Below are 85,499 nucleotides of genomic sequence, written 5' to 3'. Positions count from 1 at the left end.
GACCACCGCGAGCAGCGCCGCTGCCGTTACCGCCGTTGAACCCGCCCTGGTTGTGACCACCTTGGCACTGTAGGGGGTGGGGGGCGCGGACCGGCAGGGGGCCTTCCGGCCCGCGGTCCGCGCCCCCGGCAGTCAGCCGGTGACGGCGACCGGGGCGTCCCAGTCGCTGCGGTCCACCGTGAGGGTCCAACCGCCGCGGGTCTCCTTGCTGTTGACCATGTACTGGTGGCCGCGGCGGTGCCCGGTCCACAGCGTCTTGGAGAACGGCCAGTCGGAGGTCGTCGTCTTCACCTGGTCCCACAGGGCGTACCAGAGGGCGTCGGGGAGCTCGGTGCGGTCCTTGGCATTGGCCACGGCGGCGGCGCTGCTGCTCTTGAAGCCGTAGAAGCCGGCCCAGTAGTTCTTGGCGTGGACGGTCTTGTCCCAGGCGCGGATGTAGGTGAGCACCGCGGTGTTGCAGGCGGTGTTCGTGATGTCGTAGGACTCCATGTCCAGGTAGAGGGTGCTGCCGGCCTTCATGCCGAGCGCCGAGGCCTTGGCCACGGCGTCCGCGCCGTCGGTGGCGCCGAGCGAGGCGGCCGTGGCGGCGGTCAGCTTCTCCGGGTTGCGGCTGGTCTGGCACGGCGGCTGCGCGCCGACGTACAGCGGGATCAGCTTCCAGCCGGACGCGCTCACGGTCTTGACCCAGGACGCGGTCAGGTTCGGCTGCGCGCAGCCGCGGTTCTTGCCGCCCACGTAGACGGCGGCGGCGCCGTAGAAGTCGGCGGACTTCCACGCCTTCATCGCCGCCGAAGAGGGCGCGGTGCAGGTGTCGAACGCCCGGCCCGTGTACACCTTCGGCGCGGGACGGGACACGGTGGTCGCCATCGAGGCCTCCGCCGCGACACCGGCGCCCGCCAGCACGGCGACACCCGCGACCGCCCAGGCGATGTAACGACGCTTCTTCGACATCCGGTGACCGGACATCCCCACCCCATTCGTTGTTCATTGCTCATGACACGCGAACGCACGCGTGCGTTCCGCCGCGAAGTCGTCGACCGCCCCGACGGGCCGCGCTCCGTCCGCCGTCGGCGGGTGCGCGGGCCTCCGTGTGCGGGGCGGTCGGCATCATATCCGTCGCGTGGTGCGCCGACGGATCCGCAGGACGGGCCAGAGCAGCAGTGCGCTGACGGCCCACAGGAACACCGCGACAGTGATCCACTCGCCGGTGCCGGTCTCCGGGTCGTCGGCGCCGAAGACCGTGTACGCGAGGGCCACAAAGGCGAAGAAGCCGCCCAGCAGCCCGAAGAGGACCATCGCCACCGACTGGAGCCCGGTGCGCCGGGTGCGGGCGGCACCCGCCGGCGTGACGGCAGGAGCGGAGTCGCCGGTTCCGGCCGCCTCCCGTCGCGGTGGCGGCTGCCGGGGCGGCATCTGCACCACCGCCGCCGGTGGCACCGCGGCGTCGATGACGGCGACGGTGTGCGCGTCGATGCCGTACGGGCCCGGTTCCACCTCGACCGTGATGCCGTCGGTGCCGATGAGCCGGCGGCCGCCGTCCGGCCAGCTCAGCATGGCGGCGCAGGAACGGTAGAGCACGGTCACCGCACGTTCTGTCCCGGCGGTCCCGGCGGCCGGGCGTTCCGTCAGGCTGACGCCGTCGTCGCCCACGACCAACTCCGGGGCGTCCTTGCGGTTCTGGGTGAAACGCCGCCCGGTGACCGCGTACGGCGACCTGACCGGCGCCGCCGTGTACCCGGCCCAGTCCGCCGAGTGCCGCGCGGGCACCTGCATGAGGGCGGTTCCCTCGGCCTCCAGGGCCACCGCGTGCAGATGTGCGGGCGCGGTCGCCCACAGTTCGGAACGCAGTTCCTCCGACGTGCGCGGGAGGCGTCCGGCGAGCAGCTCCTCGGCCATGCCGGGCAGCCGGCGCACCACCGCGTCGTGTGCGGTCAGGGCCGCGTCGGCGCGGCCGCGCACCGCGTCGAGGTCGGCCTGGGCGATCCGGCCCGCCCGCAGTCCCGCGAGGACGTCGACGAATCCGCCGAGGACCGCGTCCTGCTTGGCGGGCAGGGCGTCCGCGAAGGCGGTCACCAGGGCGAACCCGTCGCGGCGCGAGGTGTGGTCGGCCGCCGTGGTGTACGAGTAGCCGCCCTCCTGCCGCAGGGCGCGGGACAGTTCGCGCTCGAGGACGGCCGCGTACAGCCGGGCGGCGGTGGTGTCGGTGACCACGGCGTCCATCAGGACCCCGCCGGTCCCGTCGGAGAAGTAGGCCGGAGCGACGGGCAGCGCGGAGGTCACCGCCGGCATCGGCCTGCGGTCCCCGCCGGGCAGTTCGAGCGACAGTCCAGCGGGCAGCCGCTCGCCGGCGATCCACAGCGTGGCGTTGCCCCGGGTGAACCAGGTCCGCGCCCACTGCCACACGTCCTGGGCACTCACGTTCCGCACACCCCACTCGGGGTAGCTGACCAGGCCGTACCCCTGCGCTCCGTAACGCCACAACGGGAGCTGGCCGGGTTCGCGGCGCGACTCCTCGGTCCGCAGGATCTCCTTCTCCGTCTCCAGCCGGTCCATGGGCAGGTCGACGAGGGAGGCGCAGACACCGGTGAGGTGGGCGACGATCTCGTGCTCGGCGCCTTCCGCGTGGAAGTGGGTGAACGCCGCCTTGGTCGCCCCGTTGAAGTGGTAGTCGGCCAGGCCCTGGCGGTGCAGGGCCAGATGCTCGGTCAGGTGCGTCAGGCCCGCCCGCCCGAGCGTCTCGTCGGCGGCACCGACACGGAAGACCAGCCCCGCGCGCATCGGCCCGGCGGCGTAGGTGAAGAGGGTGGGTATGCCGTCGACCTCGGTGTGGTGGACGGCGGCCTGCTGGTTCATCTCAGGCCTCTGTTCGGCATGGGCGGGTCATCCTCTGGCGAGAACCACGTTGCGGTGTCGGACGTAGACGTCGGCGGGCTCACCGAGGTAGCTCCACGGGAACTCGGACGCCAGGTTGCCCAGCGCGCGGAAGTGGGCGGCGGCCCGGGCGGTGTCGCCGATCAGTGAGAACAGGGCCGCGAAGGAGCCCTGGACGACGACCCACCCGTGGTCGCGCCGGAACCGCGGATGGGACACGGACCGCTCGGCGGCCTCGACGAGTTCGGGGTGGACGTGCGGCCGGCGCAGGTACTCGGCCCGGTCGCGGTCGGAGTCCAGAGCGCTCCAGTGCTCGAGGTGTGCCTCGGCCACCAGCCCCGCGTTCAGCGTCGCTTCGGGGGCGCCCTGCATGCACTCCCGGGCGAACGCGTGGGCGGCCTCCCAGCTCCCGCTCCACTTGGGGCACAGCTGCTGGAGGAGCCGTGCCTGGCCCGTGAAGTGGTGCGGGTGGTACCTCGCCAGCCGTTCGTAGCGGCGGCGTGCCTCGTTCTGCCCGAGTTGGAGCCCTCTGGCCGTGTTGAGCCGCTCCGCCCAGGCCGTGCCGCAGGACGGGGCGAGGGCGGTGGCCCGGATCAGCAGTTGTTCCGCCGTCCGCAGGTGTGCGTGAAACGCCGCGAACTGCTCCCTGCTCACGCTCTGCGCCCGCTTGGCGGTCCGGATCTCCCAGCCGAGTTGGACTTCACGGGCACCGAGGACGGTGAGGGCGAAGACGTCCTCCGGAGCCGCCGCGACCATCGTGCGCAGGACGTGCTCGACGCCCGGCACTTCGGCCACGGTCCGGACGGCGTAGGCGCGGCCGGTCCCCTCGGGCAGCCCGTGGACATACCCGCGCAGCGCCTCCATGTCGGCAGCGGCGGCTGCCTGGCGGAGCCACGCGACTTCGGGATGGGCGGACGCCTCCTCGAAATCCGGGGGAGGCAGGGAAGAAACAAGCGACATACGCGGCTCCTAAGCGAACCTTGCGGGAATCGACCGACCGGGAAATCGGCCGCACCCCACCCGACTTGACGTGAATTTGATTGTGTCCATACCGGACCATCGGCTTCCGTCCACGAAAACCGCATAATCTCCGTCCGGCACTCGCCGCACACAGCCCGTCCCCCTCGCCAGGAAGTCAGCCATGGCACTGAACGCCCGCCGCAATCGCCAACTGCTCGAAGCCCTCGCCCCCTTGCTCCTTCAGGGCGAGCAGGTGGAGCTGACCTCGCTGGCCGCTGTCGGCACGGTCTCGGTCCGCAAGCAGGTCCTCACCGCCGCAGTGGTCGGTGTGCTCAGCGCCGGCACGGTGATGGCCACCGTCACCCCCCGCCCCCTGTACATCGCCCTGACCGACCGCCGCGTGCTCTTCTTCGACGGAAATCGGGGCGGCAAGCCGGGCAAGCTCATGCTGAATCTGCCCCGGCCCTACGTGTCCGCAGGCAATTCGAAGAAGGCATTTCTCGGCCTCCAGTACGCCACCCGCCTCTCGGTGGCCGGCCAGGAACAGGGTCTCAAGGTGACCTTCCCCGTGCAGCACCGGTCGGACGGTCCCCGGTTCGCCTCGGCCTTTCCGGTGACGCACTGACGCAATTCCCGGCGGCGGCCGGTCAGCTGCCCATCTTGTCGATGTCGACGACGTCCTTGGCGGCGGGGACCTGGACGGCGGCCGCCTTGTCGAAGTCGGTGAAGCGCAGGGTGCCGGGCTCCTTGCCGCCCTTGGTGACGACCTTGAGGATGTAGGGCTTGCCCTGGGTGGCCACGTAGGCGGTGATCGTCTCGGCGCCGTCCTTGCCGGTGATCGGCAGGGCGGGGATACCGTCGACGGTGGTGGGCTTGCCCTTGGTGCCGTCGTCGTCGCCGTCCTCCTCCTTGTCGAGTTCGGCGAGGAACGCCTTCAGGTCGCAGGCCTGGAGGAACTCCTTGGAGTCCGGGCCGGAGGCGCTCGTCTTCATCCACCGCTTCCCGATGACCTCCTGGGCGGCCTTGCCGTCCGAGCCCTGGGACGACCAGAAGGCGTCGTCGCCCTTCATGTAGAGGAAGGCGCCGGACTTCAGCAGGCGGACGTTGCCGCCCTCCATGGTGAGGTTGCCCTGGCAGTCGCCGGTGCGGGTCATGGTCATGTGGTACTTCATCGGCTCCCCGTCGGTGATGCCGTCGAGGTCGACGGTCATCGTGGAGGCCGACTTCATGGCGGCCAGGGCCTTGGTCCCGATCTCGGCGGCGGGCCGGTCGGCCAGGGCCGTCGACGCGGGCTGGGCCTTGCCGGCGCCGAGCGGGCCGCAGGCGGCGAGGGCGAGGGCGGCGGTGGAGCAGCCGAGCGCGGTGAAGGCGGCGCGGACGGTGGTCATGTGGGTCTCCCCTGGGTGAGTCGCGCGGGCGTGGTCGGCCCGTCTTCTTCCGGTCGCCGCAGCCGCCGGCGCCGAAGGAGGCGTCCTGGGCGGTGAGCGTCGCGCCGGCGGTGCCGCCGGCGTTGTCGTTCGCGCAGATCGGGATCGAGTTCACGGAGTGCCCGCGCCCCCCCCTGACCGCTCGTACGGCGGCGGTCGCGGTTGCGGGCACTCCGTGAACCGATGGGTCAATCACAGCATGTCCTGTGAACCGAGTCAACATGGATTCTCTGTTCACGCGACTTCACGCTGTGAAGGGCCGGAACGGGCGTTCATCGGTATGCTCGGGGCCACCATCGAGACCCGCGTGGGAGGGGATCCAGCCAGGTGCCGGAGAACGCAGCAGAAGTCACCGCCGCCGGCATCGCGCGACTGGCCGGTGTGGGACGCGCCGCCGTCAGCAACTGGCGCCGCCGGCACCCCGACTTCCCCAAACCCGTGGGCGGCACCGACACCAGCCCGGCCTTCGCCCTCGCCGAGGTCGAGCAGTGGCTGCGCGGCCAGGGCAAACTCGCCGAGGTCCCGCTGCGTGAACGCGTCTGGCAGCGGGCCGAGGCCCATCCCGCGGGCACCGCGACCGCCCTGCGGCAGGCGGGGGCCGTCCTGCTGCTCGTCCGTGAACACCCCGATGAAGGGCGGCACGCGGAACCGGACGCGCTCGCCCGCGCCGCGGGGGAGCTGCTGGAACGGCGCTTCGGCGGACGCTTCCCCCTGGGGGCGCCGGTGGACACGGCCCTGCTGCGCGGCGCGGCCGGCCTCGCCGCCGAACTGGGCCCGCGCCAGGCCTACGAGTTCCTGCTCGGCCGCCACCTGGACGCCAACCCGCGGCAGTACACGCTCACCCCGGCCGCCCCCGCCGAACTGATGGCGGCGCTCGCCGGGCCCGCCCGCAGCGTGCTGGACCCGGCCTGCGGCACCGGCACACTGCTGCGCGCCGTGGAAGCGCCCCACGAGGTGCGCGGACAGGAGGCCGACCCCGATCTCGCCGCGCTCGCCGCGCTGCGGCTGGCCCTGCACGCCGACCCCGCCGCGCAGGTCGAGGTGGCCGCCGGGGACAGCCTCCGCGACGACGCCTTCCCCGGCCTCGCCGCCGACGCCGTGCTGTGCCACCCGCCCTTCAACGAGCGCAACTGGGGCCACGAGGACCTGGCCTACGACCCCCGCTGGGAGTACGGCTTCCCGGCCCGCACCGAGTCCGAACTCGCCTGGGTGCAGCACTGCCTGGCCCGCGTGCGCGACGGCGGCACCGTGGTGCTCCTGATGCCCCCGGCCGCCGCGTCCCGCCGCTCCGGGCGCCGGGTCCGTGCCGACCTGCTGCGGCGCGGCGCGCTGCGCGCCGTGATCGCCCTGCCGGCCGGCGCCGCGCCCCCGTACGGCATCCCGCTGCACCTGTGGGTCCTGCGCAGGCCGCGGGACGGTGCTCCGCCGTCGCCGCACCTGCTGCTGGTCGACGCCGCGCAGGCACCGGGCGGGACCGCGCCGGGCGGCGAGAAGGTGCCCTGGCAGACGGTGCGCGCCACCGTGCTGGACGCGTGGACCGCCTTCGACCGGGACGGGACGGCCGGTCCGGGCGCCGACCGGCCGGGCGTCAGCCGCGCCCTGCCCGTCATCGACCTCCTCGACGACGACGTGGACCTCGCCCCCGCGCGCCATCTCCCGCCCCCGGCCACCGGTGCCGGCGCGTCCGAACTCACCGATGTGCGGGACCTGCTGACGGACACCTTGCGCCGCACCTGCGAACTCGCCCCCGGGCCCGCCCGGTCCGCGCCGCCCGCCCGGTGGCCGCTGACCACGGTCGGCGAACTGGCCCGGGCCGGGGCCCTGGTGCTGCGCGCGGGCGGCCAGGGCAGCCGCGGCCCCGGCGGGGGCCCCGCCGTGCTCACCGAGCACGACGTCCTGGCCGGCACCGGCCCGACCGGCACCCTGCCCGAGGGGCCGCAGGAGGACGCGCCGGTACTGGTCGAGGAGGGCGACGTGGTCGTCCCGGTCCTGGGCCGCGGTGCGGCCGCGCGGGTCGTCGACGCCGCCACCGCGGGCGCCGCCCTCGGCCGCAACCTGCACCTGCTGCGCCCCGACCCCGCCGCCGTGGACCCGTGGTTCCTCGCCGGATTCCTGCGCGGCACCGCCAACAACCGCCAGGCCAGCAGTTACGCGTCCACCTCGACCCGGCTCGACGTGCGCAGGCTCCAGGTCCCCCGGCTGCCGCCGGCCGACCAGCGGCGCTACGGGGAGCGGTTCCGGACGCTGGCCGTCTTCGAGGAGGCGCTGCGCCTGGCCGGGCAGTTGGGCGAGCAACTGGTGCAAGGTCTGTACGACGGCTTGACGGACGGCACCGTACGGCCCGAATAGTTAGGGGATCGGGTGAACGAGTGCCGGCTGCTGCCGATACGCTCGCGATGCCACCCGCAGCTGTCCCGTACGCATGTCCAGGAGTCCAGGAGCAGTGTTGAACGGCCCCGGCCCGGTCCCGCCGCCCCCTCCCGCGCAGTCCGGGGGCACCGCAGTGGCGCTGCGTGCCACTTTCCTCGTACTGACGGCACTGAGCTGCGGTTTCCTGTCCTGCCTGCCGCTGCTGCACCTCGCGGTGCAACGCCGCAGGGCGCTGGACTGGGTGCTGTTCTGGACCGGCACGGCGGTGACCGTCGCGGCCTTCGCCACCATCGGCACGCTGCCGGAGTCGAACCCCTGGACGGACGCGGCGCTGATCGTCGTCATCTCCATGGTCCCGCTGGTCGGCGTCCACTACCTCGTGGCCGACATGGCCCTGCACCGCAAGCAGGCGCTGCCCGGGTACCCGCCGTACGCGGCGACCGTCCCCTACCCCCCGCAGCAGCCGGGCCCCGGCGGCTACAACCCGTACAGCTCCGTCCCCACACCCCCGCCGGCGCAGCAGCCGCCCGTCGCGCCGCACCCGCCGCGCCTCAACCAGGTGCGCGCCGAGCTGGACGAACTCAGTGACCTGCTGCGCAAGCAGGAGGACCAGGGGTGAACGGACGGATCGTCGCCGGCCGTTACGAGCTGGCCACGGTCCTCGGCCAGGGCGGCATGGGCCAGGTGTGGACCGCGTACGACCGCCGGCTGGACCGGCGGGTCGCGGTCAAACTGCTGCGCCCCGACAAGGTCGCGGGCGCGGCCGACGCCGAGGAACTGCGCCGGCGGTTCCTGCGCGAGTGCCGGGTCACCGCCCAGGTCGACCACCCCGGTCTGGTCACCGTCCACGACGCCGGCAGCGACACCGACGAGCTCTACTTCGTCATGCAGTACGTGGAGGGCGCCGACCTCGCCGACCACCTCGCCGAGCACGACCCGTACCCCTGGCCGTGGGCGGTCGCCGTCGCCGCGCAGTTGTGCGCGGTGCTGTCGGCCGTGCACGCGGTGCCGATCGTGCACCGCGACCTCAAGCCGCGCAACGTGATGGTGCGCCCGGACGGCTCGGTCGTCGTCCTGGACCTGGGCGTCGCCTCCGTGCTGGACACCGACACGACGCGTCTCACCCACACCGGCACGCCCATCGGCACCCCCGCCTACATGGCCCCGGAACAGGCGATGAGCGGCGCCGTGGGACCGCGCACCGACCTGTACGCGCTCGGGGTGCTGCTGCACGAACTCCTCAGCGGCACAGTGCCCTTCGCCGGGTCCACCGCCCTCGGCGTGCTCCACCGCCATCTGTACGAGCAGCCGGTACCGCTGCGCCAGGTGCGCCCGGAAGTGCCCGAGCCGCTGGAGGCACTGGTGCTCCGGCTGCTCGCCAAGGACCCCCAGCACCGCCCGGCGGACGCGCAGGAGACCTACCGCCAGCTCGCGCCGCTGCTGCCGGTGCCCGGCGCCGGCCACCACAGCCCCGGCCCGATGGACCCCACCCGGCCCTTCCTGCGCCCGCACGCCCCCTGGCCGGACCGGCCGGCCGTGCCGCCGCCGCCCTCCGCGGTGCCGCCCGTGCCCGCGGCGGCCCCGGGGACCGGTGCGCACGGCATCGCCGAGGCGGTCGACGAGGTCAAACGGCTGCTGGACGCGGGCCGCATCACGCAGGCCGTCGACATCCTGGGCGGCGTGCTGCCCGCAGCGGCCGAGAAGCACGGCGCGCACTCCCCCGTCGTGCGCATGCTGCGCAAGCAGTACGCGGCCACACTGATGGAGGACGGCCAGTACCGCCGCGCGCTGCCCGAGTTGCGCCATCTCGCGGACGAACTCGCCGCGGAGTCGGGCCCGTCGGGGCGGCCGTCGCTCCAGTACCGCTACGAGGCGGCGCAGTGCCTGGAGCAGCTCGGCGAGGCCACGGCGGCGCTGGCCGAGTACCGCGCCCTGCTGCCGTCCTTCGAGCAGTACCGGGCCACCGACCCGGAGCTGCCGCTGGAGGTGCGGCGGCGCATCGGCCACCTGCTGCTGTCGGTGGGCGACCGGATGGGCGCCCACGACGTGCTGTCCCGGCTGCTCTACGACTCCGACCGCGTGCACGGCCCGCGGCACCCGCTCTCGGTCGAGCTGCGGCGGACGCTGGCGTGGCTCGGCCAGATGGGCCGCTAGCGCGGGTTCCGAAATCTCCCCCAGCCACCGCTGGGAGGTGCTCCCACCCCAGCTACCGCTGGGGGCCCCGTCCGCGACTCCCCCGGCTCCGCTGGGGCTCCCCGCGAACACGGCACTCCCCCAGCCTTCCACCGGAGGGAAGCGTCGCATCGTCCGAAAAGCCCGGCCACGCCGACCGCAGGACGGCACCCCGCCCAACGGGCAGCCCGGCGCGGCTGTCACAACACGCCCTCCCCCGCGGACCTATGGGCCACCCCCGAACACGGCACTCCCCCAGCCTTCCGCCGGAGGGAAGCGTCGCATCGTCCGAAGAGCCCCACCGCGCCGGCCGCAGGACGGCTCCCCGCCCTCCGCGCGGCCGGCGCAGCACGCCCTCACCCGGGAGCGGTGGGCTTCCCCGCCCGGTGCGGGCGGGGAAGCCCCAGGGGCCCCAGGGGTCAGCGCCGGGTGCCGCTGCGCGCCGCGCGGTTGGCGAGCTTGATGCGCAGCGCCTCGCGCCGGGCGAGGCGGTAGACGGCGCGGCCTTCCGGGCCGAGCAGTCCGGCCACGCGGGCGATCTCGGTCCACGCCCACGACCGGGTGCCGCCCACGCAGGCGAGCGCGGCGAGCAGGCTGAGTGCCGCGGACTTCTCGCCCCGGCGCGCCCGGATCTCCGCCATGCCGATCACGACGTCCGCCGGCTGGCGGCGGCGGAGTATCTCCGCGCCGACGCGCAGCGCGTCCTCGTCGCGGCCCGCCTTGAAGTGCTCCACGAAGTCCTCGGTGAGGAAGCGGACCTGCTGCACGAGCGCCGCGGCGAACGGGCTCTCCTCCGCCGTACCGTCCTCGGAGTCCGCGTCCTCGTCCACGGTGCCCACGCCCGGCGCGCCCACGGGCGAACCGCCCATCTGCAGGCCGAGTGCCGTGGTCATACGGGTCGTGAAGGCCGGGATGTCGAAGAGTTCCTCGACCTCCGCGTACCCCGCCTCGGACACCTCGTCCGCCAGCACCTCGCGCAGCGCCTCGAGCGCGGCCTCGGGGGTGTACTCGGCAAAGGACCGGTACCCGGGGACGCCCTGGAGGACCTCCCTGGACCCGACGCGGTCGAAGGTGGCGACGCGGAGCCTGTGCTGCACGGCCTCCACGACCGACAGCGGCATCGGGTCGTCGACGCTCGACAGGAAGAAGACGTCGGACGCGGCCAGTTCCTCGCGGACGCGGTCGCGGGAGAGGGCTCCCATCCACTCCACGCGGTCCGACAGCAGCGACTTCTCGCCGACCCGCGGGGTCTTCCAGCCGATCCAGGAGAACCGCCACGGCAGGCCCAGGCTGTGCGCCCGCTCCGCCACCCGCGAGAACAGGTCGACGCCCTTGCGGTCCTGGACCGTGCCGACCATGACGATGCGCGGGCTGGCGCTGGGGGTGCGGGAGGCGATCTTGCGGTGGCTGTCCCGCGGCACCGTGTTGTACACGACGATCGGGTCGACGACGCCGAGCTGCCGGAACATGTCGGCCTGGGCCTTGGACACGCACAGGACCTTGAGCTTGGGCAGGATGTTCAGCATTTCCTGGTGGCGCTCGGGAACCCGGTTGGCCTCCCAGTTGAAGACGTACTCCGTCTCGTGCGCGTAGAGCGCGACATTGCGGCCGGAGTCGATGAGCGCCTGGACGGTGGCGTTGCCGATGGGCGAACGCCAGAACAGGGCGAGGCTGTTCACCATGATGACCTCGGCACCGCCCAGGGCGGCGGCCAGGTCGTCGGGGCGCGTGAAGGCGGCGATGTCGAAGTAGCGCACGTCGACCGGGCTCTCGGCCAGGAGCGACTGGGTGTAGGTGAGCACCGGCACCGCGACACCGGTGACGTACGAGAAGCCGGCGCCCAGCACGGCCAGCGACTTCGGGCGGTCGGCGCGCTTCTGCACGGCGAGGAACGCCCGCTCCGCGAGGGTGAGCGGCGCGGCGCCGGACCCGACCCGCGTGCTCTCCTCCTCGCCGGCCGCGGTGGCGGCCAGAGGTGCGGGGAGCTCCGCGTTCTCCACCACCCGCAGGATCTGCTCGGCGACGTCCTCACTGAAGGTGAGGTAGTGCTCGATGGGCTCCCCGTGCGTGTTCGCCAGGAACTTCCCGGTGCTCTTGAGCCTGCTGACGACGTCGGTGAGTTCACCGGCGGAGCCGACACTGCGCAGGAGCGGGTGGTGGATGGTCGGGAAGACGATGTTGAGCGGCAGCGGGTTCACCAGGACGAGCGGCACTCCGGCGCGGAGCGTCTGCAGGTAGGTGGTCGAGAAGTAGGTGACCGCCAGGTCGTAGGACTGGAGCGCCTCGGCGTCCAGCAGGGTCTCCGCGCTCTGCACCGTGACGTCGGGCAGGGTTTCGAGCCACTTGAGGTGCTGCGGCAGCGAGGACGGGTGCGGCTTGACGTCCACGTCCCCGTAGGCCGTGAGCGACTCGAGGATCTCCTTCAGGTGCTGGCGGTGCTCGCGCACGGAGAGCTTGCGCTGGTCGCCCAGCGGCTGGTCCAGCACGATGAAGCGGAGGCGGGATTCGTCGCTCGTCGAGGAGCGGTGCACACCGGAACGCGCGGCCTGCAGCAGGGCGGGGTCGTCGCTGTGCCCCAGGGCGCCGGTGATGTGGACCTGCGTCGAGACCTGCGACGAGCGGAAGTTGATGTGGTTGTAGGTCGCCGGACCCCACACGCAGATGGCCGCGGGGGCGGACGAGCCGTAGTACCAGTTCTGGTCGCGCTGGCCGGCCCGCTGCTCCTTGTAGTGGAAGTCCAGGTGTCCGTCCTGGACCAGGATCACGGGGAGCCGGGGGTTGAGCGCCTGGGTGACCCGCTTGCCGCGCTGCGACTGGTCGTTGAAGAGAACGAGCCGGTCGACTCCCTTTTCCTCCACGAAAGCGACGACCCGGAGGCTCAATTCCTCGTAGAAGGCGCCGTCGTCGAGAGCCTCGCCCTCGTTGAAGAGATTGCGGGCCGGTATGCCGCCGAGACGGATGGCTGCCTCATCGCGGATCCAGCGGGATACGTTTCCCTCCAGGTCCGCGGTGATCACCGAGAACGTGTGTTCTCCGGCTCCCTCCGCTTGCATGATCTTGCCGGCCAGGTCGACCCCGTTCCGGTTCTCGACAAAAATCGCTATATGCATTTTATTCCCTTGGCGCGGCAGAACCGGGTTGCGGACCCGGCCATCTCGCGCCCCTCCGGCCGACAGGCGGACAAATCGAACAGCCAAGTGCCTCGACGCACCGACTGAATAATGAAGGATCCCACAGTCACGCGTCGAGTGACTGGGAGCAGAGTTCACCCGTTCCTGGTGCCAGCTTCCCCTGGCGTTCACTTCCGTACCGGGATCCACGGGGAAGGGGTGGCCGGTGGCCGAAAACTCCGCGTTAACCTTCCGGCAACCTTTTCGCCATGGGGTGCGAAGCGGCGTCCGACTATACTGACGGGTCTTGCCACCCGCCCCGAGGCAGCCGGCCCGGTAGACCGTGCACACGCCAGGTATGCGCGGGCAACGCGGGCATAAAGGAAGCCTTCGAGATGACCCAGATATTCTTCGCGGCGACGCAGTACGCCGCCGCGACCATAACCGCCGCTGTGAAGGCCGGGCTTTTCGGCTCCCGTGAGGGGCGGCGGCGGGTGCTGGTGATCAGCAACACCTCGGCGATTCCCGAACTGACCACGCCGGTGGACCGCATGGCCGGATTCGAGAAACTGCGGCCCGAGTACGACGCGGTCTACTCGTGGAACGAGATGATCGCCCCGCACCACCCGGCCGGCTGGTCCCCTCTCCCCGAGGAGATCCCCGTGTGGGAGCGGGCGCTGCGCCTGGCCTGGGAACTGGGCGACGGGCCGGTGGAGATCGCCTGCGAGTCCATCCAGGCCAACCCGTCCCGCGCGGTCGCGGACATCTTCGCCGACAGCCCGATCCATGTGTACGCCGACGGCCTGATGAGCTACGGCCCCACGCGCAACCGCATGCCGGCCGACCTGCACAACCGCTTCCGGCGCCTCCTCCACCTCGACCTGGTCCCCGGCCTGCGGCCCCTGCTGCTGTCCGAGTACGGGGTGGAACCGGTCGTCATCCCCGGGGACACCTTCCAGCAGGTCCTGGAGGACATCGGCGGCCACGGCGTGTCCCTGCTGAAGGAGCTCGTCCCGGCGGACGACCGGCCGACGGCGGTGCTGCTCGGCCAGTACCTCTCCGCCCTCGAACTGATCACGGTGGCCGAGGAGGACGCACTGCACGTGCGGATGCTCCGCGGCGCCGTGGCCGCGGGCCACCGGCACCTGCTGTTCAAGCCGCACCCCAGCGCGCCCGCCCAGTACTCGCGGTCACTGGAGCAGGCCGCGGCCGAACTCGGGGTCGCGCTCACCGTCCTGGACACGCCCCTGCTGGCCGAGACCGTCTACCAGTACCTGCGCCCGGGGCTGGTCGTCGGCTGCTTCTCCACCGCGCTGATGACCGCCTCCGCGTTCTACGGCATCCCGGTCGCCCGGGTGGGCACCGAAGAACTGCTGAAGCGCCTCACCCCGTACGAGAACAGCAACCGGGTGCCGCTGACGGTCATCGACGCCGTCCTGCCGGACCTCGAGAAGGACGCGGCCGCGATCGGCACGCCGCTCCACCGGGACCCGGAGCGGGTCGGGAGCGAGCTGGCCCCCCTGGTGCGGGCGGTGGGCTACTGCATGCAGCCGAAGGCGTACGCCGCCCTCAAGGGCGAAGCGGCGGCCTGGCTCGACGGCCATCTCGCCGAGAACGCGCGGTACTTCAGCGAGAAGCGGCTGACGCGCCTCGGTCTGCCCGGCGGGAACCCCAGCCGCGCCGACACGCTGCGCCGCAACCCCGCGGTCCGGCGCCTGGTGCGCGGTCTCCGCGCCGCCCGCCGCTGACCCCTTCCGGACCGCCCGGCGCCGAACACGCCCGGGCGGTCCCCCTCCGGCCCGACGAGCCGCTCAGCCCAGCCAGCGCGACAGGTGCAGCCGCGTCCACAGCATGCTGACGGCGAAGGACAGCACGGCCGTCACTCCCACAAGCACGGTCATCAGCCCCAGCGCGCCCAGCCAGCCGGCGTCCGGCGTGACCAGGTGGCGGGCCAGCAGCTTCAGGAACAGCAGGTGCACCAGGTAGGCGCCGAAGGCCGCGGTGCCGAGCTTGGAGAGCAGCGGACGGAAGCGCTTGGGGACGGTGAGCCGGTTGAACGCCATCAGCAGCGTGCCGGCCAGGATCGGCATCATGAAGCCGTCGTACGGCGCCGGGTTGCGCACGAAGTGCTCGTACAGGACCACGGCGGCCCAGGCGCACACGCTGGCGCCCAGCCACAGCGTGCGCCGGCCCCGCCCCGTGGTGGCGGACGCGGGCAGTGCCAGCAGGAAGGCGCCGACGGCCGCGTAGGCGATCTGGTAGGGCAGGGGAACCCAGGTGAACTCGGGAATGTCGATGTTCAGCACGCCCGCCGCGTCGTCGAGGAAGGCCGGCGTCAGCGCGAGGGCGAGGAACACGACCGCGAGGCCCCAGGGCCGCTTGCCGTCCTTGACCAGGGACGTCATGGACAGCACGAGGATCACCGGGACGTAGGCGTACAGGTACCACAGGTGCAGGGTCGGAGCGACCGAGCCGAACAGCGACTCGTACGCCAGCCGCTTCGTCGAGTGGGGGTTGGTGTCCTGCGCCCAGCCCCACAGCAGGTAGATGGCCGTCCAGACGGCCATGGGCACCAGGATGCGGACCAGCCGGGTCCGCACCTGCGCCTCGCTGCGCGGCGGCGCCCCGGACAGCACGACCCACCCGGCCATGGCGAAGAACAGCGGCACGGCGCAGCGGCTGAGTCCGTGGCCCACGAGCGCGACCCAGTAGACGGGGGCGCCCCCCGACGGGTGGCGGCCGACGACGTTCAGGAACTGGCCCGCGGCGTGGCAGACGATGACGCCGATCGAGCACAGGACGCGCAGCAGGTCGATGTCGTACCGGTGCTCACGCACCGGTTTCGCGGGGGGCACCTCGGCGGAAGCGGTCTCTGCCGCGGTGACGGGCCCGGTCGCGGTGGCGGGGGCGGTGATGGTCGGCTGCACGGAGATCGTGCTCACTCCCTGTCGGGCTTACCGGGTCCGGACGTCGTCCGGCCCGGGCTCCGGATCACGTGTGTTCGGGGGCACGGCTCTCTCCCCGCGCGGGAGGGCGTCCCGGTTCCCGTGTACCCCGGATCGCCGACCGGACCGCCGGTCGGTGGGGGCAGGGCATGCCGCGTCCACCAGCCGGGCTGACGCCCGGCGGTAGGTACCATAACCATCCTTCGTGGGGCAGGGAATGCCTGTGTGACGGATGTGAGACATGCCACTCCCCCGCGAGGGAACCCGGACGCGGAGAATCCCCTCCGCCCCCGTCAGCCCCCGAGCACCGCCGTCAGCAACTCCGCCGTCCACGTGAGCAGTTCACGCCCGACGACCGGCTTGCCGCCGATGCGCGCCGTACTCGGGCGGGGGACGAGGATCTGCTTGGTCCCGGCCTTGACGACCGTGCGCGGGTAGAGCCGGTTCAGCCGCAGCTCCTGGGACTCGCGCAACTCGACCGGCGAGAAGCGCACATTGGCACCCTGCAGCGTGATGTCGGCGACACCGACCTTGCGGGCCAGCAGCCGCAGCCCGGCGACCAGCAGCAGGTTCTCCACCGGCTCGGGCAGCTTGCCGTAGCGGTCGGTGAGCTCCTCGCGGACGGCCTTGATGTCCTCGTCGGAGTTGACGGAGGCGATCGCGCGGTAGGCCTGCAGGCGCAGCCGCTCGCCGGGCGCGTAGTCGTGCGGGACGTGCGCGTCGACCGGCAGCTCGATCTTGACCTCCAGCGGGGCCTCCTCGGCCTCGCCGCCGCCCTCCTCCAGCGCGGCCCGGTAGTCGGCGACGGCCTCGCCGACCATGCGGATGTACAGGTCGAAGCCGACACCGGCGATGTGGCCGGACTGCTCGCCGCCGAGCAGGTTGCCCGCGCCGCGGATCTCCAGGTCCTTCATCGCCACGTACATGCCCGCGCCCATCTCGGTGTGCTGGGCGATGGTCGCCAGCCGCTCGTGCGCGGTCTCGGTGAGCGGCTTCTCCGGCGGGTACAGGAAGTACGCGTAGCCCCGCTCGCGGCTGCGGCCGACCCGGCCGCGCAACTGGTGCAGCTGGGACAGGCCGAAGGTGTCGCCGCGCTCCACGATCAGGGTGTTGGCGTTGGAGATGTCGATGCCGGACTCGACGATCGTCGTGGAGACCAGCACGTCGAACTTCTTCTCCCAGAAGTCGACGACGACCTGCTCCAGCTGCGACTCGCCCATCTGCCCGTGCGCGGTGGCGACCCTGGCCTCGGGGACCAGGTCGCGCAGGCGCGCCGCGGCCTTGTCGATGCTCTCCACCCGGTTGTGGATGTAGAAGGCCTGGCCCTCGCGCAGCAGCTCGCGCCGGATCGCCGCGGCGATCTGCCGGTCCTCGTACGGCCCGACGAAGGTCAGCACCGGGTGCCGCTCCTCCGGCGGGGTGGTGATCGTGGACATCTCGCGGATGCCGGTGACCGCCATCTCCAAGGTGCGCGGGATGGGGGTGGCGGACATGGTCAGCACGTCGACGTTGGCCCGCAGCTTCTTCAGCTGCTCCTTGTGCTCCACGCCGAAGCGCTGCTCCTCGTCCACGATCACCAGGCCGAGGTCCTTGAACTTCGTCTCGGAGGAGAACAGCCGGTGCGTGCCGATGACCACGTCCACCGAGCCCTCGCGCAGGCCCTCCAGGACCGCCTTGGCCTCGCTGTCGCTCTGGAACCGGGACAGGGCCTTCACCACGACCGGGAACTGCGAGTAGCGCTCGGAGAAGGTCCCGAAGTGCTGCTGCACCAGCAGCGTCGTCGGCACCAGGACGGCCACCTGCTTGCCGTCCTGGACGGCCTTGAAGGCCGCCCGCACCGCGATCTCGGTCTTGCCGTAGCCGACGTCGCCGCAGATCAGCCGGTCCATCGGGACCGACTTCTCCATGTCCTCCTTGACCTCGGCGATCGTCGTGAGCTGGTCGGGGGTCTCCGCGTACGGGAACGCGTCCTCCAGCTCCCGCTGCCAGGGGGTGTCCGGCGCGAAGGTGTGCCCGGGGGCGGCCATGCGCGCCGAGTACAGCCGGATCAGGTCGGCGGCGATCTCCTTGACCGCCTTCTTGGCGCGCGCCTTGGTCTTCGTCCAGTCCGCGCCGCCCAGGCGGTGCAGGGAGGGCGCCTCGCCGCCGACGTACTTGGTGATCTGCTCCAGCTGGTCGGTCGGGACGAACAGCCGGTCGCCCGGCTGGCCCTTCTTCGCCGGCGCGTACTCCACCACCAGGTACTCGCGGGTGGCGCCCTGCACGGTGCGCTGCACCATCTCCACGTAGCGGCCGACACCGTGCTGCTCGTGCACGATGAAGTCGCCCGACTGGAGCGTCAGCGGATCGATGGTCTTGCGGCGCCGGGACGGCATCCGGCCCATGTCCTTGGTGGACGAGCGCTGGCCCGACAGGTCGGTCTCGGTGAGGACGGCGATCCTCAGCGCGGGGTCCACGAAGCCGCTCTCGATCGAGCCGCAGGCGACATGGACGACGGCGGGCTCGATCGGCCCGGACAGCTCGGTGTCGAGCCGGGCGGCGATGCCCTCGTTGCCGAGCACCTCCACGATGCGGGCGGCCGGGCCGTGGCCCTCGGTCACGTAGACCGTGCGCCAGCCCTCGGCGAGCCAGCCCTTGGTGTCGGCCAGCGCGCGGGCGGTGTCGCCGCGGTAGAGCTCGGGGGCGTGCATGCCCAGCTTCAGGGTGTCGGCCTCACCGTCGACGGCGTCCTCGTCGGCCCCGAAGGGGCTCACCGACCACCACGGGGTGCCGAGCTCCCGGGCCCGGTCGCGGACGTCGGCGATGCCCCACAGCGAGGCCGCGCCCAGGTCGATCGGCGCCTCCCCGCCGCCCGCGGACGCCGCCCACGACGCCTCCAGGAACTCCCGGCTGGTCGCCACGAGGTCCGCGGCACGGGCCCGCACCCGCTCCGGGTCGCAGACCACCGCCATCGCCCCGGCGGGCAGCACGTCCAGCAGCAGTTCCATGTCGTCCACCAGCACCGGGGCGAGGGACTCCATGCCCTCCACCGCGATGCCCTGGGCGATCTTGTCCAGCAGCTCCCGCAGCTGCGGGTGCTGCTCGGCGAGCTCCGCCGCCCTGGCCCGCACCTCGTCGGTGAGCAGCAGCTCCCGGCACGGCGGCGCCCACAGACCGTGCTCGGCGACCTCCAGCGACCGCTGGTCGGCCACCTTGAAGTAGCGGATCTCCTCGACGTCGTCGCCCCAGAACTCGATCCGGAGCGGATGCTCCTCGGTCGGCGGGAAGACGTCCAGGATGCCGCCGCGCACCGCGAACTCGCCGCGCTTCTCCACCAGCTCCACACGGGCGTACGCGGCGGCCGCGAGGCCGTCCACGATCGCGTTCAGATCGGCGGTCTGCCCGGTGCGCAGCGCCACGGGGACCAGATCGCCCAGGCCCTTGACCTGCGGCTGGAGCACCGAGCGGATCGGCGCGACCACGACCCGCACCGGACCGGCGGTCGGATCGTCCGCGCTGGGGTGCGCCAGCCGGCGCAGCACCGCCAGCCGGCGGCCCACGGTGTCCGAGCGCGGGGACAGCCGCTCGTGCGGCAGCGTCTCCCAGGCCGGGTACTCCACGACGGAGTCGGCGGGCAGCAGCGACCGCAGGGCCGCCGTCAGGTCCTCGGCCTCGCGGCCGGTGGCCGTCACCGCCAGCACGGTGCGGCCCGTGCGGGCCGCGAGCGCGGCCAGCGCCAGCGGGCGGGCCGCCGGCGGGCCCACGAGATCGACGTGCGGGCGGTTGCCGTCGGCTGCGGCACGGACCGCCTCCGCGAGCGCGGGGTCGTCCACGACGACGTCGAGCAGACCGTTGAGGCTCATGTGGCTTTCCGTCCCAGAGGCAGACAGGCGGGGCAGCGCGAACAGCCCGACGCGTGGGAACGGGCCGGGGTGTCCCAGCGTACGACGCTTCGCTGACACCCGGTGCCGCCTCCCTTCGGGGGCCGCCCCTTTCCCCACCCGCCCGCCCTCCCCCAACCTTCGGCCGGGGGTGCCCCCAGCCCTGTGAAGTCAGGTACCCCGACGCGCGTTGTCGGGGGGCCGGGTTCGGGGCCTCCGGGGCTGCCATTCTGGACAGCACATTTAGGTGCCTCAGGTGCATTCCGTTGATCACTCCGGGTCGTGCACCCAAATATGCTCCAGTGTCCAGAACGCCACCCCTACGACCCCGCCCCCTCCGTAGTTGCAAGCGCCTGATCCCCGGTGGGTGGTCTGAAGCGGCACCGTGCTCAAGCCGTCATCGGCGCAGCGCGGCCGTCCCCTGTAGGCACCCGGACCGGGCCGGACCACCAACGCACCGGGAAGCGTCGCGAGAGGACCGCCGGGCCGCCCAACGCTGTCTGTCGGCTGATCATCGACCGCAGCCGACCGTGCCGCACCGACGGGTGGTCTGGCCGCCTCCTTGCTCCCGCCGGGGATCAGGCGCGAATGCTCACCTGCGGGAACCCCCCGGCCAAAGGCTGGTGGCCGTTCTCCTGCGGCCGATTCCGCCGCGCTGACTGCGGCCCGGGCCACGGCCGCCTTCTCACCCCCACCGGGGATCAGGCGCATGGCGAAACGGAGGGGGCGGGGGAGGTGGGGGCACCTCCCAGCGGTAGCTGGGGGAGGGTGGATGTGCTGGACGTTCGGCATATTTGTGTGCGGCATCCGGGGCGAACAACGGCAGGCGCTGGAAACGCACGTAAATATCCAGTCCAGGACGTGCAGCCCCGGAGGCCCCGAACCCGGCCCCCCACAACGCGCGTCGGGGCGCGTGACTTCACAGGGCACACGGGAGGGGGGGGCGGGTAACCCCGCCCCCCACATCGTGGCGCGGCGCTAGTCGGTCGCGATCGCCGTCAGGACGTTCATGCGGGCCGCCCGGAACGCCGGCACCAGTGCCGCGACGAGGCCGACGAAGGCGGAGCCGATGAAGACCGTGATGATCGTCGGCCAGGGGATCTCGAGGATGCCGAGGCCCTGGAGGGCGAGCAGCTTCTGGGCCGTGGCGCCCCAGCCCATGCCCAGGCCGAGGCCGAGGATCGCGCCGAAGAGGGCGATGACGACGGACTCCAGGCGGATCATGCGGCGCAGTTGCCGGCGGGACATGCCGATCGCCCGCATGAGGCCGATCTCCCGGGTGCGTTCGACGACCGAGAGGGCGAGCGTGTTCACGACGCCCAGGATCGCGACGATGATCGCGAGCGCGAGGAGGCCGTAGATCAGGTTGAGCAGTTGGCCGATCTGGTCCTTGAGCAGTTGCTTGTAGTCGGCCTGGTTGCGGACCTGGACCTGCGGGAAGTCGTGCAGGGCCTTCTTGAGTCCGGCGTACGCGGCGTCCTGCTGCCCGTCCTCGGCGGCCGCGAACATGATGTCGTTGATCGGCATCCGGTCGGCGGGGACGTAGTGGGCCGCGGTGGTGATGTTGGTGTACATCGCGCCGCCGTCGAAGGCGGTGTCCTTCGTGGTGATCGCGGTGACCTTGAGCTTCGCGGTACTGCCGGCCGAGAAGTGGACGGTGAGGGTGTCGCCGAGCGTGACGTGGTGCTTGTCGGCGAAGCTCTCGCCGACCGACATCGCGTCGGCCCCGTAGGCGGCGGAGAGTTCGCCGGCGACGGTCTTGACCTGGAGGTCCTGGGCGTAGGTGGGGTCGGCGGCGGAGATGCTGGTGTCGGAGACGGCGCCGTCGGGGGTGGTGATCTTCGCGTCGAGGGACTTGTAGTCCGTGACGTGCGCGAGGTGGGGCGCGGCCTTGATCGCGTTCTCGATCTGCGGGGTGATGGGCTGGCCGCTGTCGGAGGCGATGATGAAGTCCGCGCCGACCGACTTGTCGAGCTGGTCGCTGGCCGAGGCCACCATGGAGGAGCCGACCACGGACAGGCCCGCGACGAGGGCGAGTCCGATCATGAGGGCGGCGGCGGTGGCGCCGGTGCGGCGGGGGTTGCGGAGCGCGTTGCGTTCGGCGAGGCGGCCGACGGGGCCGAAGACCCGCAGGACGCCGGCGCTGATGACGCGGACGACGAAGCCGGCGAGCAGCGGCCCGACGACGACGAAGCCGACCAGGGTGAGCAGGACACCGAGGCCGAGGAAGGCCGAGCCGTCGGTGGCCTTGGTGGCCCGCGAGGCGGCCACGAGGGCGCCGGCGCCGGCCAGCGTGAGGACCACGCCGATCATGGCGCGCACCCGGCCGGCCCGGCCGTCGGCGGGGATGCCGGCGTCGCGGAGGGCGGCCATCGGGGAGACCTTGCCGGCCCGGCGGGCGGGCAGGTAGGCCGCGAGCACGGTGACGACGACACCGAGGACCAGGCCGGCGACGGGCGTACTGGCCTTGACGGTGAGCGAGGAGGTGTCGAGGTTCATGCCCATGCTGCCCATGAGCTTCATCAGCAGCACGGCGAGTCCGACGCCGCCGCCGATGCCGAGGACGGAGCCGACGACGCCGAGGAGCAGCGCCTCGATGAGCACCGAGCGGTTGACCTGGCGGCGGCTGGCGCCGATGGCGCGCATGAGGCCGATCTCGCGGGTGCGCTGGGCGACCAGCATGGAGAAGGTGTTGACGATCAGGAAGACGCCGACGAGGACGGCGATCCCGGCGAAGCCGAGCATCGCGTACTTGATGACGTCGAGGAAGCCGGCGATGTCCTTCTTGTTCTCGGCGGTCCACTCGGCCTGGGTCTGGATCTTGTAGCCGCCGGTGGTGCCGAGCGCGGCGGCGACGTTCTTCTTGAGCTGGTCGTCGCTGACGCCGGGGGCGGCGGTCAGGCCGACGCTGCTGAAGACGTCCTTGGCGCCGAGGATCTTCGTCTGGGTGGTGGCGGTGTCGAAGTAGAAGACGGCCGCGCCGGGGTTGGTGACCTTGAAGGTGACGATGCCGGTGATCCGGGCGCGGAACTCGCCGGGGATGGCGATGACGCGGATCTCGTCGCCGATCTTCAGGTGGTGCTTGTCGGCGGTGTCGGCGTCGACCATGGCCTCGGTGGGCCCGCGCGGGGCGTGGCCGGAGGTGAGGTCGACCGAACGTTCCTCGGTGGAGTCCCAGTTGGTGGCGATGGTGGGGGCGCCGGAGGTGGGGCTGAGGCTGTCGTTGGAGCTGTCGGTGACGGTCAGGGTCTGGCTGCCGGCCTCGCCCGTCGCCTCCTTGACGCCGTCGACGGTCTTGAGCCGCTCGACCACGGAGGCCGGCACGGTGGCGGCCTTCGCCGTCATCTGCATGCCGTCGTTGCCGGGCGCGCTCTTGGGCGTGACGGTGACGTCGGAGGCGGTGGCGGCGAAGAGCTTGTCGAAGGTGGAGGTCATCGTGTCGGTGAAGACGAGCGTGCCGCAGACGAAGCCCACCGACAGCAGGACGGCTATGGCGGAGAGCGCCATGCGGCCCTTGTGCGCGACGAAGTTGCGCAGGGAGGTCTTGAGGACGGTCACGACGTCCTCCCGCGGGCGTCGAAGTCCTTCATGCGCTCCAGGACGGAGTCGGCGGTCGGGTCGCGCATCTCGTCGACGATCCGGCCGTCGGCGAGGTAGAGGACGCGGTCGGCGTAGGAGGCGGCGACCGGGTCGTGGGTCACCATGACGATGGTCTGGCCGAGTTCGTCGACCGAGCGGCGCAGGAAGCCGAGGATCTCGGCGCCCGCGCGGGAGTCGAGGTTGCCGGTGGGCTCGTCGCCGAAGATGATCTCGGGGCGGGCGGCGAGCGCGCGGGCCACGGCGACGCGCTGCTGCTGGCCGCCGGAGAGCTGTCCGGGCCGGTGCTTCAGGCGGCCGGCCAGGCCGACCGTCTCCACGACGCGCTGCAGCCACTCGGGGTCGGCCTTGCGGCCGGCGATGTCCATGGGCAGCGTGATGTTCTCGGCCGCGTTGAGCGTCGGCAGCAGGTTGAAGGCCTGGAAGATGAAGCCGATCTTGTCCCGGCGCAGCTGCGTGAGCTTCTTGTCCTTGAGACCGGTGATCTCGGTGTCACCGACGAGGATCCGCCCCTCGGTGACGGTGTCGAGGCCGGCGAGGCAGTGCATCAGGGTCGACTTGCCGGAGCCGGACGGCCCCATGATCGCGGTGAAGCGACCGCGCTCGATGTCGACGTCGACCGCGTCGAGGGCCACGACCCGGGTCTCGCCGGAACCGTACGCCTTGGTCACGCCGCGGGCACTGGCGGCAACGGCCGTACGTTCTCCGCTGCCCCCGGACTTGGGAATCGATACTGCCGTTGTCACTGTCTGTCCTGCTTTCCTGGTGGATGTCCTGGCTGGTGCGGACGTGCGCCATCGCCTCTACAGACTGGCTGCCGGACGGGGGCCTGGACGATGGTGCGGGTCTCCGTATCGACCCGGGGGTTAGCCCCACCGAGAAGGCTAGGGAGCCCGGGAGGGGTGGCTCGTCCTCCGCCGGTACGAACCGGGGGTAGGAGAAAACTCGGTGCGCCCCCTAGGGGGACTGCATCTTTCGGGTGACCCGGCTCGGGGTCGATGCTGCACCCTCCCGCGGCGGGAGGCTCAAGCCCGGGTGTCCGGCCTGCGAGAACCCCCTGTGCGGCACCCGTACGGACATGAAAAAGTGTGTCGTACACAGATCCAGGGGGTTCTCCCGTGCAGGGCACCGATCAGACCACGACCGCGGCGGCCGTGGCCGCGCCGCCGATCCGCCGCGGGCCGGTGGTGGCCGCGCTGATGCTGGCGATGGCGCTGGCGGCGATGGACTCGACGATCATCTCCACCGCCGTCCCGCAGATCGTCGGCGAGCTCGGCGGCTTCTCCGTCTTCTCCTGGCTCTTCTCCGGCTACCTGCTCGCGGTCACGGTCACCCTGCCGGTCTACGGCAAGCTCGCCGACACCTTCGGCCGCAAGCCGGTGCTGCTCGTCGGCATCGCGATCTTCCTGCTGGGGTCGCTGCTCTGCGCGGGCTCGTGGAACATGGCCGGCCTGATCGCCTTCCGCATCGTGCAGGGGCTCGGCGGCGGCGCCATCCAGGGCACGGTGCAGACCGTGGCCGCCGATCTGTACGGGCTCAAGGAGCGCGGCCGCATCCAGGCGGCGATCTCGACGGTGTGGGCGGTCTCCGCCGTCGTCGGCCCGCTGTGCGGCGGGCTGCTGTCGGGCTACGCCAGCTGGCGCTGGATCTTCCTGATCAACCTGCCCATCGGGGCGATCGCGCTCTTCCTCATCTCCCGCCACCTGCGCGAGTCGGTCGCCCGCCGCACCCGGCACCGCGTCGACTGGCCCGGCGCGCTCGGTCTGTTCCTCTCCGGCGGGCTGCTCATCAGCGGCCTCGTCCAGGGCGGCCCGCTCCGGCCGTGGCTGCTCGGCGGCAGCGTCGTCCTGGGCGTCGCGACCTATCTGGTCGAGCGGCGCGCGGCCGAGCCGATCATCCCCGGCTGGGTCTGGCGGCGGCGCGCCATCGTCGCGGTCAACCTCGCACTCGGCATGCTCGGCGTGCTGATGGTGGCGCCGACGGTCTTCCTCCCGACGTACGCGCAGACCGTGCTCGGCCTCGGGCCGATACAGGCCGGTTTCGTGCTGTCGGTGATGACGATCAGCTGGCCGCTCTCGGCCGCCCTGAGCAACCGCGTCTATCTGCGCATCGGGTTCCGCGACACCGCCGCGCTCGGCATGGCGGCGGCCGTCGTCGTCCTCGTCGCGCTGGTGATGCTCCCGTACGCCGGCCCGGCCTGGCAGCCCACGCTCGTCATGCTGCTGCTGGGCGCGGCCCTCGGCCTGTTCCAGCTGCCGCTGATCGTCGGCGTGCAGTCCACGGTGCCCTGGCGCGAGCGCGCCACCGCGACCTCGTCGATCCTCTTCTGCCGCCAGGTGGGGCAGAGCGTCGGGGCCGCCGTCTTCGGCGCCGTCGCCAACGCGACCCTCGCCTCGCGCCTGCACGGCTCGGGGACCGACCTCGACGCGGTCACCGGCGCCGCGCACCTGAGCGAGCCGGTCCGGCGCGCGGTCGCCGCCGCGGTCAACCACGTCTACGCGGGTGCGGCGCTGGCCGCCGTGCTGGCGCTGCTCGCCGTGCTCCTGGTGGCCCCGCGCCGCTTCCCGGTGCTGGAGGAGGACCCGCAGCCGTAGTCCCGCGGGACTACGGCTCCTGCTTCCCCTCGGCGTCGTCGGTGTCGTCGGTGTCGTCGGTGTCATCGGACTTCGCCGGCGGCGGCACCTCCCCGGTGGCGGAGCCCGAGTCCGCGGCATCTGTGTCGTCCGTGTCGGGGGCCTCGCCGCCGGTGAGGGCGACGAGGCTGCTGCGGACGTGCGCCAGATGCTCGCGGATCTCGTCGCGGCGGACCTCGTGCTGGCGCAGTTCGCGCTCGGCGGCCAGCCGGATGCGCTCCTCGCGGACACGGGCCTGGGCGAGCAGTTCGGCCGCGGCCGCCTCGGCGTCCTGCTCCCGGCGGCGGGCGGCCTCCTCGGTGGCGGCCAGGGCGCGGCGGGCCTCCTCGACCATGTTCTCGGCGTAGTGGGTGAGTTCGGCCAGGCGCGCGTCCAGGCCGGCCTCGCGCTCGGCGAGTTCGTGCTCCTGGGCGTCGCGCCGTTCGCGCCGCTCCTTCTCCTGTGCGGCGAAGGCGCGTTCGGTGTCCCGGCGCAGCGCGTCGAGGCGCCGCGCGGCGTCGTCGCGCAGGTGGGCGGCCTCGCGCCGGGCCGTGCCGACGAGCTCGGAGGCGGTGGAGCGGGCCTCGTCGAGCGTGGCCGAGGCCTGGACGTCGGCACGGGTACGGCGGGCCTGCGCGGCGGCACGGGACTCGTCCAGCAGGGTGCGCCGGGCGGCCTCGGCGGCGTCGTGCGCGGTGCGGGCCTCCTCCTCGGCGCGGTCGCGCACGGCGGCGGCCTCCTCCTCCACCAGGCGCAGCAGTTCCTGGGCGCCGCCGCCGAGCGACTCGAAGGTGGGAGGGGCGAGGCCGGCGACGACGTCGCGCAGGGCGGCGCACTCGGCGTCCATCTCGTTGGCGAGGACGGTGAGCCGTGCGGCACGCTCCCAGGCGGCGTCGCGGTCCTCGGACAACTCCTCGAGGAAGCGGTCCACCTGGTCGGTGCGGTAGCCACGGCCGCGGCCCGTGGCGAAGCCGTAGGGGTATGCCGTACTCATACCCCCATATTCATGGGTTTGCCCTATTTGCACATCATGCGACACTCCGGCCGCGTACGACCGGGGTGCCGACGCGACTACAGCATCCCGTCCCACATCTGTTCGATCAGCACGGACCACCAGTGCTCGGGCGACGCCACGGCCGCCGGGTCCAGCGCGGCGATCTGCGCCTGGAAGTCCACCGTCCAGCGACCCGCCTGGTCCGGCGTCAGCCCCAGCCGCCAGCGCCACATCTTGCCCAGCAGCGCCAGGCAGCGGACGAACTCCGGCAGGGAGGAGTTGACGAACTGCGGCGCCACCGCCCCACCGCCCGGCCCCGCCTCCATCGGGACCGCGACGATGTGCGCCGTGCCGTACTGCACGCACAACTGGCGGCCGAAGTCGTTGCCCATGACCAGGTACGAACCGGCGTCCGGCGCCGGCTGCACACCGCGCTCGGCGGCCAGCTCGGCCAGCGTCGGCACCGGGCGCCCCGGCTGGGCCTGCGCCCAGAAGAACGGCCCGAAGTCCACCGGCAGCCCGGACCACGTCAGGGTCTGCGCCACGATGTCCGGCACGCCCTGCCGGGCGACCGCGCGCTGGTCGAAACGGAAGACGCCCTGCGGCCCGAAGGACTGGGCGAGCTCGTGCCCGATCGCGTCCAGCGGGATCGCGGGCACCCGCTGGACCTGGTGCGGCTCGGGCATCGGCACGCGGTGCGGGCGGCCGGGCGCCGGCGCGCTCGCCACCTGGTGCAGCTCGCCGAGGTGCGTGAGCAGGTGCTCCACGCCCGCGCGGCGGCCGGCCCGGTCCTTTCCGTACGGTGCGGTGCTGCTGATCCGGACCTGGGGCCAGGTCTCCCGGATCATGCGGGCGCAGTAACCGCCGGGCAGGTCGCAGGACTCCAGTTCGGTGTGCAGCTCCAGCACCGCCTGCGGCGGCACGCCGAGGGCGCGCAGCTCGTGCAGGATCTGCCACTCCGGGTGCGGGGTGCCCGGCGCGGAGCGGCGGATGAGCTGCTGCTCGGAACCGTCCTGCGCCCGGTAGCGGAGCACGGCCATGTAGCCCGGTCCGATGGTGGGCACGCCCGCCGGCGGCTGCGGCTGCGGCGGCGCCGGGGGCTGCGGGTAGCCGTACGCCGCCGGGGGCGGCGGCGGGGCCACCGGCACGGGCCCGGGTGCGGGGCCGGGTGCGGGCGGCGGCGGGGGCGGGCCGTCGGGGCGCGACAGCATCGTCGACGCGTGGTGCACGTCCGCGGACGGAGGCCCCGGCGCGGGCGGCGGCGGCTGGTTCGCGGGCAGCGCCTGCACCAGCTGCGTCGGCACATAGCCCGCGCCCGGGGTCCCGGGCACACCGGGACCGGGCGGCGGCGGGGGCGGAGGCGGCGGTCCGGCCTTGGCGGTCTCGGCGCCGGCCAGGTCCGCGGCGCCCTGCCGCCGCGCCCCGGCACCCGGCACTCCGGGCGGGGGCGGCGGGCCGTCGGGGCGCGACAGCATCGTCGCGGCGCGGTGCGCGTCCGCGGGCGGGGGCCCCGGCGCGGGCGGCGGGGGCGGCGGCGTCGCCGCGCCGCCGGGGTAGCCGTAACCGCCGGGCGGCAGCGGGGTACCGGTCTCCGGTACCCCGGGCAGCCGCTCGGTGCTGGCCTCGGCGCTGTTCCTGGGCGGCGGCGTGTGCGCGTCGTCGGAGTCGGTGATCGGCGGCGCGTAGACCGTCGCGGGCGGGGGCACGGCCCGGCCCGCGTCGCCGTTGTTGGTGTCCCGCCAGGTCGAGGGCGGCGGCGTCGGCGACCGGTCGTACGGCAGCGGCATCGCCGGCGTCGGCGTGGGGACGAAGGGGGGCGGCGGCCCGTCGAACGGCGAGGGAGCGCCGGCGGTCGCCCCCGCGTCCGCCACCGTGACGGCGTCGGAGGGCTCCGGGGCGGCGGGCTGCCGGTGGTCCGGGATGCCCAGGCGGTCGGCCGCGTCCTGGAGCCACTGCGGCGGGCTGAGCAGGAAGGAGGTCGCCCCCAGGTCCAGCCGTTTCGGCGGCTCCGGTACGGCGTCGGCGACGACGGCGCCCCCGTACGCCTCCTCCCAGTGCCGGATGATCTCGCCGACCGGCAGCGCCGGCCACAGCGTGGCCTCCCCGCTGTCCTTGGCGATGACGAGGCGGGCCTCGCCCTCGTCGCCGGTGGGCCCCCCTTCACGCGGCTCGGACCAGACCACGAAGCCCTGGCCGAACTCGCGCACCTGCACCTCGCGGACGAGGTACGCCGGGACGCCTGCGTTGATCCACCGCTCGGCGCGCTCCTGCGCCTCCGCGAACGTCACCATCCCCGTCTCACCCCTCCACCGGGACGGCGCGGGCGAAGCCGCCGTCCACCATCAGGTTCGCGACCGTGTCCAGCTCCGGCGGATCGCCGGCGAGCGCGGCGAGGAAGGCGTCGAAGTCCTCGCCGCAGGGCAGCAGCAGCGCGGCGACCCGCTCCTCGGTGGAGGCGAAGGCGCCGTCGGTGTCCCGGACGTCGTCGTAGGGGCACAGCCACATCGAGCCGAGGTCGGCGCCGCGCGCCTTGACCGCGAGCACCCCGCCCTGCACATAGGCGATCGCGAGGTAGTCCTTGGTGAGGTGGTCGCGCAGGCACTTGTTGACGTAGACGAGGTCGTTGACCGCCGACTCCTCGCGCACCGTGAAGAAGGGCTGGTCGACCAGGAGCCCCAGCAGGGGCAGCAGGGCGACGCCGCGCGGGGCGCAGCCGCCGGCGGCCTTGAGGAAGCTGCGGTACGCGCCGGGCAGCCGGTAGCCGAGCTCCTCCTCGACATCGCGCACCTGCTGCTCGGAGACGGCCGCCGCATCGCGCCGCCCCGTGCCCACGGCGAAGTGCGTGGGACGGGTGTCCTGGAGCGGTCGCGTGCCCCGCTTGCCGTGGTCCGCCGAGGCGGTGGTGGCGAGGCCGCCGTGGTGCCGCAGCAGCGACTTGACCTCGACGGGGATCAGCTCCAGGCGGCGCGAGCCGGCGACATGGTGCCACGTCCAGCCGTGCGGGGTGGCGACGGGCGACAGGCTGCCCCACAGCTCGTGACCGGCGGCGTGCTGGGCGGCGTTGGCCGACACGTGGTCGGTGAGCCGCAGTTCGTCGATCCCGAAGCCGTCCGGCGGCTCGGCGATCTCGGCGGCGGCACGGGCGAAGGGCGTGAAGTCGGGGAAGCCGTGGTCGTCCACGCGGACGCCCTGCGGATGGCGGGCGCGGCGCACCGGGTCGGGAAAGTGCACGATCTGACCGGCGTAGGCCGCGTTCGGTGGCGCGGCCCGGTGCCCGAGCCGACCTGTCGTCATTGCGGATGCCCCCATGCTGGATCTGTTGTTGGGCACAGCCTAGGGGGTGGGGCAACAGGGACTTCGGCTGGTTCCGGTCACTGCCGCGCACCGGATGCACGTTGTCGCGGACCCGCGAACTCCCCAGCCCTGAGCCGAACTTGATCACGAATCGGCGGCCATGCCGCCCCCCGCATCCGACCCGGCGCTACTATCCGTACAACCAGTGGCCAACACCAGGACGACCGGGAGGCGGTGGCACATAGGACTGCGACACCCATCTCCCCCCAGTGCCGTGACATCCGGCACAAAGTAAACCTCTCACCTCACAACCGACTTCCGTAACGCGCGATCAATTGGCAGTCTTACGCGGATAAGGGGGACGTCCTTCTCGAAGGACGGATCGGAGGGTCATAGGAACATGCTGACGAGAGGAGCCGCGGACCCGCGGCTGACCTGGGGAAGTGAGGAAGCGCCACCCCCGCCCGTGCTGCGCCACCGCCGCGACGGCATCCTGCCGGCGGTCGCCGCGGCACTGTCGGTCAAGGACGAGGTGCTCACCTGCACCGGGAGCAAGGGCGAACAGCCGCCCGCACTGCACCCCCTGGTCCAGGACGCCCTCGACACCCTGCCGGTAGCACAGCGTGAGCGGTTCACCGGGCGGTGCCCGGAACCCGTCCTGCTGTCCCGCTGGCTCACCGAGGCCGACACGGGGCGCAGCAAGCGCGCCGCGCGCAAGCCGTTCACCCACGCCGATGCCCGCAAGGCACTCAAGGGCGCGAAACTGACGTCCCGTCATATACGCGAGGACGGCGACCCCGAGCACGGCGGCTACGCGCCACCCTGCCGCACCTGCCTCCCGCTGCTCGAGCACTTCGGCGTGCGGGCCTTCGACCCGGGGAGCGAGACCGAGTGAACGCGAGCGACGCCCTCAACGCCCGGACCACCTCGACGCGCTTCCCCGTCGGCGTCGACGCCGCGCTGCGCGCCGCGGGCTGGCAGCCCGGCCAGTGGGACATCCGCCGGGCCGAGGTCTGGGCCGACACCCTGCGCGCCTACGTCTCCCCCGGCGGCCACCGGCACAGCGTCTTCCCGGCCGCCGTCGAGGCCTGGGCCGAATTCGGCGGCCTGACCGTCCCCGCGGTCTCCGCCCCCGGCCGCCCCCAGGTCGCACCGAGCGGCGTCGTCATCGACCCCCTCCAGGGCCTCCACCTCGCCCGCACCTGGGGCGATCTGGGCTCCGCCCTCGACACGGAGGTGGCGCCGCTGGGGGTGGAGTCCACGGGGCAGGGGCACCTGGGGATTGATGCGCTGGGGCGGGTGTACTGCGTGGACCACACCGGGGACTACTACTTGGGCCCGACGATCGACGCTGCGCTGTGCACGGTCACGGCAGGCCTGCGCCCCCACCGCCTCACGCTCTGACGCCCCCGGTTTTGGTTTTTCCCCCGCCCTCCCGCCCGATTACCCGGCGCGGTAAGTGCGGGCCCCGCGCTCTGTCCGCTGTGGGGTCGGCGCCGCTCCGGAGTCCGTCCTCGGCGCTCGCGGGTTACCCCAGCAATTAGTGTGCCGCAGTCGCCGCTCGTCGCCTGCGGGCGGACCCCGGCGCACCCCCTCCCGGGTCGGCTGGGGCGACTGACGGCCGGTGGGGGTTCGGAGAGCACTTGCGGCAACCCCGGACCGCCTTCTCACCCACCCACCGGGGATCAGGCGCGATACGAGACGGAGGGGGCGGGGTCGGAGGGGTGGCGTTCTGGACACTGGAGCATATTTGGGTGCACAACCCGGGGCACGCAGCCGACAGTGCCTGAGGCACCTAAATGTGCTGTCCAGAATGGCAGCCCCGGAGGCCCCGCACCCGGCCCCCAACAACTGGCGTCGGGGCGCCCAGACTTCACAGGGCACACGGGCGGGCGGGCGGGGAAAAAACCGAGCTCACGCCGGGAGGAGGGCCGAGACGCGGAAGCCGCCTTCCGGGGTGGTGCCCGCGGCGAAGCCGCCCCCCAGGGCGGTCACCCGCTCCCGCATCCCGATGAGCCCGTTCCCGCCGCTAGGCAACGCCATCGGCGGTACCCCGCCGGACGGCCCGTTCTGCACCAGGACGGCGACCTCCGCCTCGCGGTACGCCAGGCGGATGCGGGCGCGGGCGCCCGGGGCGTGCTTGTGGACGTTGGTGAGCGCTTCCTGCACCACGCGGTAGACCGTGGCCTCCACGCGCGCGGCGAGCCGCCGCTGCGCCCCTTCGACGGTGTACTCCACGTGCATGCCGGCGGCCCGCGACTCCTCGACGAGGGCGTGGAGTTCCGCGAGGCAGGGCCCGGAGTCGTCGGGCTCTTCGGGGGGCGCGGGGGCGGGCTCCACGGGCGCGGTGACAGCGGGCACGTCCGGCCCCGCCGGCCCCGTCCGCAGGACGCCCAGCATCTCGCGGAGTTCGTTGAGCGCCTGCCGTCCCATGTCGCCCAGGAGCTGCGCGCTCGCCGAGGCCTTCTCGGGGTCCTTGACGGCGATCGCCTGGAGGGCCGCCGCGTGGACGACCATGAGGCTCACGCGGTGGGCGACCACGTCGTGCATCTCGCGGGCGATGCGGGTGCGTTCCTCCATGCGGGCCCGTTCGGCGCGTTCGGTGGCCTTCTCCGCCAGCAGCGACAGCTCCCGTTCCAGGCCGTCCGCCCGCTCGCGCAGCGACTCGACGAGCCGCCGCCGGGCGCCGGCGTAGAGCCCGAGCAGCACGGGCGGCGCGGTCACGCCGAGCGCCGCGAGCACGGAGGTGAGGGCGACCGCGACGAGCGGCGCGTGGTAGGTGCCGGAGCTGAGGTCGCCGTGCATCTGGAGGAAGGTGACGATCAGCGTGCCGAGCATGGTCATGCCGGACAGCACGGCGATGATGCGCCGGGGCACGTCGGAGGCGGCCAGGGTGTAGAGGCCGACGATGCTGAGCAGGATGCCCATCTGGGCGGGGGTGATCGCGATGGACACGAGGACCACCGCCACCGGCCACCGCCGGCGCAGCACCAGCAGGGAGCCGGCCAGCAGGCCGAAGACGCCCGCGACGACCGGGGACACGCCGGTCTTCTGCGCGAAGGCCACGCCCTCGACGAGGCACTCCAGGGCCGACACGGCGGCCAGCACCACGTCGAGGACCATGCTGCGCCGCCGGGCCCACCACCACGGCCCGGCGGCGGCCCCCCGGCTCCGTCCTCCAGCTCCGTCCGGTACGTACTCCCCCGTCGTACTCATACGGCCCAGCCTAGACGCGGCGCTGTCCGCCTGGCGGTCAGCCCCGGTCGCGGGCGGACGGCCCTTCTATCCTGGTGGCGTCGGACAGCGCGGTCCGCCCCCCGGACGACCCGCAGCGCGGGGCGCCCTTGCGTTTCTTGCCGCGATCCATACCACTGCACTAGGAGCCGCACCTGTGAGCAGCGCCGACAACACGACCGAGAGCGCACCCCTGCGCGCGGACATCCGCCGCCTGGGAGACCTCCTCGGCGGGACGCTCGTACGGCAGGAAGGCCAGGAACTCCTCGACCTCGTGGAGAGGGTGCGGGCGCTGACCCGCAGCGACGGCGAGGCCGCCGCCGCCCTTCTCGGCGACACGGATCTGCAGACCGCCGCCAAGCTGGTGCGCGCCTTCTCCACCTACTTCCATCTCGCCAATGTCACCGAGCAGGTGCACCGCGGCCGTGAGCTGCGGGCCCGGCGGGCCACCGACGGGAGCCTGCTGGCCCGTACGGCGGACCTGCTGAAGGACGCCGATCCCGAGCACCTGCGCCAGTCCGTGCGCAACCTCAATGTGCGGCCGGTCTTCACCGCCCACCCGACCGAGGCGGCCCGCCGCAGCGTGCTGAACAAGCTGCGCCGCATCGCCGCCCTGCTGGACAAGCCGCAGGACACCGACCGCCGCAGGACCGATGTGCGGCTGGCGGAGAACATCGACCTGCTGTGGCAGACCGACGAGCTGCGCGTGGTGCGTCCCGAGCCCGCGGACGAGGCGCGCAACGCCATCTACTACCTGGACGAGCTGCACACCCGCGCCGTGGGCGACGTGCTGGAGGACCTGGCCGCCGAGCTGGAGCGGGTGGGGGTGCCGCTGCCGCCGGAGACCCGCCCGCTGACCTTCGGCACGTGGATCGGCGGCGACCGCGACGGAAACCCGAACGTCACGCCGCAGGTCACCTGGGACGTGCTGATCCTCCAGCACGAGCACGGCATCACCGACGCGCTGGAGCTCGTCGACGACCTGCGGGCGATGCTGTCGAACTCCATCCGCAACTCCGGGGCCAGCCCGGAGCTGCTGGCCGATCTGGAGGAGGACCTCAAGCGGCTGCCGGGGATCAGCCCGCGCTACCGGCGGCTGAACGCGGAGGAGCCGTACCGGCTCAAGGCCACCTGCATCCGGCAGAAGCTGCTCAACACGCGCGAGCGGCTGGCCACCGGCACCCCGCACGTCCCCGGCAAGGACTACCTGGGCACCTCCGAGCTGGTGGCCGACCTGCGCCTGATCCAGGAGTCGCTGCGCGCCAACCGCGGCGAGCTGATCGCCGACGGCCGCCTGGACCGCACCATCCGCACGCTGTCGGCCTTCGGCCTCCAGCTGGCCACGATGGACGTGCGCGAGCACGCGGACGCCCACCACCACGCCCTCGGCCAGCTCTTCGACCGCCTCGGCGAGGAGTCCTGGCGGTACGCGGACATGCCGCGCGAGTACCGGCGCAAGCTGCTCGCCAAGGAGCTGCGCTCGCGCCGTCCGCTGGCGCCCACCCCGGCGCCGCTGGACGCGGACGGGGCGAAGACGCTCGGCGTCTTCCACACCGTCGCCGAGGCCTTCGAGCGTTTCGGGCCGGAGGTCGTGGAGTCGTACATCATCTCGATGTGCCTCGGCTCGGACGACGTCTTCGCGGCGGCGGTGCTGGCGCGCGAGGCCGGGCTGATCGACCTGCACGGGGACGTCGCCAGGATCGGCATCGTGCCGCTGCTGGAGACCACCGACGAGCTGAAGGTCGCCGACAAGCTGCTCGACGAGATGCTCTCCGACCCCTCGTACCGCAAGCTCGTCTCGCTGCGCGGGGACGTGCAGGAGGTCATGCTCGGCTACAGCGACAGCTCGAAGTTCGGCGGCATCACCACCTCGCAGTGGGAGATCCACCGCGCGCAGCGGCGGCTGCGCGACGTGGCGCACCGGCACGGGGTGCGGCTGCGGCTGTTCCACGGCCGCGGCGGCACGGTGGGCCGGGGCGGCGGCCCCACGCACGACGCGATCCTGGCGCAGCCGTGGGGCACGCTGGAGGGCGAGATCAAGGTGACCGAGCAGGGCGAGGTCATCTCCGACAAGTACCTCATCCCGTCGCTGGCCCGGGAGAACCTGGAGCTGACGGTGGCGGCCACGTTGCAGGCCTCGGCCCTGCACACGGCCCCGCGGCAGTCCGACGCGGCGCTGGCCCGCTGGGACGCCGCCATGGACGTGGTCTCCGACGCCGCGCACGCGGCCTACCGGCGGCTGGTGGAGGACCCGGACCTGCCGGCGTACTTCTTCGCCTCCACGCCGGTCGACCAGCTCGCGGAGCTGCACCTGGGATCCCGGCCGTCGCGCCGCCCGGACAGCGGCGCGGGCCTGGACGGCCTGCGGGCCATCCCGTGGGTGTTCGGCTGGACGCAGTCGCGGCAGATCGTGCCCGGCTGGTTCGGTGTCGGCTCGGGGCTGAAGGCGGCCCGGGAGGCGGGCCGGGAGGCGGACATCGCCGAGGCGTACGAGCGGTGGCACTTCTTCCGCAACTTCCTGTCCAACGTCGAGATGACGCTGGCCAAGACGGACCTGCGGATCGCCCGGCACTACGTGGACACCCTGGTGCCGGACGAGCTCAAGCACGTCTTCGACGTCATCACGGCGGAGCACGAGCTGACGGTCGCCGAGGTGCTGCGGATCACCGGTGAGGCGGAGCTGCTGGACGCGCAGCCGGCGCTGCGGCAGACCTTCCACATCCGGGACGCCTACCTGGACCCGATCTCCTACCTCCAGGTGGCGCTGCTGCACCGGCAGCGGGAGGCCGCGGCCCGCGGCGAGGAGCCCGATCCGCTGCTGGCCCGCGCGCTGCTGCTGACCGTCAACGGTGTGGCGGCCGGTCTGCGCAACACCGGCTGATCCGTCCCGTACGGCGAAGGCGCCGCCCCCGCCCGGGGTGCGGCGCCTTCGGCGTGCCGGGTCCACTTCCGTGGTTCAGTTCTTGCGGTGGCCGATCAGCCGGGGGCGGGGCTCCAGGCCCGACAGCCCGTTCCAGGAGAGGTTGACCAGGTGCGCGGCGACCTCGGCCTTCTTCGGCTTCTGGGCGTCCAGCCACCACTGCCCGGTCAGCGCGACCATGCCGACCAGCGCCTGCGCGTACATCGGGGCGAGCTTGGGGTCGAAGCCGCGCTGCTTGAACTCCATGCCCAGGATGTCCTCCACCTGGGTGGCGATGTCGCTGATCAGCGAGGCGAAGGTGCCCGTGGACTGCGCGACCGGGGAGTCCCGGACGAGGATCCGGAAGCCGTCGGTGAACTGCTCGATGTAGTCGAGGAGGGCGAAGGCGGCCTGTTCCAGCAGTTCGCGCGGATGGCCACCGGTGAGCGCGCCGGTGACCATGTCCAGCAGCTGGCGCATCTCGCGGTCCACGACGACGGCGTAGAGGCCCTCCTTGCCGCCGAAGTGCTCGTACACCACGGGCTTGGACACGCCCGCCTTGTGCGCGATCTCCTCGACGGAGGTGGCCTCGAAGCCGCGTTCGGCGAAGAGCGTGCGGCCCACGTCGAGGAGTTGCTCCCGGCGCTCCTTGCCCGTCATGCGCACCCGGCGGGTACGCCGGGACGACGTGGCCGCCTCGCTTCCTCTGCTGCTACTGCTGCCGTCGCTCACCCGTCAATCATGCCGCTTCGCTGACACTTTCCTTACGGCGGGCCGCGATACGGTCGGCGGTCGGCCAGCGCACGTCCGTGGCCCAGCCGAGCTGCTCCATCCAGCGGATGATGCGGGCGCTGGAGTCGATCTGGCCGCGCAGCACGCCGTGCCGGGCGCTGGTCGGGTCGGCGTGGTGCAGGTTGTGCCAGGACTCGCCGCAGGACAGGACGGCCAGCCACCAGACGTTGCCGGACTTGTCGCGGGAGCGGAAGGGGCGCTTGCCGACCGCGTGGCAGATCGAGTTGATCGACCACGTGACGTGGTGCAGCAGTGCGACGCGGACCAGGGAGCCCCAGAAGAAGGCGGTGAGGGCGCCGGTCCACGACATGGTGGCCAGACCGCCGACGAGCGGGGGCAGCCCCAGCGAGACGGTCGTCCAGAGCCAGAAGTCGCGGCTCACGCGGCGGATCGCCGGGTCCTTGACCAGGTCCGGGGCGTACTTCTGCTGCGGCGTCTGCTCCTCGTCGAAGAGCCAGCCCATGTGCGCCCACCACAGGCCCTTCAGCAGGGCCGGCAGGGTCTCCCCGTAGCGCCAGGGGCTGTGCGGGTCGCCCTCGGCGTCGGAGAACTTGTGGTGCTTGCGGTGGTCGGCGACCCAGCGGACGACCGGGCCCTCGACGGCCATGGAGCCCGCGATCGCCAGGGCGATCTTCAGCGGCCGCTTGGCCTTGAACGAGCCGTGGGTGAAGTGGCGGTGGAAGCCGATGGTGATGCCGTGGCAGCCCAGGAAGTACATCCCGACCATCAGGCCGAGATCGAGCCAGCTCAGGCCCCAGCCCCACGCGAGCGGGATCGCCGCGACGAGTGCGAGGAAGGGGATGCCGATGAAGAGCCCGAGGGTGATCTGTTCGAGGGACCCTTTCCGGTCCGCGCCGAGGGTGGCTCGGGGAATCGAGGTGTCGTCGCCGGACCCGGGTTCCGGGGACTCGGTGATCACGTCGGTCTGTGTGGTCATGGGGGTCCCTCACGATGTCGGGGAGCTACGCAACCGTAACCTACGGTGCCGTAGTTCCGGCAACTCCACGTGACGGCCGAACCGAGCGCGCGTGTCGACCGGAATACGGCTCTTGGCACATGTACCCACGATCGGGGAAGGAGAAGTGCCGATCTTTGTCGTCGCATTGGGGGGCCTCGGTGCGGCATAGTGGGGGAGGCCGAACGGGCACCTCCGCGGAGGCGCCCGGTACGACGGCTTCTGCCATCCGCTGTGGTGTAACGGCAGCACTGAGGGTTTTGGTCCCTTAAGTCCGGGTTCGAATCCTGGCAGCGGAGCGCCTCTCCCGGGTCGTCCCCGGTTTTCGGACCTTCCGCGTCGAGCGCCCGTTACGCCCCGGTATCCTGCGGGTGTCTGTCACCCCACGCCGAGGAGCCCGTTCCGTGAGCGCCCACCGCCCGGCTGCCGTCATCGTCCTTGCCGCGGGTGAGGGCACCCGCATGAAGTCGGCAACCCCCAAAGTCCTGCACGCGATCAGTGGCCGCTCCCTGGTGGGGCACGTCGTCGCCGCCGCGAACGCCCTGGACCCCGAGCACCTGCTCGTCGTCGTGGGCCACGCCCGGGACCGGGTGACCGCGCACCTGGGCGAGATCGACCCGTCGATCCGCACCGCGGTCCAGCACGAGCAGAACGGCACCGGCCACGCGGTCCGCGTCGGCCTGGCGGAACTCCCCGAGCTCAGCGGCACGGTGGTGATCGCCGCCGGCGACACCCCGCTGCTCACCCCGGACACGCTGCGCGCCCTGGTCGCCGCGCACGCCGCCGACGACAACGCCGTGACCGTGCTGACCGCCGAGGTCCCCGACCCGACGGGCTACGGCCGCATCGTGCGCGGCGGCGACGGCTCGGTGCTGGCGATCGTGGAGCAGAAGGACGCCGACGACGAGCAGCGCGCCATCCGCGAGATCAACTCCGGGGTGTTCGCGTTCGACGCGGCGCTGCTGGCGCAGACGCTGGCCAAGGTGACCACGGACAACGCCCAGGGCGAGGAGTACCTGACCGACACCCTCGGCATCCTGCGCGAGACCGGCCACCGCGTCGGCGCCTGCGTGGCCGCCGACCACCGCGAGATCGCCGGGATCAACAACCGCGTTCAGCTCGCCGAGGCCCGCCGGCTGCTCAACGACCGCCTGCTGGAACGGGCGATGCTCGAAGGCGCGACGATCATGGACCCGGCCTCCACGTGGGTGGACGTCGCGGTGGAGTTCGAGCCCGACACGGTCGTGCTGCCGAACACCCAGCTGTACGGCGCCACCCGGCTCGCCGCGGGCGCCGAGGTGGGCCCCAACTGCACCCTGACCGACACCGTGGTCGGCCCCGGTGCCCGCGTGGTCAACGCGGTCTGCGACAGCGCCGAGATCGGCGAGGCGGCCAGTGTGGGTCCGTACGCCTACCTGCGCCCCGGCACGCGGCTGGGCCCGAAGTCCAAGGCCGGCACGTACGTGGAGATGAAGAACGCCACGGTCGGGGAGGGCACCAAGGTGCCGCATCTGTCGTACGTCGGCGACGCGACCATCGGCGAGTACACCAACATCGGCGCGGCCAGCGTCTTCGTGAACTACGACGGCCAGACCAAGCACCACACCACCATCGGCTCCCACTGCCGCACCGGCTCGGACAACATGTTCGTGGCGCCCGTCACAGTCGGGGACGGCGCGTACACCGCCGCGGGCTCGGTCATCACCAAGGACGTGCCCGCCGGTTCGCTCGCCGTCGCGCGCGGTCAGCAGCGCAACATCGAGGGCTGGGTGGCCCGGAAGCGGCCGGGCAGCGCCGCGGCACACGCCGCCGAGCGTGCCGAGCAGGAGGAGCGGGACGCCTAGCCGGACCCGGGGCAGGGGCGGAAGAGGCCATTCTCACGTGCGCGGCCGCCTCCAGCAGCGCGTACCGTGTGAGGTGCACACAATTCCGCCGGCTTGCCGACCGTGGGCGAAGCTGCGTTGAACATCAAGGAGACGGTGCAGTGACCGGGATCAAGACGACCGGTGAGAAGAAGCTGATGCTCTTCTCCGGCCGCGCACACCCCGAGCTCGCGGAGGAGGTGGCACGCGAGCTGGGCGTTTCCCTTGTGCCGACCAAGGCCTTCGACTTCGCGAACGGTGAGATCTACGTCCGTTTCGAGGAGTCGGCGCGCGGCTCGGACGCCTTCGTCATCCAGAGCCACACCGCTCCGATCAACAAGTGGATCATGGAGCAACTCATCATGATCGACGCGCTGAAGCGGGCCTCCGCCAAGCGCATCACCGTGGTCGTGCCCTTCTACGGCTACGCCCGGCAGGACAAGAAGCACCGCGGCCGCGAGCCCATCTCGGCGCGGCTCGTCGCGGACATACTGAAGACCGCCGGTGCCGACCGCATCCTCACCGTCGACCTGCACACGGACCAGATCCAGGGCTTCTTCGACGGGCCGGTGGACCACCTGTTCGCGCTGCCGCTGCTGGCCGACTACGTGGGCGCCAAGGTCGACCGCTCCAAGCTCACCGTGGTCTCCCCCGACGCCGGCCGCGTCCGCGTGGCCGACCGCTGGTGCGACCGGCTCGGCGCCCCGCTGGCGATCGTCCACAAGCGGCGCGACCCGGACGTCGCCAACCAGGTCACCGTGCACGAGGTGGTCGGTGACGTGCGCGGCCGCATCTGCGTCCTGGTGGACGACATGATCGACACCGGTGGCACCATCTGCGCGGCGGCGGACGCCCTGTTCGCCAACGGCGCGGAGGACGTCATCGTGACCGCGACCCACGGTGTGCTCTCCGGCCCGGCCGCGGACCGGCTGAAGAACTCCAAGGTCAGCGAGTTCGTCTTCACGGACACGCTGCCGACGCCGGGCGAGCTGGAGCTCGACAAGATCACCGTGCTGTCGATCGCGCCGACCCTCGCCAACGCGGTCCGCGAGGTCTTCGAGGACGGTTCCGTGACGAGCCTCTTCGAGGACTCGAACTGATCACCCGCTGATCGATTTCCGGGGCGGCCTCCCCGCCGGGTAGACTCACCGAGTTGCTCGGCGAGGGAGGCCGCTGCCGTTTCCGGCGGTGGACTCCGTTATCGACGCGCTCCTCGTAAGTGGAACGGCCCGTCGTGGGCTGGGCGACCCGACAGAAGTCCCGTCGTCATCACGAGGAGTGTGATTCCCATGTCCGAGGTGAAGATCGCCGCGCAGCTGCGCACCGAGTTCGGCAAGGGCGCTGCCCGCCGCATCCGCCGCGCGCACCAGGTCCCCGGCGTCATCTACGGCCACGGCCAGGAGCCCAAGCACGTCTCCATGCCGGGCCACGAGCTGCTGCTCGCCCTGCGCACCCCGAACGTCCTGATCAGCCTGGACATCGAGGGTGACGGCAAGGAGCTCGTCATCCCCAAGGCCGTCACCCGCGACCCGCTGAAGGGCTTCCTGGAGCACGTCGACCTGCTCGCGGTCAAGCGCGGCGAGAAGGTCACCGTCGAGATCGTGGTCAGCACCGAGGGCGAGCTCGCCCCCGGCGGCAACCTGCTGGAGCACGTGCTCAACGCGCTGCCGGTCGAGGCCGAGGCGACCCACATCCCCGACGGCGTGACCGTCTCCGTCGAGGGCCTGGAGGCCGGTACCTCCATCCTCGCCAAGGACATCCCGCTCCCCAAGGGCACCACCCTGGCCGTGGAGGAGGACACCGTCGTCCTCCAGGTCGTCGCAGCGCAGGCCGAGGCCCCCGCCGAGGGTGAGGGCGAGGAGGGCGAGGGCGCCGAGGGCGCCGAGGCCGCCGCCGCCGAGTAACCAGCGGCACGCAGCACGCTTTTCACGACCGCCGTCCCGCTCCGCCAGGAGCGGGACGGCGGTCCTGTTGAATGGACGCCATGAGCATGAGCGCAGCGGAAAGCGCCCCCGAGGGGCCCTGGCTGGTGGCCGGACTGGGCAACCCCGGCCCGGAGTACGCCGGCAACCGGCACAACATCGGCTTCATGGTGGCCGATCTGCTCGCCGACCGGATCGGCGGGCGCTTCAAAACCCACAAGAGCCGCTCGCAGGTGGTGGAGGGGCGCGTCAGCGGCCACCGGGTGGTCCTGGCCAAGCCGATGACGTACATGAACCTCTCGGGCGGGCCGGTGACCGCGCTGCGCGACTTCTACAAGGTGCCGCTCGGCAACATCGTCGCCGTCCACGACGAACTGGACATCGACTACGCGACGCTGCGCCTGAAGAAGGGCGGCGGCGACAACGGGCACAACGGCCTGAAGTCGATCACCAAGTCGCTCGGCCCCGACTATCTGCGGGTGCGCTGCGGCATCGGGCGCCCGCCGGGGCGGATGCAGGTGGCGGACTTTGTGCTCAAGGACTTCTCCGGCACGGAGCGCAAGGAGCTGGACTGGTTCGTGGACCGGGCGGCCGACGCGGTGGAGGCACTGATCTGCGAGGGCCTGGAGCGGGCGCAGGGCACCTACAACAGCTGACCCACCTGCGAGGTTGACCCAGGGCCAGGCGATGGCCAAGGATCGCCCGCATGGCCAAACGGAGTCTTGCCCGCCGCACTGCCGAGAGCACGTGGGGTCTGCTGCTGGTCGCCCGGATCGTGGTGCTGAGCGCACTGGTCCTGCTGATCCTCGCGGCCGGGGTGTGGACCTCGTGGAAGACCGCGCAGCACGCGATGCTCACCAAGGGGCGCGAGCGGGGGACGATGACGGTCTCCGCGTGCGCCGCCGACACCTGCACGGGGCCCTTCGTGCCGGACGGCCTCGGCTCCATCCGGGCGAAGGTGACGATCAACAAGGCGGTCACGCACCGTGTCGGCGAGCGGCTGCCCGTCGCCGTCGAGCCCGGCACCGACACGGTGGTGCGCGTCGGCACGGCCGGTGTGCTGTACACCTGGATCCCGTTCGGGGGCGCCCTGTTGCTCGCGGCGCTCGTCCTGGCGGGCCTGCTGCGGTGGACCCGTACCGCCTGGGTGGCGGGGATCGCCGGGGCGGCGCTGCTGGGGGCGGTGTTCCTCACGTTGTAGGCCCGCCGCCCCCGCGGCCGGCGCCTCAGGCCGGGTCGGGCTCCAGGAACTCCAGGCGGTTGCCGACCGGGTCCTCGGAGTAGAAGCGGCGGTGGCCCGGCAGGTCGTGGTCCCAGACGACTTTCACGCCCCGGGACTCCAGCAGATCCGCGTACGCGCGGATGTCCCGGACCCGTAGGCCCGGGTGGGCCTTGCGGGCGGGGCGGAAGTCCTCCTCCACCCCGATGTGCAGCTGGGCGCCGCCGGAGGCGAACCAGCAGCCGCCGCGGGCGGCGAGCACGGGCGGCTTGGGCACCTCGGTCATGCCGAGGACGCCGGCGTAGTACGCGCGCAGCCGCTCCTCGGCGCCGGGCGGCGCCGCGAGCTGGACGTGGTCGAGCGCGGCTATCACGGCGGTCACCGGGCCTTGCGCGCGGTGGCGAAGATCCGCCGGAACGGGAAGACCGTGCCGTGCGGACCCGTGGGGTAGGCCTTGCGCAGCAGATCGCGGTACTGGCCGAGGAACTCCGCCGCGGCCGCGGGGTCGTCGGCCAGTTCCGTGAGCACGGGGCGCAGGGCGGTGCCCTTGGTCCACTCCAGGACCGGGTCCTCGCCCTGGAGCAACTGGACGTAGGTGGTCTCCCACACGTCGACGTCCGCGTCGATGTCCGGGATGTCGATGAGGCGTTCCAGGTAGGCGGCGGGTTCGAGGATGTGGACGTAGCGGCGGCCGTGGCCGTCGCCGAGCCGGTGGCGCCAGGCCGGGGAGTCGCACAGCTCGCCCAGCAGTGCATGGCTGGGGGAGGTGAAGTTGCCCGGCACCTGGAAGGCGAGGACCCCGCCGGGCACCAGGTGCGCGGTCCACTCGGGGAAGCGCTCCGCGTGGCCCTCGACCCACTGGAGGGCGGCGTTGGAGACGATCAGGTCGTAGTCCTCGCCGGGCACCCAGTGGGCGGCGTCGGCGGCCCTGAAGTCCAGGCTGCCGCCCCCTGGGGTGGGGCCCGCGTGGGCCTGCGCGGCCTCGAGCATCTCGGCGGAGCTGTCGAAGCCGGTGATGCGCGCGGTGGGCCAGCGGTCGGCGAGCAGGGCCGTGACGTTGCCGGGGCCGCAGCCGATGTCGGCGATGCGCGGGGACGCGCCGGGGAGCTCCGGTATCCGGGCCAGAAGGTCGTGGAAGGGACGGGTCCTGTGGGTGGAGTGCCGGAGGTACTGCTGCGGGTCCCACGATGCTGCTGGCATGTCTCGAACTCCCTGACGAAAGGTGGATCTCTTCCTGCCGCCGACCTTGCCCACAAGGTTGCGGACCTAATCTCTTGATGTCAAGAGACTTCATGTCGACAGAACCACTACACTGATCCCCATGGAGGACGAGGTCGACCGGCTGGTCGCGGCGTGGCGCCGGGAGCGCCCTGACCTCGACGTCGAACCGCTCGAGGTGCTCAGCCGGGTCAGCCGGCTGGCCCGGCACCTGGACCGGGCCCGGCGTCTGGCGTTCTCCGAGCACGGCCTGGAGCCCTGGGAGTTCGACGTCCTGACGTCGCTGCGCCGCGCGGGCGCGCCCTACCAGCTCTCCCCCGGGCAATTGCTCACCCAGACGCTGGTGACGTCGGGCACGATGACCAACCGCATCGACCGGCTCACGAAGAAGGGTCTGGTGGAACGGCTCCCCGACCCCTCGGACCGGCGCGGTGTCCTCGTACGGCTCACCCCGGAGGGCCGCGACCGGGCCGACCAGGCCCTGGCGGGCCTCCTGGCACAGGAACGCGCCATCCTCGGCGAACTCTCCGACCGCCAGCGCGGGGAACTCGCCGGTCTTCTGCGCCAGTTGACGGCGCCTTTCGACAACATCCCGAGCTGAGGCCGGTTACGCGGCGTAATCGGCCGTGGAAGATCACAAACGACCACGCTCTGCCACCGGTTGCGCACCCAAAGTGGCAGATTTAGCGTGATCTACGTGAACGCCGCATAAAGGCCCGGATGGCCACCTTTGCGGCTGCCGGCGCACCCGAGCACCGGCGCCATTTTTTGAAAGGCGCCGAGCCGCGCCGGCTTCCAATCCCTGGGCCCTCTCGGGTCCCGCTCCACCTTGGAGATGCAGATGACTCTGCACACCCGCGCAAGCAAGATGGCCGCGACAGCGGTGACCGGCGCCTTGGCCGGCACCCTTGCCTTTGCCACGATGGGCACCGCGTTCGCCAACGAGACGGTTGCACCCGGCGCGCCGAAGGCCGCGCCGGCTCCCTCGGGGAACACGGAAAGCGTGGGCGCCGGCGAGGACCTCCCGGACCTGTCCGGTGAGATCGCGTCCGCATCGGCGGCCCTCCCCAACAACGCCCTCTACCAGGGCCGTGTCATCGCCCGCATCGGTCTCCGCGTCCGCAGCGGCCCGGGCACGCAGTTCAGCTCGGTGGGCGTGCTGCCGTACAACTCTCTGGTCTCGATTGTCTGCAAGACCAATGGCCAGGACATCGGTGGCAACCCGCGTTGGTACCGCCTGGCCCAGAACCTCTACGCATGGTCGGCGGGCCGCTACATCGCCAACGTCGGCGCGTCACCGCGCGTCTGCGCCGCCAGTGAACTCAGCGGTGGTGGCGGCGGTGGCATCGGCGGCGGCGGTATCGGCGGCATCGGTGGCGGGGGTATCGGCGGCATCGGTGGCGGGGGCATCGGCGGCGGTGGCGGCGGAGGCATCGGCGGCATCGGCGGCGGGGGCATCGGCGGCGGTGGCGGCGGAGGCTGCTACGGCGGCGGAGGCGGTGGCGACGGCGGCCGCGACGACGGCCGCGGTGGCGGTGGCGGGGGCGGTCGCGGTGGCGACGGCGGTGGTCGCGGCGGTGAAGGCGGCGGTCGCGGTGGCGACGGCGGCGGCCGTGGCGGCGACGGCGGCGGTCGCGGCGGTGAAGGCGGCGGTCGCGGCGGTGAAGGCGGTGGTCGTGGCGGTGAAGGCGGTGGCGGCGGCAGCCGTGGCTTCAGCGTGAGCGACTACGGCGACAACGGTGGCCGTGGCGGCGACGGTGGTGGCCGTGGCGGTGAAGGCGGCGGTCGCGGCAACTACGGCGGCGGTGGCGGCAACTACGGTGGTGGCGGCGGCTGCGGTGGCGGTGGCGGCAACTACGGTGGTGGCGGCGGCGGTCGCGGCGGCGACGGTGGTGGCCGTGGCGGTGAAGGCGGCGGTCGCGGCGGCGACGGCGGCGGCCGTGGCGGTGAAGGCGGCGGTCGCTAGGACGTCGCGGTGACCCGGCGGCCCGCTCTCCCGGTTCCGGGGAGGGCGGGCCGCCGTCGTGTCACGCCGGGGCCACCGAGCCCACCCGGCCGCCGTCGCCCTCCACGGGGGGCACCCCGGCCCGCCGGGCCAGCGCCACGGCGGCCAGCGTCGAGTGGACGCCCAACTTGCCGAGCACGTTCTGCATATGGGTGCGGACCGTGTGCGGGGACAGGTACAGCCGCTCGGCCACCGCCTTGCGGCCCAGCCCCGCCACCATGCAGCGCAGGACCTCCTGCTCGCGCGGGGTGAGCGACTCCACCAGCTGTTCGCTCTCGGTGCGGTGCCGGCGCGCGGCGGTCAACTCCCGCAGCACGCCGGTGAGCAGGGCGGGCGGCAGATGGGTCTCGTCCCGGAGCACCCCGCGCATGACGGCCAGCAGCCGTGACAGCGAACAGTCCTTGGCCACCCAGCCCGACGCGCCGGCCTGCAGCGCGCGGGCGGCACGGCGGGCGTCGTCACGTTCGGCGAGCACCACCGTGCGGGTGGCGGGATGTTCGCTCCTGACGCGTTCCACCAGGGCGATGCCGTCGACACCGGCCGGCGTGCCGCCGGCCGCGGCGGGCGCGCCGGAGGCCGAAGAGGCGGCGTTGTCCACGGCGTTGAGCGTGCGCACGCCCGCCGCGCCGGCGGCCGACCCGAGGTCGGCGTCCACCAGCAGTACGTCGTAGCGGCGGCCGTCCGCCGCCGCGCGTTCGAGGCAGCGCTGGGCGGCGGCTCCGCTGCCGGCCGCCGACACGTCCACATCGGGTTCCGCGGCCAGGGCCGCGGCAAGCGACTCGGCGAAGATGCGGTGGTCGTCCACGACGAGAACACGGATTCGTCCCACGGGCCCCACTCCCGGCATTAGGCGTTCCCCCCAACGGACGAGGTTGAGGTGCACCGAGGCCCGGCACCTGGAGCGGACGCCGCATGCCGCCGGGCTAGCCGTCGTCCTCCGCCAGGTGCCGAACCCTTGTGTCTCGCCCCCTGATGCCGCCGGCCCCCACCGGCGCTGCTCAAGAGCGTAGGGGCAGGAGCAGACAAAGGCGCCGGAATGGAAAAACTGGGCGGGCGGAGTTCCCGGCCCGGGTACGCGGGTGTGACCCCCGGTGCACGGCGTGGCCCGTGCGCCGGGGGTCGTCGCGCTACGAGAGCCGCCGCGCGCCCGGCGAGGGCACCGCCGTGAAGACCCGGGGCTCGCGGTACCCCGCGTCGGCGAAGGCGGCCACGATCGACTCGGCGACCTTCTCCGCGGCCGCCTCCTCGACCAGCACGATGGCCGAGCCGCCGAAGCCGCCGCCCGTCATGCGGGCGCCGAGCGCCCCGGCCCCGGTGCCCGCGGAGACCACGAGGTCGAGTTCGGGGCAGGAGACGCGGAAGTCGTCGCGGAGCGAGGCGTGCCCCTCGGTCAGCACGGGCCCGATGGCGCGGGCGTCGCCCGCCTCCAGCAGTTCGACGACCCGCTCCACGCGCCGGTCCTCGGTCACCACGTGCCGTACCAGCGGGCGCAGTTCGGGCTCGCCGGCCAGCTGCTCCAGGGCAGCGTCGAGACCGTCGTGCGGGATGTCGCGCAGCGCGTCGACACCCAGCACGGCGGCCGCCTGCTCGCAGCCGGCCCGGCGCTTGCCGTACTCGCCCTCGCTGTGGGCGTGCGTTACCCGGGTGTCGACGACGAGCAGCCGCAGGCCCTGCGCGGCCATGTCGAACGGGATCTGACGCTGCGACAGGTCACGGGTGTCCAGCCACAGCGCGTGCCCCTCGGTGCAGCACGCCGAGGCCGTCTGGTCCATGATCCCGGTGGGGGCGCCCACATAGACGTTCTCGGCGCGCTGGCACAGCCGGGCCAGCCGCCAGGGCTCGAGTCCCAGCCCGTACAGCTCGTTGAGCGCGACGGCCGTCACCACCTCCAGTGCCGCCGACGACGACAGCCCCGCGCCGGTGGGAACGGTGCTCTCGAAGTGGATGTCGGCGCCGGTGATCACATGGCCGGCGTCGCGCAGCGCCCACACCACCCCGGCGGGGTAGTCGGCCCAGCCCGCGCCGCCCCCGGCCTCCAACTCGTCCACGTGGAGTTCGACCACGCCGCCGTCGACGTCGGGCGACGCGCTGTGCAGCCGCAGCCGTCCGTCGGCGCGGCGGGCGACCGCCGCGACGGTGGTGTGCGGCAGCGCGAAGGGCATCACGAAGCCGTCGTTGTAGTCGGTGTGCTCGCCGATGAGGTTGACCCGCCCGGGGGCGGCCCACACGCCCTCGGGACCGGTGCCGTACGTCGTTCGGAAGGCGTCCGCTGTCACTGTCGTTCTACTCCCGGTTCTGCAGGGCCTGCGTGAAGGTCCAGGCGTCGCGGACGATCTCCGCGAGGTCGGTGCGCGAGGGCCGCCAGCCCAGCCGCTCCTTGGCGCGCTCGGCGGAGGCGACGAGGACGGCGGGGTCGCCGGCCCGGCGCGGGGCGACGACCTCCGGGACGGGGTGGCCGGTGACCTGCCGGACGGTCTCGATCACCTCGCGCACCGAGAAGCCGTTGCCGTTGCCCAGGTTGCAGATCAGGTGCTCGCCCGGGGTGGCGGCGTCGACGGCGAGCAGGTGCGCCTCGGCGAGGTCGGCGACGTGGATGTAGTCGCGGATGCAGGTGCCGTCGGGGGTCGGGTAGTCGTCGCCGAAGACCGAGATGACCTCACGGCGGCCCTGGGCGACCTGGAGGACCAGCGGGATCAGGTGCGACTCGGGGTCGTGCCGCTCACCGAACTCGCCGTACGCGCCCGCCACGTTGAAGTAGCGCAGGGACACCGCGGCCAGGCCGTGCGCGACCGCCTCGCTGGTGATCATGTGGTCCACGGCGAGCTTGGACGCGCCGTACGGGTTGGTCGGCAGGGTCGGGTCGTCCTCGGTGATGGGGACGGACTTCGGCTCGCCGTAGGTGGCCGCGGTGGAGGAGAAGACCAGCCGGCGGACCCCCGCCTCGCGCATGGCGCCCAGCAGCTCCAGGGTGCCCGCGACGTTGTTGCGCCAGTACTTCTCCGGGTTGACCACGGACTCGCCGACCTGCGAGCTGGCCGCGAAGTGCAGCACAGCGTCGTACGAGGAGTCGAGCACCTTGCCGGCGTCCTGGACACGGCCCTCGACGAACGTGGCGCCGGCTGGCACGCCCGCCCGGAAGCCGGTGGACAGGTCGTCCAGCACGGTGACCTGGTGCCCGGCCTCCAGCAGGTGGGCCGCCACGACACTGCCGACATATCCGGCGCCACCGGTCACCAGGACCTTCTTGCCGCCGGTCGGGGAGGCGCCGGCGCTCGGGGTGTTGCTCATGAGGTCACAGCCTTTCTCGGGTCCGTCTCGGAGCAACCGTAGTGGGGACGGGCGAGGGCGTGCCGCGCGCGTGCCGGTGCCGGCCTCACGGGGTGGCGACCTCGCGCAGCCGGGCCGCGGCGGCCTCCGGCGGCACGTCGTTGATGAAGACGCTCATGCCGGACTCCGAGCCCGCCAGGAACTTCAGCTTCCCCTTGGTGCGGCGGATCGTGAACAGCTCCAGGTGCAGCGCGAACTCCCTGCGCAGGGGGCTGCTGAAGGGTGCCTGGTGCCAGCCGGAGATGTACGGGGTCGGCGGCTCCTCCGGGCCGAAGATCCGGTCGAAGCGGCGCAGCAGTTCCAGGTAGACCTCCGGGAACTCGGCGCGCGCGTCCTCGTCCAGCCCGAGCAGGTCGGGGACCCGGCGGCGCGGGTAGAGGTGCACCTCGTACGGCCAGTGGGCGGCGTAGGGGACGAAGGCGGTCCAGTGCTCGCCCTCCAGGACGATCCGGGAGCCGTCCTCGCGCTCGCGCTCCACGATGTCGTCGAAGAGGTTGCGGCCGCCGGTGGCCTCGCTGTGCCGCTCCAGCGAGCGCAGCATCAGCTCGGTGCGCGGGGTGGCGAAGGGGTAGCCGTAGATCTGGCCGTGCGGGTGGCCGAGGGTGACGCCGATCTCCTCGCCGCGGTTCTCGAAGCAGTAGACCTGCTCGACCCCCGCGAGCTGGGACAGCTCCCGGGTGCGGTCGGTCCAGGCGTCGAGCACCAGCCGCGCCCGCTCGGGGCTCAGCCCCGCGAAGGACTGGTCGTGGTGGTCGGTGAAGACGACCACCTCGCACCGGCCGTGTTCTCCGGAGAGCGAGGGGAAGCGGTTCTCGAAGACGGCGACCTCGTAGTGGTCGTCGGGGATCTCGGTGAGGCGGCCGTCACGCGTGGGGCACAGCGGGCACTGGTCCGCGGGCGGGTGGTACGTGCGGGCCTGCCGGTGCGAGGCGATGGCGACGGAGTCGCCCAGCAGGGCGTCGTGGCGGATCTCGGAGACCGAGGACACCGGGTCGAGCGGGCGCCGGTCGACGGCGTCGTGCACCGCGTCGTCACGGGTGTCGTAGTAGATCAGCTCGCGCCCGTCGGCGAGCCGGGTCGATGTCTTCTTCACCCTGCGGGCTCCTCACACACACCCCAACCAACAGAACCGAACACAATGAACCACAACGAAACAGGAACGTCAACGAAAGCAGCGCCACAGGGAGTGATCACCGGATGGATCAGGAGGGGGGTGGGGTCCATGACACGGCCCTCCTCGCGGCACGGCGGGCTTCGAGGACGCCACGACTTCACCGCGCGTGACGGTCCCGCGGGGCCGCGATGGCGGCATGGCGCGGTCCGCATGGGGACGTCGAAAGCGTGCGGGGCCGTCCAGGACGGGGTATCGACCCGGCGTTCGGCGCCGCCCGGACCGCCGGACCAGCGGTGACGGCCCTACCGGACACGGGCAGGACCGGGACGAGCCTCGGCGCCGCGCGGCACAGCAGGGAACCACCCGGCACCGCGGCCCTCAACGGCGCGGCGGGCGGGAATCGCCCCCGTTCACGGCGGCGAAGCGGTCACATCCCCTTCGGGGTGAGGTGGGGCGGGCGCACGCGGAAGACGTGCCGTGCCACGCCGTGCCACGCGTCGGCGCGCGGCTCAGCCCGCCCCCTCCCCCGCCGTCCCCGGAGGAGACGCCTGCGGAGGAATCACGACCCCGCCCGGAGGGCGGTGCGTGACGCGGTCCAGCAGTCCGGTGCGGGCGGCCAGTGCGGCCGCCTCCAGCCGCGACCCGACCCCGAGCTTCATCAGCACCCGCTGCACATGCGTACGGGCGGTACTCGGCGCGATCGCCATCCCCGCGGCGATCAGCCGGGTGTCCTCCCCCTCCGCGACCCGCATCAGCACCTCGACCTCGCGCGGGGTGAGCATCTGCAGCAGCCGGGTGCCCTCGTCGTCCGGCTCCACCACGGGGTTGAGCAGTTCCGCGAAGGCCCCTTGGAGCAGGGCGGGGGCCACGGCGACCTCGCCCGCGCGGGCCTTGGCCATCGCCCGTTCGACGCCCTCGATCCGCTCGTCGTGCCGGACGTAGCCCGAGGCGCCGGCGGCGAACGCGGCCGCTATCCCCCGCGGGTTGGGCACCGGGCCCAGGACCAGCACCGCCACCCCCGGCCGCTCCCGCTTGATCCGCGCGACGGCGTCGAAGGCGCCCGGCTCGGCCGGGGCCGCGGTGCCGATCAGGCACACCTCGGGTGCCCGGCTCAGGACCAGATCGGCCGCGCCCGAGGCGGGCGCGGCCGCGGCGAGCACCCGGTGCCCGCGCAGTTTCAGTGCCGAGGCGAGCGCCTCGGCCAGCAGACGATGGTCGTCGACGACGACGAGCCGTACGCCCATGGGCGTCCCCCTCATCCCCCCATGGACCGGTGCGGGCCTGCCCACCGAGTCCAAGCCGGTCCCCCTTCACATGCCGTAGCGCGGCCACCGCCCGGCGTCCCACGCGTGCCCCCACGGTGGCCCACCGCGGGCCCGGGTCATGCCCGGGAAGGTACACGCTTGTTCGACGCGGCGCGCCCCCTACCGGCCAGAAGCCTCCAGCAATTCCGAAATGACCGGTCTTCCTGGCCGCTTCTCACCCGAAACCGCTCGTTCCGTACCGTACATACCCGGAAATCGACCACTCAGCCGAAGGCCGCGATCGCCTTGCCGGTGAGGGTGGGGTTGGCGGAGATGCTGGCGGGGTTGACGAAGAAGTGGTCCTTGTAGAGCCAGTAGAAGGAGCTGCCGTCCAGGAACTGGTTCTCCAGTTCCTTGCCGCCGGCGGGGAGTTCCATGAAGTCGGCGGACGTGTGCGTGCCGGGGTCGACGGCGATCAGCCTGCCGGGCTTGTCGTACGTGTTGCGCTGATAGCCGATCACCTTGCCGTCCCGCATGCCGACGATCTTCACCTCGCGCTCCTCGCCGGGCTCCGCCAGCCACTTCGGCTTGCCGGTCCGCAGGTCCAGCGCCGCGATCTCGTTGGTCTGCGCGTAGGACTCACCGGTGCCGGCATGGCTCCGAGTGGGCAGGTAGATCGTGGTGCCGTCGATCGCGAAGTTCGCGCAGTGCGCCTCGCCGTTGGGCGGGCAGGTGACCGCGTACGTGCCCTGGTAGCCGCCGGCGCCCAGGGAGATGCGGCTCTTCATCCTGCCGTCCTCCAGGTACGCCAGATCGGTCATCAGACCGCTCGCGCCGGCCGACAGCCCGACCACGACCGGGTCGGTAGACAGGATGTTCTGCACATCGCTGCCGGTGGGCACCTGCCAGGACCACTGCTTGCGGCCGCTCTCGCTCAGCCCCTGGACGTACATGTCGCCGTTCCAGCCGCCGCACTGGACGACGGCGACCAGCTTCGCACCGCCCTTGTAGCCCTTGTCGTTGCAGTCGGAACCGGCCTTCGGGGTCCACAGGACCTCACCGGTGCCGATCCGGTAGCCGACCGAGCCGCCGAGCCACGCCAGGGCGGCGGTGTCACCGGTGACGGCGACCTGCGTGTAGTCGTGCGAGGTCTGGCCGTTCTGGTCCGGCAGCTGCTTGGCCCACAGCCTGGCGCCCTTGGCGATGTCGATCGCCATCACCTCGCCGCAGTCCGTGCCGTACGTGACGACCACGCGGTCCCCGGACGCCTCGCGCGAGGCCGGGCAGGACTCGCCGGACAGCGGGACCGACCAGTTCTCCTTGCCGGTGTCGATGTCGAAGGAGCGCACCGCGTCCGGTGTCGTCTTCACCACCGCGTTGCCGGTGAACCAGGCGTCCGGAATCGCCGCCAGGATCTCCGACTTGGGCGGACGCGCACCGTCCTTGTCCCACAGCGCCTTCGCCCGGACCACACCGCCGTCGCGCCCGCCGCTGCCACCGCCGCGGCTCGGCGACGGCGTACCGGACGTGTCCTGGCCGCCCGAGGTGAACGCCACGAACACACCGCCGCCGACGACGAGCACCGCCGCGACCGCCGCCGCGACGACGGCCACCAGCCTGCCGCCGCCCTTGCGGGGAGGCGGCGGGGGCGGTGGGAACTGCGGGTAGCCGTACGGCGGAAGGGGCTGGGTCGGGGCCTGCGCGTACGGATTGGGGCCGTACGCGCCCGGACCCGGAGGATGCGGCGGGACCGGGGCGGCGTACGGGTTGGGCTGCGGCGGCGGGTAACCGTACTGAGGCGGCTGCGGCCCGAATCCGGGCTGGTCGCCGGGCGGGGGCGGCGGCTGCGACATCAGCGGGCACCTTTCGGGCACAGGCGTGCGAGGGCGGACGGTGACCCTCTTTGTACCACCGGTGACACACCGTTCCGAGCCCGCGCCCGGCGACCGTTACGGCACTGCTACACCCCTGCCCGGCAGGTGGCTACGCCTCCGCCTCGTCGGCCAACTCCAGCCAGCGCATCTCCAGTTCCTCGCGCTCCGTGCCCAGCGAGCGCAGCTCCATGTCGAGTTCGGCGACCTTCTCGAAGTTCGTCGCGTTCTCGGCGATGGCCGCGTGCAGCTTGGACTCCCGCTCGCTGACCTTGTCCAACTGCCGCTCGATGCGCTGCAGTTCCTTCTTGGCGGCGCGGCTGTCGCCGCCGCCCTTGGGCTTGGCCGGGGCGGGCGCGGGGGCCGCGGCCTCCACCACGGCGCGGCGCCGCTCCAGGTACTCGTCGATGCCGCGCGGCAGCATGCGCAGCGTCGCGTCGCCGAGCAGGGCGAAGGTGCGGTCGGTGGTGCGCTCCAGGAAGTAGCGGTCGTGGGAGATGACGACCATCGAGCCCGGCCAGCCGTCGAGCAGGTCCTCCAGCTGGGTCAGCGTCTCGATGTCCAGGTCGTTGGTGGGCTCGTCGAGGAAGAGCACGTTCGGCTCGTCCATCAGCAGGCGCAGCAGCTGGAGCCTGCGGCGCTCACCGCCGGACAGGTCGCCGACCGGCGTCCACTGCTTCTCGTTGGTGAAGCCGAACTTCTCGCAGAGCTGACCTGCCGTCAGTTCACGGCCCTTGCCGAGGTCCACACGGCCGCGCACGGACTCCACGGCCTGGAGCACACGGATCGCCGGGTCGAGTTCGGCGACCTCCTGCGACAGATAGGCCAGGCGCACGGTCCTGCCCACCGCGACCTTGCCGGCCGCGGGCTGCTTCTCGCCGTCGCTCGCGGCGGCCTCGGCCAGCGCCCGCAGCAGCGAGGTCTTGCCCGCGCCGTTGACGCCGACCAGGCCCACCCGGTCACCGGGGCCGAGCTGCCAGGTCAGGTGCTTCAGCAGCACCTTGGGACCGGCCTGCACGGTCACGTTCTCCAGGTCGAAGACCGTCTTGCCCAGCCGGGTCGTGGCGAACTTCATCAGCTCCGCGTTGTCGCGCGGCGGCGGCACGTCGGCGATCAGCTCGTTGGCCGCCTCGATGCGGAAGCGCGGCTTGCTGGTGCGCGCGGGGGCGCCGCGGCGCAGCCACGCCAGCTCCTTGCGCATCAGGTTCTGCCGCTTGACCTCCTCGGTCGCGGCGATCCGCTCGCGCTCGGCGCGGGCGAAGACGTAGTCGCTGTAGCCGCCCTCGTAGTCGTGGACGTCACCGCGCTGCACGTCCCACATCCGCGTGCACACCTGGTCCAGGAACCAGCGGTCGTGGGTGACGCACACCAGCGCGGAACGGCGCACCCGCAGATGGCCCGCCAGCCACGAGATGCCCTCGACGTCGAGGTGGTTGGTGGGCTCGTCGAGCACGATCAGGTCCTGCTCTTCGATCAGCAGCTTCGCCAGCGCGATGCGGCGCCGCTCGCCACCGGAGAGCGGCCCGATCACCGTCTCCAGGCCCTGCGGGAAACCGGGCAGGTCCAGCCCGCCGAACAGGCCGGTCAGCACGTCGCGGATCTTCGCGTCCCCGGCCCAGTCGTGGTCGGGCCGGTCGCCGAGCACCTCGTGGCGGACGGTCGCCGCCGGGTCCAGGCTGTCGTGCTGGGTCAGCACGCCCAGCCGCAGCCCGGAGGTGTGCGTCACGCGCCCGCTGTCCGGGCCCTCCAGCTTGGCCAGCATCCGGATCAGGGTCGTCTTGCCGTCCCCGTTGCGGCCGACGACGCCGATGCGGTCGCCCTCCGATACGCCGAGCGAGATCGCGTCCAGCAGGGTGCGGGTGCCGTACACCTTGCTGACGGACTCGACGTTGACCAGATTGACGGCCATGGGACTCCTGTCGATACGAAAGAACGACCTCCCAGGGTAGTGCTGCCGCATGTCGCCCCGGATACGCCCATCGGGCTCCGGCACCCTCCCGCACGGCGCGGCCGCCTGTCTGTACCGTTTCCCCCGTGGAGAAGGATCCGCTCGCCGAAGCCCCCGACCGGCTCGGGCGGCTCGTCGGCCGAGAACCCCGGCGCCTGCGTGACGCGGCGGACGCGGCGGAAGCAGCGGCCCGCGAGGCGGCTCCCACCGGCCGCTCGATGACCCATGACGCCTTCATGGCCGCGCTGGAGGACGAGGACCTCACGGCGGAGTCTTCGTGACCCGTCCGCCGTTCACAGGTTGGGCCGGCTCCGGCCCGCGCGGGCGACCACGGCCCAGCCGGTGGCGGCCATGAGGACGGCGGCGGGGGCCGTGAGGCGGACGGCGATCAGGACGGCGGAGTGCCCGTCGAGGAGGCCGCCGAAGCCGACCGCGGACAGGCCGAGCACGCCGAGGAGGGCGAGGGCGACGCCCAGGGCGGCGCCGGGTGCGGCGAGCGGGCCGGGAGCCGCGACGGGACGCGGGGCGGGCGGGCGTTCGGCGCGGCGGAAGACCGCGACCAGCGCGGCGGTCAGCGCCGCCGCCGCGGCGATCCGCAGCGGCACCTGGGCCCACCAGGCCGCGGACGCCGGGACGGGCAGGTCACGCCCGAGGGCGATCAGCGCGCCGTAGACCGCGAGCATGGCCGTGAGGTGCCACAGGAAGGCGGTCATGGCGACGCCGTTCGCGGCGACCACGCCCCGCCACACCCGCGGCCGGCGCAGCCACCGCCCGGCGGGTCCGCGCAGCAGCTCGACGGCGCCGACGAGCCACACACCGTGGCAGAGCAGGGCGAGCGTGGGCGGCGCCATGTTGGAGATCCGCTCGCCGGGCATCCCGACCATGGACAGCGGGTACGGGCCGAGGGCCACCAGCGCCGTCGCCGCCACCAGTCCGCCGGCGGCCATCACGCCCGCCACCGCGGGCCCGCGCAGCCGGCCGTCCGCCCGCAGGAAGCCCAGCTGGTGCACCGCCAGCCACACGAAGGCGAAGTTCAGGAACGGCACGAAGGGCACCCCGGCGGCGAAGCGCAGCACGTCCACCGCCGCGGCCGCGCCGCACAGGGCGGCGAACGCGCCCCACCCGTACCGTTCGTGCAGCCGCAGCAGCGGCGGTGTGAAGGCCGCCATCCCGAGGTAGACCCCGATGAACCACAGCGGCTGCGCCACCAGCCGCGCCGCGGCGTCCGGTACGGGCAGCAGCAGCGCCGCCGCGCCCCAGACCACGGTGAAAACCGCCGTCGGCAGCATCAGCCGGTGCAACCGGGCGCGCAGGAACGCCGCGTAGCCGCCGCCCGCGCGCACCACCGAGCGGTACGACAGCGCGTGCGAGAAGCCCCCGACGAAGAAGAAGACCGGCATGACCTGGAGCACCCAGGTCAGCGGCTGGAGCACGGGGCGCACGGCCAGCAGGTTGCCGACCTCGATGCCGCCGTCGCGGGTGCTCACCGCGGCCATCAGCCAGTGCCCCAGCACGACCGCGGCCAGCGACGCCACCCTCAGGAAGTCCACGTACCGGTCCCGGCTCGCGGGCGTGGCCGCGGCCAGTGCCGCGGCGTTCGTCTCCACCATGCGGCCACGATGCCGCCGGACCGCCCGGGCCCGGCACCGCCGGACTACTCAACTCCCGTACGAACAGGGTGAGTACGCGTACCTACGACTGCCGGACGACGGTCGCGCCCTCGGCCGGGCCGGTGGTGACACGGACCTCGCGGCAGGTGCCGGACGCGGTGAGCGCGGCGGCGACGGCCTGCGCGGACTCGGCGTCCTTGGCGAGGAAAGCGCAGGTGGGACCCGAGCCGGAGACGAGACCGGCCAGCGCCCCCGCCTCGGTGCCGGCGGCCAGGGTGGCCGCGAGCGAGGGACGCAGGGACACCGCGGCGGCCTGGAGGTCGTTGGCGAGCGAGGCGGCGAGCGCGACGGGGTCGCCGGTGCGCAGCGCGTCCAGCAGGGCCGGGGCGGGCTCGGGGTCCGGCACCGCGGCGTCGCCGCGCAGGCGGTCGCACTCGCCGTAGACGGCCGGGGTCGACAGGCCGCCGTCGGCAACCGCGAAGACCCAGTGGAAGACCCCGCCCACCGGCAGCGCGGTCAGCAGCTCGCCCCGGCCGCGGCCCAGCGCCGCACCGCCGACCAGGCTGAACGGCACGTCGCTGCCGAGCTCCGCGCAGATCTCCAGCAGCTCCTCGCGGCCGGCCCCGGTCCCCCACAGCGCGTCGCACGCGAGCAGGGCCGCGGCACCGTCGGCACTGCCGCCCGCCATGCCGCCCGCGACGGGGATGTCCTTGCGGATGTGGATGTGCACGTCCGGCGTCACACCCTCGTGCCGTGCGGCCAGTGCGATCGCCGCCCGGGCGGCGAGGTTGCTCGCGTCGGCCGGCACCTGGTCCGCGTCCCGGCCCTCGACGGTGACCCGCAGCTCGCCGGCCGGGGTGACGGTGACCTCGTCGTACAGGCCCACGGCCAGGAAGACGTTGGCCAGGTCGTGAAACCCGTCCGGGCGCGGACCGCCCACCGCGAGCTGGACGTTGACCTTGGCGGGCACGCGGACGGTCACGGATCGGCTGGTCACGGGCGTGGTTCTCCTCGGGGAACGGAACGGGGCCGCACGGCGGCGGCCCCCATTGTGCCTGCTGCTACCGCCGGGCGCCCTGCTCGGCGATCGCCGCGAACTCCTCCACCGTCAGCGACTCCCCGCGCGCCTGCGGCGACACCCCGGCGGCCACCAGGACCTCCTCGGCGGCGGCCGCCGAGCCGGCCCAGCCGGCCAGCGCGGCCCGCAGGGTCTTGCGGCGCTGCGCGAACGCGGCGTCCACCACGGCGAAGACCTCCTCGCGCGTCGCGGTCGTCCTCAGCGGCTCGGCGCGGCGCACGAGCGAGACCAGACCGGAGTCGACATTCGGCGCGGGCCAGAACACATTGCGGCCGATCGCGCCGGCCCGCTTCACCTCGGCGTACCAGGCCGCCTTGACCGACGGCACCCCGTAGACCTTCGAGCCGGGCCGCGCGGCGAGGCGGTCGGCGACCTCCGACTGCACCATCACCAGGGTGCGGTCGATGGTGGGGAAGCCGGCGAGCATGTGCAGCAGCACCGGCACGGCCACGTTGTACGGCAGGTTCGCCACCAGCGCGGTCGGCGGCGGCCCGGGCAGCTCCGCCACCCGCAGCGCGTCGTTGTGCACCAGCGTGAAGCGGTCCGCGCGGCCGGGCAGGCGGGCGGCGACGGTGTCCGGGAGCGCCGCGGCGAGCACGTCGTCGATCTCCACGGCCGTCACGCGATCCGCCGCCTCCAGCAGCGCCAGCGTCAGTGAGCCCAGTCCCGGCCCGACCTCCACCACGACGTCCTCCGGACGCACGCCCGCGGTCCGGACGATGCGGCGGACCGTGTTCGCGTCGATCACGAAGTTCTGGCCGCGCTGCTTCGTGGGGCGTACGCCCAGGGTGGCGGCCAGGGCCCGCACGTCTCCGGGGCCCAGCAGCGCGTCGTCCTGATGATCGGTCTCACTCACGGCTCCAGGGTATCCGCGGCGCGGACGCCCAGGTTCCTACCCCGCCCTCCCGCCCGTGTGCCCCATGAAGTCTGGGCGCCCCGCCGCCCGTTGTGTGGGGGCCGGGTTCGGGGCCTCCGGGGCTGCCATTCTGGACAGCACATTTAGGTGCCTCAGGCACTTTCCGTCGAGCGCTCCGGGTCATGCACCCAAATATGCTCCAGTGTCCAGAACGCCACCCCTCCAACCCCGCCCCCTCCGTAGTTGCAAGCGCCTGATCCCCGGTGGGTGGTGTGAAGCGGCACCGTGCTCGGGCACCCGTTGGCGCCGCGCCAACGACCTGCTCCGCCGTCACCGCCCACAGCACTCCCACCGGCCGTAAGCCGCCCCAACGACACCGGGAGGGGGTGCGCCGGGGTCCGCCCGCTGGGGGCACCTCCCAGCGGTAGCTGGGGGAGGGACGAGCGGCGACCGCAGTACACGAATTGCAGGGGTAACCCGCGAGCCCCGAGGACGGACTCCGGAGCGGCGCCGACCCCACAACGCACGCAGCGCAGGGCCCGCACTTACCGCGCCGGGCACACGGGAGGGAGGGCGGGGAAAAGAACCTCCCCCCGCACCCGCGTCAGCGGGTGAGCTTGCGCCCGCACACCGGCCACGGCGTCGCCCCCCGTTGAATGTAGAGCCGCTTCGCCCGGTACGTCTGCTCCTTCGCCGACGCGTCCTGCGGCCGCCCGCTCCCGCCGAGCGCGCGCCACGTGCGGCGGTCGAACTGGTAGAGGCCGCCGTAGGTGCCGCTGGAGTCGACGGCGTTGGCGCGGCCGCCGGCCTCGCACTTGCCCAGGGCGTCCCAGTTGAGGTGGTCCGCGCCCGCGACGGAGTCCGGCAGGCGCTTGGTGCCGACGCGGACGATCTCGCGGACCGGGTCGCGCACCAGTTCCTCGGCGACGGGCACGGGCTTCTGCCGGACGCCGTTGATCGTGCGGTACGAGTACGTGACGCGCCGGAGCCCGTTGCGGCCCCGTTCGTCGACGGCGGTGGTGCCCTGGAAGAGCTGGGGGTCCTCGCGCCGCACGACCTCGTAGGGGATCGGCTGCTCGCGGGTCTCCTCGCGGCCGCGGATGCGCAGGACGGAGACGGTCTGGCCGTCGCGGGGGAAGCTGTCGGGGGCCACGGAGGTGGTGTCCTCGCCGCTCAGCCGGATGCCGGCGTCGCGCACGGCCTCGCCGATGGTGGCGGCGTTGGTCTGGACGGTGCGCTCCTTGCCGTCCACGAGGAACGTCAGCTGCCGTTCGGTGCGTACGTTCAGGGCCAGGCCGCGGCGCCCGATCGGTTCGGAGCGGGAGGTCGAGACGTACGCGCCGTCGGCGCGCACGCCGAGCCGGCCGAGGGCCTCGTCGACGGTGCGGGCGGTGGTCCACAGCCGTTTCGGGCGGCCGTCCAGGGTGAGCGTGACGGGGCGGCCGTAGCGGACGGCGATGCTGTCCCCGTCGTGGAGTTCGGCGTGCCGGCCCGGGGCGACGATGTCGTGGTCGCCGACCCGGACGCCCTGGCGGCGCAGGAGTTCCCCGACGTCCCCGGCGTAGGTGTGCAGGGTGCGCACCTGGCCGTCGACGGAGAGCTGGACCGCCTTGCCGCCCGTCACGTAGGCGCCGGTGCCGCCGGCGAGGACGGCGACCACCAGGGCGCGCGGCAGCAGCCTGGCCAGCGCGTCGGGGCGCTCGGCGGCGCGCCGCCTGCGGGCTTCCGCGCGTGCGGCGACGCGGGCTGCCGCACGGCCGCCCACGGCGGGCGCCGGGCGCTGCAGCGGCAGTCCGCTGCCGTACAGCCCGGCTTCGGCATACGAATGACTCACGACGTACCTCCGGCGGGTCCGGTCGGAACCGAACCGGGACCTTAGCCGAACTTCGTCGCTATCCGTGGCTGCGTCGTCACCCCGTGTCGCGGATCAGTACCCGAACGCGCGCGCCGTGTTGGCGCCGATCGCCGCCGCGACCTCGTCCTCTGCCGCCTTCCGCGCCTCCGCGATCGCACGCACCGTGATCGGAACGAGATACGGAGCGTTAGGCCGACCGCGGTACGGCACCGGGGTCAGGAAGGGGGCGTCGGTCTCGACCAGGAGGAGCTCGGCCGGGGCGACGGCCGCCGCGTCGCGCAGGTTCTGGGCGGACTTGTAGGTGATGGTGCCGGCGAAGGACAGGTAGTAGCCCTTGTCCGCGCAGGTCCGGGCCATTTCCGCGTCGCCGGAGTAGCAGTGGAAGACCACGGTGTCCGGGGCGCCCTCCTCGTCGAGGATGCGCAGGACGTCGGCGTGCGCCTCGCGGTCGTGGATGACCAGGGCCTTGCCGTGCCGCTTGGCCATGTCGATGTGGCGGCGGAAGGAGTAGTGCTGGACGTCGACGCCCTCGGGCCCGGTGCGGAAGTAGTCCAGGCCGGTCTCGCCGACGGCGCGGACGTGCGGCAGCGCGGCCAGCGCGTCGATCTCGGCGAGCGCGGCGTCCAGTGCGGCGGTGCCGCCCCCCTCGCGGGCGCCCTGGCGGGACCACCCGTCAGGATCCCCCTGGACGATCCTGGGGGCCTCGTTGGGGTGCAGGGCGACGGCCGCCCAGACGTTGTCGTACGCCGCGGCCGTACGGGCCGCCCAGTGGGAACCGTTCACGTCGCAGCCGACCTGCACGACGGTGGTGACACCGACGGAGGCCGCCTTGGCCAGCGCGTCCTCGACGCTGCCCTCCTGCATGTCGAGGTGGGTGTGGGAGTCCGCCACCGGGACCGCGAGCGGTTCGGGGAGGGGAGGGGCGGCGGACGCGTCCTTGCGCTGGTCCTTCTGCGGGCGTTCGGGCTTCTGGGGCATGCCCCAGATCCTAGGCGGCGGCCGTGGCGGCTACGCCTGGTCCCTCCTGCGGTGCAGCAGGTGCAGCGGCGACCAGTGCCGGCCGCGGCGTTCGGTGCCGCCCTCGACGGGGGCGGCGGCCGCGACGGGGCGCCGGGGGGCGGCGCAGGGAAGGGGGCCGGCCGTCGCGGTGCTGGACCACGTGCCGGTCACATCGGACACCTGTCCGGCCCGCATGATGCGGACCTTGTGGCCCTCGCACCCGACGCACGTGGGCCGGGTCAGCGGGGACGGCACCCGCTTGCCCTCGACCATGTACCAGACGAGTTCGCGGCCCTGGGCGTCGACGTGGTGCTCTATCTCGTACGCCTGCTCCCAGCCGCGACCGCAGCTGATGCAGACGAAGGCGTACGCCTCACGAACCGTGCCATCGGTTCCGATGGTCTCGCTCATGGCAGCTCCTGTTGCCCTCCGGACGAGGCGTCCGGAGCGGGACTTCCCACTACAGAGAACGCCCACGAAGGCGCCGGTGACAGCGGGGGTGCCCTTTCTTGGGTCAGTTTTGGGGTGTATGTGGCACAAGGCCGCAGGACGCCCCGCAAGCTTTCCCTGTCCCACGATAGGACTTTGCGAAGAGCCGCGTTTAGGCGCTTGTGGGTGGGTTCGTCTCCGCGTGCTTGGCGGACACCACGGCGTCGAAGACCTCGCGCTTGGGCAGCCCCGCGTCGGCCGCGACGGCGGCGATCGCCTCCTTGCGCCGCTCCCCCGCCTCCTCGCGCGCCCGTACCCGGCGCACCAGTTCGGCCGGGTCCAGCTCCTGCGGGCCGGTCTCCGGGGCGCCCTCGACGACGATCGTGATCTCCCCGCGCACGCCGTCGGCGGCCCAGGCCGCGAGTTCCTTCAGCGGCCCGCGGCGGACCTCCTCGTACGTCTTGGTCAGCTCGCGGCAGACGGCGGCGCGGCGGTCCGCGCCGAAGACCTCGGCCATCGCGCCCAGGGTCTCCGCGAGGCGGTGCGGTGCCTCGAACCAGACCAGCGTGCGCCGCTCGGCCGCGGTCTCCGCCAGCCGGGCCCGGCGCTCGCCGGCCTTGCGCGGCGGGAAGCCCTCGAAGCAGAAGCGGTCGACGGGCAGGCCGCTGAGCGCGAGCGCGGTGAGCACGGCGGACGGGCCGGGCACCGCGGTGACCCGCAGGTCCCGCTCGACGGCGGCGGCCACCAGCCGGTAGCCCGGGTCGGACACCGAGGGCATCCCCGCGTCGGTCACCAGCAGCACGCGCGACCCGTCCTCCAGGGCGCGGACCAGTTCCGGGGTGCGGGCCGACTCGTTGCCCTCGAAGTACGACACGACCCGCGCCGTGGTCGTCACACCGAGCGCCTGGGTGAGCCGGCGCAGCCGCCGGGTGTCCTCGGCGGCGATGACGTCCGCGGCGGCCAGCTCGGCCGACAGCCGGGGCGGGGCGTCGGCGATGTCGCCGATGGGGGTGCCCGCGAGCACGAGTACGCCTGCGTCCGCCGGTCCGGTCGAAGTGGTCACCGCCCCAGTCTCCCACCCGGTCGGACCCGGCCGGACCCTCGGATGGCCCGGTCCTCAGCGCATCCACAAGCCGCTTCCCTACGATGGCCCGGTGACGAGTGACACCGCTACGCAGGCGGATCCGGCCGAGGACGCCGAGCACGCCTCCCCCGAGCCGGCGGAGCAGGACTCCTGGCAGCGGCGGCTGCGCCGCTTCGGCCATGTGGACCGTCCGCGCACGAGCCTGCGCGACCGGCTGGTGCCGCCGTTCCCCGAGCCGGGGACACGCGCCTGGTCGGCGCTGGGGGTGGGCCCGGTGCTCGCGACCCGGCTGGCCCGCTGGTCGGCCTGGGGCGGCCCGCTGCTGGTGGCGCTCTTCGCGGGCGTGATGCGGTTCTGGAACCTGGGCAGCCCGCGCGCGGTGATATTCGACGAGACGTACTACGCCAAGGACGCCTGGTCGCTGCTGCAGTACGGCTACGAGGGCAGCTGGCCCGACAAGGCCAACGACCAGATCCTCTCCCGGCCGCCGACGATCCCGTTGTCGGAGGCGCCGTCCTACGTCGTCCACCCGCCCGTCGGCAAGTGGGTCATCGCCTCCGGTGAGTGGATCTTCGGGCTGAACCCGTTCGGCTGGCGGTTCGCGATGGCCGTCCTGGGCACCCTGTCGGTGCTGATGCTGTGCCGCATCGGGCGGCGGCTGTTCCGGTCCACCGCACTGGGCTGCCTGGCCGGCGGCCTGATGGCGGTGGACGGCCTGCACTTCGTGATGAGCCGCACCGCCCTGCTGGACCTCGTCGTCATGTTCTGGGTGCTGGCCGCCTTCGGCTGCCTGCTCATCGACCGCGACAAGGCCCGCGCCCGCCTCGCGGCGGCGCTGCCCGAAGGGCGCCCGGTCGACCACGTCGCGTCCTTCACATGGCTGGGGGTGCGGCCGTGGCGGATCGCGGCCGCGATCTGCCTGGGCCTGGCCATCGGCACCAAGTGGAACGGCCTGTACGTGCTCGCCGGCTTCGGCATCCTCACCGTGCTGTGGGACGCCGGAGCCCGCCGCGTCGCCGGTGCCCGCCACCCGTGGCTGACCGCGTTCTGGCTGGACGGCCTGTGGGCGGGCTTCTCCATGGTGGCCGTCGCCCTCGGCACCTACCTGGTGTCCTGGCTCGGCTGGTTCACCACGGACAAGGGCTACGACCGGACCTGGGCCAAGGGCGACGGCGGCTTCCTCTCCGACTCCTGGGCGGCGCTGCGCAGCCTGTGGCACTACGAGACGCAGGTCTACGACTTCCACGTCAACCTGCACTCGCCGCACACCTACCAGTCCAACCCCTGGAGCTGGCTGGTGCTGGGCCGGCCCGTCTCGTACTTCTACGAGTCCCCCAAGGAGGGCCAGGACGGCTGCACCGCGGTCGGCGGCTGCGCCCGCGAGGTGCTGGGCATCGGCACGCCCGCGCTGTGGTGGGCCGCGTGCTTCGCCCTGCTGTACGTGCTCTACCGCTGGGCCTTCCGCCGCGACTGGCGGGCCGGGGCCATCGCGTGCGGCGTGGCCGCGGGCTACCTGCCCTGGTTCCTGTACCAGGAGCGCACGATCTTCCTCTTCTACGCGGTCGTCTTCCTGCCCTTCCTGTGCCTGGCCCTCGCGATGATGCTGGGCGCGGTCCTCGGCCCGCCGGGGGCGGGTGAGCAGCGCCGGATGTGGGGCGCGGTGGGCGCGGGGACGCTGGTGCTGCTGATCGTCTTCAACTTCATCTACTTCTGGCCGCTCTACACCGGCCAGACGATCCCGATGGACGCCTGGCGGCAGCGGATGTGGCTCGACACCTGGATCTGACCCGCCCGCGCGGTCAGCAGCCGGGGCCGCCGAGCCAGGGCCCGAGGTCGCGGACGGTGTCCTCGACGAGGGCGGCGACGAACTCCCCGACGGGGTCGGTGCCGTCATCGGAACGGCCCGAACGGCCCGGGCGGACGGCGGTGAAGGTGTCCATGGGCGCGGTGGCCGTGTTCTCGCCGTCCCGTCCGTCCTGGCCGCCGCCGCCAGTGACGTTCTCGCCGCTCTGGCCGTTCTGGTCCTTCCGGCCCGTGGTCCCGCCCGCGCCCTGCTGCGGGCCGGCGGGGCGCTGCGCGGCCGTGCCGGAGGGGGCGGACGGCGCGGCGGCGGACCCCGCCCCGCAGTCCAGGCCGGCGCGGTCGGTGCGTACGAGGCCGTAGCGCACGCCTCGGCCGGTGGCGGGGATGGGCTGGGAGCACGCGCCGAGCCGGGCGAGGGTCTGCCCGGGCGCGCCGGTGCACACGCCGGTGCTGCGGCACAGGGCGGCGGTGGCGCTGACGAAGCCGGTGGCCATGCTCGTGCCGGACAGTGCCTGGTAGGCGTTGTTCGGGTAGGTCGAGACGATGTCGACGCCCGGGGCGGCGATGTCCACCGAGTCGCCGCGGTTGGAGAAGTACGCCAGGGAGTTGTCGGGCCCGGTCGCGGCGACCGAGATGACCTCGGGGTAGCCGGACGGGTACTCCCTCACCGTGGTGCCGTCGTTCCCGGCGGCGCCGACGAGGGTGACCCCGGAGGCGGCGGCGATCTCCACGGCCGCGTGCAGCAGCGGGCTGTCGTCGGCGGAGGTCAGGCTCATGTTGACGACGCCGATGTTGTGCGTCGCGGCGTTGGCGGCCACCCACAGCAGGCCCTCGGCGACCTGGGAGACGGAGCCGGTCCCGTCGTCGTCGAGGACCTTGACGTTCCACAGCCGTGTGCCCATGGCCTCGCTGGCGATGCCGATGCCGTTGTCGGTGACGGCGCCGATGATCCCGGCCAGGTGGGTGCCGTGGCCGTAGTGGTCGTCCACGGTGGGGCTGCCGGAGAAGTTGACCGCCCCGGCGACGACGCCCGCCAGGTCCTCGTGCCGCGCGTCGATGCCGGTGTCCAGTACGGCCACGGTCACGTCGTTGCGGGCACCGCAGGTGGGGGCCTTGACGGCGAACAGCCCCCACTGGAGCTCGGGCGTGTAGTAGGGGTCGTTCGGCACGCAGGCGCCCGGCACACCCGCGTAGGGCACGCGGTCCTTGCCGGGCAGGACGTGCTCCTTGCCCGTGCCGGGCGAGGGCGCGCCGGTCCCGCCGCCGGGCTTCAGCGGCGGGAGCACCGCGACCCGGCCGGCGCGCTCGGGCGCGTGCACGATCCCGTCCCGGACGACGGCGCTGACCAGGCGGTTCGCACGGAGGGCGGCGGCCTGTGCCGCGGTCGCGCGGATGGTGTAGGCCTTCAGCGTGCGGCCGGCGGCGGCGACGTCGTAGACCCGGCCGACGGTGGCGTGGTGCGGGCGGGCGTGCTCGGCGGCCACGGTGCGGACATCGCCCGCCGAGTCCTTGAGCATCACGATCCACTGCGCGGCCGGGCCCTCCGCCGCGCTCGCCGCACCCGGCACGAACGCCGAGAGCAGAGCACTCACCACCAGGGGGGCCGCCACGTCCGCCCCGCGTGCCCACGTCAAAGACCGCCTGGTCCTCATGCGTACTCCCGTCACACCGGCGCGCCCCTCGCGCGTCCACCGAGACCGGGAACGTACGACAATCGGACTGTCTTACTGATTTCCCACACCGGTAGCGGGCCCCCGCCCACCCCGGCGGGTCAGCGCCGGGCCGTTTTGCGGCGTCACCGCCGCCGCCCTAGCGTGGAAACGCGCTCACCCCCTCACGGGGAAACACCTCATATGACCAGCCCCGACGACAAGGCAATCGAAGCGGCCGCTGCCGACGCCGGCGGCGGTTCGGCGCTGGCGGTGGTCGACGGGGCGGGGCGCCTGACCCGGTGGACCGACAGCGCGAGACGGCTGCTGGGCTACCGGGCCGAGGAGGTGCTCAGCACCCCCGCCGCCGGCCTGCTGGCCGCGGCGGCCGAGTTGCCGAACGGCTTCACCGGCGCGTGGTCGGGGACGGTCGGGCTGCGGCACCGCGACGGCGCGCCGTTCCCGATGGGCCTGCGGGTCTCCCCCCTGCCGGGGCGCGACGGCGAAATGGACTGGCTGGTCTCGATGGCGCCGCCCGACGCCGGGGTGCTGGAGGCGGTCGGCGAGGCCTGTCCCTTCCCCATGGCCGTCTGGGACAGCGACCTGCGGATGACCTGGCTCAACGACGCCCTGGCGCAGGCCTACGGCATGCCCCGCGAGCAGCGTCTCGGGCGCCGGCTGTACGAGTCGCCGCTGTACCGGAACACCCGGGAGGTCACCCGGCTGCTGCGGAAAGTGCTGAACACCGGGGTCCCGGAGATCGACCACGAGCTGGAGCAGCTGGACCACTACCGCCACCGCGCCTACGCCCTGTCGGTGTTCCCCGTCGCCAACGCCCGAGACGGCCGCCCAGGGGTGTGCTCCCTCAATGTGGACGTCACCAGCAGCCGGCGGACCCGGGAGCGGATGACCCTGCTGAGCCGGGCGAGCCGCCGCATCGGCGCGCACCTGGACGTGATGCAGACCGCGCAGGACCTGGCCGACGTGCTGGTGCCGGTGCTCGCGGACTACGTCACCGTCGACCTGGCGGAGTCCGTCGAGCTCGGCGACGCCCCGCTCGCCCGGCTCGGCTCGTCGCACGGGGACGTCCCGGCGTTCTTCCGCGCCGGCCAGATGTCGGTCCACGACGACTTCCGCGAGTCCCTCTGGCCGCGCGGCAGCGCCGTCTTCGTCCCGCCGGACTCGCCCTTCATCGAGGTCCTGTCCTCCGGCCGGTCCCATCTGGAGACCGTCCTGGAGACGGGTCCCGGCAACTGGCTCGACCACGACCCGCGGCGGCGGGAGCGCATCCTGACCCTGGGCATGCACACCTTGCTGATCCTGCCCATCCACGCCCGCGACGAGATCCTGGGCATCGCGGTGATGGTCCGCACCGAGAACCCGCTGCCCTTCGACGAGAACGACCGGACGCTCGCCGAGGAGCTGGTCAGCCGGGCGGCGCTGAGCCTGGACAACGCCCGCCGCTACACCCGCGAGCACACCGCGGCCCTGGCCCTGCAGCGGGACCTGCTGCCGAGCGACCCGAACGGCGGGAACGCCGTGGACGTGGTGTCGCGCTACCTGCCCTCGGACGCGGAGGGCGGCGTCGGCGGCGACTGGTTCGACGTGATCCCGGTGTCCGGCGCCCGGGTGGCGCTGGTGGTCGGGGACGTCGTCGGGCACGGCATCAACGCGGCGGCGACCATGGGGCGGCTGCGCACCGCCGTGATCACCCTCGCCGCCCTGGACCAGCCGCCCGACGAACTGCTGAGGAACCTCGACGAGCTGTACGTGCGCCTCACCGAGGAGTCCGACGGCCGGGCGCTGCCCACCGCCCTCATGGGGGCCACCTGCCTCTACATGGTCTACGACCCGGTGACCCGGTGCTGCGTCTCGGCGCGGGCCGGGCATCCGCCGCCCGCGTTCATCGACCCGGCGACGGGCGAGGTGTCCTACCTCGACATCCCCTCCGGGGCGCCGCTGGGCATCGGCACCCGGTCGTTCCAGCCGGTGACGCACCACCTGCCCGAGGGCAGCGTCCTCGTCCTGTACACCGACGGCCTCGTCGAGACCCGCGAGCACGACATCGACCACGGTCTGGAGCAGTTGCGCCGGGCGCTCACCCAGCCGCCGGGGACCGGGCTGGAGGAGCTGACCGCCAGGGCGGTGGGCACGCTCGGCGACCACCGCCAGGACGACGACGTGGCGGTGCTGCTCGCCCGTACCCGGTCGCTGTGCCCCAGCCGCTTCGCCACCTGGGAGGTGCCGCGGGAGGCCGCGGCGGTCGCGGGCCTGCGCGCCGCGGCCGTGCGGACCCTCACCACCTGGGGCCTGGAGCGCCTGGTGCCCGCCGCGGAGCAGATCGTCGGCGAGCTGCTCGCCAACGCGGTGCTCCACGGGGCGGTGCCGATACGGCTGCGGCTGATCCGCGACCGGGTCCTGGTCGTCGAGGTCTTCGACAACGGGTGCTCGATGCCGCGGCAGCACAAGTCGTCGTCGGCCGACGAGGCCGGGCGGGGCGTGGCCCTCGCCGCGGCGCTGTCCTCACGCTTCGGGGTCCGCTCCTCCCCGGAGGGCAAAAGCGTGTGGGCGGAGCTGGAGTTGCCGGCCGGCTACACCGGTCCGCCGTGCTGACACCGTCCCCGGGCGGGGCCCGGGACGCGAAGCTGTGACCGATAAACGCCCCAGTTGTCACCCGTGCAGCGTAGAGTGCGCTTGCTGCACAGCTTTTTGAACGCGTTCAGGAGGATCACGGGGAGGGTCGGCCATGCGCCGAGGCGTCAAGGTGGGGATCATCAGCACGGTGTTCGCGGGGATGGTGGGGGCCGCGGGCTACGGTGCGTACAACGTCTACCAGGGGTTGAACGGCGGCGGGGGCTTCACCGCCCAGGCCGCGCCCGTGGAGACGGGGCCGCCGAGCGCGGCCGAGGTGGAGCAGACCGCGAAGGCCTTCCTCGCGGCCTGGGCCAAGGGCGACACGACGGCGGCGGGGAGCCTGACCAACGACGCCACGACGGCGCGGGACGCGCTGGCCGCCTACCGCACCGAGGCCCATGTGACCCGGGTGAAGCTGACGCCCGGCACACCGGCGGACCGCGTGGTGCCGTTCAACGTCGTCGCCACGCTCTCCTACGGCGGCAAGACCTCCACCTGGAAGTACGGCTCCGCGCTCACGGTCTTCCGCGGCGCGACCACGCACAAGCCGCTGGTGGACTGGCAGCCGTCCGTCCTGTACCCGAAACTGACGCCGGGTCAGTCGCTGGTCACCGGTGAGGCCGCCTCCCCGCAGGTGATCGTGGTGGACCGTGCCGGAAAGACCCTGAACGCCGCCCAACTCCCCTCCCTGTCCTCCGTGCTGCCGCAACTGCGCGAGCGGTACGGCAGCAGGCTCAGCGGCGGCAAGCCCGGCATCGAGACCTACGTATCCGGTCCCGACGGCCCCGGGCAGACCCTGCACACCCTCTCCGCGGGCACCCCCGCCAAGCTGCACACCACGCTCGACGCGGCACTCCAGGCGACCGCGGAGAAGGCCGTCAAGCGCAAGCCCCAGTCGTCGGTCGCCGCGGTGAAGGCGAGCACCGGCGAGATCCTGGCGTTCGCCAACAACCCGGCCACCGACAACAACAACGCCTTCAACGCCCAGGTGGCCCCCGGCTCCACCTTCAAGGTCATCACGGCGACGGCCCTGCTGGAGAAGGGCGTCAGCCCCGGCACCCCGGCGCCGTGCCCCGCCACCGCCAACTACAACAACGGCAAGATGTTCCACAACGTGGAGAGCTCGTCCGACCCCTCCGCGACCTTCCAGCGGGACTTCGCCATCTCCTGCAACACCGGCTTCATCAAGCTCGCGGGCAACCTCAGCGAGTCCTCCGTGCCCGACGTCGCCCAGCGCTACTACGGCTTCGGCCAGACCTGGAACGTCGGCGTCCCCGCCTGGGACGGCCGGGTGCCCGGCGGCAGCGGCGACGAGATGACCGAGGAGATGATCGGCCAGGGCCAGATCCAGATGAGCCCCCTCAACATGGCCGCCGTGGCCGCGACCGCGGACACCGGCACCTTCCGCCAGCCCCGGCTCGTCGCCAAGGACCTCATCGGCGAACCGCTCGCCAAGGCCGGCAGCTCACTGCCGTACGGCGTGCGCAGCAGCCTCAAGTCGATGATGCGGCTCACCGCGTCGAGCGGCACCGCCGCCGGGGCGATGAGCGGCGTCTACGGGGACGTCGGCGCGAAGACCGGCTCCGCGGAGGTCGGCGGCCAGGAGAAGCCGAACGGGTGGTTCCTCGCCTACCGCAACGACGTCGCCGCCGCCGGCATGGTGCTGGAGGGCGGCCACGGCGGCGACTCCGCGGGCCCCATCGTGGCGTCCGTGCTCAAGGCCTCTTCGTGACGATTTGGCGTCCGGCCCCCGCCTGGGACTAGCGTTCCGGGCATGCCGACCCCAGCCGCCGCCCACCCCAGGTTCGCCGAAGCCCTCGCCGGACTGGGCCTCCAGGTCCCCGTACGCTCCTTCCCGGACGCGACCCGCACCGCGGCGCAGGCCGCGGAGGCGATCGGCTGCGACCTCAGCCAGATCGTCAAGTCCCTGATCTTCCAGGCGGACGGGGCCCCCGTCCTCGTCCTCATGGACGGCGCCTCCCGCGTCGACGTCGACCTGGTCCGGGCCGAACTCGGCGCGGCGGCCGTCCGGCGCGCCGACGCGGACCTGGTGCGCGAGACGACGGGGTACGCCATCGGCGGCGTACCCCCCTTCGGGCACCGCACCCGCACCACGGTCCTCGCCGACCGGGGACTGCTGCGGCACGCGACCGTGTGGGCCGCCGCCGGCACCCCGCACACCGTCTTCCCGATGGCCCCCGGCGACCTCGTCCGGCACGCCGGGGCCACCCTGGCCGACGTCCGCGAACGCACCGCGTGACCCCGCTGGTCGCGGTGGCCGTCCTGGTCGCCGCCGTCACGCACGCCTCCTGGAACGCCCTCGCCCACGGCATCGGCGACCGCTTCGCCGCATTCACCCTCGTCGGCGCGGGCGGCGCGCTGTGCGCCGCCCCCATCGCCGTGTTCGCGCCCCTGCCGGCCTCCGGGGCGTGGCCCTGGCTCCTCACGTCGGTGGGGATCCATCTCGCCTACATGTACCTGCTGATGAAGTCCTTCACCCTGGGCGACTTCGGGCAGGTCTACCCCGTGGCCCGCGGCGTCGCCCCCATGGTCGTGACGCTGCTCGCCGCCGTGTTCGTCGGCGAGATCCCGGACGCCTGGCAGACCGCGGGCGTCGCCGTCGCCTCCGCGGGACTCGCCGGCGCCGCCCTGTGGGGCATGCGCGGACGCCGCACCGACCGGCGCGCGCTCGGCGCCGCCCTCGGCACCGGCCTCACGATCGCGGCGTACACCGTCGTCGACGGCGTGGGCGTCCGCGCCTCCGGCACCGCCCCCGGGTATGTCGCGTGGCTCCTGCTCCTCCAGGGCGTCCTGCTCACGGGTACCGCATTCGCGGTCCGCCGCACGGCCCTCCTGCCCGAACTGCGCCCCGCCGCCGGGCGCGGCCTGCTCAGCGGCGCCCTGTCCGTCGCCGCCTACGGGCTGGTCCTGTGGGCCCAGACCCGAGGCGAACTGGCGCCCATCGCGGCGCTGCGCGAGACGTCCATCATCGCGGGCGCGGTCATCGGGGCGGTGTGCTTCCGCGAACGGCTGGGGCGCCCGAGGATTGTGGCGTCCCTGGTGGTGGTGGCCGGCATCGGCCTGATGCTCCACTCCTGACCTGGGTTTTTCCCCGCCCTCCCACCCGTGTGCCCCAGGAAGTCAGGTGCCCCGACGCGCGTTGTGGGGGGCCGGGTGCGGGGCCTCCGGGGCTGCCATTCTGGACAGCACATTTAGGTGCCTCAGGCACTGTCGGCTGCGTGCCCCGGGTTGTGCACCCAAATATGCTCCACAGTCCAGAACGCCACCCTCCCCCAGCTACCGCTGGGAGGTGCCCCCAACTCCCCCGCCCCCTCAGGTTTCGCCATGCGCCTGATCCCCGGTGGGTGGTGTTGAACGGCACCGTGTTCGGGCACCCGTTGGCGCAGCGCCAACAACATGCTCCGCCGTCACCGCCAACAGACACCCCACCGGCCGTAAGTCGCCCCAACGACCCCGGGAGGGGGTGCGCCGGGGTCCGCCCGCAGGCGACGAGCGGCGACCGCGGCGCCGATAAGTAGGGCCAAACCGCGAGCGCCGAGGACGGACTCCGGAGCGGCGCCGACCCCACAACGCACGCAGCGCGGGGCCCGCACTTACCGCGCCGGGCACACGGGAGGGAGGGTGGGGGAAAAACCGTCAGGGACGAGCACGGGCGAAGCCCGCGTGGTGGGCAAGCACACCCCCGTCAACCGGGAGCACAACCCCCGTCACCCACCCCGCGTCCCCCGACGCGAGAAACGCCACCGCCGACGCGATGTCGTCCGGCTCGCCGACGCGCCCCATGGGATAGATCTCCGCGATCCGTTCGAGGTCGGCCTCGCGGCCGGCCCACGCGGGGGTGCGGACCGTGCCCGGGGCGACGAGGTTGACGCGGACGCCGCGCGGCGCGGCGTGTGCCGCGAGGGTGCGGGTGAGGGAGGCGAGGCCCGCCTTGGCGGCGCTGTAGGCGTGGTTGCCGAAGTCGACGTGGCCGTTGACGGAGCCGATGTTCACGATCGCGCCGCGCCCGCCGGCCTGCGTCAGCCACGGCAGGGCGGCCCGCGCGCAGCGCATCGCGCCGGTGAGGGTGACCTCGATGTCCTCGTACCAGTCCGCGTCGAGGAGATCCTCGAACCGCGGGGGGTCGACGTGGCACGCGTACGCGTTGTTGACCAGGACGTCGAGCCGCCCGAAGCGGTCGACGGCGTGGGCCATGGCCGCGTCGACCGCGGCCTGGTCGGCGACGTCGCAGGCGACCGCGTCGGCGAGGCCGCCGCCATCGGACTGCTGCGTGAGTGCGGCCGCCGTCGCGGCCGCGCGCTCCCCGTCGGCGTCGGCGAGCAGGACCGCGGCCCCCTCGGACATCAGCCGGCGCGCGGTGGCCGCACCGATGCCCTGGCCGCCTCCGGTGACGACGGCGACGTGTCCTTCGAATCTGCGCATGCCCGGGTCCTTCCGCCGCTCCGGGGGAGAGCATTTCGTCGCGCGCACCCTCTCGCCCGGCTACTGGCGCGTAGCGTAACGTGCACGCACACCGAACGGGAGCGGAGAGGCACACCCATGGCGCTGGACGCGGACGTCGTCGTCGTCGGAGCGGGACTGGCCGGGCTGGTCGCCACCGCGGAACTCGCCGACGCGGGCAGGAAGGTGATCCTGCTCGACCAGGAGCCGGAGTCCAACTTCGGCGGGCAGGCGTTCTGGTCGTTCGGCGGCCTGTTCCTCGTGGACTCGCCCGAGCAGCGCAGGATGCGCATCAAGGACAGCCGTGAACTGGCGCTCCAGGACTGGATGGGCACGGCCGGTTTCGACCGGCCGGAGGACCACTGGCCGCGCCGGTGGGCCGAGGCGTACGTGGACTTCGCGGCGGGCGAGAAGCGTTCCTGGCTGCACGCGCAGGGCCTGCGCTTCTTCCCGCTGGTGGGCTGGGCGGAGCGCGGCGGCTACCTGGCCACCGGGCACGGCAATTCGGTGCCGCGTTTCCACATCACGTGGGGCACCGGGCCGGGGGTGGTGGCGCCGTTCGCGCGCCGGGTGCGGGAGGCCGTCGCCAAGGGCCTGGTCGAGCTGCGTTTCCGGCACCGGGTGACGGCGCTGACGACGACCGACGGCGCCGTGGACGGCGTCGCGGGCGAGGTGCTGGTGGACAGCGACGCCGAGCGCGGCAAGGCGAGTTCGCGGGAGGTCCGCTCGGAGTTCCGGCTCTCCGCCCAGGCGGTGGTCGTCACCTCGGGCGGCATCGGCGGCAATCACGACCTGGTGCGCAAGGCGTGGCCGGAGCGGCTGGGCACGCCGCCGGGCAAGCTGCTCTCCGGTGTCCCGGCGCACGTGGACGGCCTGATGCTGGGCGTCGCCGAGCAGGCGGGCGGCCATCTGATCAACGGCGACCGGATGTGGCACTACACCGAGGGCATCGAGAACTGGAACCCGATCTGGGCCCGGCACGGCATCCGCATCCTGCCCGGCCCGTCCTCGCTGTGGCTGGACGCGACGGGCAGGCGGCTGCCGGTGCCGCTGTTCCCGGGCTTCGACACGCTGGGGACGCTGGAGCACATCATGCGGACCGGCCACGAGTACACGTGGTTCGTCCTCACCCAGCGGATCATCGAGAAGGAGTTCGCGCTGTCGGGCTCCGAGCAGAACCCGGACCTGACCGGCAAGAGCGTGCGCGAGGTGCTGCGCCGGGTGCTGCCGGGCGCGCCCGGCCCGGTGGAGGCGTTCAAGGAGCACGGCGTGGACTTCGTCGTGGAGAACGACCTGGCGGCCCTCGTGCGCGGCATGAACGCGGTCACGAAGGACGACCTGATCGACGAGGACGCGCTGCGCCGCGAGATCGTGGCCCGCGACCGGGAGATCACCAACACCTTCACCAAGGACCTCCAGGTCACCGCGATCCGCGGGGCCCGCAACTACCTCGGCGACAAGCTGAGCCGCACCGCGGCCCCGCACCGCCTGCTGGACCCGAAGGCGGGACCGCTGATCGCGGTGCGGCTGAACATCCTGACCCGCAAGTCGCTCGGCGGGCTGGAGACGGATCTGGACGCCCGGGTGCTGCGCGCCGACGGGCAGCCGCTGCCGGGCCTGTACTCGGCGGGCGAGGCGTCCGGCTTCGGCGGCGGCGGGGTGCACGGCTACCGCTCGCTGGAGGGGACGTTCCTCGGCGGCTGCATCTTCTCCGGTCGCACGGCGGGCCGGGCGGCGGCCGCGGCGACCGCCTGAGCGCCGGCCGGCGCCCCTGTCCGACGGGGCCGCACCGGTGTGCGACCCCGGTCCGGGGACGTCGCGCGCGGGAGGCACCATGGAGGGGAGCAGCGGCGGCGGCAAGGCGGGAGTACGGGCAGTGGTGGACGTCCTGGGGTCGGTAACGGACGGTTTCGAGCCGGTCCGGGAGGCTTTCGCCCGGAACTTCGAGGAGCGCGGGGAGCTCGGCGCCGCGGTGACGGTGTACCGGGACGGCGAGAAGGTCGTGGACCTGTGGGCCGGTGCCGCGAACGCCGGCGGTGCGGCCGACGGGCCTGTGTGGGCGCAGGACACCGCGCAGGTGGTCCGCTCCGCGACCAAGGGTGTGGCGGCGGCGTGCCTGCTGCTGCTGCACCAGCGCGGCCAGCTCGATCTGGACGCGCCCGTGGGCGCGTACTGGCCCGAGTTCAAGACGGCCGGCAAGGAGCGGGTGACCGTGCGCGACGCCCTCGCGCACCGCGCGGGCGTGCCGGCGCTGGACGTCCCGCTCACCCCGGCGCAGGCGCTGGACGGGGTCAGCGGGCCGCGCGCGCTGGCGGCGCAGGCGCCGTTCTGGGCGCCGGGGAGCGACCACGGCTATCACGCGATGACCTACAGCTGGCTGATAGGCGAGCTGGTGCTGCGCGCGAGCGGCGGCCGGTCGATCGGCCGCTACGTGGCGGAGGAGATCGCCCGTCCGCTGGGCCTGGACCTGTGGGTGGGCCTGCCGGCCGGGCAGGAGGCGCGGGTCGGCCGGATCGCCGCGATCACGGCCCCGGAGGCGCCGCCGGCGGCGGGGCTGCGGGCCCGTCCGAAGCGCAGTGTGAGCGAGGCGTACGACGACCCGGGGTCGCTGACCCGGCGGGCGTTCGGCGCCATCGAGCCGCTGCCGGACGAGAACGACCCCGCCTACCGTGCCGCGGAGCTCGCGGCGTCCGCGGGGATCGCCACCGCGCGTTCGCTGGCGCGCTTCTACGCCGCGCTGGTCGGCGGCCTGGCGGACGGCGGCCCGCGGCTGTTCGCCCCGGCGACGCTGACCTCGGCGCGCACGGCCGAGTCGGAGGGACCGGACCGGGTGCTGGTGGTGAACACGCGCTTCGGTCTGGGCTACATGCTGCACGGCCCGTCCTCGCCGTTCCTGTCCCCCGGTTCCTTCGGGCATCCCGGCCGCGGCGGGTCGCTGGGCTTCGCCGACCCGGACTCCGGGATCGGTTTCGGCTACGTCACCAACGGCATGCAGAAGAACGTCACCGCCGACCCGCGGGCGCAGGCGCTGGTGCGGGCGGTCCGGGAGTGCCTGCGCTGACGCAGGGCGAAACCGGGAGGACAACGGCAAAAGTTGCCCGGGCTCCGGGACCCGCGAACGATGGATGGGTGAGCGACGCCGCGTACCTCCGGTTTCCGCATGTCCACGGTGAACGGCTCTGCTTCGTCGCCGAGGACGACATCTGGGTCGCGCCCCTGGACGAGGGGCGCGCGTGGCGGGTGACGGCCGACCGGACCCGGGTGGGCCATCCCCGTTTCTCGCCGGACGGTTCGTCGATCGCCTTCAACAGCTGGCGTTCGCTGGACCCCGAGGTCCATCTCGCGCCGGTGGAGGGCGGGCAGGCGAGCCGGCTCACCTACTGGGGCAGTCCCGACACCCGCGTGCGGTCCTGGACGCCGGACGGCCGGATCCTGGCCGTCTCCTCGCACGGTGAGCCGTTCTCGCACTACACGTGGGGGTACGCCGTCCCGGCCGGTGGCGGGCCGGGCAGCCGGCTGCCGTGGGGGCCGGTGTCCGACATCGCCGTGCGGGACAGTGCCGCCGGGGAGCACCAGACGCTGCTGCTGTCGGCGACCGCGCCGCACGAGCCCGCGTCGTGGAAGCGGTACCGGGGCGGGGCGACGGGCCGGCTGTGGCTCCAGGGCGAGCTGCTGGCGCCGGACATCGGCGGGCATCTGGAGTCCCCCATGTTCGTGGGCGACCGGATCGCCTTCCTCAGCGACCACGAGGGCATCGGCAACCTGTACTCCTGCCGGCCCGACGGCACTGACCTGCGGCGGCACACCGACCACGCGGACTTCTACGCCCGCCACGCGGCCACCGACGGCCGGCGCGTGGTCTACCAGTGCGCGGGCGCGCTGTGGATGGTCGGGGAGCTGACCGCGGACTCGGTGCCGCGGCGGCTGGAGATCGACCTGGGCGGCACGCGGGCCGGGCGCCGCCCGTACCAGGTCCCGGCCGCGGCCTATCTGGACGGTCTGGCCGTGGACCGCACGGGCCGGGCGAGCGCGGTGTGCGTGCGCGGCAGCCTGTACTGGCTCACGCACCGCGACGGCCCGGCCCGCACGATCTCCGACGAGCCGGGCTCCCGGGTCCGGCTGCCCGCGATGCTGGGCGAGACCGGCCGGATCGCCTTCGTCACGGACGCCGACGGGGAGGACGCGATCGAGATCGCGGCGCTGCCGGGCCGGCCGGCGGCGCTGGCCGTCGCGGAGATCGCCGACGAGGACGACGCGGTGGCGCAGGCGCTGCGGGCGGGAGAGGAAGCGCAGGAGGCGGGGGAGGGGACGGCCGAGACCGCGGCTGGCGAGGACGCGGCGGCCGGTGAGGGCGCCCGCGCCCCCTGCCGCAGTGGCGGCGCGCGCCTGGCGTGCGGGGAGATCGGCCGGGTGCAGGAGCTGGTGCCCTCACCCGACGGGGAGACGATGGCGGTCGCGGCCCACGACGGGCGGCTGCTGCTGGTCTCCGCGGAGACGGGCGCGGTCGGCGAACTCGACCGCTCCGACAACGGTCCCGTCCGCGACCTGGCCTTCTCCCCGGACTCGGCGTGGATCGCCTGGTCGCACCCGGTGGTGGGCCGCTCGCTGCGCAAGATCCGGATCGCCCGGCTGGCGCCGGACCCCGAGGACGGCGAGCGCACGGTCATCGACGTCACCAACGGCCGCTTCGAGGACGAGCAGCCGGTCTTCACCCGTGACGGCCGCTATCTGGCCTTCCTGTCCTGGCGCGGCTTCGACCCGGTGTACGACGTGCACACCGGCGACCTGTCCTTCCCGCTGGGCTGCCGCCCGCACCTGGTGCCGCTGCACTCGGCGACGCCGTCGCCCTTCGCGCTGCCCGTGGAGGGCAGGCCGCCCGGCGGCGGCCTGGACCCGGCGGGCTTCACCGAGGGCCCGCTGGCGGTGGAGGCAGCCGGGCTGCCCATGCGGGTGACGCCGTTCCCGGTGCCCGCCTCCAAGTACAGCTCGCTGGAGGCGGTGCGCGGCGGGCTGACGTGGCTGCGCTGGCCGATCTCGGGTGCGCTGGGCGAGACGTTCGTCAATCCGACGGATCCCTCGGCCCGGCCGACGCTGGAGTACTTCGGCCTCGCCAAGTCCAAGCGAGTCGAGCTGGTGCGGCACATGGACTGGTACCGGGTCAGCGGCGACGGCACACAACTGGTCGTCTTCGACGAGGGCGAGCTGACCGTCGTGCCCGCCTACGAGCCGGGCGACATGGACTCCACCGTCTACATCGACATGCGGCGCGTGCTGCACGAGGCGCACCCGCCCGCCGAGTGGCGCCAGGCGTACGCGGAGGCCGGGCGGATCATCCGCGACTACTTCTGGGCCCCGGACATGTGCGGCATCGACTGGCCCGCGGTGCTCGACCAGTACCGTCCCCTGGTCGAACAGGTGTCCACGCCCGATGAGTTCGCCGATCTGCTGCGCGAGGTCCTGGGCGAGCTGGGCACCTCGCACGCGTATGTCGCCCCGGCCCGGCGCAACGAGGGGCCCCCGCACTACCAGCGGCCGATCGGGCTGCTGGGCGTCAACTTCGCGCACACCAAGGACGGCCGGTGGATGGTGAGCCGCATCCTGCCCGGCGAGTCCTCGGATTCCAGGGCGCGTTCGCCGCTGGCCGGCACCGGCATCCCGGAAGGGGCGGTGCTCACCCATGTCGACGGCCGCGCAGTGGACCCGGTCGACGGTCCCGGTCCGCTGCTGTCGGCGGCGGGCGGCACCACGGTGGAGCTGACGTTCGTCCCGCCCGGCGACGGCCCGCCGCGCCGGGTCGCGGTCGTGCCGCTGGTGGACGAGCGGCCGCTGCGCTACCAGGACTGGGTGGCCAAACGGCGCCTGGTGGTGCGGGAGTTGAGCGAGGGCAAGTGCGGCTATCTGCACATCCCGGATCTCGGCGGCTCCGGCTGGGCGCAGTTCAACCGCGATCTGCGCATGGAGGTCGTGCGCCCGGCGCTCATCGTCGACGTGCGCGGCAACGCGGGCGGCAACATCAGCGACCTGGTCGTGGAGAGCCTGACCCGCAGGATCCTCGGCTGGGACTGGATCCGCGACGCGCAGCCGGTGAGTTACGCGGGCAACGCGCCGCGCGGGCCGATCGTCGCGCTGGCCGACGAGGCGACCGCCTCCGACGGCGACATGATCACGGCGACGTTCCGGCTGCTGTCGATCGGCCCCGTGGTGGGCCACCGCACCTGGGGCGGCGTGGTCGGCATGACGGGCCGGCACCGGCTGGGCGACGGCACGGTGATCACGGTGCCGATGAACGCGGCCTGGTTCGAGGCGTACGGCTGGTCGGTGGAGAACCACGGCGTGGAACCGGACATCCCCTGCATCCGCACCCCGCTGGACTGGGCGGAGGGCCGCCGCACCGACCTGGAGGTGGCGGTGCAGACCGCGCTGGACCTGCTGGAGAAGCACCCCGCCGCCACGCCCCCGGATCTGTCCGACCGCCCGGACCGGCGGCGGCCGCCGCTTCCGCCGCGCCGCTGAGCGGCGGCCCCGGCGGTGTCCTGCCCGAAGTGGCCGCCGCGGCAAGGGCGGTTCGCACAGGAAGGGGCGCGCCCTTGCGGACGCGCCCCTCGGCGTTCACGCCGCGGCGTTCACGCCTTGACCACGCGGGTCAGTGGTCCCGGTGCTGCCGGTCGTCGCGCGGCGCGCCGGACTGCTCGCGACCGGTGCCCTTCGAGCCCGACTGCGGGGACTGCTTGCCGGACTGACCCTGGCCGGGCTGCCGCTGCGGCGTCCTGCCCTGCTCGCCCTGCTGGCGCATCTGCTCGTCGGTCATGCCCTGGGACTTGTCCCGGGTCTGGCCGATCCGCTCCTGCGGGCGGTCCTGCTGGCGCTGCTGCCCGGCCTTGCTTCGCGTGGGGTCGTTCTTGCCCATGATCACTCCTTCGTGATGTGTGGACTGGGCCTCGACCAGGCTGACACGTCCGGACACGCTCCGCATTTCGTACGAATGCGCAGCGTGAACACCCCTGGTCAGAGTGCCTTTTCGGCCCGGGACCGCGCATCGGCCGCACCACCGGGGCCCACCAGACCGGGCCGTATGCCGCCTGCCGCCGCGATCCTCGGCTCCAGGCGGCGCATTTCGCGCCGCCCGATCGCGCCGCCGATCAGCCCCGGCAGGAAGCCGCGCACCGACTGCATGCCGCGCAGCCACCACTGGGCGTAGACGTGCGGCGCACGGCGGGCGATGCCGTCCGCGATGCGCTCCACGGCCGGTGCCACCGGATAGGTGCGGTTGGCGGGCCAGGGCAGCCGGCGGCGGGCCTCGCGCATCACGGCGTCCTCGTCGGCGCCGCGCACCATGTCGGTGTCGGTCCAGCTCAGATACCCCACGCCGACCCGCACGCCCTTGAAGCCCACTTCGGCACGCAGGCAGTGCGCGAACGCCTCGACGCCCGCCTTGCTCGCGCAGTACGCGGTCATCAGCGGTGCCGGGGCGATCGCGGCGAGCGAGGCGATCTGCAGCAGGTACCCGCGCGAGGCGATGAGCGCCGGCAGGAACGCGCGGGCGGTGACGACGCCGCCCAGCAGATTGACCTGGACGACCCGGTCGAAGTCGGCCGGGTCCGTGTCGAGGAACGGACCGCCCGTCGCCACACCGGCGTTGGCGACCACGGCGTCGACGCGTCCGTACCGCTCCACGACCTCCTCGGCGACGCGCGCCATCGCCTCCCGGTCGGTGACATCCGCCGTCCAGTGCCCGGTGCCGGGGCCGATCTCCGCCGCGACGGCCTTCAGTTCGTCCGGCTCCAGCCCGACGAGCGCCAGGCGGGCGCCGCGTGCCGCGAGGGTGCGGGCGAGCAGCGCGCCGACCCCGCGGGCGGCGCCGGTCACCACCACGACCTGGCCGTCCAGCGACCTGCTCATGCCGTCTCCTCGGTGATCCGCGCCTGCGGCAGATGGTCCGTGACCAGGGTGCGGACCACGCCCGCGACCGCCGCGGGGGCCTCCAGCGGCGTCATGTGGCCGAGCCCCGGCAGTTCCGTGAGCCCGGCGAAGTGCGAGAGCCGGGCGGCCAGTCCGCGGGCGTGCACCGGCGGGGTGAGCTTGTCGGCGGTGCCCACCAGCACCGCGGTCGGCATGCGCAGCGCCGCCACGCCCGCGTCCAGGTTGAGCCCGGCCAGCACCCGGCCCCACGCCGCGCGCTGCCTGCGCCCGCAGGCGTGCACGATGCGTGCCGTCGCAGCCACCAGTTCCGGGCTCGAATCCGGGCCCAGGATGCCGTACTTGAGGGCAGCCCTGGTCACCGCGGACTGCGGGCCCAGCGGCGCCGAGCTGACCAGCAGGAAGCGGTGGAAGGCCTCCCGGACCCGCTGGGCGCGTACCCGCGGCGGCAGCACCAGCGTCTCGGCGAGCAGCCGCCCGCTGCCGGTGCTGGCCAGCAGCACCGCGGCGGTACGGGACTGGATCGCGGGCCGGTCGCCTGCCGCCATCGCCGTCATGCCGCCCATGGAGTGGCCGACCAGCACCGCCTTCTCGCCGGAGGGCAGCACGGACTCCAGCACCGCCGTCAGGTCGTCGGCGAGCGCGTCGGTGCTGTAGCCGCCGCGGTGCGGGGTCCCGCTGCGGCCGTGGCCGCGCTGGTCGTACGCCACGACCCGGTACTGACCGGCCAGTTCGTGGATGACCGGGGCCCAGAAGCGGGTGTTGCAGGTCCAGCCGTGGATCAGCACGACGGTCGGCGCCGTGCCCGGTTCGGGGCCGTACTCCTCCACGTTGATCGCGGTGCCGTCGGCGGAGCGCACGACGTGCGCGTACCGGGCCTTGGGCAGGTCGAAGACGCCGCTGGTCATGAAGCCACCTCCACAGGGGCCGGGCGCTGCTCGGGGGCGCCGGCGGTCATGATCGTGTACTCGTCGAGCCGCACCCGGCGGGTGGCGCGCCGGAACCCGGCGGTCGTGCCCGGCCAGACGGTGGTGTTGCGGCCCTGGTCGTCCAGGTACCAGCTGACGCAGCCGCCGGTGTTCCACACGGTGCGGACCATCCGGCGCTGCACCTCCTCGTTCCACGACCGCACCGCCTCCGGCCGGGCGTCCAGCGCGGCGGCGCCGGTGGTGTCCAGGGCCCGCAGGTAGTCGGCGATGTAGTTGAGCGAGGACTCGATCATCAGGATCATCGAGCTGTTCCCGAGGCCGGTGTTGGGCCCGATGACGAACAGCAGGTTGGGGAAGCCGTCGACGCTGGAGCCGCGCAGCGCGGCCATGCCGTCCTTCCAGTGCTCGGCCAGCGTCCGGCCGTCGGCGCCGACCACCCGGTCGCCGATCGGCATGTCGGTGACGTGGAAGCCGGTGCCGAAGACGATGGCGTCGACCTCGCGCTCGGTGCCGTCGGCCATGACGACGGTCGAGCCGCGCACCTCCTTCAGCGCGGAGGCCACGACCTCGGTGTTGGGCCGGGTGAGCGCCGGGTAGTAGTCGCTGGACAGCAGGATGCGCTTGCAGCCGATCCGGTAGTCCGGGGTGAGCTTCGCCCGCAGCACCGGGTCCTTGACCGACTTCGCCAGGTGCGACGCCGCGATCCGCTGCACGCCGCGCAGCAGCGCCGGGCGCTTGGTGAAGGCGCCGACCTGCAACTCCCGCAGCAGCCACAGCATTCCGCGCCGCGCCGTGGCGGTCGCCGGGACCTTGGCGTGCAGCCACCGCTCGGCCGCCGTGATGTCCCGGTCCATGCGCGGCATCACCCACGGCGGGGTCCGCTGCACCACGGTCAGGCTCGCCACCTCCGGCTGGATCGCCGGCACGACCTGGATGGCGGAGGCGCCGGTGCCGATCACCGCGACGCGCTTGCCCTTGAGGTCGTAGTCGTGGTCCCACCGCGAGGTGTGGAAGACCGCGCCCGGGAAGGAGTCCAGGCCCGGCACGTCCGGCAGCTTCGGGTCGGAGAGCGGGCCGCCCGCCGAGATCAGGACGTCGGCGGTCAGCTCGCCGCGCGAGGTGGTGATGTGCCAGTGCCGCGCGCCGTCGTCCCAGCGGGCCTGTCGGACCTCGGTCTCCAGCCGCAGATGCGGACGGAGGCCGAAGGTGTCCGCGACGCGCTCCAGATAGGCCCGGATGTGCGGCTGGCCGGAGAACGTGCGCGGCCACTGCGGGTTCGGCGCGAACGAGAAGGAGTACAGGTGCGAGGGCACGTCGCACGCGCACCCCGGATAGCTGTTGTCGCGCCAGGTGCCGCCGACGGAGTCGCGCCGCTCCAGCACCACGAAGTCGGTGATCCCCTCCCGCCGCAGGCGCACGGCCGCGCCGAGCCCGCCGAAGCCGGCTCCGATGACTGCCACCCGTACGTGTTCGCTGCGCCCGGCCATACCGCCGCCTCTCGGTGCCGCCCTCGAACCTGATCGCGCCAGTATTCACTGGCGCGATTCGGAGCGTAGACCGGAACGCGTTACCAGCGGTAGAGGTCGGAGCGCGCGAGTTGCCCCGGCGCACCGCCTAGGCTGGCGGACGTGGCAACGCACGAGCGCGAGTACCGGATGGACGAACTGGCCGAGGCCGCCGGCGTGCCCGTCCGCACCGTCCGCTTCTACCGGGAGCGCAAACTGCTCCCCGCCCCGCGCCGCGAGGGCCGCATCGCCTGGTACAACGAGCACCACCTCGCCCGGCTCCGCACCATCACCGCCCTCCTGGAGCGCGGCCACACCCTCGGCGGCATCGCCGAGCTCATGAACGCCTGGGAGAGCGGCCGCCACGACGTCGGCGAACTGCTGGGCCTCGACCCGGCCCTGCCCACCCCGTGGTCCGAGGAGGAGCCGCTGCGGCTGACCCCCGAGGCCCTGGCCGACCACTACGGGGACCAGGCGACCGCGGAGAACCTCGCCACCGCCCTGGACATCGGCTACATCGCCGTCGACGGCGACGACGTCGTGCACGTCAGCCGCCGCCTGCTGGAGGCCTCGTCCGCCCTGGTCAAGGAGGGCATCCCGCTCGCCGAGGTGCTGTCCGCCGGCCGCGACATGCGCCACCGCATGGACCTGCTGGCCGAACTCTTCGTGCAACTCGCCCGCTCCCACGTCCTCCCCGACGCCGAGGCCGACCTCCAGGCCGGCGACACGACCCGCCTCACGGAGGCGATAGCCCGGCTGCGCCCCCTGGTGGAGGTCGTCGTCGAGGTGGAACTCGCCCTGGCGATGGACCGCAGACTGCGCGAGGAACTCAAGGGATAGCCCGCGCACGGCACCCGGAGAAGCTACC

The 85,499-nt window shown here is 73.0% G+C and carries 63 protein-coding genes and 1 tRNA gene; 27 read left to right on the top strand and 37 right to left on the bottom strand.

Annotated features, from left to right (window positions below):
* Positions 1 to 132: 132 nt before the first annotated feature.
* The 3 genes from ACIP9H_RS12215 to ACIP9H_RS12205 form a co-directional block, all read right to left on the bottom strand.
* Positions 133 to 966, bottom strand: coding sequence for a glycoside hydrolase domain-containing protein (locus ACIP9H_RS12215; RefSeq protein ID WP_401587767.1), 834 nt, complete (start codon positions 964 to 966; stop codon positions 133 to 135).
* Between the two features lie 141 nt (positions 967 to 1,107).
* A complete protein-coding gene (locus ACIP9H_RS12210; protein ID WP_401958988.1) occupies positions 1,108 to 2,853 on the bottom strand; it encodes an insulinase family protein in 1,746 nt (581 codons plus the stop codon).
* Between the two features lie 27 nt (positions 2,854 to 2,880).
* Positions 2,881 to 3,831: a hypothetical protein gene (locus ACIP9H_RS12205; protein ID WP_401958986.1), complete on the bottom strand. Its 951-nt coding sequence runs from the start codon at positions 3,829 to 3,831 to the stop codon at positions 2,881 to 2,883.
* A 181-nt stretch (positions 3,832 to 4,012) separates the two neighbouring features.
* Between ACIP9H_RS12205 and ACIP9H_RS12200 the strand changes: the two genes are divergently transcribed.
* The gene (locus ACIP9H_RS12200; RefSeq protein ID WP_401587759.1) at positions 4,013 to 4,456 is read left to right on the top strand and encodes a hypothetical protein; all 444 of its coding nucleotides are present in this window, start codon (positions 4,013 to 4,015) and stop codon (positions 4,454 to 4,456) included.
* A gap of 22 nt (positions 4,457 to 4,478) precedes the next feature.
* Here ACIP9H_RS12200 and ACIP9H_RS12195 read toward each other — a convergent pair whose 3' ends face one another.
* Positions 4,479 to 5,219 (bottom strand): hypothetical protein, encoded by a 741-nt coding sequence (locus tag ACIP9H_RS12195; protein WP_401587756.1) that lies wholly within the window; start codon positions 5,217 to 5,219, stop codon positions 4,479 to 4,481.
* A gap of 366 nt (positions 5,220 to 5,585) precedes the next feature.
* Here ACIP9H_RS12195 and ACIP9H_RS12190 point away from each other — a divergent pair, with 366 nt between their 5' ends.
* The 3 genes from ACIP9H_RS12190 to ACIP9H_RS12180 all read left to right on the top strand — a co-directional run bounded on the left by ACIP9H_RS12190 (position 5,586) and on the right by ACIP9H_RS12180 (position 9,782).
* A complete protein-coding gene (locus ACIP9H_RS12190; RefSeq protein ID WP_401958984.1) occupies positions 5,586 to 7,607 on the top strand; it encodes an N-6 DNA methylase in 2,022 nt (673 codons plus the stop codon).
* A gap of 97 nt (positions 7,608 to 7,704) precedes the next feature.
* Positions 7,705 to 8,247, top strand: coding sequence for a hypothetical protein (locus ACIP9H_RS12185; RefSeq protein ID WP_401587751.1), 543 nt, complete (start codon positions 7,705 to 7,707; stop codon positions 8,245 to 8,247).
* Between the two features lie 56 nt (positions 8,248 to 8,303).
* A complete protein-coding gene (locus ACIP9H_RS12180) occupies positions 8,304 to 9,782 on the top strand; it encodes a protein kinase (protein WP_401588004.1) in 1,479 nt (492 codons plus the stop codon).
* Positions 9,783 to 10,219: 437 nt separating this feature from the next.
* Here the strand turns inward: ACIP9H_RS12180 and ACIP9H_RS12175 are convergent, their stop codons facing one another.
* Complete coding sequence (locus ACIP9H_RS12175) at positions 10,220 to 12,910, bottom strand: glycosyltransferase family 4 protein (protein ID WP_401587748.1); 2,691 nt, start codon at positions 12,908 to 12,910, stop codon at positions 10,220 to 10,222.
* A 395-nt stretch (positions 12,911 to 13,305) separates the two neighbouring features.
* Here ACIP9H_RS12175 and ACIP9H_RS12170 point away from each other — a divergent pair, with 395 nt between their 5' ends.
* Positions 13,306 to 14,658, top strand: coding sequence for a polysialyltransferase family glycosyltransferase (locus ACIP9H_RS12170; protein WP_401587745.1), 1,353 nt, complete (start codon positions 13,306 to 13,308; stop codon positions 14,656 to 14,658).
* A gap of 63 nt (positions 14,659 to 14,721) precedes the next feature.
* On the opposite strand, the gene ACIP9H_RS12165 is transcribed toward ACIP9H_RS12170, so the two are convergent.
* The 4 genes from ACIP9H_RS12165 to ACIP9H_RS12150 form a co-directional block, all read right to left on the bottom strand.
* Positions 14,722 to 15,852, bottom strand: coding sequence for an acyltransferase (locus tag ACIP9H_RS12165; RefSeq protein ID WP_401587742.1), 1,131 nt, complete (start codon positions 15,850 to 15,852; stop codon positions 14,722 to 14,724).
* A gap of 296 nt (positions 15,853 to 16,148) precedes the next feature.
* Positions 16,149 to 19,697 carry a transcription-repair coupling factor gene (gene mfd, locus ACIP9H_RS12160; RefSeq protein ID WP_401587740.1) on the bottom strand — a complete coding sequence of 1,183 codons (3,549 nt, stop codon included), beginning with the start codon at positions 19,695 to 19,697 and terminating at the stop codon, positions 16,149 to 16,151.
* 996 nt (positions 19,698 to 20,693) lie between these two features.
* Positions 20,694 to 23,273, bottom strand: a complete 2,580-nt coding sequence (locus ACIP9H_RS12155; protein WP_401587737.1) for an ABC transporter permease — start codon at positions 23,271 to 23,273, stop codon at positions 20,694 to 20,696.
* Positions 23,270 to 24,058 (bottom strand): ABC transporter ATP-binding protein, encoded by a 789-nt coding sequence (locus tag ACIP9H_RS12150; protein WP_360910823.1) that lies wholly within the window; start codon positions 24,056 to 24,058, stop codon positions 23,270 to 23,272. The genes ACIP9H_RS12155 and ACIP9H_RS12150 overlap by 4 nt, the downstream gene beginning before the upstream one ends.
* 372 nt (positions 24,059 to 24,430) lie before the next feature.
* On the opposite strand from ACIP9H_RS12150, the gene ACIP9H_RS12145 reads away from it, so the two are divergent.
* A complete protein-coding gene (locus tag ACIP9H_RS12145) occupies positions 24,431 to 25,906 on the top strand; it encodes an MFS transporter (protein WP_401587734.1) in 1,476 nt (491 codons plus the stop codon).
* A gap of 10 nt (positions 25,907 to 25,916) precedes the next feature.
* Here ACIP9H_RS12145 and ACIP9H_RS12140 read toward each other — a convergent pair whose 3' ends face one another.
* The 3 genes from ACIP9H_RS12140 to ACIP9H_RS12130 form a co-directional block, all read right to left on the bottom strand.
* Entirely contained in the window at positions 25,917 to 26,918 is a 1,002-nt protein-coding gene (locus ACIP9H_RS12140; protein ID WP_401587732.1) for a cellulose-binding protein, read from the bottom strand.
* 77 nt (positions 26,919 to 26,995) lie between these two features.
* Positions 26,996 to 29,209, bottom strand: coding sequence for an SUKH-4 family immunity protein (locus tag ACIP9H_RS12135; protein ID WP_401587729.1), 2,214 nt, complete (start codon positions 29,207 to 29,209; stop codon positions 26,996 to 26,998).
* 7 nt (positions 29,210 to 29,216) lie between these two features.
* Positions 29,217 to 30,212 (bottom strand): HNH endonuclease, encoded by a 996-nt coding sequence (locus tag ACIP9H_RS12130; protein WP_401588001.1) that lies wholly within the window; start codon positions 30,210 to 30,212, stop codon positions 29,217 to 29,219.
* A 400-nt stretch (positions 30,213 to 30,612) separates the two neighbouring features.
* Here ACIP9H_RS12130 and ACIP9H_RS12125 point away from each other — a divergent pair, with 400 nt between their 5' ends.
* Together ACIP9H_RS12125 and ACIP9H_RS12120 are read left to right on the top strand one after the other, a co-directional pair.
* Complete coding sequence (locus ACIP9H_RS12125) at positions 30,613 to 31,107, top strand: YwqJ-related putative deaminase (RefSeq protein ID WP_401587727.1); 495 nt, start codon at positions 30,613 to 30,615, stop codon at positions 31,105 to 31,107.
* Positions 31,104 to 31,616: an SUKH-3 domain-containing protein gene (locus ACIP9H_RS12120; RefSeq protein ID WP_401587724.1), complete on the top strand. Its 513-nt coding sequence runs from the start codon at positions 31,104 to 31,106 to the stop codon at positions 31,614 to 31,616. Before ACIP9H_RS12125 ends, ACIP9H_RS12120 begins: the two co-directional genes overlap by 4 nt.
* 510 nt (positions 31,617 to 32,126) lie before the next feature.
* Here the strand turns inward: ACIP9H_RS12120 and ACIP9H_RS12115 are convergent.
* Complete coding sequence (locus tag ACIP9H_RS12115) at positions 32,127 to 33,428, bottom strand: sensor histidine kinase (RefSeq protein WP_401587721.1); 1,302 nt, start codon at positions 33,426 to 33,428, stop codon at positions 32,127 to 32,129.
* 175 nt (positions 33,429 to 33,603) lie between these two features.
* Between ACIP9H_RS12115 and ppc the strand changes: the two genes are divergently transcribed.
* Positions 33,604 to 36,327: a phosphoenolpyruvate carboxylase gene (gene ppc, locus ACIP9H_RS12110; protein WP_401587718.1), complete on the top strand. Its 2,724-nt coding sequence runs from the start codon at positions 33,604 to 33,606 to the stop codon at positions 36,325 to 36,327.
* 75 nt (positions 36,328 to 36,402) lie between these two features.
* Here ppc and ACIP9H_RS12105 read toward each other — a convergent pair whose 3' ends face one another.
* Positions 36,403 to 37,005, bottom strand: a complete 603-nt coding sequence (locus tag ACIP9H_RS12105; protein WP_360911025.1) for a TetR/AcrR family transcriptional regulator — start codon at positions 37,003 to 37,005, stop codon at positions 36,403 to 36,405.
* A 79-nt stretch (positions 37,006 to 37,084) separates the two neighbouring features.
* Positions 37,085 to 38,074, bottom strand: a complete 990-nt coding sequence (locus tag ACIP9H_RS12100; protein WP_401587716.1) for an acyl-CoA desaturase — start codon at positions 38,072 to 38,074, stop codon at positions 37,085 to 37,087.
* A gap of 246 nt (positions 38,075 to 38,320) precedes the next feature.
* Between ACIP9H_RS12100 and ACIP9H_RS12095 the strand changes: the two genes are divergently transcribed.
* From ACIP9H_RS12095 to ACIP9H_RS12070, 6 genes are all read left to right on the top strand, one after another.
* Positions 38,321 to 38,391, top strand: a tRNA-Gln gene (locus ACIP9H_RS12095).
* Positions 38,392 to 38,496: 105 nt separating this feature from the next.
* Positions 38,497 to 39,936, top strand: a complete 1,440-nt coding sequence (gene glmU / locus ACIP9H_RS12090) for a bifunctional UDP-N-acetylglucosamine diphosphorylase/glucosamine-1-phosphate N-acetyltransferase GlmU (protein ID WP_401587713.1) — start codon at positions 38,497 to 38,499, stop codon at positions 39,934 to 39,936.
* Between the two features lie 140 nt (positions 39,937 to 40,076).
* Positions 40,077 to 41,054, top strand: a complete 978-nt coding sequence (locus ACIP9H_RS12085) for a ribose-phosphate diphosphokinase (protein ID WP_401587711.1) — start codon at positions 40,077 to 40,079, stop codon at positions 41,052 to 41,054.
* A 189-nt stretch (positions 41,055 to 41,243) separates the two neighbouring features.
* Complete coding sequence (locus tag ACIP9H_RS12080) at positions 41,244 to 41,858, top strand: 50S ribosomal protein L25/general stress protein Ctc (protein WP_401958977.1); 615 nt, start codon at positions 41,244 to 41,246, stop codon at positions 41,856 to 41,858.
* 86 nt (positions 41,859 to 41,944) lie between these two features.
* Positions 41,945 to 42,532: an aminoacyl-tRNA hydrolase gene (gene pth / locus ACIP9H_RS12075; RefSeq protein ID WP_401587707.1), complete on the top strand. Its 588-nt coding sequence runs from the start codon at positions 41,945 to 41,947 to the stop codon at positions 42,530 to 42,532.
* A gap of 50 nt (positions 42,533 to 42,582) precedes the next feature.
* Positions 42,583 to 43,077: a hypothetical protein gene (locus ACIP9H_RS12070; RefSeq protein WP_401587704.1), complete on the top strand. Its 495-nt coding sequence runs from the start codon at positions 42,583 to 42,585 to the stop codon at positions 43,075 to 43,077.
* A 25-nt stretch (positions 43,078 to 43,102) separates the two neighbouring features.
* Here the strand turns inward: ACIP9H_RS12070 and ACIP9H_RS12065 are convergent, their stop codons facing one another.
* Together ACIP9H_RS12065 and ACIP9H_RS12060 are read right to left on the bottom strand one after the other, a co-directional pair.
* A complete protein-coding gene (locus tag ACIP9H_RS12065) occupies positions 43,103 to 43,468 on the bottom strand; it encodes a VOC family protein (RefSeq protein WP_401587999.1) in 366 nt (121 codons plus the stop codon).
* A 5-nt stretch (positions 43,469 to 43,473) separates the two neighbouring features.
* On the bottom strand, positions 43,474 to 44,295 hold the full coding sequence (locus ACIP9H_RS12060) for a trans-aconitate 2-methyltransferase (RefSeq protein WP_401587702.1): 822 nt from the start codon (positions 44,293 to 44,295) through the stop codon (positions 43,474 to 43,476).
* 121 nt (positions 44,296 to 44,416) lie between these two features.
* On the opposite strand from ACIP9H_RS12060, the gene ACIP9H_RS12055 reads away from it, so the two are divergent.
* Positions 44,417 to 44,914, top strand: a complete 498-nt coding sequence (locus ACIP9H_RS12055; RefSeq protein WP_360910790.1) for a MarR family transcriptional regulator — start codon at positions 44,417 to 44,419, stop codon at positions 44,912 to 44,914.
* Between the two features lie 240 nt (positions 44,915 to 45,154).
* The gene (locus ACIP9H_RS12050) at positions 45,155 to 46,279 is read left to right on the top strand and encodes an SH3 domain-containing protein (RefSeq protein ID WP_401958974.1); all 1,125 of its coding nucleotides are present in this window, start codon (positions 45,155 to 45,157) and stop codon (positions 46,277 to 46,279) included.
* A 61-nt stretch (positions 46,280 to 46,340) separates the two neighbouring features.
* Here ACIP9H_RS12050 and ACIP9H_RS12045 read toward each other — a convergent pair whose 3' ends face one another.
* The 7 genes from ACIP9H_RS12045 to ACIP9H_RS12015 form a co-directional block, all read right to left on the bottom strand.
* Positions 46,341 to 47,147, bottom strand: coding sequence for a LuxR C-terminal-related transcriptional regulator (locus tag ACIP9H_RS12045; RefSeq protein WP_401587697.1), 807 nt, complete (start codon positions 47,145 to 47,147; stop codon positions 46,341 to 46,343).
* Positions 47,148 to 47,445: 298 nt separating this feature from the next.
* Entirely contained in the window at positions 47,446 to 48,594 is a 1,149-nt protein-coding gene (gene galK, locus ACIP9H_RS12040; RefSeq protein ID WP_401587695.1) for a galactokinase, read from the bottom strand.
* 7 nt (positions 48,595 to 48,601) lie between these two features.
* Positions 48,602 to 49,606 (bottom strand): UDP-glucose 4-epimerase GalE, encoded by a 1,005-nt coding sequence (gene galE / locus ACIP9H_RS12035; protein WP_401587692.1) that lies wholly within the window; start codon positions 49,604 to 49,606, stop codon positions 48,602 to 48,604.
* Between the two features lie 85 nt (positions 49,607 to 49,691).
* Complete coding sequence (galT, locus tag ACIP9H_RS12030) at positions 49,692 to 50,738, bottom strand: galactose-1-phosphate uridylyltransferase (protein WP_401587690.1); 1,047 nt, start codon at positions 50,736 to 50,738, stop codon at positions 49,692 to 49,694.
* Between the two features lie 530 nt (positions 50,739 to 51,268).
* Complete coding sequence (locus ACIP9H_RS12025) at positions 51,269 to 52,003, bottom strand: response regulator transcription factor (protein ID WP_401587688.1); 735 nt, start codon at positions 52,001 to 52,003, stop codon at positions 51,269 to 51,271.
* A 284-nt stretch (positions 52,004 to 52,287) separates the two neighbouring features.
* On the bottom strand, positions 52,288 to 53,856 hold the full coding sequence (locus ACIP9H_RS12020; protein WP_401587687.1) for a PQQ-binding-like beta-propeller repeat protein: 1,569 nt from the start codon (positions 53,854 to 53,856) through the stop codon (positions 52,288 to 52,290).
* Between the two features lie 130 nt (positions 53,857 to 53,986).
* Positions 53,987 to 55,783, bottom strand: coding sequence for an ABC-F family ATP-binding cassette domain-containing protein (locus ACIP9H_RS12015; protein ID WP_401587684.1), 1,797 nt, complete (start codon positions 55,781 to 55,783; stop codon positions 53,987 to 53,989).
* Between the two features lie 125 nt (positions 55,784 to 55,908).
* Here ACIP9H_RS12015 and ACIP9H_RS12010 point away from each other — a divergent pair, with 125 nt between their 5' ends.
* Entirely contained in the window at positions 55,909 to 56,103 is a 195-nt protein-coding gene (locus tag ACIP9H_RS12010; protein ID WP_401587682.1) for a hypothetical protein, read from the top strand.
* Between the two features lie 12 nt (positions 56,104 to 56,115).
* Here the strand turns inward: ACIP9H_RS12010 and ACIP9H_RS12005 are convergent, their stop codons facing one another.
* From ACIP9H_RS12005 to rsmI, 7 genes are all read right to left on the bottom strand, one after another.
* Entirely contained in the window at positions 56,116 to 57,432 is a 1,317-nt protein-coding gene (locus tag ACIP9H_RS12005) for an acyltransferase (protein WP_401587680.1), read from the bottom strand.
* Between the two features lie 82 nt (positions 57,433 to 57,514).
* Positions 57,515 to 58,429: a 4-(cytidine 5'-diphospho)-2-C-methyl-D-erythritol kinase gene (locus ACIP9H_RS12000; protein ID WP_401587677.1), complete on the bottom strand. Its 915-nt coding sequence runs from the start codon at positions 58,427 to 58,429 to the stop codon at positions 57,515 to 57,517.
* Between the two features lie 64 nt (positions 58,430 to 58,493).
* On the bottom strand, positions 58,494 to 59,366 hold the full coding sequence (rsmA, locus tag ACIP9H_RS11995) for a 16S rRNA (adenine(1518)-N(6)/adenine(1519)-N(6))-dimethyltransferase RsmA (RefSeq protein WP_401587675.1): 873 nt from the start codon (positions 59,364 to 59,366) through the stop codon (positions 58,494 to 58,496).
* Between the two features lie 604 nt (positions 59,367 to 59,970).
* On the bottom strand, positions 59,971 to 61,200 hold the full coding sequence (locus ACIP9H_RS11990; protein WP_401587673.1) for a ubiquitin-like domain-containing protein: 1,230 nt from the start codon (positions 61,198 to 61,200) through the stop codon (positions 59,971 to 59,973).
* Between the two features lie 93 nt (positions 61,201 to 61,293).
* A complete protein-coding gene (locus ACIP9H_RS11985; protein ID WP_401587670.1) occupies positions 61,294 to 62,199 on the bottom strand; it encodes a TatD family hydrolase in 906 nt (301 codons plus the stop codon).
* A gap of 30 nt (positions 62,200 to 62,229) precedes the next feature.
* Positions 62,230 to 62,631, bottom strand: coding sequence for a hypothetical protein (locus ACIP9H_RS11980; protein WP_401587669.1), 402 nt, complete (start codon positions 62,629 to 62,631; stop codon positions 62,230 to 62,232).
* A 190-nt stretch (positions 62,632 to 62,821) separates the two neighbouring features.
* Complete coding sequence (rsmI, locus tag ACIP9H_RS11975) at positions 62,822 to 63,712, bottom strand: 16S rRNA (cytidine(1402)-2'-O)-methyltransferase (RefSeq protein ID WP_401587666.1); 891 nt, start codon at positions 63,710 to 63,712, stop codon at positions 62,822 to 62,824.
* 91 nt (positions 63,713 to 63,803) lie between these two features.
* Between rsmI and ACIP9H_RS11970 the strand changes: the two genes are divergently transcribed.
* A complete protein-coding gene (locus ACIP9H_RS11970; protein ID WP_401587665.1) occupies positions 63,804 to 65,519 on the top strand; it encodes a dolichyl-phosphate-mannose--protein mannosyltransferase in 1,716 nt (571 codons plus the stop codon).
* Between the two features lie 13 nt (positions 65,520 to 65,532).
* Here ACIP9H_RS11970 and ACIP9H_RS11965 read toward each other — a convergent pair whose 3' ends face one another.
* Positions 65,533 to 67,170, bottom strand: coding sequence for a S8 family serine peptidase (locus ACIP9H_RS11965; protein ID WP_401587663.1), 1,638 nt, complete (start codon positions 67,168 to 67,170; stop codon positions 65,533 to 65,535).
* A gap of 219 nt (positions 67,171 to 67,389) precedes the next feature.
* Here ACIP9H_RS11965 and ACIP9H_RS11960 point away from each other — a divergent pair, with 219 nt between their 5' ends.
* The 4 genes from ACIP9H_RS11960 to ACIP9H_RS11945 all read left to right on the top strand — a co-directional run bounded on the left by ACIP9H_RS11960 (position 67,390) and on the right by ACIP9H_RS11945 (position 72,918).
* Positions 67,390 to 69,798: a SpoIIE family protein phosphatase gene (locus ACIP9H_RS11960; protein WP_401587661.1), complete on the top strand. Its 2,409-nt coding sequence runs from the start codon at positions 67,390 to 67,392 to the stop codon at positions 69,796 to 69,798.
* Between the two features lie 133 nt (positions 69,799 to 69,931).
* Entirely contained in the window at positions 69,932 to 71,551 is a 1,620-nt protein-coding gene (locus ACIP9H_RS11955; RefSeq protein WP_401587660.1) for a penicillin-binding transpeptidase domain-containing protein, read from the top strand.
* Between the two features lie 42 nt (positions 71,552 to 71,593).
* A complete protein-coding gene (locus ACIP9H_RS11950; RefSeq protein WP_401587659.1) occupies positions 71,594 to 72,079 on the top strand; it encodes a YbaK/EbsC family protein in 486 nt (161 codons plus the stop codon).
* Positions 72,076 to 72,918, top strand: a complete 843-nt coding sequence (locus tag ACIP9H_RS11945) for an EamA family transporter (RefSeq protein ID WP_401587657.1) — start codon at positions 72,076 to 72,078, stop codon at positions 72,916 to 72,918. Before ACIP9H_RS11950 ends, ACIP9H_RS11945 begins: the two co-directional genes overlap by 4 nt.
* Before the next feature lie 558 nt (positions 72,919 to 73,476).
* Here ACIP9H_RS11945 and ACIP9H_RS11940 read toward each other — a convergent pair.
* Positions 73,477 to 74,262, bottom strand: coding sequence for an SDR family NAD(P)-dependent oxidoreductase (locus tag ACIP9H_RS11940; RefSeq protein WP_401587654.1), 786 nt, complete (start codon positions 74,260 to 74,262; stop codon positions 73,477 to 73,479).
* 117 nt (positions 74,263 to 74,379) lie between these two features.
* On the opposite strand from ACIP9H_RS11940, the gene ACIP9H_RS11935 reads away from it, so the two are divergent.
* From ACIP9H_RS11935 to ACIP9H_RS11925, 3 genes are all read left to right on the top strand, one after another.
* Positions 74,380 to 76,035, top strand: a complete 1,656-nt coding sequence (locus ACIP9H_RS11935) for an FAD-binding dehydrogenase (RefSeq protein ID WP_401587652.1) — start codon at positions 74,380 to 74,382, stop codon at positions 76,033 to 76,035.
* Positions 76,036 to 76,114: 79 nt separating this feature from the next.
* Positions 76,115 to 77,341, top strand: coding sequence for a serine hydrolase domain-containing protein (locus tag ACIP9H_RS11930; protein WP_401587649.1), 1,227 nt, complete (start codon positions 76,115 to 76,117; stop codon positions 77,339 to 77,341).
* 68 nt (positions 77,342 to 77,409) lie between these two features.
* Positions 77,410 to 80,793 (top strand): S41 family peptidase, encoded by a 3,384-nt coding sequence (locus ACIP9H_RS11925; protein WP_401587646.1) that lies wholly within the window; start codon positions 77,410 to 77,412, stop codon positions 80,791 to 80,793.
* Positions 80,794 to 80,923: 130 nt separating this feature from the next.
* Here ACIP9H_RS11925 and ACIP9H_RS11920 read toward each other — a convergent pair whose 3' ends face one another.
* The 4 genes from ACIP9H_RS11920 to ACIP9H_RS11905 form a co-directional block, all read right to left on the bottom strand.
* Positions 80,924 to 81,187, bottom strand: a complete 264-nt coding sequence (locus ACIP9H_RS11920) for a hypothetical protein (protein WP_401587645.1) — start codon at positions 81,185 to 81,187, stop codon at positions 80,924 to 80,926.
* Positions 81,188 to 81,285: 98 nt separating this feature from the next.
* On the bottom strand, positions 81,286 to 82,179 hold the full coding sequence (locus tag ACIP9H_RS11915; protein ID WP_401587642.1) for an SDR family oxidoreductase: 894 nt from the start codon (positions 82,177 to 82,179) through the stop codon (positions 81,286 to 81,288).
* On the bottom strand, positions 82,176 to 83,105 hold the full coding sequence (locus tag ACIP9H_RS11910; protein WP_401587639.1) for an alpha/beta fold hydrolase: 930 nt from the start codon (positions 83,103 to 83,105) through the stop codon (positions 82,176 to 82,178). The genes ACIP9H_RS11915 and ACIP9H_RS11910 overlap by 4 nt, the downstream gene beginning before the upstream one ends.
* The gene (locus ACIP9H_RS11905) at positions 83,102 to 84,613 is read right to left on the bottom strand and encodes a flavin-containing monooxygenase (protein ID WP_401587637.1); all 1,512 of its coding nucleotides are present in this window, start codon (positions 84,611 to 84,613) and stop codon (positions 83,102 to 83,104) included. Before ACIP9H_RS11905 ends, ACIP9H_RS11910 begins: the two co-directional genes overlap by 4 nt.
* A gap of 168 nt (positions 84,614 to 84,781) precedes the next feature.
* On the opposite strand from ACIP9H_RS11905, the gene ACIP9H_RS11900 reads away from it, so the two are divergent.
* Entirely contained in the window at positions 84,782 to 85,471 is a 690-nt protein-coding gene (locus tag ACIP9H_RS11900) for a MerR family transcriptional regulator (protein ID WP_401587996.1), read from the top strand.
* Positions 85,472 to 85,499 lie beyond the last annotated feature (28 nt).

The sequence above is a fragment of the Streptomyces sp. NPDC088732 genome, from assembly GCF_044751205.1.
Lineage (GTDB): Bacteria > Actinomycetota > Actinomycetes > Streptomycetales > Streptomycetaceae > Actinacidiphila.
The sequence above is the reverse complement of the archived record's forward strand: the minus strand, read 5'-3'. Positions and strand labels throughout refer to the sequence as shown.

What these genes read in the sequence shown, in the direction of transcription:
- ACIP9H_RS12020 (WP_401587687.1), bottom strand. Translation starts at nt 53,856, where the DNA reads ATGTCGCAGCCGCCGCCCCCGCCCGGCGACCAGCCCGGATTCGGGCCG.
- ACIP9H_RS11930 (WP_401587649.1), top strand. Translation starts at nt 76,115, where the DNA reads ATGGAGGGGAGCAGCGGCGGCGGCAAGGCGGGAGTACGGGCAGTGGTG.
- ACIP9H_RS12180 (WP_401588004.1), top strand. Translation starts at nt 8,304, where the DNA reads ATGGGCCAGGTGTGGACCGCGTACGACCGCCGGCTGGACCGGCGGGTC.
- mfd (WP_401587740.1), bottom strand. Translation starts at nt 19,697, where the DNA reads ATGAGCCTCAACGGTCTGCTCGACGTCGTCGTGGACGACCCCGCGCTC.
- ACIP9H_RS12015 (WP_401587684.1), bottom strand. Translation starts at nt 55,783, where the DNA reads ATGGCCGTCAATCTGGTCAACGTCGAGTCCGTCAGCAAGGTGTACGGC.
- ACIP9H_RS11905 (WP_401587637.1), bottom strand. Translation starts at nt 84,613, where the DNA reads ATGGCCGGGCGCAGCGAACACGTACGGGTGGCAGTCATCGGAGCCGGC.
- ACIP9H_RS11980 (WP_401587669.1), bottom strand. Translation starts at nt 62,631, where the DNA reads ATGAGCGAGACCATCGGAACCGATGGCACGGTTCGTGAGGCGTACGCC.
- ACIP9H_RS11920 (WP_401587645.1), bottom strand. Translation starts at nt 81,187, where the DNA reads ATGGGCAAGAACGACCCCACGCGAAGCAAGGCCGGGCAGCAGCGCCAG.
- ACIP9H_RS12210 (WP_401958988.1), bottom strand. Translation starts at nt 2,853, where the DNA reads ATGAACCAGCAGGCCGCCGTCCACCACACCGAGGTCGACGGCATACCC.
- ACIP9H_RS12170 (WP_401587745.1), top strand. Translation starts at nt 13,306, where the DNA reads ATGACCCAGATATTCTTCGCGGCGACGCAGTACGCCGCCGCGACCATA.
- ACIP9H_RS11985 (WP_401587670.1), bottom strand. Translation starts at nt 62,199, where the DNA reads ATGCCCCAGAAGCCCGAACGCCCGCAGAAGGACCAGCGCAAGGACGCG.
- ACIP9H_RS11955 (WP_401587660.1), top strand. Translation starts at nt 69,932, where the DNA reads ATGCGCCGAGGCGTCAAGGTGGGGATCATCAGCACGGTGTTCGCGGGG.
- ACIP9H_RS11940 (WP_401587654.1), bottom strand. Translation starts at nt 74,262, where the DNA reads ATGCGCAGATTCGAAGGACACGTCGCCGTCGTCACCGGAGGCGGCCAG.
- ACIP9H_RS12060 (WP_401587702.1), bottom strand. Translation starts at nt 44,295, where the DNA reads ATGCCAGCAGCATCGTGGGACCCGCAGCAGTACCTCCGGCACTCCACC.
- ACIP9H_RS12050 (WP_401958974.1), top strand. Translation starts at nt 45,155, where the DNA reads ATGACTCTGCACACCCGCGCAAGCAAGATGGCCGCGACAGCGGTGACC.
- ACIP9H_RS12130 (WP_401588001.1), bottom strand. Translation starts at nt 30,212, where the DNA reads ATGACGACAGGTCGGCTCGGGCACCGGGCCGCGCCACCGAACGCGGCC.
- ACIP9H_RS11960 (WP_401587661.1), top strand. Translation starts at nt 67,390, where the DNA reads ATGACCAGCCCCGACGACAAGGCAATCGAAGCGGCCGCTGCCGACGCC.
- ACIP9H_RS12080 (WP_401958977.1), top strand. Translation starts at nt 41,244, where the DNA reads ATGTCCGAGGTGAAGATCGCCGCGCAGCTGCGCACCGAGTTCGGCAAG.
- ACIP9H_RS12205 (WP_401958986.1), bottom strand. Translation starts at nt 3,831, where the DNA reads ATGTCGCTTGTTTCTTCCCTGCCTCCCCCGGATTTCGAGGAGGCGTCC.
- ACIP9H_RS12100 (WP_401587716.1), bottom strand. Translation starts at nt 38,074, where the DNA reads ATGACCACACAGACCGACGTGATCACCGAGTCCCCGGAACCCGGGTCC.
- ACIP9H_RS12140 (WP_401587732.1), bottom strand. Translation starts at nt 26,918, where the DNA reads ATGAGTACGGCATACCCCTACGGCTTCGCCACGGGCCGCGGCCGTGGC.
- ACIP9H_RS12025 (WP_401587688.1), bottom strand. Translation starts at nt 52,003, where the DNA reads ATGGGCGTACGGCTCGTCGTCGTCGACGACCATCGTCTGCTGGCCGAG.
- ACIP9H_RS12115 (WP_401587721.1), bottom strand. Translation starts at nt 33,428, where the DNA reads ATGAGTACGACGGGGGAGTACGTACCGGACGGAGCTGGAGGACGGAGC.
- ACIP9H_RS12105 (WP_360911025.1), bottom strand. Translation starts at nt 37,005, where the DNA reads ATGACGGGCAAGGAGCGCCGGGAGCAACTCCTCGACGTGGGCCGCACG.
- ACIP9H_RS12175 (WP_401587748.1), bottom strand. Translation starts at nt 12,910, where the DNA reads ATGCATATAGCGATTTTTGTCGAGAACCGGAACGGGGTCGACCTGGCC.
- ACIP9H_RS12055 (WP_360910790.1), top strand. Translation starts at nt 44,417, where the DNA reads ATGGAGGACGAGGTCGACCGGCTGGTCGCGGCGTGGCGCCGGGAGCGC.
- ACIP9H_RS12200 (WP_401587759.1), top strand. Translation starts at nt 4,013, where the DNA reads ATGGCACTGAACGCCCGCCGCAATCGCCAACTGCTCGAAGCCCTCGCC.
- ACIP9H_RS12125 (WP_401587727.1), top strand. Translation starts at nt 30,613, where the DNA reads ATGCTGACGAGAGGAGCCGCGGACCCGCGGCTGACCTGGGGAAGTGAG.
- ACIP9H_RS12135 (WP_401587729.1), bottom strand. Translation starts at nt 29,209, where the DNA reads ATGGTGACGTTCGCGGAGGCGCAGGAGCGCGCCGAGCGGTGGATCAAC.
- ACIP9H_RS11910 (WP_401587639.1), bottom strand. Translation starts at nt 83,105, where the DNA reads ATGACCAGCGGCGTCTTCGACCTGCCCAAGGCCCGGTACGCGCACGTC.
- ACIP9H_RS12195 (WP_401587756.1), bottom strand. Translation starts at nt 5,219, where the DNA reads ATGACCACCGTCCGCGCCGCCTTCACCGCGCTCGGCTGCTCCACCGCC.
- ACIP9H_RS11935 (WP_401587652.1), top strand. Translation starts at nt 74,380, where the DNA reads ATGGCGCTGGACGCGGACGTCGTCGTCGTCGGAGCGGGACTGGCCGGG.
- ACIP9H_RS11915 (WP_401587642.1), bottom strand. Translation starts at nt 82,179, where the DNA reads ATGAGCAGGTCGCTGGACGGCCAGGTCGTGGTGGTGACCGGCGCCGCC.
- ACIP9H_RS11950 (WP_401587659.1), top strand. Translation starts at nt 71,594, where the DNA reads ATGCCGACCCCAGCCGCCGCCCACCCCAGGTTCGCCGAAGCCCTCGCC.
- ACIP9H_RS12005 (WP_401587680.1), bottom strand. Translation starts at nt 57,432, where the DNA reads ATGGTGGAGACGAACGCCGCGGCACTGGCCGCGGCCACGCCCGCGAGC.
- ACIP9H_RS12070 (WP_401587704.1), top strand. Translation starts at nt 42,583, where the DNA reads ATGGCCAAACGGAGTCTTGCCCGCCGCACTGCCGAGAGCACGTGGGGT.
- pth (WP_401587707.1), top strand. Translation starts at nt 41,945, where the DNA reads ATGAGCGCAGCGGAAAGCGCCCCCGAGGGGCCCTGGCTGGTGGCCGGA.
- ACIP9H_RS11900 (WP_401587996.1), top strand. Translation starts at nt 84,782, where the DNA reads ATGGACGAACTGGCCGAGGCCGCCGGCGTGCCCGTCCGCACCGTCCGC.
- galE (WP_401587692.1), bottom strand. Translation starts at nt 49,606, where the DNA reads ATGAGCAACACCCCGAGCGCCGGCGCCTCCCCGACCGGCGGCAAGAAG.
- ACIP9H_RS12215 (WP_401587767.1), bottom strand. Translation starts at nt 966, where the DNA reads ATGTCCGGTCACCGGATGTCGAAGAAGCGTCGTTACATCGCCTGGGCG.